This is a genomic window from Rhodanobacteraceae bacterium, assembly GCA_016713135.1.
In the GTDB taxonomy this organism is placed as follows: Bacteria; Pseudomonadota; Gammaproteobacteria; order Xanthomonadales; family SZUA-5; genus JADKFD01.
In genome coordinates this window covers 287646-384226 of sequence record JADJPR010000004.1, presented here as the reverse complement: position 1 = coordinate 384226, position 96581 = coordinate 287646, and the positions used below count along the sequence as shown (strand labels likewise).

At 66.4% G+C, this 96581-nt stretch carries 76 protein-coding genes and 3 pseudogenes (1 of these 79 only partly in view); 36 read left to right on the top strand and 43 right to left on the bottom strand.

Translation table 11 applies throughout. The features are described 5' to 3' along the window. Positions 1-17: 17 nt before the first annotated feature. The 11 genes and pseudogenes from IPK27_07425 to IPK27_07375 form a co-directional block, all read right to left on the bottom strand. Positions 18-1049 carry a hypothetical protein gene (locus IPK27_07425; GenBank protein ID MBK8067451.1) on the bottom strand — a complete coding sequence of 344 codons (1032 nt, stop codon included), beginning with the start codon at positions 1047-1049 and terminating at the stop codon, positions 18-20. Positions 1050-2430: 1381 nt separating this feature from the next. Then, positions 2431-2766 carry a hypothetical protein gene (locus IPK27_07420; GenBank protein ID MBK8067450.1) on the bottom strand — a complete coding sequence of 112 codons (336 nt, stop codon included), beginning with the start codon at positions 2764-2766 and terminating at the stop codon, positions 2431-2433. A gap of 807 nt (positions 2767-3573) precedes the next feature. Next, complete coding sequence (locus IPK27_07415) at positions 3574-3777, bottom strand: hypothetical protein (protein MBK8067449.1); 204 nt, start codon at positions 3775-3777, stop codon at positions 3574-3576. A 691-nt stretch (positions 3778-4468) separates the two neighbouring features. Next, entirely contained in the window at positions 4469-5128 is a 660-nt protein-coding gene (locus tag IPK27_07410) for a hypothetical protein (GenBank protein ID MBK8067448.1), read from the bottom strand. 255 nt (positions 5129-5383) lie between these two features. Then, on the bottom strand, positions 5384-5701 hold the full coding sequence (locus IPK27_07405; GenBank protein MBK8067447.1) for a hypothetical protein: 318 nt from the start codon (positions 5699-5701) through the stop codon (positions 5384-5386). Positions 5702-5792: 91 nt separating this feature from the next. Beyond that, positions 5793-6365 (bottom strand): hypothetical protein, encoded by a 573-nt coding sequence (locus IPK27_07400; protein MBK8067446.1) that lies wholly within the window; start codon positions 6363-6365, stop codon positions 5793-5795. A gap of 725 nt (positions 6366-7090) precedes the next feature. After that, a pseudogene (locus tag IPK27_07395) lies at positions 7091-7959 on the bottom strand (restriction endonuclease). Positions 7960-8613: 654 nt separating this feature from the next. Then, on the bottom strand, positions 8614-9105 hold the full coding sequence (locus tag IPK27_07390) for a hypothetical protein (protein ID MBK8067445.1): 492 nt from the start codon (positions 9103-9105) through the stop codon (positions 8614-8616). Between the two features lie 100 nt (positions 9106-9205). Continuing rightward, the gene (locus tag IPK27_07385) at positions 9206-9811 is read right to left on the bottom strand and encodes a hypothetical protein (protein ID MBK8067444.1); all 606 of its coding nucleotides are present in this window, start codon (positions 9809-9811) and stop codon (positions 9206-9208) included. A 690-nt stretch (positions 9812-10501) separates the two neighbouring features. After that, complete coding sequence (locus IPK27_07380; protein MBK8067443.1) at positions 10502-10987, bottom strand: GNAT family N-acetyltransferase; 486 nt, start codon at positions 10985-10987, stop codon at positions 10502-10504. Positions 10988-11105: 118 nt separating this feature from the next. Then, positions 11106-11591, bottom strand: coding sequence for a hypothetical protein (locus IPK27_07375; protein ID MBK8067442.1), 486 nt, complete (start codon positions 11589-11591; stop codon positions 11106-11108). A gap of 1006 nt (positions 11592-12597) precedes the next feature. Between IPK27_07375 and IPK27_07370 the strand changes: the two genes are divergently transcribed. Beyond that, positions 12598-13791 (top strand): integron integrase, encoded by a 1194-nt coding sequence (locus tag IPK27_07370; protein ID MBK8067441.1) that lies wholly within the window; start codon positions 12598-12600, stop codon positions 13789-13791. On the opposite strand, the gene IPK27_07365 is transcribed toward IPK27_07370, so the two are convergent. Then, complete coding sequence (locus tag IPK27_07365) at positions 13788-13997, bottom strand: hypothetical protein (protein ID MBK8067440.1); 210 nt, start codon at positions 13995-13997, stop codon at positions 13788-13790. The genes IPK27_07370 and IPK27_07365 overlap by 4 nt on opposite strands. A gap of 173 nt (positions 13998-14170) precedes the next feature. Next, positions 14171-14752, bottom strand: a complete 582-nt coding sequence (locus IPK27_07360; GenBank protein MBK8067439.1) for a GNAT family N-acetyltransferase — start codon at positions 14750-14752, stop codon at positions 14171-14173. Positions 14753-14831: 79 nt separating this feature from the next. Between IPK27_07360 and IPK27_07355 the strand changes: the two genes are divergently transcribed. From IPK27_07355 to IPK27_07320, 8 genes are all read left to right on the top strand, one after another. Continuing rightward, positions 14832-16400 carry a SpoIIE family protein phosphatase gene (locus tag IPK27_07355; protein ID MBK8067438.1) on the top strand — a complete coding sequence of 523 codons (1569 nt, stop codon included), beginning with the start codon at positions 14832-14834 and terminating at the stop codon, positions 16398-16400. Between the two features lie 7 nt (positions 16401-16407). Then, the gene (locus IPK27_07350; protein MBK8067437.1) at positions 16408-17103 is read left to right on the top strand and encodes a leucyl/phenylalanyl-tRNA--protein transferase; all 696 of its coding nucleotides are present in this window, start codon (positions 16408-16410) and stop codon (positions 17101-17103) included. Between the two features lie 609 nt (positions 17104-17712). Continuing rightward, positions 17713-20508, top strand: a complete 2796-nt coding sequence (gene cphA / locus IPK27_07345) for a cyanophycin synthetase (protein MBK8067436.1) — start codon at positions 17713-17715, stop codon at positions 20506-20508. Positions 20509-20737: 229 nt separating this feature from the next. Then, complete coding sequence (locus tag IPK27_07340; protein ID MBK8067435.1) at positions 20738-22432, top strand: Mur ligase; 1695 nt, start codon at positions 20738-20740, stop codon at positions 22430-22432. 213 nt (positions 22433-22645) lie between these two features. Beyond that, complete coding sequence (locus tag IPK27_07335; protein ID MBK8067434.1) at positions 22646-23755, top strand: S-(hydroxymethyl)glutathione dehydrogenase/class III alcohol dehydrogenase; 1110 nt, start codon at positions 22646-22648, stop codon at positions 23753-23755. Further along, positions 23755-24597 carry an S-formylglutathione hydrolase gene (gene fghA, locus IPK27_07330; protein ID MBK8067433.1) on the top strand — a complete coding sequence of 281 codons (843 nt, stop codon included), beginning with the start codon at positions 23755-23757 and terminating at the stop codon, positions 24595-24597. Before IPK27_07335 ends, fghA begins: the two co-directional genes overlap by 1 nt. A 127-nt stretch (positions 24598-24724) precedes the next feature. Further along, positions 24725-25351, top strand: a complete 627-nt coding sequence (locus IPK27_07325) for a CAP domain-containing protein (protein MBK8067432.1) — start codon at positions 24725-24727, stop codon at positions 25349-25351. 4 nt (positions 25352-25355) lie between these two features. Then, positions 25356-26087, top strand: coding sequence for a hypothetical protein (locus tag IPK27_07320; GenBank protein MBK8067431.1), 732 nt, complete (start codon positions 25356-25358; stop codon positions 26085-26087). 6 nt (positions 26088-26093) lie between these two features. Here IPK27_07320 and IPK27_07315 read toward each other — a convergent pair whose 3' ends face one another. Beyond that, complete coding sequence (locus IPK27_07315; protein MBK8067430.1) at positions 26094-26699, bottom strand: hypothetical protein; 606 nt, start codon at positions 26697-26699, stop codon at positions 26094-26096. A gap of 460 nt (positions 26700-27159) precedes the next feature. Between IPK27_07315 and IPK27_07310 the strand changes: the two genes are divergently transcribed. The 3 genes from IPK27_07310 to IPK27_07300 all read left to right on the top strand — a co-directional run bounded on the left by IPK27_07310 (position 27160) and on the right by IPK27_07300 (position 30194). Beyond that, the gene (locus tag IPK27_07310; GenBank protein MBK8067429.1) at positions 27160-27999 is read left to right on the top strand and encodes an alpha/beta hydrolase; all 840 of its coding nucleotides are present in this window, start codon (positions 27160-27162) and stop codon (positions 27997-27999) included. A 250-nt stretch (positions 28000-28249) separates the two neighbouring features. Then, on the top strand, positions 28250-28738 hold the full coding sequence (locus IPK27_07305; protein MBK8067428.1) for a hypothetical protein: 489 nt from the start codon (positions 28250-28252) through the stop codon (positions 28736-28738). Positions 28739-28802: 64 nt separating this feature from the next. Further along, positions 28803-30194: a PD40 domain-containing protein gene (locus IPK27_07300; GenBank protein ID MBK8067427.1), complete on the top strand. Its 1392-nt coding sequence runs from the start codon at positions 28803-28805 to the stop codon at positions 30192-30194. Here the strand turns inward: IPK27_07300 and IPK27_07295 are convergent. After that, positions 30136-32541, bottom strand: coding sequence for an EAL domain-containing protein (locus tag IPK27_07295; protein MBK8067426.1), 2406 nt, complete (start codon positions 32539-32541; stop codon positions 30136-30138). The genes IPK27_07300 and IPK27_07295 overlap by 59 nt on opposite strands. Positions 32542-32663: 122 nt before the next feature. Here IPK27_07295 and IPK27_07290 point away from each other — a divergent pair, with 122 nt between their 5' ends. From IPK27_07290 to IPK27_07265, 6 genes are all read left to right on the top strand, one after another. Continuing rightward, on the top strand, positions 32664-33230 hold the full coding sequence (locus IPK27_07290; protein ID MBK8067425.1) for a UPF0149 family protein: 567 nt from the start codon (positions 32664-32666) through the stop codon (positions 33228-33230). Further along, the gene (gene pepP / locus IPK27_07285; protein MBK8067424.1) at positions 33227-34981 is read left to right on the top strand and encodes a Xaa-Pro aminopeptidase; all 1755 of its coding nucleotides are present in this window, start codon (positions 33227-33229) and stop codon (positions 34979-34981) included. Before IPK27_07290 ends, pepP begins: the two co-directional genes overlap by 4 nt. A 77-nt stretch (positions 34982-35058) precedes the next feature. Further along, complete coding sequence (locus IPK27_07280; GenBank protein MBK8067423.1) at positions 35059-35958, top strand: hydroxymethylglutaryl-CoA lyase; 900 nt, start codon at positions 35059-35061, stop codon at positions 35956-35958. Positions 35959-36050: 92 nt separating this feature from the next. Further along, positions 36051-38642 carry an EAL domain-containing protein gene (locus tag IPK27_07275; GenBank protein MBK8067422.1) on the top strand — a complete coding sequence of 864 codons (2592 nt, stop codon included), beginning with the start codon at positions 36051-36053 and terminating at the stop codon, positions 38640-38642. 232 nt (positions 38643-38874) lie between these two features. Beyond that, on the top strand, positions 38875-39687 hold the full coding sequence (locus IPK27_07270) for a cyanophycinase (protein MBK8067421.1): 813 nt from the start codon (positions 38875-38877) through the stop codon (positions 39685-39687). Between the two features lie 147 nt (positions 39688-39834). After that, positions 39835-40326, top strand: a complete 492-nt coding sequence (locus IPK27_07265; GenBank protein ID MBK8067420.1) for a GNAT family N-acetyltransferase — start codon at positions 39835-39837, stop codon at positions 40324-40326. Here the strand turns inward: IPK27_07265 and IPK27_07260 are convergent. From IPK27_07260 to IPK27_07250, 3 genes are read right to left on the bottom strand one after another with little or no spacing between them, the layout of a single operon-like run. Continuing rightward, positions 40308-41705, bottom strand: coding sequence for a sensor histidine kinase N-terminal domain-containing protein (locus tag IPK27_07260; protein ID MBK8067419.1), 1398 nt, complete (start codon positions 41703-41705; stop codon positions 40308-40310). The genes IPK27_07265 and IPK27_07260 overlap by 19 nt on opposite strands. Continuing rightward, entirely contained in the window at positions 41702-42364 is a 663-nt protein-coding gene (locus tag IPK27_07255) for a response regulator transcription factor (protein MBK8067418.1), read from the bottom strand. Before IPK27_07255 ends, IPK27_07260 begins: the two co-directional genes overlap by 4 nt. After that, positions 42352-43065 carry a methyltransferase domain-containing protein gene (locus tag IPK27_07250; GenBank protein ID MBK8067417.1) on the bottom strand — a complete coding sequence of 238 codons (714 nt, stop codon included), beginning with the start codon at positions 43063-43065 and terminating at the stop codon, positions 42352-42354. Before IPK27_07250 ends, IPK27_07255 begins: the two co-directional genes overlap by 13 nt. A gap of 65 nt (positions 43066-43130) precedes the next feature. On the opposite strand from IPK27_07250, the gene IPK27_07245 reads away from it, so the two are divergent. Beyond that, on the top strand, positions 43131-44225 hold the full coding sequence (locus tag IPK27_07245) for a homoserine O-acetyltransferase (GenBank protein ID MBK8067416.1): 1095 nt from the start codon (positions 43131-43133) through the stop codon (positions 44223-44225). 215 nt (positions 44226-44440) lie between these two features. Here the strand turns inward: IPK27_07245 and IPK27_07240 are convergent, their stop codons facing one another. After that, on the bottom strand, positions 44441-44743 hold the full coding sequence (locus tag IPK27_07240) for a hypothetical protein (protein ID MBK8067415.1): 303 nt from the start codon (positions 44741-44743) through the stop codon (positions 44441-44443). Positions 44744-44745: 2 nt separating this feature from the next. After that, complete coding sequence (locus IPK27_07235) at positions 44746-46800, bottom strand: EAL domain-containing protein (protein MBK8067414.1); 2055 nt, start codon at positions 46798-46800, stop codon at positions 44746-44748. Between IPK27_07235 and IPK27_07230 the strand changes: the two genes are divergently transcribed. The 3 genes from IPK27_07230 (at position 46757) to IPK27_07220 (ending at position 50008) form a co-directional block, all read left to right on the top strand. Continuing rightward, on the top strand, positions 46757-47236 hold the full coding sequence (locus IPK27_07230) for a hypothetical protein (GenBank protein ID MBK8067413.1): 480 nt from the start codon (positions 46757-46759) through the stop codon (positions 47234-47236). The genes IPK27_07235 and IPK27_07230 overlap by 44 nt on opposite strands. A 293-nt stretch (positions 47237-47529) precedes the next feature. Continuing rightward, a complete protein-coding gene (locus tag IPK27_07225; GenBank protein ID MBK8067412.1) occupies positions 47530-48651 on the top strand; it encodes an alanine--glyoxylate aminotransferase family protein in 1122 nt (373 codons plus the stop codon). A 76-nt stretch (positions 48652-48727) separates the two neighbouring features. Continuing rightward, entirely contained in the window at positions 48728-50008 is a 1281-nt protein-coding gene (locus IPK27_07220) for a tyrosine--tRNA ligase (GenBank protein MBK8067411.1), read from the top strand. Between the two features lie 6 nt (positions 50009-50014). Here IPK27_07220 and IPK27_07215 read toward each other — a convergent pair whose 3' ends face one another. Further along, positions 50015-50245, bottom strand: coding sequence for a glutaredoxin family protein (locus IPK27_07215; GenBank protein MBK8067410.1), 231 nt, complete (start codon positions 50243-50245; stop codon positions 50015-50017). Positions 50246-50318: 73 nt separating this feature from the next. Between IPK27_07215 and IPK27_07210 the strand changes: the two genes are divergently transcribed. Genes IPK27_07210 through IPK27_07200 form a run of 3 tightly spaced genes read left to right on the top strand, consistent with a single transcriptional unit; the run spans position 50319 to position 53858 of the window. Then, positions 50319-51698: an L-serine ammonia-lyase gene (locus tag IPK27_07210; GenBank protein ID MBK8067409.1), complete on the top strand. Its 1380-nt coding sequence runs from the start codon at positions 50319-50321 to the stop codon at positions 51696-51698. After that, positions 51698-52891, top strand: coding sequence for an SGNH/GDSL hydrolase family protein (locus IPK27_07205; GenBank protein MBK8067408.1), 1194 nt, complete (start codon positions 51698-51700; stop codon positions 52889-52891). The genes IPK27_07210 and IPK27_07205 overlap by 1 nt, the downstream gene beginning before the upstream one ends. A 4-nt stretch (positions 52892-52895) precedes the next feature. After that, positions 52896-53858: a M23 family metallopeptidase gene (locus IPK27_07200; GenBank protein MBK8067407.1), complete on the top strand. Its 963-nt coding sequence runs from the start codon at positions 52896-52898 to the stop codon at positions 53856-53858. 84 nt (positions 53859-53942) lie between these two features. On the opposite strand, the gene ppsA is transcribed toward IPK27_07200, so the two are convergent. Further along, complete coding sequence (gene ppsA / locus IPK27_07195; protein MBK8067406.1) at positions 53943-56324, bottom strand: phosphoenolpyruvate synthase; 2382 nt, start codon at positions 56322-56324, stop codon at positions 53943-53945. 242 nt (positions 56325-56566) lie between these two features. Beyond that, positions 56567-57391, bottom strand: coding sequence for a kinase/pyrophosphorylase (locus tag IPK27_07190; protein MBK8067405.1), 825 nt, complete (start codon positions 57389-57391; stop codon positions 56567-56569). 341 nt (positions 57392-57732) lie between these two features. On the opposite strand from IPK27_07190, the gene IPK27_07185 reads away from it, so the two are divergent. From IPK27_07185 to IPK27_07170, 4 genes are all read left to right on the top strand, one after another. Then, positions 57733-58581, top strand: a complete 849-nt coding sequence (locus tag IPK27_07185; GenBank protein MBK8067404.1) for a 23S rRNA (adenine(2030)-N(6))-methyltransferase RlmJ — start codon at positions 57733-57735, stop codon at positions 58579-58581. A 13-nt stretch (positions 58582-58594) separates the two neighbouring features. Beyond that, positions 58595-60292: a gamma-glutamyltransferase gene (gene ggt / locus IPK27_07180; GenBank protein MBK8067403.1), complete on the top strand. Its 1698-nt coding sequence runs from the start codon at positions 58595-58597 to the stop codon at positions 60290-60292. A gap of 52 nt (positions 60293-60344) precedes the next feature. Continuing rightward, the gene (locus tag IPK27_07175; GenBank protein ID MBK8067402.1) at positions 60345-60980 is read left to right on the top strand and encodes a hypothetical protein; all 636 of its coding nucleotides are present in this window, start codon (positions 60345-60347) and stop codon (positions 60978-60980) included. A gap of 134 nt (positions 60981-61114) precedes the next feature. Continuing rightward, the gene (locus IPK27_07170) at positions 61115-62131 is read left to right on the top strand and encodes a fatty acid desaturase (protein MBK8067401.1); all 1017 of its coding nucleotides are present in this window, start codon (positions 61115-61117) and stop codon (positions 62129-62131) included. Between the two features lie 150 nt (positions 62132-62281). Here the strand turns inward: IPK27_07170 and murB are convergent, their stop codons facing one another. The 5 genes from murB to IPK27_07145 form a co-directional block, all read right to left on the bottom strand. Then, positions 62282-63307 carry a UDP-N-acetylmuramate dehydrogenase gene (gene murB, locus IPK27_07165; protein MBK8067400.1) on the bottom strand — a complete coding sequence of 342 codons (1026 nt, stop codon included), beginning with the start codon at positions 63305-63307 and terminating at the stop codon, positions 62282-62284. Continuing rightward, positions 63307-64338: a quinone-dependent dihydroorotate dehydrogenase gene (locus IPK27_07160; GenBank protein ID MBK8067399.1), complete on the bottom strand. Its 1032-nt coding sequence runs from the start codon at positions 64336-64338 to the stop codon at positions 63307-63309. The genes murB and IPK27_07160 overlap by 1 nt, the downstream gene beginning before the upstream one ends. Before the next feature lie 2 nt (positions 64339-64340). After that, on the bottom strand, positions 64341-64943 hold the full coding sequence (locus IPK27_07155) for a GNAT family N-acetyltransferase (protein MBK8067398.1): 603 nt from the start codon (positions 64941-64943) through the stop codon (positions 64341-64343). Between the two features lie 30 nt (positions 64944-64973). Next, complete coding sequence (ispG, locus tag IPK27_07150) at positions 64974-66224, bottom strand: flavodoxin-dependent (E)-4-hydroxy-3-methylbut-2-enyl-diphosphate synthase (GenBank protein MBK8067397.1); 1251 nt, start codon at positions 66222-66224, stop codon at positions 64974-64976. A gap of 178 nt (positions 66225-66402) precedes the next feature. After that, a complete protein-coding gene (locus IPK27_07145) occupies positions 66403-68133 on the bottom strand; it encodes a hypothetical protein (GenBank protein MBK8067396.1) in 1731 nt (576 codons plus the stop codon). 151 nt (positions 68134-68284) lie between these two features. On the opposite strand from IPK27_07145, the gene IPK27_07140 reads away from it, so the two are divergent. The 3 genes from IPK27_07140 to IPK27_07130 all read left to right on the top strand — a co-directional run bounded on the left by IPK27_07140 (position 68285) and on the right by IPK27_07130 (position 73489). Further along, positions 68285-70687 (top strand): cyclic nucleotide-binding domain-containing protein, encoded by a 2403-nt coding sequence (locus IPK27_07140; protein MBK8067395.1) that lies wholly within the window; start codon positions 68285-68287, stop codon positions 70685-70687. Positions 70688-70689: 2 nt separating this feature from the next. After that, the gene (locus tag IPK27_07135; protein ID MBK8067394.1) at positions 70690-71592 is read left to right on the top strand and encodes a hypothetical protein; all 903 of its coding nucleotides are present in this window, start codon (positions 70690-70692) and stop codon (positions 71590-71592) included. A gap of 172 nt (positions 71593-71764) precedes the next feature. After that, positions 71765-73489: a hypothetical protein gene (locus tag IPK27_07130; GenBank protein ID MBK8067393.1), complete on the top strand. Its 1725-nt coding sequence runs from the start codon at positions 71765-71767 to the stop codon at positions 73487-73489. Positions 73490-73743: 254 nt separating this feature from the next. On the opposite strand, the gene IPK27_07125 is transcribed toward IPK27_07130, so the two are convergent. Then, entirely contained in the window at positions 73744-74718 is a 975-nt protein-coding gene (locus IPK27_07125) for an NADPH:quinone oxidoreductase family protein (protein MBK8067392.1), read from the bottom strand. Positions 74719-74792: 74 nt separating this feature from the next. Between IPK27_07125 and IPK27_07120 the strand changes: the two genes are divergently transcribed. Next, positions 74793-75494, top strand: coding sequence for a DUF3667 domain-containing protein (locus tag IPK27_07120; protein MBK8067391.1), 702 nt, complete (start codon positions 74793-74795; stop codon positions 75492-75494). Between the two features lies 1 nt (position 75495). On the opposite strand, the gene IPK27_07115 is transcribed toward IPK27_07120, so the two are convergent. Further along, on the bottom strand, positions 75496-77298 hold the full coding sequence (locus tag IPK27_07115) for an acyl-CoA dehydrogenase (GenBank protein ID MBK8067390.1): 1803 nt from the start codon (positions 77296-77298) through the stop codon (positions 75496-75498). A gap of 95 nt (positions 77299-77393) precedes the next feature. On the opposite strand from IPK27_07115, the gene IPK27_07110 reads away from it, so the two are divergent. From IPK27_07110 to IPK27_07100, 3 genes are all read left to right on the top strand, one after another. Then, the gene (locus tag IPK27_07110; protein ID MBK8067389.1) at positions 77394-78068 is read left to right on the top strand and encodes a transcriptional regulator; all 675 of its coding nucleotides are present in this window, start codon (positions 77394-77396) and stop codon (positions 78066-78068) included. A 76-nt stretch (positions 78069-78144) separates the two neighbouring features. Continuing rightward, on the top strand, positions 78145-80247 hold the full coding sequence (locus tag IPK27_07105; protein ID MBK8067388.1) for an enoyl-CoA hydratase/isomerase family protein: 2103 nt from the start codon (positions 78145-78147) through the stop codon (positions 80245-80247). Positions 80248-81084: 837 nt separating this feature from the next. Further along, positions 81085-82701 (top strand): hypothetical protein, encoded by a 1617-nt coding sequence (locus IPK27_07100; protein MBK8067387.1) that lies wholly within the window; start codon positions 81085-81087, stop codon positions 82699-82701. Between the two features lie 3 nt (positions 82702-82704). On the opposite strand, the gene IPK27_07095 is transcribed toward IPK27_07100, so the two are convergent. The 13 genes and pseudogenes from IPK27_07095 to ligA all read right to left on the bottom strand — a co-directional run. Continuing rightward, on the bottom strand, positions 82705-83118 hold the full coding sequence (locus IPK27_07095; GenBank protein ID MBK8067386.1) for a DUF3052 family protein: 414 nt from the start codon (positions 83116-83118) through the stop codon (positions 82705-82707). Between the two features lie 10 nt (positions 83119-83128). Beyond that, a complete protein-coding gene (locus tag IPK27_07090; protein ID MBK8067385.1) occupies positions 83129-83842 on the bottom strand; it encodes a sulfite exporter TauE/SafE family protein in 714 nt (237 codons plus the stop codon). After that, entirely contained in the window at positions 83832-84002 is a 171-nt protein-coding gene (gene ccoS / locus IPK27_07085; protein MBK8067384.1) for a cbb3-type cytochrome oxidase assembly protein CcoS, read from the bottom strand. The genes IPK27_07090 and ccoS overlap by 11 nt, the downstream gene beginning before the upstream one ends. Then, a complete protein-coding gene (cadA, locus tag IPK27_07080; protein ID MBK8067383.1) occupies positions 83999-86314 on the bottom strand; it encodes a cadmium-translocating P-type ATPase in 2316 nt (771 codons plus the stop codon). The genes ccoS and cadA overlap by 4 nt, the downstream gene beginning before the upstream one ends. Positions 86315-86427: 113 nt before the next feature. Continuing rightward, complete coding sequence (locus tag IPK27_07075) at positions 86428-86934, bottom strand: FixH family protein (protein MBK8067382.1); 507 nt, start codon at positions 86932-86934, stop codon at positions 86428-86430. Positions 86935-87202: 268 nt separating this feature from the next. Beyond that, positions 87203-89020: a protein BatD gene (locus tag IPK27_07070; GenBank protein ID MBK8067381.1), complete on the bottom strand. Its 1818-nt coding sequence runs from the start codon at positions 89018-89020 to the stop codon at positions 87203-87205. Then, the gene (locus IPK27_07065; protein MBK8067380.1) at positions 89017-91044 is read right to left on the bottom strand and encodes a VWA domain-containing protein; all 2028 of its coding nucleotides are present in this window, start codon (positions 91042-91044) and stop codon (positions 89017-89019) included. The genes IPK27_07070 and IPK27_07065 overlap by 4 nt, the downstream gene beginning before the upstream one ends. Continuing rightward, on the bottom strand, positions 91035-92057 hold the full coding sequence (locus IPK27_07060; protein MBK8067379.1) for a VWA domain-containing protein: 1023 nt from the start codon (positions 92055-92057) through the stop codon (positions 91035-91037). Before IPK27_07060 ends, IPK27_07065 begins: the two co-directional genes overlap by 10 nt. After that, positions 92054-92515: a DUF4381 domain-containing protein gene (locus tag IPK27_07055; GenBank protein ID MBK8067378.1), complete on the bottom strand. Its 462-nt coding sequence runs from the start codon at positions 92513-92515 to the stop codon at positions 92054-92056. Before IPK27_07055 ends, IPK27_07060 begins: the two co-directional genes overlap by 4 nt. Beyond that, a complete protein-coding gene (locus tag IPK27_07050; protein MBK8067377.1) occupies positions 92512-93420 on the bottom strand; it encodes a DUF58 domain-containing protein in 909 nt (302 codons plus the stop codon). Before IPK27_07050 ends, IPK27_07055 begins: the two co-directional genes overlap by 4 nt. Before the next feature lie 129 nt (positions 93421-93549). Continuing rightward, positions 93550-94563: a MoxR family ATPase gene (locus IPK27_07045; GenBank protein ID MBK8067376.1), complete on the bottom strand. Its 1014-nt coding sequence runs from the start codon at positions 94561-94563 to the stop codon at positions 93550-93552. Positions 94564-95496: 933 nt separating this feature from the next. After that, positions 95497-96444, bottom strand: a pseudogene (gene genX / locus IPK27_07040) (EF-P lysine aminoacylase GenX). 114 nt (positions 96445-96558) lie between these two features. Then, positions 96559-96581 (bottom strand): annotated as a pseudogene (ligA, locus tag IPK27_07035) (NAD-dependent DNA ligase LigA); it runs 2081 nt beyond the window's last position.

Sequence of the window (96581 nt, the reverse complement as noted above, 5' to 3'; positions counted from 1 at the left end):
CTCTTGGCCCCAAGAGTCTAGAGATTTTCAAAACCGCTCCCAAAGATTCTCTCGAGTTCAAGAACATCAACTGCAGTTGGGCTGTTTGCCTGGCTGGCATTGCCGAGCTCGCCGTCCGAATTGTATCCCCAACACTTTACCCCGCCCCCACCGACGACCGCACAGGCGTGTTGGTCACCCGAAGTCAGCGAAGTGGCTCCCGCCACGTTCAAGACATTCACAGGCAGTAGGCTGCTTGCGGTGTTACCGTTTCCGAGCTGTCCGAAGAAGTTATCACCCCAACACCTCACTCCCCCAGAGACTATCGCGCAGGTGTGCTGCCCTCCTGCCGCCACGGCAGTAGCACCTGAAATCAGTGCGTCAACCACCACGCTGCTGTTACTCATGGCCCCGTTTCCGAGCTGTCCGTGCTGATTTAGACCCCAGCACTTGAGCTGGCTACCCACCACTACGCAGTTGTGTGAAGCTTTAGAAGACAACTGCGTCGCACCTGTTAAGCCAGCCACATCTACTGCCACGAGACTATTCTGCGTTGTACCGTTTCCCAGTTGCCCCGCTGCGTTTCGTCCCCAACACTTGACTGCGCCGCCTCCAACCAGAGCACAGGTGTGTCCAAAACCGGCCCCAAGGCGCGTTGCACCCGTTACGTTTGGAACGTCGACGGGCACGGAGCGAGGAGTATTGGTTCCGTCGCCGATCTGCCCATATTGGTTATTCCCCCAACACTTCACTGTGCCTCCAGCAACTATGGCACAAGAATGCTCGCCGCCTGCAGCTATGGAAATGGCCTGAATCCCTCCACTGACAAAAGCCGGAGACGGCAAATTGCCGGAGCCGCCATTTCCGAGTTGGCCATTGACGTTTCTCCCCCAGCACATAGGACCCACCGTGGACAGCGCACAATTGTGACCTGCACCCGAATCGAGCCAAGCAGAGCCGGACAAGAAAGCAACGTTGACGGCTGTCGTACTCTGAGGAAAGAAAATGCCAGTACCGAGTTGTCCTTCAGTGTTACTTCCCCAACATTTCGCGGAGCCATTTCCGAGCAACGCGCACGTATGAAAACGCCCCCCGATACACTGTTTACGCCAGTGACTAACGAATAGTCTTGCGCCCGAGCGAATCCACTCACACCGCAGGCCAATCCCAAACCTAAGAGTTGAGTGAGCCTTGTTCCCGTTCTAAGGAGTCTATCCACTTGAAACCCTCCAAGCTTTTCCAGCGCTGGTCACAGCGTAGTTAATAGGCAAGGCCGATTCGAGTAACTTATGCGAAAGCCTCACCCTCTCCAACGACTTGAAGCCTCCTTGAAATATTCAAAGGTATCAGGCCAAAGCAGTGCTGAGTTGGTAGGGCTAGCCCTTGGCGCAGTCCACTTGCCACATATTTCGCCATTTGAAACCGATCCATTTACGTAAAGTATTGAGAAGATTCCTTCTTCAATCTCTGAATCCTCAATCTCAAACTTGTGATCGTAAAATCCGTCCCGCGCACAGTCGACAAACAACGCCCGAAGGCGGAACATCAGCGGAGTCCACCCCCACCCACTCACGCCCCAAATCTCCGAAAGCTCGTACAGCGACAAGTTTCCGACTGCGTTTCCAGGCTTCAGATCAATTATTATCGAGTTTCCAGGTTCCCCATGTTCGATAAGTTCCTCCGACACGTTTAATTGCCAATGTCTGTGGCTCGTCTGAACTCCTCGTCAGTTGCCGCTTCAATAGCTTTGGAATGTAGCCGACGTTCCGCCCAAAAAGTGATACGCCTTGTACGAAACTGAACGCCGTGTTAAGCCGCCGCGGCTAGTCCAGCCGCGATCGAAGCGAAGGGCCGAACCCGCGGTCGGCTTGAACACATAGTTGGATTTCAGGTTTCTTGCCACCGAGCACGAACCCCCGACTGCCAAAGCCAACATGCTCTTGATCCTCCACCTCAGCACTTCTTTCCGCAAGCTCCAAACGGCATCATCACGACAAATGACCCAACCTCAGACCCGTAACCTTCTGATTTAACACACCTTTCCGCAACGATCATTCCCTACCACCCCATCAAGTGCAGCCTCATACGCTCCTGGATCGAGAACCGCACTCAGCGACATTGGGGCTATTGCATTCCTTCAGACAGTGCCGCGGAAGATGCCCCGTCTCTGCGACATTGGGGCTAATGCGCTCTTCCTTCCACCAAAAGCGCTCAATCTGAAACGCTCACCGCTCCAAAGCTTCCACCTCATCACGTGATGCTCTCCAGCGCCCCGCCACTGCTTCTGAAATCCAACGCCGTGTTAAGCCGCCGCGGCACGAAGCGCCACGGTCAGTGCGAAGAACCTGTTCCGCGGTCGGCTTGAACGCATAGTTGGGCGTCAGGTTTCTTGCGACCAACTCCATGACTCCACTCCCCAAGAACACGATTCCCAATTCTGCTTCCAGAGCACTATGACACAAAACTAACGTGGAATGGGTCACCCGCATTCGCAAATTTGGCTACCTTGCTTAGACAGTCCTCAAGTTCTTCAAGAAGGAGCTGCCTGAAGTCTACGTCTCCAAAGTTTTTCTTCGGGACTCTGATTGATTCTGGATTGGCGGAAATAAGCGACCGTAGCGCTTCAAATGTTGGGATGGCACGACCCGCTTCAAACCATTGCGTCTTCTTCCGGATCATCTTCCAGGTGAGACTGCCATCTTTGTCTGGAATGCCCACGAAAGAGGAAATAGTAGGCACTCCTAATTTTGCACAAAGCTCATCAAGTTCAGGCAATGCTTCATACATCGCCGAATGATCCCATGAGTCGCCCTGCTCCAGGGTGCTCTCTGAGAGAAGCCAGATAGTACTTCCCATCCTATTCCTTCCCTCCAGAGAAGAGAACGTCCCGGCGACTCCCGGCCTCTGACGCCCAACGCCGCAATAAGCCGCGCCGGCCGCTGTGTCCGGCCTGTGCCAAGAGCCTGTTCCGGCGTCGGCTTGATTGCATAGTTAGCTCTTCATCCTCAAGCCCCAACCGAGCATGCGCCGTTGAACCGACCGCCCGCAAGCGCGCGGCGGCGACAGCCCGTGACTGCGACCTGCGAGAGAGCCGCCGCGCCAGGCGCGGCAACCTTGCCTCACGCTTCCCGCAATGCCAACCCCCGACCGAAGCGACAACGGTACCCGCCTGCCAACCCGCGCAATGCGGCAAGCTGGCCACAAGCTACGTACAGAGCCGTCCAACGGCCCTGCACTGAGCGACACCCGCACGAAGGCCGCGCGGCGAAGTGCTTTACCACCCACAGAACCACAATCGCGCGCAACGCGGCGATCTTGCCCATGGGTGATTTCAGTGCACTCTTTCACGACGCCAAGATACCTTGCGCGAAGGGGCAATATGAAAGCTAACGCCGCAATAAGCCGCGCCGGCCGCAGTGTCCGGCCTGTGCCAAGAGCCTGTTCCGGCGTCGGCTTGATTGCATAGTTAGCTCTTCATCCTCATGCCCCAACCGAGCATGCGCCGTTGAACCGACCGCCCGCAAGCGCGCGGCGGCGGCAACCTCTGACTGCGACCTGCGAGACAGCCGCCGCGCCAGGCGCGGCAACCTTGCCTCACGCTTCCCGCAATGCCAACCACCGGCCGAAGCGAGAACGGTACCCGCCCGCCAACCCCAGCAATGCGGCCAGTTGGCGACAAGCCTTGTACAGAGCTACCCACCGGGCTTGCACCGAGCGACAACCGCACGAAGGCCGCGCGGCGAGTTGCTTTTCCATCCACAGAATCACAATCGCGCGCAACGCGGCGATCTGGCTCATGGGTGATTTCAGTGCACTCTTTCACGACTCCGAGATTCCTTGCGCGAAGGGGCAATATGAAAGCTAACGCCGCGTTAAGCCGCCGCGGCACGAAGCGCCACGGTCAATGCGAAGAGCCTGTTCCGCGGTCGGCTTGAACGCATAGTTAGAATTCTGTTTGCCCTCAGCCATGGATGCGCAGAACCCAATCTAGCCCACAAGGCCACGAGTGTGCGCCGAAGGTGCGACCGCCCGCAAGCCAAGCGTGGCACGGTCTACGACAGCGCCACGTATCATCATCCGCCGCGCTTGCAGGCGCGGCCAGACGAAGCGCACAGCCGACCGCCCCGCCAACCGGAGCGCGGCCGATCTGGCCGCCAAGCTCCATATCACCATTGCCGCGCGGAGCGGTGCGGCCAGACGAAGCGCGAGCAGTTGCTTGACAGCACGACCCACCGTACCCGCCCGCCAACCGCAGCGCGGCCGACATGGCCGACAAGCTACGTATCATCATCGCCGCGCGGAGCAATGCGGCCAGACGAAGCAAGAGCCGCTCTTCCACATCACGAATCCAATCTTGCGGAAAGCCCTACCTCAAGCCTTCTGCTGGCGATCCGGGGTTTCAAACGAATTCTAACGCCGTGTTAAGCCGCGCCGGCAGCGCAGCCAGATGGTGCGAAGAGCCTGTTCCGGCGTCGGCTTGAACACATAGTTAGAATCGCTTGCAAGCACGCTCGAAAATGAAGTCCAAATGCTCCCTAGATTCAAATCTGGAATACAGCCTAAAGCGGGACAAATGCGGAAGACGAACTACCGCAATCTGCTTCTCGGGAGCGTCATACCAGATAGTCTCCGCCTTGATATTTCCCCATCCGGTCTCGTAAGTTTCATGTAAGACACCACTCTTACCACCACCTAGAATTCTTCCAACGCAATGAAATGTAAATGGATCCATCGTTACCACAAGTTCGGGACTTTGGCTCGCCATTATGCGGCTCCAAAGCGAATATGCGAAAGCCTCCGACTCGCCTTTTCGATGAAGACCTATTAACGATGGCGAACGAAACGGAATGAAATAGGCTATTAAGCTTGAATCCATCAGTTGCCTGGCGTTCCCTTCAAATTCAGTGTGCTTTACAAGCGTATTGAAAAGTCCCTGAACCTGAAGCTGCAGGCTTCCTTGACCAGCAGGCACATTACCCCACTGCTCTGAGTAGTAGGAGCAGCCTGCTTCACAACTTCCAATAGCATGATCTGCCCGCTCTTCATTTCCTCCCGGGTTCGCCGTGAGCAGCGCGATTCGAGGCTTTTTCCCTAGCACCTTCTTCGAAACGCACAGGAAGCGCCAACCGAGCGTGTGCGAGACGAACATATTCAGCTTCAATCTCTCGGATGATCGCATCGTACTTCAAGACCTGTCCTCCTCCGTAGGCTTCCAGAGCGATTCTAACGCCGCGTTAAGCCGCCGCGGCACGACGAGGCTTGGTCGAAGCCGAGCGCGGGAACCGCGGTCGGCTTGAACGCATAGTTAGGCCTCTCTTTCAATGGCACGAAGAGGATAAGCGCGAGAGTTTGGCATACCACTATGACAAGCCTATCCCAGTTCAGGAAAGCGACTTGCCACATGTCATGGCGCTATTCTAGGAATTTCCATGCCAATCTTCATGCTCGCGTAGTCTAGATCTCCCGTAGCGATAGACTGTGCCTTGTAGCCAGCTTCAATCAGGTCCTTAATGTACAGTTTGTTGTATATGAACATGAAAATGACGCTGCTCAGACCCGCGGTCACGAATACAAGTAGAAACATGATCACTGCCCGCTTCCAATCGCCTCTAAAAAGTGGCGGAAAAGGTCCGAAACAGAATACGGTCCAAGAGAATCCAACTGGCGCGGTCTTCATCATGCCAGTGTGCGGGTTCTTGAAGATTATAGTGGTGAACGCCATGTTATTCTCCTTACGTTTGGGTTCCTTGGGGACTCGTATCTTTTAACTCACGAGGGAGTCCGGTCCTCGCAAGGCAGATCACCATGAAGAATCAATCATCCACGAATCGAGCAATCCTTGATGTCGATATTAATACCGACAAGTAGGCTCCGACGGCGTCATCTTGAGTGTAATACGCAGAGCCAGCGAATTTCCGTGCTTCAACAAGGTCAATGTCTATCGTAGCCGTCACATCCGGGGCGCTCGCGCCAAATCTGTCAACAAGGCCGGTCACCCGGACCGTAACTTGCAGTTGCTTGGCTGTTTCGCAAGCCTTCGCGATGCTATACGCTTCATCCGCTAAGTGATAGACCAGTCCCGAAAGGTCGGTCGTTCCGAGTTGGGGAAGGGTGTATTCCCAGAATGCCCTCCCAAGCCCGTTAATTCTTACGCTTGGCCCAAAAAAACCGACATTACAGTCTGAAAAGCGGCGAGCCAGCCGCGCATTTGATTCCGCCTCTGCTTGGGCCATTGCCTCTGCATTTCGCACATCCCGGATCTTCTGAATTTCAGGCTCCAGTGCGCGAGCGGCTTTCTCCCAGTCCAAGTTTTCAGGCTCAAGTTCTGTCAGCTTTGTATATATTTGATGGATCTCTTCAACCGTGTTACCGTTCTTCGCTTCCAAGCGACGTCTCAATGCCCTTGATTTCCGTCTGGCGTCTTTCCTCTTTTTCTACCTCAGCGAGTCGCCGAGCCTCCTCCGCGCGGGCTGATTCAGCCTCTTTCCTTTGATTTTCCACTTCCCGCTTCGCGTCATCCTTCAATCTTGTTGCTTCCGCCGCAATACCAAGCAACTCGGAATCCTTGAAGCGTCTCCACTTACTTGCAATCTCAATAGCGCCGTCTAGCTTGCCTTCCCGAAGTGCAGTTTTGGCGGATTCTACTTATTTCTTTCCGGTCTGACTTCCACTTAACTAGAATCGCGACTTCGGCCCTTTCTAAGCGAAGCTTGGCCTCTATTTCCTCCTTTGCTCTCATTGTGTGTCCGAATGAACCCACGATGACAAGGAACCAAACGGTTCCAATTCCCAGCATTGCAACCGCCCTCGGTACCCAAACCCCCTTCGACTTCAAGACCGAACGGCTGGCTGGCACTAGAAAAAGTAGTACCAAACCGGTGAGACCGAGAACTACGTAATTTCCAACCGATGCCCCCACTAGGGCAAAGACAATGATTACGGACCCGAGACTCCAACCAAGTCCGTTTTCAAGCTTTTGGCTCCAATTGCCCATCAACTTACTCCCACCTCTTTCGAAGCGACGAAGAGGCCTAACGCCGCAATAAGCCGCGCCGGCCGCTGTGTCCGGTTTGTGCCAAGAGCCTGTTCCGGCGTCGGCTTGATTGCATAGTTAGCTTTCACCAGCCAAGAAACCCGAGAAGAAGCTGTGATCAACCTCAAACACAACCTTTTCTCTCAATCCGAGTTTCGCGCGCTCAAACATTCCCACGAGTTTCTCTCCGTCAACCACCTCCACCGGCGGCGCGCCCTCCCGATCAGCCTCTCGGCGAGCGTCAGCCGAAAACGTACCCGTTGTAATGATTATCCCTTTGTCCGCTCTTCCAATCATTGCGTTTCGGAAGTCTCCTACCTGGGCACGCGACACAGCACCTTTGTAGCGTTTGCACTGAAAGAGCACCTTGAAACTAACGAATGGGTTTATTTGGAGAATACCGATTCCATCAATTCCGCCATCCTTCGGCCGACCCGTGACAGTGACCTTCTCAAACCCCGACTCACGCAGCAGACGTGCACAAACCCTCTCAAATCCCTCTGGCGTGACCTTCTTCAATAGCTCCAACAGCAGGAATTTGTGGTCCTGATCCTCGACAACCTCCGGTTCAACGACTGCCGGCGCCTCAGTACCCTGTTCTTCGCTCTTTCGCGCGGCTGCATGAATCTTCACCCATTTTAAAACGATCTTTCGTGACTCAGCTTCATCAAGTTGGGCCGCGTACCCCGCATTACTCAGAGCCCAGACACCGTGAGTGGATCCGTCAAGCAACCCTTCCCAAACAAGGTACTGCCGGGCCCAGTGCACTTGGTTATAGTAACGGTCTGCCCTGACTTAAGCGTTTCATCAAGCTTTTTATCAGAAACGCGCAGCTTTTCCGCTATGTAGTCACAAACTTCTCGGGGTTTCCCAGAGCCACCCAGCGCGCGTAAGGCATCTAAGATGGGCCCCAGCCATTGAATGAACTCAGAGCGACGCTTTGCCATTGTTCCCCCAAGTGAAAGCTAACGCCGCGTTAAGCCGCCGCGGCGCGAGGCGCCACGGTCCATGCGAAGAGCCTGTTCCGCGGTCGGCTTGAACGCATAGTTAGAATTCTGTTTGCCCTCAGCCATGGATGCGCAGAATCCAATCTTGCCCAACAGGCCACGAGTGTGCGCCGAAGGTGCGACCGCCCGCAAGCCAAGCGCGGCACGGTCTACGACAGCGCCACGTATCATCATCCGCCGCGCTTGCAGGCGCGGCCAGACGAAGCGCACAGCCGACCGCCCGCCAACCGGAGCGAGGCCGACCTGGCCGCCAAGCTCCGTATCACCATTGCCGCGCGGAGCGGTGCGGCCAGACGAAGCGCGAGCAGTTGCTTGACAGCACGACCCACCGTACCCGCCCGCCAACAGCAGCGCGGCCAACCTAGCCAACAGGCTGCGTATCATCATCGCCGCGCGGAGCAATGCGGCCAGACGAAGCGAAAGCCGCTCTTCCACATCACGAATCCACTCTTGCGGAAAGCCCTACCTCAAGCCTCTTGCTGGCCATCCGGGGTTTCAAACGAATTCTAACGCCGCAATAAGCCGTTGCGGCACGATAGTTTAGTTTGAGCGAAGAGCCTGTTCCGCAATCGGCTTGATTGCATAGTTAGGCTTCTACGCATGTTTCTTGTGGACGGATAAAATAGACCTTAGTTGTTCTGCCAAGACTTCCCTCTTGCGAAGCCCGGCAAAATTCGGATTTGTGTTGTGCAGGTTCTGAAATGAAGCCGCTAAGCGTGAAGGATAGCAAACTGCCCAGTTAGGACAACCATCAAAAGTGACGGCGGGCAACATTCTAGTGCCATTGTCACAAATGAGCACCCATTTACCATTTACTGCGCGAATGATTGTTTCACCAAGATAAAGACAAGCCAGCTCAATGAATTCCTGCGGCGTTCCAAGCTCCGTTGGAAATTTCGCGGATCCGGCGATGGCAGCCCGGTAGAACTTTTCTATCTCCAACAACGAATCTAGTGAATAGTCAACCGTAAAGTTGCCCTCACAATTCTCCAGAAAGAACTCGATGTCATCCCTTGCATTTGCCGCAGCCTGCACGTAGTTGCGAAAAGCTAGTTCTGTCTTCGGGTCAGGGCGAGTTCTGGCCATAGAAGCCTAACGCCGCGTTAAGCCGCCGAGGCGCGAAGCGGCTCGGTCGAAGCCACGGGCTGGTACCGAGGTCGGCTTGAACGCATAGTTAGGCCTGCATTTATTGAGCAAGTGCATCTAACAAGAGGCGATGAAAGGATTGCAAAGCGGCACGCCAAGCAAGAACAATGCGCAGATTAATCTTCTCTATTGGATCAGCTGTCAAGTTCAAATCACTCGCACGATCCATTTGATGTGCGATCTGGTGTCTTCTCTTCATCATTGCGTCCAAATCCTGAAACGTGTTCCGAAACGGCTCCGGACTCAGAGACACCATTTCCAGGCAATTGCAAAGTTGCACGGCATTATTTAGGTTCATAGTATTCACATACGCATCAATTGAGTCCCTAACTATGTTATCTATGAACCGTCCTCGAAACCGACTCAAGTCACCAAGCAAGATCTGCTTTGGACGATGGGTAGCTTCGTGTCCAACAAAGGGAATTTTGTTCAGCGCCTCCACGCTTCCCCCAGGAAGACGTATCAAAAACATGTTTCTAATTATTTCTTCCAACGAACTATGCATCATCACGACTGCGGCCCGAAGAACGTCCATTCGGGTTTGTTTCTCGCACAGGGAGTGCCGCTTCAAGGCTCGATATGCATTGAGCAGATTGTCAACCCGAGCCAAGTTCTCTCTGAACTCGACAGACAAAATGTCGGACAATTCTTGACCCTCCAAGCAGGCCTAACGCCGCAATAAGCCGCGCCGGCGGCATTGTCCGATTTGTGCGAAGAGCCTGTTCCGGCGTCGGCTTGATTGCATAGTTAGAACTCACCCAGCAACAGAGCGAAAATAGACCACCGTAAAATCCCCACCTCAAGTTTCCCACCTCAAGTTTCCCACCTCAAGTTTCCCACCTCAAGTTTCCCACCTCAAGTTTCCCACCTCAAGTTTCCCACCTCAAGTTTCCCACCTCAAGTTTCCCACCTCAAGTTTCCACCTCAAGTTTCCACCTCAAGTTTCCACCTCAAGTTTCCACCTCAAGTTTCCCACCTCAAGTTTCCCACCTCAAGTTTCCACCTCAAGTTTCCACCTCAAGCTTCCACCTCGAGTTTCCACCTCACGCTTTCCCCCTCAAGTCCCCCACCCCAGGCTTTTCAACCTCAGACACTCTACCTCAGACATCCATCCTCAAACCTTCCCCTTCCCGCTCCATGCCTCAGCACATCCCGCCCAGGCATCAACTCAGAACCAATTCCCGCCCAGCCTTCTGGCGTTTGACGAGCTCGGCTACGGCCAAGCGAGTGAATTCTAACGCCGCATTAAGCCGTTGCGGCACGATAATGCTCGATTTGAGCCAAGAGCCTGTTCCGCAATCGGCTTGAATGCATAGTTAGGTCTCACGGTTCAAACCTAAGATTCAAACAACATCCCCATAAGGAGCTCATTTACGTAGTGCTTTTCGTGGGCTCTCTTGTAGGCATTCCGCATTACACCTTCAATCTCAAACCCGAATCTCCGATAGAATGCGATAGCTCTGGTGTTATCTTCTTCTACCATTAGTTCAATGCGTGTCATACCCTGCTCTTTCAGTTTTGATATGACCGTATCTAATATCTTCCTAGCTACACCCTTTCCTTGATCCCGTGGATGGACTGCAAACGTCCCGAAGTAAGCACCATGCGCAGCACGCCCGGGATGCCTGTTTATTCGGCAAAACCCCCGCACCTTCCCCAACTCATCCCAGACGTGGAAGCAGCCACTCTTTAACAAATCTTCGAAGTGAGGCAGAAACTCTCCTGCTTGCATTGGTTCAAACGTCAGAAACGGAATTACTGACGGATCCATGTAGATCTCAAAGACCGCCGTAAAGTCTCTTGGTTGAGCGAGTCGAAGCATGTAGTGAGACCTAACGCCGCGTTAAGCCGCCGCGGCACGAGGTGCCACGGTCAGCGCGAAGAGCCAGTTCCGCGGTCGGCTTGAACGCATAGTTAGGACTCACTTCGCTTTAAACTGATTATCTAGACTCATCAAGGCACCGATTCCACAATTCTGCACCTTTTTCGTGTTGCGCAACACCTTCAAAAAACCAGCCAGCGATTTCTTCAACAGACCCACCGACTGGCAGCGCAAGAAACTTTGGACGATGCACGGCAAAGCCACCCTCATTTAATGCGTTTCGGTAGGGCAACGCAAAGCTAAACCCAGCTTTCTCCTCACCAAGCACTTTAGCTTCTATGAATAGCGCGTCACACTTGCCACCGTCCAGTGGCATATATCCATCAATTACCGTCAATGCGCAACGCGCACCCGACACGCCCTTCTCTAAAGCAGCTCGAGCTTGAGCGGCGCCGTCTTCTAGAAATTCAGTAGCGAATCGTTCAAGCACGCGTTTCCCAAACTCATCTATATATGCCAACATTGGGATCAATGGCTCGCCGTCCTCAACGCACCATATCCCGTGTGCTGCCATAAATCCTGCCAATTGTGCGAGATCCTTCATTGTGAGTCCTAACGCCGCGTTAACCGGCGGCGCACTTGAACCTTCACTCTGGCCGAAAGGACCGTACGACGTCCGGTTGAACGCATAGTTAGGGATCGAAGGTGGCTGCCGCCGAGGACTCCCGGCACACCGGGAGCGATGAGCCAAAAACGCCCTGCCCAGATAATCCCGGCCTGCGCATTCATCAGCGAGGCGGGTCTATGGCGATGAGCAAGTGGACTGCGGATCTCAAACTCCAGGCGATTCGCGCTGGTCAATTCCTCAGGCATTCCGCACTTGTTCATCGCCATAGACCCGCCTCGCTTTTCTAGCACAGATTTCGGAATTTTACAATCTGCACTGCAGCATGGCCTCAGTCCCAAGGGCGACGGTTTTCCGTATTCCGCCCGGAAGCCGCCTTTGATGCCTAACTACAAGTGGACGTCAGATGTGAGGTGATATGAACTGTCCAGGACCGAGTGAGGACGGGGGCATGGATGTTCACATCGGAAATTTCCTACGTTGTTTCAGGGGGTTACCTGATTCTGATGGGCCGTGCAGCGAGGCTAACCTTTGGAGACGACCTCATAAATGAATTGGTATGCGATATCACCTCGTTTTTGTTCATGTTGCTACGTCCCGTGTCGCTGCAAGTGGGGTTGACTGGGGCTTGGTGGAGGCTTTGCTCGCTTCGAAGCCGGTGACGTCACCTGAGTCTCCGCCCGTTGTTGCTGCCGTTCAAGCGCCGGAGCTAGTACGAGGCGGTGGTGTTCGGAATGAGGGCGAGTGCTCCGAGTCTCCTGCTGAGCAACGTGAGATTGCACGGGCATTGCTTGCCCCTGACGGTTCCGAGCAACGAGCACCTTGGCGAGTGGCACGTTTTGTCGCGGTTCCCGTGGAAGGGCTTCGGTTTGCCGCCTACTATGATCACTGCAGACTTTCGGCGGCCGCGAGCAGTCAGCAATCGGGTCGGGGTAAAGAGCGGGGTTTGACCTTGGCTCCGGACCCCACCGATGCGCGCAGCATGATGGCGGGCACGTCTTCCGTGTCGCGCGGCCATCGCCCTTCTCGTTCTGCTGTGCGCGGTGCTGGAGGAGGTGGTCGCGAGTCCGGTGACAGCAAGTCAACGAGGCCCGGTCCGGCGATTGGGGAAGTCCTATCGGTGGGAGGTTCGTGTGCTCCTCCGGCGGCTGAACCCGAACCCGCTACCCTTTCAGGATCGCTACTGTCGCGCAATCCTGCATCTGAGTCGGCTCTCGTTCCGCGCGAAACCCGGATTCTCGATCTCGTCCGTGATCGCATCCGGGTCAAGCACTTCAGTCTGCGGACGGAGCGTGCGTATTCGGGCTGGATCGAGCGTTTCATGCTGGCCTTCAAGGGTCGGCATCCGCGGGATCTGGGGGCGGCAGAGGTCGAACAATTTCTCACCGTGCTCGCCACCCAGGGCCAGGTGGCAGCATCGACGCAGTCTCAAGCCCTCAGCGCCCTGCTCTTCTTGTATCGCGATGTCCTCGGCATGGACTTGCCCTGGCTCGAGAATGTCACCCGGGCGAAGATTCCGCGGCGACTGCCTGTCGTTCTGGATAGAGTTGAGGTGCGGGATCTGCTGGCGCAACTCGATGGGCGCGAGTGGCTGATGGCGAGCCTCCTGTATGGCACAGGCATGCGGCTCATGGAGTGCGTGAGGTTGCGAATCAAGGATGTGGACTTCCTTCGCCATGAAATCATCATTCGCAACGGGAAGGGCGCCAAGGACCGCGTGACGATGCTGCCCCGCAGCCTGTCGGACGCGCTGCAGCGGCAGGTTCAGCGCGCACAGTCGGTGCATCAGGCGGACCTGCGCGATGGATTCGGCGAGACATGGTTGCCCAAGGCGCTTGCGCGCAAGTACCCGCATGCGGCGCGGGAAATCGGCTGGCAGTACGTCTTTCCCGCATCGAAGCGTTCCCGCGATCCGCGCTCTGGCTTGGAGCGGCGTCATCACGTCGACGAGCAGACACTACAGCGCGCGGTGAAGTCGGGGTTGCACCGCGCCGGGATCGTCAAGATCGCCAGTTGCCATACGTTGCGCCACTCGTTCGCGACACACTTGCTCGAATCGGGATACGACATCAGAACGGTCCAGGAACTGCTCGGTCATTCTGATGTTGCAACGACGCAGATCTACACCCATGTCTTGAATCGGGGGGCGGGAGGGGTCCTCAGTCCGTTGGATCGTTAGCCGAATCCCTGCGGCAGCGCAACGATGGAGGCGTACAAGCCTGCCAGCAACAGGCCGACCATCAATACGTCCAGCACGAGGATGAGTTGCAACACCCCCCGCGCCACCCGGTGGTCCAGAGCTCCCGCGTTGCGCGTCAGCCATGCAACGAGCAGGCCGCCAGCAATGGCAGCCAGCAGCCACCAGGTTTCCGCCGCCACGGCCATCCGGGTCAATCCGGGGACTTCGTGGGTGCCGCCGCTCGCAACCGGGTGAGTTCGGGCAGCAGGAACTGGTACATCGCGCCGACGCCGACGCCGACGGTGGTGATCGTGATCGAGAACGAAATGATCGCAGCGATGGACAGGCGGACGCCGGCATAAGTCGGGCGTGGTGGGGGTCACGCGCCGCTCACGATATCGAGCCGGTGGCGCCGGAAGGTGCGTCCGCCGCTGGCCTCGACGACGATGGGTCTGAATCCGCAGCTTTCCAGCGTCGGCGCGTGTCCGACATAGGCGAAGGTCGCCGCCACCGGCTTGTCGCCCGCGACGGGCCAAGCCTCCAGGCACTCAGCACCGGCTTCTCTTGCGCGGACGACGGCGGCTTCGATCAGTCGCCGCATCCAGCCACGACCACGTTGCTCGCGGGTCACGAAGAAACAGGTGAGCAGCCAGGTCGGGCGCGTGTCGACTGGCTGTTTCGACGGCGCGGCCAGCACGCGCGCGTAGGCTTGGCGGGGCCCGAGTTGGCACCATGCAACCGGCTCGCCGTCGGCGTATCCGATGAGCCCGGGCGGTGGGCCCTGCTCCACCTGGCGCCGGAAGGCCAGCCGGTTGCCTTCGCTGCTGCGCTGCTTCCATTCCGGGCCGCGTTGGCGCCAGTACTGGCACCAGCAGCCTGCGCACGCGCCGCGGCTGCCGAAGAGGCGTTCGATATCCGGCCAGCGCTCGGGCGTGAGAGGCAGGATGACATCCACGGACATTGCGCCTCTGTTCGGCGTTTTCCTTCGCGATGATATCGCGCACCCGCGGGGTGAACTGCCCTCGTCTAGAATGCTGCGCATGCATGAACTGGTCCTGGAAGTCCTGAGTGGCCCAACGCTGGGTTCGCGCCAGCTGAAACTGGACGAGCCGCGCATCCTCGGGCGCAGTCCGGAGTGCGACTGGGTGCTCGCGGATCCCGGCATATCCCGGCGCCACGCGGCCATCGAGGCGCGCACGGCAGGTCTGTACCTGCGCGACCTCGGCAGTCGCGCGGGAACCTTCGTCAACGACCACGCGGTTGATCCCGACCGCCCGGTGCCGCTGGCCGAGCACGACCGCGTCCGGATTGGCCCGTGGCGTTTTCGCGTGCGGCGCGAGGAGAGCGCTCCCGCGCGCAGCCATACGGCCATCGCCCCGGCGGTGTCGCTGGGCTCGGTGACGCGCATCGCGGCGCCGGTGCTGGCAGCCGAGCGGCGGCTGGAGTTGCTGGTCGAGTTCGCCGCGACGACGGTCAATGCCGAGAACGTGCGCGCCATCGTCCACCAATTGTGCGATTTCGCGCAGCGCGGTTCGGCTGCGCGTGTGGCGACCGTCTGGCTGCAGGCTGACGGTGGATTCGAGGTGGGTGCCTCGTTGCCACCGGCCGAGCCGCCGTTCCCCTGCATCGCCGAGATCTTCGCCAGCGCCAACCAGGGCAGCGTGGTGCAGGCGGACATCGAGCTGCCCGGCGCCCCGGGCGTGCGCCCGGTGCTGGCGGTGGCCCTGCGTGTGGACAAGGACATCCGCGGCTATCTGCTGGCCGAACTGACCCGCCCGGATGCGCGCCAGCGTGCGGATGCCGCCGAATTCGCGCACGCGCTGGCCCGGCTGGCCGGGCTGACGCTGGGCAATGTCGAACGTCGCGACATGGAGCGGCGCGTCGAGCGCCTGCACGCCGATCTCGACCAGGCACGCGAAGTCCAGCGGCAGATCCTTCCCCCCGCGCACGGCGAGTGCGCCGGGACGCGCTACGCCTTCCATGTTCATCCGGGTCGACTGGTGGCGGGCGACCTTGTGGATGTATTCGCGCTGGACGACAACCGCTGCGCCGTGGTGCTTGGCGACGTCGCAGGCGCGGGCGTCGGCGCCGGCTTCCTGATGGCCAGTGTTCAGGCCTATCTGCACGCGGAACTTCTGGAGACCTGCGATCCGGCGTTGGCCGCACGGCGCTGCAACCAATACGTCAGCCGGGTCGGTGGCGGGCGCTTTGCGACCGCGTGGATCGGTGTGGTCGATGCGCGCGCGCGCCGAATCCACTACGTCGACGCAGGTCACGGGCATGGACGGCACATCCGCGCCAACGGCCACCCCCAGAAGCTCGACGGGCGCGGCGCGATCCCGCTCGGAATCGACGCCGGCGCGCTTTTCGAGGCGGAGCAACTCATGCTCGATCACGGCGAACGCCTGGTGCTGTATTCGGACGGCATCGCCGAGATCCGCGGTGCGGGTGGAGACACGTTCGCGCCGATCGTGCTCGACCAGATCCTGCGCCGCGGCAACCACCCGCAGGCGGATGTCAGCGCGGTGATCGCCGGTATCGAATTGTTCGCCGGCGGCAGCATGCCCAGCGACGACGCATCGATCCTGGCCTTCGACCTCCCGGCTTGAGCGGGCGATGGGACTGCCGCTGCTGGGAGCCGATCCGGAGGCATTCCCACCCGTCGACACAGCGCTGACGCAGCCGAATGGGCTGCTGGCGGCGGGCGGCGATCTGTCGCCGGAACGCCTGTTTGCGGCGTACCGACGCGGGATTTTCCCGTGGTTCTCGCGCGGCGAGCCGATCCTTTGGTGGTCGCCGGATCCGCGCCTGGTGCTCCGCCCGGAGGCTTTCCGGTTGACCCGCAGCCTGCACAAGCGCGTGCGCGCCGCCGGCTGGCGAATCAGCTGCGACACGGCCTTTCTGCCAGTGATCCACGCCTGTGCGTCGACACCGCGCCCAGGCCAGTCGGGCACCTGGATCGTCCCGGAAATGGTGGCTGCCTACACCCGGCTGCATCGCCTGGGTATCGCCCACAGCGTCGAGGTCTGGGACGGCGCGCGACTGGTCGGCGGGCTGTATGGCCTGGCCATCGGCCGGATGTATTTCGGCGAATCGATGTTCTCGCTGGTCCCCGACGCGTCGAAGGCCGCGCTGTGGGCCTTGTGCAGCCGACTGGCGCAATGGGGCTGGCCGCTGATCGACTGCCAGCAGGAAACCCCGCATCTCGTCAGCCTCGGCGCCGAGACCATGCCGCGGGCGGAGTTCGTGAGTTGCGTCGCGACGCTGACGGAAGGTGCGACGACGTCGTGGCCATGGCAAGACACTGTGTAGCGGTATCGACGGGTCGCTGCATGCCGGAGTGTACGCTCAAGAACTGGCCTCAGCGAAACCTCGAACCAAGATCTCGCCTCGAAAACCAGGCAGGAAGCCGGGTCGAAGGGAAAATGGGGCCTCTCGGGAGCGCCGAGGAGCGGAGCGAAGCGCAGGGGAAAGCGAGCATGTCCGAGCAAAGGGGTGAGCAGTCGCACGTTTGCGCCGCATGCGGCGCGCGGCTGCGAACGACCGGCGGCTGTGCCGACGGGCCGGACCAGCGAGTTGCGCAGCGGCCTGCGCTTCGTGAGCACCGCAGGGAACTTGCCGCGCACGACGCGCGGCAAGCGCGGACGCGGTGTCTTTTGGTGACTTTTCTTGGCCACTCAAAGAAAAGCGGCCCGGCCGAAACGCTGTTGCTTCCTGAGGTTCAAGCAACAGCAGAAAGATTGCGGGCAGAGCCCGCTCCCACAGACAGCAAGGCGGGGCCGTCAACGCACCAACCAGAATCTCGACTGAGGTCTCCCCGTACCCCGTGCCCCCTGCCCCGCTTTTCCCCTCGCCACTCACTACTCACCACACATCGCTTGGGGCATGCTTGGCCCAGGCCATCCAGCGGGGGAGCAGTCGATGCGCATTGTCAGTACCGATGTCTACGGCGGGCCGAACCGGTTCGCGCATTTTCCGTGTGTGCTGCATGTAGTCGACCTCGAAGAGCTCGAGCACTGGCCGACGACCCGGCTGGGCGAGGCCTTCATCGACGGGCTGGTCAAGGCGGTGCCGTCGCTGGCCGACCACGGCTGCTCTTACGGTGAGGCCGGCGGCTTCCTGCGCCGCATGCGTGAGGGCGAAGGCACCTGGCTCGGACATGTGTTTGAGCACACGGTGCTCGAGGTACAGCACCTGGCGGGCCATGAGGTCACCTTCGGCAAGACCCGCTCGACCAAGACGCCGGGCCAGTACAACGTGGTGTTCGAGATCCAGGACAAGGATGTCGGGCTGGAAGCGAGTCGATTGGCGCTGCGCCTGATCCATTCGCTGCTGCCGGAGGAACTGAAGAAGAAGTACGCGGATCGCGAGTTCAATTTCGAAAAGGAACGCGACTGGTTCATCCGCTACACCCAGAAGAAGGAACTCGGGCCGAGCACCGGCTCGCTGGTCAAGGCGGCCGAGATGCGCGCCATTCCCTGGCTGCGGCTCAACGAACAGAGCCTGGTGCAGCTGGGCCACGGCAAGTACCAGCGCCGGATCCAGGCGACGATCACCAGCGAGACCCGCCATATCGCCGTCGAACTGTCGTGCGACAAGGAGATGGCGCACAAGATCTTCGAGGACCTCGGCCTGCCGGTGCCCAAGCAGATGACCGCATCGAGCGAGCGCGAGACCCTGCGCGCGGCCGAGCGCATCGGCTACCCGGTGGTGGTCAAGCCCTACAACGGCAACCATGGCCGCGGCGTCTGCATCAACCTGCGCACGCCGGAGGAAGTCGCACGCGGCTATGAAGTGGCCAGCAAGATCAGCCGCACGGTCGTCGTGGAGACCTTCCTCACCGGCTTCGACCACCGCATGCTGGTGGTCAATGGCGAGCTGGTCGCTGCGGCCAAGCGCGTCCCCGGGCATGTGATCGGCGACGGCACGCACTCGATCAAGGACCTGATCGAAATCGTCAACTCGGACCCGCGTCGTGGCATCGGCCACGAGAAGGTGCTGACCAAGATCCAGCTGGACCACCAGGTCGACGATTTGCTGGCGAAGAAGGGCTACACCCTCGACACCGTGCTGCCCGAAGGTGAGATCTTCTACCTCCGCTCCACCGCCAACCTGTCGACGGGTGGCACCGCGATCGACGTGACCGACGTCGTGCACCCGGACAACCGGGCGATGGCGGTGCGCGCGGCCAAGGCGATCGGGCTGGACGTCTGTGGTGTCGATTTCCTCACCGACGACATCTCGCAGAGCTACCAGACGCACGGCGGCGGCATCTGCGAGATCAACGCGGCGCCGGGTTTCCGCATGCATGTGTCGCCGGCCGAGGGCAAGTCGCGCGACGTCGGCGGCGCGGTGATGGACATGCTCTTCCCGCCCGGCGCGCCCTCGCGCATCCCGATCGCGTGCATCACCGGCACCAACGGCAAGACCACCACCAGCCGCATGCTCGCGCACATCCTGAAGATGGCCGGGCACACGGTGGGCCTGACCACCACCGATGGCGTCTACATCGACGGCAAGCTGACGGTGAAGGGCGACATGACCGGCCCGGTGGCCGCGAGCATGGTGCTGCGCGACCCGACGGTCGACGCCGCAGTGCTGGAAACCGCGCGCGGCGGCCTGCTGAAGCGCGGCATGGCGGTGCGCGACTGCGACGTGGCCGCAGTGCTCAACGTGCAGAGCGACCACCTTGGCCTGCGCGGCATCGACACCCTGGACGAGCTGGCCGAGGTCAAGCGCACGGTGGTCGAGATCGCCAACGACACCGCGGTGCTGAACGCGGACGACCCGCGCGTGCTGCGCATGGCCGCGTACACCCGCGCAAAGAACGTCTGCTATGTGACCATGAACCCGCGGCACACGCTGGTGCAGGCGCACATCCGCGCCGGCGGCCGCGCGGTGGTGTTGGAGCAGGGCATGAACGGGCACATGATCGCGCTCTACGACAAGGGCTCGCACCTGCCCCTGATGTGGACGCACCTGATCCCGGCCACGATCGAAGGCCGCGCGCTGCATAACGTGCAGAACGCGATGTTCGCCGCGGCGCTGGCTTATGGCCTGAAGGTCAGCCGCGAGAACATCGAGCACGGCCTGCGCACCTTCACCACCAGCTTCTTCCAGGCGCCGGGCCGCCTCAACGTGTTCGACGAGCACCCGTTCAAGGTGATCATGGACTACGCGCACAACGCCCACGGCGTGAGCGCGATGGCCAACCTCACCGACCAGCTCAATATCGTCGGCAAGCGCCTCGTGGTGAGGGCGGCGCCGGGCGATCGTCGCGACGAAGACATCCTGGAACTGGCGCAGGCCGCTGCCGGCCACTACGACACCTATATCTGCAAGCGCGACGACCATACCCGCGGCCGTCGCGGCGACGAAGTTCCGGCCATGCTGCACAAGGGATTGCTCGAAGCGGGCGTCAAGGCCGAGCAGATCGAGATCATCGAGGACGAGCAGGAGGCGATCACCTCCGCCCTCAAGCGGGCCCGCCCGGGCGACTTGGTGGTGGTCTTCGCCGACAACATCCCGCGCAGCTGGAAGCAGATCATCTACTTCAAGCCGGATGTCCAGGCTGCCGCGGAAAAGCCGAATCTCACCGCCATCCCGGCAGCCGCCATCGGCAGCCTGATGGGCTTCGAGGACTATTCCGAGCCGCAGACGATGGAAATCCGCCAGGACGAGCGCGGCGTTTACCTTGCGCGGGAGGAGGCGGATTGAAGGAGCGGGGGCGAAGAGCAGGGGCAGGGGTCAGGGGGAATGGCGTGAGGCTCCGCTCGAGCACTGACGTGAGCTGTAGTCGGATTGGACTCATCAGGTTCGACGACGCCAGCGCGGTCCCGCAGCACGGGTATCCGCAACACGACGCGGCCGTTGCGAAGACCGGTGCATTTCCCCCGCCCCCTGCCCCCGGCCCCGCCTCTGCTCCGGCCATTCCCGGCCCTCGTCAATGACCATCCCCTACCTCCTCGACTCGCGCCGCCTGACCGGCCGCACCATCCTGCTGAACGGACCCGGGGCGGTGATCGAGACTCGGCCGCCGGCGGAGCTGAAGACGCTGCTCGGTGCGCGCTGGCGGCGGGAAGTGCGGCGATTCACGCTGGCGCTGGGCTGGGGCGATCTGGAACGCACGACACGCTGGTTCGAGCCCACGCTGCATTGCGCGCTGGCCGCCCCGATCGACCAGTTGCTGGTGGCCACCTATGTTGCCGAATGGGCGTGGGAACTGGCGCTGTCGGCGCCACTGGACCACGAAGTGCCGCGGCGCTCGAGGATCCTGGCGCGGCTGCAGCGGCGCGCCGAGAACGCGGCGAACCCGGGGCTGGTGGCATTCCGCGAGCGCGCGCTGAAGGAACACGCGCAACTGCTGGTCGGCGACGGCGACCTCAGCGTCGGCGAGGGCGCTGCGGCGCAGACCTTTGCCTACGCCGCGGTGCCGGACCCGGACAGCATCGACTGGCCCGCGGTACGCCATCGGATGCCGGTGGCGCTGGTCACCGGCACCAACGGCAAGACCACCACCACGCGGCTGCTGGCGCGCATCGCCGCAAACGCGGGGCGCGTCACCGGGCATTGCTGCACGGATTCGGTCGAGGTCGGCGGCGAGGTGCTGGACCGTGACGACTACTCGGGCCCTGGCGGGGCACGCAAGGTGCTGCGTCATCCGCGCACCGAGTTCGCCGTGCTCGAAGTCGCCCGCGGCGGCATGCTGCGCCGCGGGCTGTCGGTGCGCACGGCAGATGTCGCGATCGTCACCAACATCGCCGATGATCACCTCAACGACATGGGCATCCACACTCTCGGGCAGCTGGCCGAGGTCAAGTTCCTGGTGGCGAAGGCGCTCAAGCCGCACGGCGTGCTGGTAACCAATGCCGAGAACGAATGGTGCCGCGCGCAGGCGCATCGCAGCGGGCGGGATCTTGCCTGGTTTGCGGTCAACCCGCCGAATTCGTCGACCTTGCGCAGCACGCACCGGCTGCGCGGCATCGCCACCGTGCGCGACGGTCGCCTGTGTTACGAGCAGGCGCACCGGCGCATCGACCTGATCGGCTTGAACGAGATCGGCCTGCCCGGCGGCGCCAGCGCGCGCCACAACATCGCCAACTGCCTGGCCGCAGCCGCCGCGGCGATCCAGCTGAAACTGCCGCTGGCTGCGATCCGGCGCACGCTGCGCGAGTTCGGTCGGTCGGTGGATGACAATCCCGGCCGCGCGAATCTCTATCCGCTGGCGTCAGGCGCACAGGTGCTGGCGGACTTTGGCCATAACCCGGACAGCCTGGCGGCGATCTTCAATACCGCGCGCGGCCTGCCGCACCGGCGCCTGCTGGTGTCCATTGGCCAGGCGGGCGACCGCGGCGACGACGCCATCCGCGAGCTCGGGCGGTTGGCCGCCGCTGAGCGCCCTGACCTGCTGATCCTGAAGGACATGCCCAAGTACCGCCGCGGCCGCGAGCCGGGCGAGATCCCGGCGCTGCTGTGCGAGGGCGCACGCGCGGGCGGGCTCGCGGACGAGCGGATCGTCGATGTGGAAGGCGACACCGATGCGCTGGCACGCGCGCTGGACTGGTTGCAACCGGGGGACCTCGCCGTGATGTTCGTGCACAGCGAGGTAGAAAGCGTCTTCGGGCGGCTGCGCGAGGGCTGAGGGCAATTGCAGGAATCGCCGGCGGAGCCCGCTCCTCAAGGCCTGCCGGAAACCCGTGGGTGGAGACCCGATCGCCCGCTTCATCGCGCTCATGAGCTCCGGATCCATCCGTTGCGTTTTTCACTTGGTGACGTTCCGGTGCCGATGGACGGGTTTCAGCTTCGTGAGGGTCTGTAGACTCCGGGCCATCCTAGCAACCAAGGAGCCAGCGCCATGAAAGTCCGCGCCGCCGTCGCCTTCCGTGCGGGTGCCCCGCTGTCGATCGAGACCGTGGATCTCGACGGCCCGCGCGCCGGCGAAGTGTTGGTCGAGATCAAGGCCACGGGCATCTGCCATACGGATGCTTACACCCTCTCCGGCGCCGATGCCGAGGGCAAGTTCCCGGCAATCCTCGGCCATGAAGGCGCAGGTGTGATCGTGGATGTCGGCCCCGGGGTCAAGAGCGTGCGCAGGGGGGATCACGTGATCCCGCTGTACACGCCCGAGTGCCGCGAGTGCGAGTACTGCCTGAACCCCAAGACCAACCTCTGCCAGGCGATCCGCTCGACCCAGGGCCAGGGTCTTATGCCCGATGGCACCAGCCGCTTCTCGATCGACGGCACGCCGATCTGGCACTACATGGGCACCAGCACCTTTGCCAACTACATCGTGTTGCCGGAAATCGCGGTGGCGAAGATCCGTCCCGATGCGCCCTTCGACAAGGTCTGCTACATCGGCTGCGGCGTGACCACCGGCATCGGTGCGGTGATCTACACCGCCAAGGTTGAACCGGGCTCGCGCGTGGTGGTGTTTGGCCTCGGCGGCATCGGCCTGAACGTGATCCAGGGCGCGCGGATGGTCGGCGCCAGCCAGATCGTCGGGGTCGACATCAATCCGGCCAAGCGCGCGCTGGCGGAGAAGTTCGGCATGACCGACTTCGTCAATCCGAAGGAAGTCGACGGCGACCTGGTGCAATACCTGGTGTCGCTGACCAAAGGTGGCGCCGACTACAGCTTCGAGTGCGTCGGCAACACCACCCTGATGCGCCAGGCGCTGGAGTGCTGCCACAAAGGCTGGGGCACCAGCGTGATCATCGGCGTGGCCGAATCCGGCAAGGAGATCAGCACGCGCCCGTTCCAGTTGGTCACCGGCCGCAACTGGCGCGGCAGCGCCTTCGGCGGCGCGCGTGGCCGCACCGACGTGCCGAAGATCGTCGACTGGTACATGGAAGGCCGCATCGACATCGACAGCCTGATCACCCACACGCTGCCGCTGGAACGCATCAACGAGGGCTTCGACCTGATGCACCGCGGCGAGTCGATCCGCTCCGTGGTGCTCTACTGATGTCGCCAGAGACCATCGCCGAGCACGTGTGCTTCGGCGGCGTGCAGGGCTTCTACCGGCACGACTCGATGGAGTGCCGCGGGCCCATGCGGTTTTCGGTCTACCGGCCGCCACAGGCGATGGCCGGGCCGCGCCCGGTGCTGTTCTTCCTGGCCGGACTGACCTGCACCGAAGAGACCTTTGCGATCAAGGGCGGCGCACAGCGCCTGGCTGCGGAGCTTGGGCTGATCCTGGTGGCACCCGACACCAGTCCGCGCGACACCGGCTTCCCGGGCGCCACCGGGGACTGGGAGTTCGGCGAGGGCGCCGGCTTCTGGCTCGACGCGACGGCGGGCCCGTGGGTCGAGCGCTTCCGCATGGAGAGCTGGGTCACCAGGGAACTGCGCTCGCTTGCCGCGACCCATTTCAACGCCGACCTCGACCGCTGCGGCATCTTCGGCCACTCGATGGGCGGGCATGGCGCGCTGACCCTGGCGCTGAAGTATCCGCAGATGTTCCGGAGCGTCTCGGCCTTCGCGCCGATCGTCGCGCCGACCCAGGTCCCCTGGGGCCAGAAGGCGTTGCCGCGCTATCTCGGCGACTTCCCGCACCTGTGGGCGGAACACGACACCTGCGAACTGCTGCGGCACCGGCGCACCGCGCAGGAAATCCTGGTCGACCAGGGTCTCGCCGACAGATTCCTCGACAGCCAGTTGCAGCCCGAGCGCCTGGAGGCGGCCTGCGCCTCGATCCGGCAGCCACTGACGCTGCGTCGGCACGCCGGTTACGACCACGGCTACTATTTCATCCAGAGCTTCATCGACGATCATCTGCGGCACCACGCGGCGACGCTGTGCCGGTGAGCTTTGCGCACACTCGATTCTGTGGCTACGATCACGCCGTGACCACGCTTGACACCAGCGCAAGCGGGCGCCAGGGGAAATGGCGTTCAAGATGCAATGCAAGGAAGCAAGCAGGAGTAGCCCCGGCGTGCGTAGCCTGATCGTGTTGATACTTTACTGGTTGGCTGCGCCTGCCCTGGCGCAGGGCATCCCGGTGCCGTCCAACACCGGAAACTGCCTGAATACCGAAGAAGCCGCGCTGGTGCAGGCGGTCAACGCCTACCGCGTGCAGAACGGCAAGGCCGCGCTGCCGGCATCCCGTTGGCTCAGCACCACCGGCCAGTGGCATGCCTGGGACCTGCAGGCCAACGCGCCGGTCGGTGGCAATTGCAACCTGCACAGCTGGTCAGGTGCGATGCCGTCCTTGTGGCAGGCGGTCTGCTACACGCCCGACCACGCGCAGGCGGCGCAGATGTGGGGCAAGCCGCGGCAGATCTCCAACAACACCTACACCGGCAACGGCTACGAGAACGCGGCGGTCGCCGGGGGTGCAATCACCGCCAACATCGCGCTGACCGCCTGGCAGAACAGCCCCGCGCATCGCGATGTGATCCTCAACCAGGGCGTCTGGGCGGGCGTCAATTTCCGCGGCATGGGCGTGGGCATCGTCGGCAATTACGCCGTGCTCTGGTTCGGCGACGGCGCCGATCCGGCCGGCAGCATCTCCGAGTGCACCGGCACCTCGCCGGCCATCTACAACAACGGCTTCGAGTGAACCCATGCGCCAGATGCTGCTGGTGTGCGCCACGCTGACCTTGGTCGCCTGCAGCGAACCGCCGCCACCGCCCGCGCCTCCTGCGCCTCCACCGCCCCCGGCCGTGCCGGAAGCCGATCTCTACCTGCTGCTGGTCGGCGGCAATGGCTTCAAGCCGAGCATGACGCTGGCCGACTTGCGCGCGCGCTACGGCGCTGCCGAGGTAGCCGAGCAATCGGTCCCGCTCGGTGAAGGCGACAGCGAGCCTGGTGCAATCATCCATCCGGACGATCCCGCCCGGCGCGCGTTTGTCTATTTCCTCGACGCCAATCCCGCAGGCAGCATCACAGCGATCCACGTGCGCGACGCTGGTTCCAACTGGACCGGCCCGCTCGGCATCCGCATCGGCACCAGCAGCAGCGAACTCGAGCGCCTCAACGGCAAGCCCTACAAGTTCCTCGGTTTCGACTGGGATTACGGCGGCTACGTCAGCAACTGGGCCGATGGAACACTCGCCCGCGCCTTCCTCGAACCCGGCCAGCTCTCGCTGCGGCTGGCGCCGCCGGAGCTGTCCGAGGGCGTCGAACGCGCGGCGGACTACCCGGCCGGCGATGCCGAGTTCGCATCGGACCTGCCTGCGATGCGCGCGCAGCCCGCGGTGGTGGTCGAGATGGGACTGGGTTTCGTACCAGCGTCTGGTGCCACAGAAGCGCCGCCCGCCGAGCCGTCCGCCAGCGCCGAGCCGCCGGCGGACTGAGTCCGCTCAGGGCTTCTCGCAGAACGAGGCTTCAGACCCGCTGCGCCCGCGGAAACTGACCGTGGGGCGGCCGTTTGGCTCGTAGTAGATCGAGGTGAATCCGTCCGGCATCGCCTCACCCAGGTAGCCGGTGAAGCGGATCTGCCCGTTGGCTGCGTCGAAACTGAAACTGCCCTCGCTGCCATCGGCGGCGGCGGTGTAGCGGCCGGGCGCGGTGACCTCGAAATTGAGGTCCATGCGCGCGCTGTTGAAGGCCCAACACTCGTAGCTGCCGATCGCCACCTGGGTAGCCGCACCGTCGGGGCGCCGGGCTGGGGTGGTGGCGGCCGGAGGCGGCGACGCTGCGGGTGCAACTGGCGCGGGCGGCACCGCGGCGGATGGCTGTGCGGCCGCCGACAAGGGGCGGATCCACTTGGCCGGCACCGGTAGCACGTATCCATTGCATTCAGCGCGGTACTGGTCCCACTGGTTGGGTCCGCTCTCGATGGTGCAGACCTCCCAGAACTGGTCCATCTGGGTCGGCGAGGCCTCGACACGGGTGCCCGGCGCCCAGGTCGCGGCCGTCGCTGCCGCGGACACCACCCACAAGCCTGCCGCGATCGCGCTGCGCATACTCGCCTCCTGCACGGACCGGCACATTGGACGCCGGTTACGGCGGCGAATCAAGCATGCGGGCGGACCTGTTCAACGCGGAGACGCCAAGGACGCAGAGGTACGCAGAGGAAAGCGTCCGATGTTCACGCCGACGCGATCACGCTCGGAGACGCAGAGAAAAAGAGAGAAAGGAGAAGTGCGTCACTGCCTTCCCCTGCTCTTCTCTGCGTTCCTTTGCGTTCTTGGCGTCTTTGCGTTGATCTCTTCCGCCAACGCCTCATCGGGTGCCGCCCGCCAGCACCCGGGGAACCCGCCGACTCGATCAAACGCGGAGACGCAGAGAACACGGAGAAAAGAACCCCTGCCTTCTCCTGCTTTTCTCTGCGTTCCTCTGCGTCCTTGGCGTCTCCGCGTTGAACCGCTCCGGCCGTGCGATCAGGGTAGCCTTGGCGAAGTCCGCCACTCCACTGCAAGACCCTTGACCCAGATCCCCCTGCACGTGCGCTGTTTCGGCGAAGGCCCGCCGCTTCTGCTGATCCATGGCCTGGGCTCCAGCGGCGATGACTGGGCCTTCCAGATTCCGCCGCTCGCCGAACGTCACCAGCTGATTGTCCCCGATCTCAGCGGCTGCGGGCGCAGTCCGGCCCACGGCACGGCGTCGATCGCGGGATGGGCCCAGGAACTGCTCGGCTGGATGGAACGACGCGGCATCGATTCGACGGCCGTCGTCGGCTATTCGATGGGCGGCGCGGTGGCGCTGGAAATGGCGTTGCAGGCGCCCGCGCGAGTGCAGCGCCTGGCGACCATCAACAGCCTGCCGAGCTACCGCGTCGACCATTGGCGCAAATGGCTGGAACTGAATCTGCAGGTCGGCATGGTCCGCGTGCTCGGCCTGCCGCGCACCGCGCGGATGATCGCCGGAAGGCTGTTCCCGCACCCGCACCAGGCGGCGATGCGCCAGCGGGTGATCGATGTCGTCGGCGGCAACCCGGTGCAGCCTTACCTGCGCTGTGCCCGGGCGCTGGCCGATTGGTGCGCGGCCGAGCGCTGCGAGGGCTTCGCCACGCCGATGCTGATGCTGGCCGGCGAGCACGATTACACTCCGCTGGCCGAGAAGCACGCCTGGGCACGCCGGCTGGGGGCGCAGGTCGCGGTGGTGGTGGGCTCGCGCCACGGCACTCCGTTCGACGCGATTGCCGCGACCAACGCCGCGCTGCTGGCCTTCCTCGCCGACGAGGCACTGCCACAGGGGCTGGCCGTCGACACGCCCGAGACCACGCCCACCGCGCCGCCGACGCTGCCGCCTGAAATACGCTGAGCATCCTCCTGGACAGGTCGCAACTCATTGATTTTGCGTAGCGCGGAGCATCGCGCAGCGATTCACGGCAGCAACTACCACGGGCGCTGCGCGCACCGCACCGCACGCGACGCGTGACGTGGCGCACCGGACGGACGAAACTCCCGCCGGCACATCGGAATTCTCCTACACGCACTTCGGCACTTTGCCGACGCGGGCGCAGGCGCTCCCCGCGCAGGATCTCGGCACCCGGGACTCGGAGCGGAACAGCATGCGACTGCGACACCTGATCGGACTGATGTTGCTGTTGTGCTGGGGCAGCATGGCGGTCGCCCAGACACGCGTGGCCGAATGCCGCGGCGCGCATGGCGAGCGCATGTTCGGCGACCCTGCGCGCTGCGCCGCCAGCGTGCTGCGCGAATGGACCCTGCCCGCAGCGCCTGCCAGTCCGCCGCCAGCGCGCGCGCAGGCGGAAGCAGTCCGACGGCAGCGCGGCGGCAGCGGCCGCTCGACCGCGCACGCCGATGCCCGCGAGTCCTACCAATGCTCCACGCCCAGCCGCAGCTGGTACCAGCACACGCCCTGCCGCGGCGGCAGCGGCAGCGGCAAGCAGCGCGAATCGGTGCGGCAGACGCGCGTGTCGCGCGCGCATGCCTGCCGCGAGATTGCGCGCCCGGCGGCGCTGCTGCGCCGCGGCAGCCAGCAGGACCAGCGCGCCGGGCCCTACGAGAAGGCGACCGGGCGCGATCCCTGTCGCTGAGCGCTGGCCGTCGGTGTCGCAGAAACGTAGCCTTCGGTCTGTCCCGACCGACTGGAGCGCCACGATGCAGCGACGTCCGCTTGCGCACCTGCTTGCCCTGGCCTCTTGCTGGCCGCTCGCGGCGATGGCGGCCGAGCCGCCGCCGCTGGAGCAGCGCTTCGCCGCGCTCGCGCCGCTGGTCGGGCACTGCTGGATTGCGCCGATCGGTGGCGACGGCCTGCGCGATGTGCAGTGCTACGAATGGCTTTACGACGAGCAGTTCGTCCGCAGCACGCACATGGTGCTGGGCGGCAAGGGCAAACCCTACCAGGGCACCACGATGTACGCCTGGGACGGACGCCACCAGCGCCTGCGTTACGACTACTACACCAGCACCGGCGCCGTGAGCGAAGGCCATGTCGCGGCCGATGGCGACCATTGGCTGTTTGTCGAGACGCACGTGGACCCGGCGGGCCACGAGATCGCCCTGCGCACCACCCTGGTCCAGGACGACGCCCGCCACTACAGTGTGGCAACCCGGATGTCGGGCGACGCCGAGGGCCCGCCAAAGGCGCGCACCTATGTGCGCAGCGATGCCGCGGGCACGCCGCAGGCGCGCGTGCTGCATGCGGAGCGCGAATGGCTGCTGGCGTGGGCCAGCAACCGCGACGGCAACTGGGAGATCTATCGCGAGGAAGCCGATGGCAGCGCGCGCAACCTGACCCGCGCCGCCAGCGCGCAATGGCCATATGGCGTGGCCGGCCACCGGCTCTACCTGGTGAGTTCCGCGCGCGCCGACGATGAACCCAAGGGCTGGCGGCTCGAGCGACTCGACCGGCCAGACGAGGCGCCTGTGCGAGTGCATGCGCGCATCGTCAAGGACTCGCTGGTCAGTCCACACCCGGACGGCGTACGCCTCGCGGCCACTGTGCTGGACAACGGTATCTCGCAGATCGTGCTGCTGGACGCCAATGGCGAGATCGAACAGACGCTGAGTCCTGCCGGGGTGGCCGAAAGCGATCCCGACTTCGCCGCTGATGGCCGACTGCTGTTCCGTTCGCAGCGCAGCGGCAGTTGGGAACTGTGGGTCCAGGATGCCGACGGCAAGGTCATGCAGCTCACATCCGACCCGTCGAATGACCGCGTGGACATCCATTCCTATGGTGGCGAGGGCCCGGGTCGCTGGTCGCCCGATGGCTCGCGCATCGTCTGGCAGCGCAGTTTTCCCGATCGCGACAACGACATCTGGGTCATGCACGGCGACGGCAGCGGCGCGGCGAACCTGACCCCGGGGCATCTCGGCGACGACAGCTACCCGACATGGTCGCCCGACGGGCGCTGGATCGCATTCGCGTCGGATCGCGAGAACGACAGCGAGATCTGGCGGATGAACGCCGATGGCAGCGAACCGCGGCGAGTCACCTATTCTCCCGGCAGTGATTCGCAACCGATGTGGCTGCAGGCCACGCCCGAGTAGCGCGGCAAGCGGGCAGATCCCAGGCATCGGCGCCCGGCCCGGATGACGGGTCGCAGCCGGTCTCGCGCCCGCGCCTCAACCCGCGCCCGGCAACACCAGACCCTTTGGGCATGCGGTAGCTCTCGATGAAGGCGCGACAGGCGTCCGCATCCAGCGCGCGCGACAGCCAGTAGCCCTGCACCTCGTCGCAGTTCTCGCCGCGCAGGAAGGTCAGCTGGTGCTCGGTTTCGACGCCCTCCGCCACCACCGAGAGACCCAGCGAGTGCGCCATCAGCACGATGGTTGAGGTCAACACTTCGTCGTCGACATTGTGCTCGATGCCATCGACGAAGCTCTTGTCGATCTTGACCGTATCGATGGCGAGCCCGCGCAGGTAGCTGAGCGAGGAATAGCCGGTACCGAAGTCGTCGATGGCCGCGCGCACGCCGAGTTCACGCAATTCGGCGATGGTCGCTCCAGTGCGGCGCGGATCAGCCATCAGCGCGCTTTCAGTGAGCTCGATCTCCAGCCAGGCCGGCGACAGACCGTGGCCATCGAGCACCATCTTGACCAGCTCCGCGTAATCTCCGCGGGTCAGTTGCACCGCCGAAACGTTCACCGCGATCCGCAGCTGCGGCAACCCTGCATCGGCCCAGGCGCGTGCCTGCGACAGGGCCTGGCGCAGGGCCCATTCGCCGAGCGGCAGGATCATCCCGTTTTCCTCGGCGATCGGAATGAAGCGTGACGGCGGCACGTGTCCGAGCTCGGCCGAGCGCCAGCGCAGCAGCGCCTCCACACCGGTGATGCGGCCGCTCCGCAGGCTCAGCTTCGGCTGATACACCAGGCGCAACTCGTCGCGGTCCAGCGCCTTGCGCAAGGCCGCTTCCAGCCGCGTCCTTTCGCTGGCGTCCTCGGCCATTCGCGCGCTGTAGACCCGGTAGGTGTTGCGGCCGCGCGCCTTCGCCTCGTACATCGCGGCGTCCGCGTGCCGCAGCAATTCGTCCATGTTGCGGCCATGGTCCGGATAGTAGGCAATGCCGATCGATGGCGAGATCGCAATCTCCTGGCCAGACACCAGCAGCGGGCCGGCGAAAGCATCGAGCACCTCGGCGGCCAGCCGTTCGACGCCCTCGTTGCTGGTGTCTTCGGTGGCGATCACGGTGAATTCGTCGCCGCCGATGCGCGCGACGTTCTCGGTGGCGCCCACCACATGCGCCAGGCGTCGCGCGGCCTGCTTGAGCAGTTCATCGCCGGCCGCGTGACCAAGCGAATCGTTGACGTGCTTGAAGCGGTCGAGGTCCATGAACAGCAGGGCGAAGCGCCGGCTGCCGCCGGTATCGATGCGCTGGCGCAAGCGCTGGCGCAGGTGGGCGCGGTTCGGCAGCGAGGTCAGCGTGTCGAAATGCGCGAGATAACGCAGGCGCTGTTCGGCACGCTTGCGGTCGGTGATATCGGCCAGGACGGCCACCCAGTGGGTGCGTCCGCCCTCCGGCGAGAGCACCTCGGCGATCTGCAGCCAGGCGAGGAAATCGTCGCCCGAGCGGCGCCGCTGCCACATCTCGCCAGACCAGCTGCCGCGTTGCAGCAGTTCATCGCGCATTTCGCGGTAGAAGGATTCCGGATGCTGCGGCGAGTTCAGGATTCCGGACGTCTGGCCGGCGATCTCGCCCGCCTCGTAGCCGGTCAGCCTGAGGAAGGCGGGATTGGCCGAGACGAAGCGGAACTCGAGGTCGGTGACCGACACGCCCTCCAGCATGTGGCGAATGACCTCGGCGCTGGTTCGGCGCTCGGCGTCGCCGGCGCGCTCGGCCTCGATGACGCGAAAAGTGCCGGCGACCAGCGTAGGCGTTCCGGCGTCATTCCGCGCGACCACGCGGCCGCGGGCACGTACCCAGTTCCAGACCCCCGCCGAATCGCGCAGACGGTACTCCACCTCGTATTGCGGAGCCGTTCCGTCGAGGTGCGCAGCGATCGCAGCCTCCACTCGCGGCCGGTCCTCACGGTGGATCACACGCTCGCGCCAGTTACGACCCTTCATCGAGGTGTGGCGATCGAAGCCGAGCATCGGGGCGGCACTGGACCAGGAGAGCACATCGTCGGCCACTTCCCAGATCCAGAAGCTGTCGCCGCTGCCCCACAGCGCCCACTTCAGCCGCTGATCGGAATCCATCGCCGCTGGAAGCAGGTCATTGCTGCGCAGCGCAGTGCGCCGCCCCACCAGCCAGCCGGCCACCAGGGCGAGCGCGACCAGCAGCAGCACCGCCAGCAGATCGCCACCGGACCACGCACCCGTGGCCGCCGACGCGGGTTCCGCCAGGCCGATCAGGATCGGCCCGAGCCAGCGTGATGTCGGGTTGTCTTGAAACATCGATGGCCTCTTTCCCCTCACGCGCATTCTATGCGCCACGACGCGCGCGCGGACGCATTCCCGAGATCTGCGCAGGCACGCGGTGCTGGCATAGAATTGCGCGTCACTCCGAAGGCCCGCAGATGGAAAACGCACCCGATTTTGATGAACTGGTCGCCGCGCTGCGCTCGCTGAATGCGGGCATCGGCGCCTCCGATCTGCACGGCAGCCTGTGCGGATACCTGTGCGCCGGTGGCCAGAACATCCGGCAGTTCCTCGAAGCGGTCTCGCTGCAGACGCTGCTGGATTCGGAAGCGGATGCGCATCACCGCGCCGCCATCGCCGGCCTGGTGCAGCACAGCCACCGCGAGCTGGAAAGCGACGAATACACCTTCGCGCCGCTGCTGCCGGACCCCGAGCGGCCGGTAGCCGAGCGGACCGAAGCCTTGCAGCAGTGGTGCCAGGGATTCGTCGGAGGCTTGGGCCTGGGCGGCTTTGCCGACGAACGCAAGCTGTCCGAGGACGGCCGCGAGGTCCTGCGCGACCTGCTCGAAATCGCGCGCACCGCGGTCAGCCACGACGAGGACAGCGAGGTCGACGAAACCGCACTCGCCGAACTGACCGAGTTCGCGCGCGTGGCCGCGCTGCTGTTGCGCAGCGATCTGCGCGCACCAGCGGCTGCGACCGCCGGCATGGCGGGCAGCGCATGAGCGTCAGCACCGCCGAGCACCGCCGGCGCCGCCGGCAACTGATGGAACTCGCCGGCGAGGGCGCGATCGTCATCGTGCCCGCGGCACCCGAACGCATCCGCAACAACGACGCGCATTACCCGTACCGCCAGGACAGTGACCTGGTCTACCTGACCGGCTTCGAGGAACCCGAGTCGGTGCTGGTCCTGGTTCCCGGTCGGCAAGCTGCCGAGAGCATCCTGTTCTGCCGCGAGCGCGACCGCGCGCGCGAGCAGTGGGACGGCCCGCGCCTGGGCCCCGAGCAGGCACCGGCCGCGCTGCAGGTCGACGACGCCTTCCCGATCGCCGACATCGACGACATCCTGCCCGGCCTGGTCGAGGGTCGCGAGCGCGTCTACTACCACTTCGGGCGCGATTCGGAATTCGACCTGCGCGTGCTCGGCTGGATCAACCGCGTGCGCGCCGAGGTGCGCCGCGGCGCACGGGCGCCGCACGAGATCATCGCGCTAGGTTTCCTGCTGCACGAGCTGCGCCTGTTCAAGAGTCGCGGCGAGGTTCAGCTGATGCGCCGCGCAGCGCAGATCGCCGCCGAAGCACACACCCGCCTGCTGGCGATCTGCCAGCCGGGCATGACCGAGTTCGAAATCGAAGCGGAGATCCTGCACACCTTCCGCCGCCACCGCGCGGTGCCCGCCTACGAGCCGATCGTCGCTGGCGGCGCGAATGCCTGCGTGCTGCACTACCGCGCCAACCAGTGCGAGCTGAAGGATGGCGACTTGCTGCTGGTCGATGCCGGCGCGGAATTTGCGTGCTACGCCAGCGACATCACGCGCACCATCCCGGTCAACGGCCGCTTTTCCCCGGAGCAGCGTGCGATCTATCAACTGGTGCTGGACGCGCAGATTGCCGCCATCGATCAGGCGCGCCCCGGGCGTCATTGGAATGATGTCCACGACACCGCGGTGAAGACCTTGACCGCAGGCCTGATCCGGCTTGGCCTGCTGAAGGGCTCGCTGGCGAAGAACCTGAAGGACGAGCGCTACAAGGATTTCTACATGCACAAGACCGGCCATTGGATCGGCCTGGATGTGCATGACGTCGGCGACTACCGCATCGACGGCCAGCCCAGGCTGATCGAGCCGGGCATGGTGATGACGGTCGAGCCTGGCCTGTACATCTCGCCGGATCTGAAGGATGTCCCCGCGCGCTGGCGCGGCATCGGCGTGCGTATCGAGGACGATGTGCTGGTCACGCGCAACGGTCCGGAGGTGCTGACGGCGGATGTGGTCAAGGACATCGATGCCATCGAGGCGGCCATGGCCGCGGCCGCAGCGGCCCGCCCACCCCCCCTCGCGCCGACGTCCCGCGCGCAAGGCCGCATGAGTCCCGCGCTGCTGGCCGATCTGATCCTGGTCGGCCATGCATTCATCATCGCCTTCATTGTGTTCGCACTGCCCCTGACCTGGATCGGCGCATGGCGTACCTGGGCGTGGGTGCGTCGCCCGTGGTTTCGCCTGACGCACCTCGCACTCATCGTCTTCGTGGTTGCCCAGACCTGGCTGGACCAGCTGTGCCCACTGACGGTCTGGGAAGCCGAGTTGCGGCGCGCCGCCGGACAGGCCGACCACGGCGACCAGTTCATCGCCCACTGGCTCGCCGAACTGGTGTTCGTCGAGGCTTCGCTGGACGTCCTTGCATGGGTCTACACGGTGTTCGGGCTCGCCGTTGTCCTGACCCTGTGGTGGGTGCCGGTGCGCTGGCGCAGCGGCTGAGATCGCGTCCGGCAACCCTTGCACTCCCGCGCGCCAATCCCCACCATCCGGGATCAACGCCCACCCGCCCCAAGCCCATGAGCGACAACCTGATCCGCCTGGTCGAAGTCGGACCTCGCGATGGCCTGCAGAACGAAGCGCGGCAGGTGCCTGCCGCGACCAAGATCGAACTGATCCGACGCCTCGTGGCAGCCGGACATAGGACCGTCGAGGCCACCAGTTTCGTCAGCCCGAAGTGGGTGCCGCAGATGGCGGACGCGGCCGAGGTCTACCGCAGCATCGAGGCGCGGACAGGTGTCGCCTTTCCGGTGCTGGTGCCGAACCTGCAAGGCTACGAGCGCGCGCGCGCGGTCGGTGTGCGTGAGGTGGCGGTGTTCGCCGCGGCCTCGGAAGCCTTCAGCCGGCGCAACATCAATGCGAGCATCGATGAGTCGATCGAGCGCTTCCTGCCGGTGATCGAACGCGCGCGCGCCGACGGCGTCAAGGTGCGCGGCTATGTGTCGACCGTGCTCGGCTGCCCCTACCAGGGCGAGGTGCCGCTGGGCGATGTGGTGCGCGTGGCGACGCGCCTGCACCAGGCCGGCTGTTACGAGATCTCGCTTGGCGACACCATCGGCGTGGGCACCGCGGGCAAGGCACGCGCGATGCTTCGCGCGGTCGCGGCCGAGGTGCCGATGGCGGCCCTGGCGGTGCATTTCCATGACACCTGGGGCCAGGCGCTGGCGAATGTGCTGGTCTGCGTGGAAGCCGGCGTGCGGGTGGTCGATGCCTCGGTCGCCGGCCTCGGCGGCTGCCCGTATGCGGCAGGTGCGAGCGGCAACGTCGCCAGCGAGGACGTGGTCTACCTGCTGCACGGACTGGGCCTCGAGACCGGGATAGACCTCGGCCGCCTGGTGGCCACCGGGCGCTGGATCAGCGAGGAACTGGGGCGCGAGACCGGCAGCAAAGTCGGTCGCGCCTGGCGCGACCCGACCTGATCCGCAGGATTTTGTCGTCACGACCCGCGCCCCCGGGGATCGATTCGGGATAGCCTACGCGTCAGTCCAGCGCGCAGGTCGTGGATGCTTCGATGTCGACCGGATCGTCCTTCGTCTCCCGGCGCACCGCGGTCGATGGCATCGCGCGCGGCCTGCTCGATTGGCTCGTGGACCTCCGCAGCAAGGCTGAGCAGGGAGGCCTCGGGGCCGAGGACCTGGCCGAGATCGCGCGCCGCATCGGCGAACTTCTGCGCCTTGGTCGCTCGGCGGTCTCGCGCTATGGCGGCGTGTTCGACGCTGCCCCGGACGCCATCACGCTGATCGATCGCAACGGCGACATTGTCGACGCCAACCACGCCGCCGAACGCCTGTTTGGCTGGTCGCGCGAGGAACTGCGCAAGCGCAAGGTGCATGACCTCAATCCCAGCCTGCCACCTGATCACATGGACCGGATCTGGGACTCGCTGGACGTGGCGCAGAGCACCATCGTCGAGACCACCAACACCAACAGCAGCGGCAAACTGATCCCGGTCGAGGTGCACTCACGTGCCTATTACGAGGAGGATCGCAAGCTGGTGGTGGCGATCGCCCGCGACATCAGCGAACGCCTGCGCGCCGAGCGCGAGCTGCGCGCCAGCGAGGAGCGTTACGCCGCGCTGCTTGGCGCTGTCGACAAGGGCGTCATCGTGCATGACGGAGACGGCCGGGTGCTGTCGCTGAACGCGGCCGCCGAACGCATCCTGGGACTGCCGTCGGACGTGCTCGATTCGAGAATCAGCCTGGCCACCTGGGACTTGTACGACGGCGACGGGCAAGCGATCGAATGGGCCGACAACCCGGTATTGCGTGCGGTGCGCACCGGCGAGCAGGTCGAGTCCACGGTGCTCGGCCTGGTCGAGCGCAGCAGCGGCATTGGCCGTTGGGTGTCGATCAGCGTAGTGCCGCAGTTCCGCAATGGCGAGGAGCGCCCGTTCCAGCTGATTTCGCTGTTCAGCGACGTCACCGAGCTGAAGCGCGCCGCCGAGTTGTTCGACGAGGTGCAGGCGCTGGCACGCATCGGCGGCTGGACCTTCGACCTCAAGCAACGCAAGTTGTACTGGACCGACGCGCTGTATCGCTTGCTCGGCCGGGATCCAGCCGATCCGGTGGGGACCGACGGGCTGACGCCGATGCTGGTGGCGGGCGACCGGCCACGGCTCGACGCCGCGGTGGCGCGTACCGCACGCGACGGCACGCCGCTGGACATCGAGGTGCGGGTCAATCACCCCTCGCACCGGATGATGTGGGTGCGCGTGCTCGGGCACGCCCAGAGCCGCCACGGCGTGCCCTACCAGCTGACCGGCACGATCCAGGAAATCACCGCGCGCAAGCTCGAGGAAGACCGCTTGCGGCGGCAGGCGCAGACCGATCCGCTGACCGGCCTGCTGAACCGCGACACCATCCTCGCCAACCTTGCGACGGCGCTGGCGGGGACCGATGGCCATCCGGGCCCCGCCCTGCTGTACGTCGACCTCGACCGTTTCAAGGTGGTGAACGATCTGCTCGGGCACAGCGCGGGCGACCGCCTGCTGGTCGCGGCCGCGCGCCGCCTGTCGGCCACCCTGCCAACCTCGGTGCAGATCGCGCGCTTCGGCGGCGACGAGTTCCTGGTGCTGATGCCCGACGCGCCGAACGACGAGTCCGTGTGGCATCTGGCCGAGCAGATCCGCAGCGCCTTCGCCGAGGCCTTCCGGCATGCCGGCGAGGACTTCGTGATCACGCCCTCGATCGGCATCGCGCGCTATCCCAGCGATGGACTCAACGCGCAGCAGTTGCTCAACCATGCCGATGTGGCGATGTACGAGGCCAAGCGCCGCGGACGCAACACCTGGCAGATGTTCTCGCCGGCGCTCGCGCTGCAGCTCAAGGAGCGGCTGCTGATCGAGACCCAGTTGCGCCGCGCGATCGAGAACGAGGAGTTCCACCTCGTCTACCAGCCGAAGATCGACCTGGTCGACGGCCGCGTGATCGGCGCCGAGGCCCTGCTGCGCTGGCGCAGCCGCGTGCTCGGCGACCTGCCGCCCGACACCTTCATCCCGATCGCCGAGACCAGCGGGGACATTGTGCGTATCGGCGCCTGGGTGCTCGACCAGGCCTGCCGCCAGCTGCGCGAATGGCACGACGGCGGTTTGATGCTGGGACACGTCGCGGTCAACGTTTCCTTCCGTCAGTTCCTCGGCGAGCACTTCGAGCGCAGCGTGCGCGGCTCGCTGGAGGCCAGCGGATTGCCGGCGCATTCGCTGGAACTGGAGATGACCGAGCGCGCGCTGATCGAGGACGCCCCCGCTACCGAACACACCCTGGACCGCCTGCGCGAACTCGGCGTGGCAATCAGCATCGACGATTTCGGTGAGGGCTACAGCGCGCTCGGCTATCTGCGGCGGCTGCCGATCGCCGGCATCAAGATCAGCCACAATTTCATGCACGGGGTGCCGTCCAACCCCACCGATGCCAAACTCTGCGAAGCGATCCTGCAGATGGCCCGCGCGCTGGACCTGTCGGTGGTGGCCGAGGGCGTGGAGACCGACGAGCAGCGCGATTTCCTGCTGCAACTCGGCGCCCGCTACGCGCAGGGCTTCTATTTCTCGCGGCCCCTGCCCCCGGCGGACTTCGAGCGCTTCGTGCGCGAACGCATGGACGGCTGAAGCGGCGGGGCGGGTTGTGAGGATTGTGAGGATTGTGAGGATTGTGAGGATTGTGGGTTGTGGGTTGTGGGTTGTGGGTTGTGGGCAGCGAAGCAACCACCAAGAACCGACAACCGGAATCCGGCGCGAATTCTCGCGCCAGCCCCGGAGCAACAGACTCGACGGGCCCCGTTAAGGTCCGCTGTACGCAAGGGGCTATACTGCACCGATTACGTGCATCCCCGGAGGCTACGTGCCCGCCAAGAGCGTGCTCGATCAACCGCGTGGTTTCCTGATCCCCATCGGCGGCGCCGAGGACAAGATCGGCGATACCAAGATCCTCAAACGCTTCGTGCGCCTGTGCGGGCGACGGCCTTCCATTGCGATCATTCCGACCGCTTCGCGTCGCGACGACGCCGGTCGTGTCTACCAGGACCTGTTCTCCGGCTTCGAGGCCAGCGACACGCGCGTGCTGCAGTTCGCACGTCGCGAGGACTGCGAGGATGAAGACGCGCTCAAGGTGCTGAGCCAATGCGACGGCGTGTTCATCACCGGCGGCAACCAGTTGCGCCTGTCGACCTTGCTCGGCGGCACACCGGTGGCGCGCATGCTGCGCCGGCGCAATGCCACGGGCATGCCGATCGCCGGCACTTCTGCGGGCGCCGCGATCATGCCGGCGCACATGATTGCCGGCGGCGAGGAAGGCGCCACGCCGCGCGCCGGGATGGTCTCGCTGGCGCCGGGTCTCGGACTGTCGAACAAGATCATGATCGACCAGCATTTCCGCCAGCGCGACCGCATCGGGCGCTTGCTGACGGCGCTGGCGCTGAACCCCTTCGCGCTGGCACTGGGCATCGACGAAGACACCGCCGCCTTCATCGGACCCGACAATGTCATCGAGGTGGTCGGCAGCAGCACGGTGCTGGTGCTGGACCCGTCCGAGGTGCGCCACTCGACGATGGCCGAAGCCAGCCACGGCGAGGCGGTCAGCATCACCAATGTGCGCCTGCACATCCTGATCCCGGGCATGCGCTACGACATCGACGCGCGCAAGGTACTTGAATGAGTGCCAGTTGCCTGGAGGGCACGAGGGCACGAGGCCACGAGGGCACGCAAGAGCCAGTTCGGTGCGAGGGAGCGCTTTCGCGTGCCCTCGTGCCCTCTTGCCCTCGTGCCCTCCGGATTCAACACCGCAATATCAATGGCCTCCGACATGTCCGGTGAGAGATTCAAGATCCGGCCGATCTCGGCGGCCGATGACGCCGCGATGGCGGCGATCATCCGCAGCGTGATGCCGGAGTTCGGCGCCGACGGTCCCGGCTTCGCGATCCACGATCCCGAGGTGGACGCGATGAGCGCCGCCTATGCCGCGCCGCGGCATCGCTACTTCGTGGTCGAGCGCGACGGGCATGTCGAGGGCGGTGGCGGCATCGCGCCGCTGGCCGGCGGCGACGGCAGCGTCTGCGAGCTGCGCAAGATGTACTTCCTGCCTTCGCTGCGCGGCATCGGCGCCGGTGCTGCGCTGATGCGCGCGTGCCTGGCGTTCGCGCGGGAGGCCGGCTTCCGCCAGTGCTACCTGGAAACACTCACGGGCATGGACCAGGCGCAGGCGCTGTACGAGCGCAGCGGATTCCGGCGGATCTCGCAGTCGCTGGGGCAGACCGGGCACTTCGGCTGCAACCGTTTCTACCTGCTCGATCTCTGAACCGGCGGGAAGTGCACGCGTGCTTCCAGCCCGCCGCCCAGCGCATCCAGCAATTCCACCCGGGCACCGTGCAGTTCCGCCACGCGGCTGACGATCGACAGGCCCAGGCCGCTGCCTGGCGTGGTCCCGGGCGCCTCGCGGTGGAAGCGCTCGAACACCCGCGCCCGTTGCTCCGCCGGAATCCCCGGGCCGGCATCGCGCACCAGCAGCAAGGCCTGTCCGGCGCCGGCCGCCATCCGCACGCTGACCAGCGAGCGCTGGGGCCCGTGGCGGATCGCGTTCTCGATCAGGTTGCGCGCCAGCACCGCAAGCAGCACGCGGTCCCCGGCGACCGGAACTTCGGCGTCGCCCACGCACTCGATCTCGACTTCCCGCGCCAGCGCCTCCGGCGCAAGGTCCGCCACCACCTGGCGGACCACCACGGCGAGATCCAGCGGCCGCGCCTCCAGTTGCAAGCCGCTGCGCTCCAGCCGCGCCAGTTCGAGCAACTGCGTCACCAGCCGCTCGCAGCGGTCGATCCCGCGCTCCAGGCCGCGCGCAGAGGCTGCACGTTCGCAGGGTTCCTGTGCTGCGGCAAGGTTCTGCGCGTGCAGTTTCAGGGCCGAAATCGGCGTGCGCAACTCGTGCGCGGCATCGGCGGTGAAGCGCTTCTCGCGTTCCAGCGCGGCGCCGACGCGCCGAAACAGGCGGTTGAGCGCCTGCACCAGACCGGAAAGCTCGCGCGGCACGCCCGCGGCGTCGAGGGGATCGAGGCGATCGGCCGGGCGCCGCTCGACTTCATCGGCCACCCGCTTGATCGCACGTGTGGCCCAGCCGACGGCGACCAGGATCAGTCCGGCCATCAGCGGCAGCGCCAGCAGCGGCGGCAAGGCGGTGCCGACCGCGATCTCGCGCGCAAGCTCGCTGCGGATGTCGTCGCGCTCGGCAACCAGGTACCAGTGACCGTCGTTGGTGCGCAACACGAAGGTGCGCCAGTCGTCGCCTTCGATCAGGTGTCGCCCGAAACCGCGCTTCAGCGGCGCCAGCGCGCTGGTCGGCGCATTCTCCGAGCGCAGCAGCAAGCGCTCGCGCTCGGTGTAGACCTGGAAAGCGAGCTTGGTCTCGTAGGCATGCCCTTCGCTGGTCGCCAGCGCTTCGTCCTCGCCTTCGATGTCCAGCTCCAGCACGCGCACCACCACCGCCTTCGGCTCGGCCTCGTGGCGGTCGAGGTCGTGTCCGACCATCGCCCTCAGCACGCGCGCCGACTGCGCCAGTTTGGCGTCGAACAACTCATTCGCCTCAACCAGGCTGGCGCGGTAACTGATGACGGCGCTGATCGCCGCCGCGGCTGCGATGGTCGACAGCAAGGACCCCAGCAGCACGCGCTTGAGCGAGCTCATGGCGCGGCTTCGACGAGGTAGCCGACGCCACGAATGGTGCGGATCAGCTCGGGATACAGCTTCTTGCGCAAATGATGGATGTGCACCTCCAGTGCGTTGCTCTCCAGCGACTCGTCCCAGCCGTACACGCGCTGCAGCACGGCATCGCGCGTGAGCACACGCCCGGCATTCTCGACCAGCGTGCGCAACAATGCAAACTCGCGGCGCGGCAGGTCCACCAGCTTGCCCTTGTAAGTGCACAGGTGCGCCGCTGGATCGAGCCGGATGTCGCCATGCGCGATCACATTGCTGGTCTGGCCCTGCGCGCGCCGGTGCAGCGCGCGGATGCGCGCCAGCAACTCGTGCAGGTCGAAGGGCTTGACCAGGTAGTCGTCGGCGCCGAGGTCCAGCCCGCGCACGCGGTCGGCCACCTGGTCGCGCGCGGTCAGCACCAGCACCGGCACGCGATTGCCGGCGCCACGCACCGCGGAGAGCACGGCATAACCATCCGCGCGCGGCAGGCCGAGGTCGAGCAGGACCAGGTCGAAGCTCTCGCTTTTCAGCGCGATGATCGCGGCAGCACCGTCCTGCAGCCAGTCGACAGTATCGCCTTGTCGCTTGAGCGCGGTGACCAGGCCCTCGCCGAGTAGGGTGTCGTCTTCTACGATCAGGATGCGCATGGTGTTTGGTCCTGCATGGTGTCTCCAACGGCGCGCCCGATGACCTGCCACAGGCGGTGACCGGAGTCGCGGTATTTGCGTTCGAAGGGCGATACCGGCGCGGCACCCGGTGCGATTTGGTCCAGCGCAGTCTGCCATCCGCAGGCGCGCAGTGCCTGGGCGAACTCGGCCGCGTAGACCCACCAGTTGCTGCGCAGCTCGATCTCCCCGCCGAGCTGCAACAGCACCGGGAACACCGGATGGCCGTGCCAGCGCAGGCGCAGCTGCGCCGCCTTGGGCCAGGGGTTGGGATACCACAGCAGATGGCGCCGCGGGCGCAATCCATCGGCCGCGAGCAGCCGCCAGATGTCCTCCAGCGGGGCGCGCAGCAAGGCGGCGTTGGGTGCCAGCGCGGCGAAATCCGTTCCCGCCAGGCCGCCACGCACCAGGCGCTCGCGCGACTGGTCGATGCCGACGACCGTCGCATCGGGCCGCGCGGCCGCCAACTGCAGAGTGCTGGCGCCGGTTCCGCAGCCGCTGTCGAGGATCAGCGGCGCGCCGCCGCGCTGCGCCAGCCATTCCTGTAGCCGCGCGTACGCCGCCAGCGAATGCGCCGCGCAGGGCCGCCGGTAGCCCGCCTGTAGGTGGCGTGCCAGGACTTCCGCCAGGCGCGGGTGCGGCTCGCTCTGGGCGCTCTCGACGGTGCGTGAATTGGCGTACAGGCGCTGGGTCCCGGCTTCCGGCTGGTTCTGGTTATGATGCCGACCCGCGATCGAGTTTGCTCTGCATGTCCGGTGCCACCCGCTACACCGCCCTGCCCTCGCCGATGCCGCTGCATCGCGGTGGCACGCTCACCGCCGGGGTGATCGCCTACGAAACCTGGGGCACGTTGTCGCCCGCGCGCGACAACGCGATCCTGATCGTGACCGGGATGTCGCCGAGCGCGCATGCCGCCTCCTGCGCCGAAGACCCCACGCCCGGCTGGTGGGAACCGATGATCGGGCGCGATCGCAGTTTCGACACCGAGCGCTGGTTCATCATCTGCGTGAACTCGCTCGGCAGTTGCAAGGGCTCAACCGGGCCGGCCTCGCCGCATCCGGAGGACGGACTGCCCTACCGCCTGCGTTTCCCGTCGATCAGCATCGAGGATGTCGCCGACGGCGCCGCGGCGGTGGTGCGCGACCTCGGCATCGAGCGCCTGCTGGCGGTGGTCGGCCCGAGCATGGGCGGCATGACCGCGCAAGCGATGGCGCTGCGCCACCCGCAGCTGGTGCCGAACCTGATCGTGATGAGCTGCGCCGCACGCTCCTCTTCCTTCGCCATCGCGCTGCGCTCGCTGCAGCGGCAGATCGTGCGCGCCGATCCCGGCTTCAACGGCGGCAACTACACCCATGCGATGGACGTCGCCACCGGCATGGGGCTGGCGCGCAAGCTCGGTGTGGCCACCTACCGGTCGCCCCAGGAATGGCGCGAACGCTTCGGCCGCGAGCGGTTGAATGAGCGCAATGCCGAAGATCCCTTCGCCAGCGAGTTCCAGATCGAGTCCTACCTCGATTCCCACGCGCGCCGCTGGGCCGGCGGCTTCGACCCGCTGAGCTACCTGTACCTGTCGCGCGCGATGGACTGGTTCGACCTGTCCGATTACGGCGGCACGGTCGAGGCCGCCTGCCGCCAGATGGCGGTGGAACACGCGCTCGTCATCGGGGTGGCCACCGACTTCCTGTTCCCGGTCGAGCAGCAGGAAGAGATCGCCGAGTGCCTGCGCGCCGCCGGCGCCGATGTCGACTACCAGGCCCTGCCCTCGATCCAGGGCCACGACGCCTTCCTGGTCGACATCCCGCGCTTCGCGCCGGTGGTGTCGCGCTTCCTGGACCGGCTGTAGGCGCGGGTGCGGACGCGCACCGGACAGTCTGGTGAAGGCGGACGCTTTTTTGGTCCGCAAAGGACGCAAAGGACGCAAAGAAGGCAAAAGCTCTTCGGATCCGCTGGCGTTCCCAAGGTCCTGCACACCCCTGAGAGCTTGGCTCTTCTTAGCGTCCTTTGCGTCCTTTGCGGACAAAAACCAGCTTGTTCAGTTACTTGAAGCGCTCCCCCGCATCAGCCGACCGCGGCCGATTCGCGCCTGCCGCGCACCAGCCGCCACAGGTCCTTGACTAGGAAGATCGCCCCGCCGAGCGCAAACAGCCCCGGAACGCCGGTGAAGAAGGTCACCAGGATCACCCCAAGTGCGGCGTTGGCGGTCTCTTGTGCCGCGGGGGTGTTGCAAATGACCGCGCCGGTGTCGATCCGCGGACAATCGCCGCCCAGCAGCATCTGGACCGTCACGAAAGCCCACACGACCACCGCCAGGCTGGCGTAGCACAGCACCCTCAGGAGGATGAAGAAGGCCTTCTTGAACACGCTCAGGCCTCCGATACCGCTTCGAAATCGATCTCGTCCAGCCGCGTCGGCTCGCCGAACAGATGGCCCTGGACATAGTCCACCTTGGCCGCGCGCAGCCAGGTCAGCGCCTTTTGCGAGTCCACCCGCTCGGCGATCACCTTGAGCTTCAGCGAATGCGCCATCTGGGTCAGCGAGAGTGCCATCGCGCGGTCCACCTCGCTGCCGGTCCGCTCGGCGACGAACTCGCCACTGACCTTGACCAGGTCCACCGGCAGCCATTTGAGGTGCGCGGGCGAGTTGTTGCCTTCACCGAAGTCATCCAGCGCGAAGCGGCAGCCGAGCTTTTTCAACTGGGTGATGAAGCGCCGGGCGGTGTGCATCTGGTAGATCTCGCCGGTCTCGGCGATCTCGAAAATGAAACGGTCCGGACGCACCCGGTGGCTGGCGAAGGTGTTTTCGATGTGGCCGAGCGCCTCGTCGTCCTGCAGCGTCTGGTTCGACAGGTTGATGGCGAAGGACACCGGCAGCTCGTCCGGCACGCGGGTAGCGATGCGCACAGTGCGCGCGACCACCCACAGATCGATCTTCGGCATCAGGTTGGCACGCTCGGCCAGCGGCATGAACACGCTCGGGCTGACCGACTGGCCGTCGCGGTTGATCATGCGGATCAGGATCTCGTACACCTGTTCCGGCTGCTCGCCGCGGATGCGCCAACCTCGCGCGGTTTCGGCCAGGCCGGAGATCGGCAGGATCGGGTGCGCCAGCAGCAACAGCCGGTCCTCGCCCATCGCCTCGCGGATGCGTTGTGCCCAGCCGGCCTCCAGCTCGCGCGCGACCCTTGAATCGCTTTCGACCACGAAGATCTGGGTCTGGTTCTGGCCACGCCGCTTGGCTTGGGCGCAGGCCTGGCGCGCATTCTCCAGCACATACTCGGCGGAGGGCGAATCGCGGCTGACGATCGCCACGCCCACCGAGACGGTCACCTCCAGCGCGCGCCCGGCGTGGTCCAGGTAGGTCACCGCGCGCAGCATCTCGCGCAGGCTGTCGGCCATGGTGTAGAGGTGCTCCAGTTGCACGTTCTCCAGCCGCAGCGCGAACTGGTCGTGCTCCAGCCGCGCCAGCCCGTCGTGGTCGCGCAGCCGCGCCTGCAGGCGCTGGCCGATGTCGACCAGCAACTGTTGCCCCGCCAGCTCGCCGGCGTTCTCCAACACCTGGGTGTAGCGGTCGATGTCGACGAACAGCACCGCGCCGTAGCCACCGTTCTGGCGGCGCGATTCGACCGAGGCTCCGAGTTGCGCCAGGAAATGGCGGCGGTTGGACAAGCCGGTGAGCTTGTCGTGATCCAGCTCCCAGCGCACGCGCTCGACCGTCTTGCGATCCGAGATGTCGCGGAACACCACCACCGAGCCCTCGGTCTCGCCGCCGACCAGCATCGGCACCATCGAGCACTCGACCGGCAGGAAGCGCCCGTCGCCGGTGGCGAACACGGTTTCCATGCGACCGGCCACGTCGTCGCGTTCGAACTTCAGGCGCAGCTGACCGCCGTCCTTGCCCACCAGTTCGGAATCGTCGGCCAGGCCCAGCAGACGGATGGCGGTCGGGTTGGCGAAGCTCACCACGCCGGTCTCGTCGAGGCCGTAAACGCCATCGCCCACCGAGCGCAGGATGCCGTCGAGGCGACGGCGCTCGGTCTCGATCCGGCGACGGTCCTGCACCGCACGCGCCAGCGCCTTGATCCGCGCCAGGGTCAGCGAGATCACCTCGTTCTTGAACAGGCACTCGACCGCACCCGCATCCAGCACCTTCTGGATCACGTCCTCGCTGTAGGTGGCCGTGATCAGCGCAACCAGCGCGCCCTCGGTGGCGGGATCCGCCTTGAGCTTGCGCACCAGCTGGTCGCCGGTGCCGTCCGGCAGGTAATAGTCGACCACGACCAGGTCGTAGCGCCCGGCGCGCGCCCGCGCGAAGCCGTCGGCGATGCTCTCGGCCAGGTCTACATTCAGCCCCTGCTGCGTCAGCAACTGGTGATAGGTGCGGCGCACGCTGACCGAGTCGTCGACCAGCAACAAGCGCATCGGACTCTGCGGTGTCACCCGCTCGGGCGGCGTGCTGAACAGCAAGTTCGGCGACAGCTCGCTGATCGCCCCCGGCACCTGCCAGAACTGGCTCCACAACAGGCGCATCGACGAGCCCCGCCGGGCCAGCCAGGCATCCAGTCGCGGCAGCGGCGCGTGGCTCAGGATCAGCAGCGGCAGGATCTGGCCCGGCAGCTCGCGGCACGATCTTCAGCAGCGTCTGGCACTCCGCCGGCTCGCGCTCCGGCACGCCGATCACCAGCAGCGCCGGCAAACGCGAGGCCACCACGCGCTCGCGCATCTCTTCGACCGCGTCGCCAAAGCGCTCGAAGTGCCTGGCGATGCCGACACCGGCCGTCTCCAGCGTGCGCGCGAGCAAATCGCACAGGGTGGCCGATCGTTCGACGACCAGGATTTCGGGCATGAGCGGGTCTAGTTCGCGCGGCGGATCGGTGACGCAATGTTGCTACAGGATGAATGGGATGAACAGGGCGGGCTTCGGGACCTGATGGTGATGTCGGCATTCGATGGCTCGCGGCTTCGTTGAGCAGTTTGTGGGTTGTGGGTTGTGGGTTCTGGGTTGTGGGCGGCAAGAGCCCGCGAGTCCGAAGCCGGCTCTTGATCCCGCTGCCCACAACCCAGAACCCAGAACCCACAACCCTCCTTCAAGAGCGCTTGCTCCGCGGCCACGCGCTAGCCTCCGCGCATTCCCGCCGCCGGAGCCCGCCCATGCAAAGCTTCCTCCCGCCCGACCGCCTGCTGCTCGGTCCTGGTCCGTCGAATGTGCCGCCGCGGATCCTCGGCGCGCTGGCGCGGCCGACCATCGGGCACCTGGATCCCGAGTTCGTGCGCATGATGGATGAGCTGAAGGGGCTACTGCGGCGCGCCTTCATCACCGACAACGCGCTGACGGTGCCGATCTCCGCGCCCGGATCGGCCGGCATGGAGGCCTGCTTCGTCAACCTGATCGAACCCGGCGATACCGTCGTCGTGTGCCAGAACGGTGTCTTCGGCGGGCGCATGAAGGAGAACGTGCTGCGCGTGGGTGCCACGCCAGTGATGGTGATGGACGATTTCGGCACGGCCATCGACCTCGGCAAGGTCGAGGCGGCGCTGAAGGCGAACCCGGGCGCCAAGGCGCTGGCCTTTGTGCACGCCGAGACGTCCACCGGCGTCGAATCCGATGCGCAAGCGCTGTGCAAGCTGGCGCACGATCACGGCGCGCTGGCTATCGTCGATGCGGTCACCAGCCTCGGCGGCATCCCGCTGCATGTGGATGCCTGGGGCGCGGACGCGATCTACTCCGGCTCGCAGAAGTGCCTGTCGGCGCCGCCGTGGCTGTCGCCGCTGTCCTTCGGCGAGCGCGCGGTGGCAGCGCTGAAGGCGCGCAAGACGCCGGTGCAGAGCTGGTTCCTGGACCTGTCGCTGGTGATGGCTTACTGGCAGGGCGAAGGCGCGCGCAGCTACCACCACACCGCGCCGATCAACATGCTCTACGCGCTGCACGAATCGCTGCTGATGCTGCACGAGGAAGGCCTGGAGGCCGCCTGGGCGCGCCACCGCGCGAACCATCTCAGGCTGCGCGACGGCCTGGCTGCCATCGGCCTGGAGCTGCTGGTCGACGAGCGCCACCGCCTGCCACAGCTCAACGCCGTGCGCATCCCCGATGGCGTGGAAGACCTGCCAGTGCGGCGCCGGCTGCTGAACGAGTTCGGCATCGAGATCGGCGCGGGCCTGGGCGCGCTGGCCGGCAAGATCTGGCGCATCGGCCTGATGGGCGCGAGCAGCAGCCCGGACAGCGTGGGGCGCGTGCTCGAGGCGCTCGCCGCGGTGCTTGGGCGCAAGCCGTGAGTACGTTGCATATGCGCCGGGGCGCGCCCTCGCGTAGCCTTGCCGCTTCTTCTTCACCCAACCCTGCACTTCTCCGATGGATCTGATCGACGACCTGATCTGGCGCGGCCTGCTGGCCGACTGCACTGACCTCGACGGCCTGCGCAAGCGCATCGCCGAGGGCCCCATCGCGCTTTATTGCGGCTTCGATCCCACCGGCGATTCGCTGCATGTCGGCCACCTGATGGGCCAGCTGACGCTGCGCCGCTTCCAGCTGGCCGGGCACCGCCCGATCCCGCTGGCCGGCGGCGCCACCGGCATGATCGGCGACCCTTCCGGCAAGTCGGCCGAGCGCAACCTGCTGACCCGCGAGCAACTGGCGCACAACGTCAGCTGCATCAAGGCGCAGCTCAAGCGCCTGCTCGATTTCGACCGTGCCGGCAACGCTGCCGTGCTGGTCGACAACGCCGATTGGACCGCGCCGCTGTCCTTCCTCGACTTCCTGCGCGACGTGGGCAAGCACTTCCCGCTGTCGGCGATGCTGGCGAAGGACTCGGTCAAGCTGCGCATGGGCAGCGATGCCGGCATCAGCTACACCGAATTCAGCTACCAGTTGCTGCAGGCCTACGACTTCTACCATCTGCGCAACGCGCTCGGCTGCGAATTGCAGATCGGCGGCTCCGACCAGTGGGGCAACATCACCGCCGGCTGCGACTTCGTCCGGCGCAAGCTCGGCGTGCCGGTGTGGGGCTGGACCTTCCCGCTGATCACCAAGGCCGACGGCAGCAAGTTCGGCAAGACCGAATCGGGCGCGGTGTGGCTGGATCCGGAGCGCACCAGCCCGTACCGCTTCTACCAGTTCTTCGTGAACACCGAGGACGCCAAGGTCAGCGAGTACCTGCGCAAGTTCACCTTCCTCAGCCGGGCCGACATCGAAGCGCTGGAAGCGGCCCACGCGGCCAACCCGGGCGCGCGCGAGGCGCACCGCGCGCTGGCGCGCGAGGTGACCACGCTGGTGCACGGCGCAGATGCCACCCAGGCGGCGATCGCCGCCAGCCAGATCCTGTTCGGCGGCGCGATCGAGGGCACCCCGGAAACGGTGTTCCGCGACCTCATCGCGGAAATCCCCAACGCCGCGCTGGACACCGCCGCGCTGGATGGCGAAGGCGCAGCGCTGATCGATCTGCTGGTGGCCGCGGGCTTGAGCCCGTCCAAGGGCCAGGCACGGCGGGACCTCGAAGCCGGCGGCGTCTACGTCAACAACCAGCGCAGCAGCGGCATCGAGCAGCGCGTCGGCCGTGCGGACCTGCTGTTCGGCCGCTACCTGCTGCTGCGCCGGGGCAAGAAGAGCTACGCCGCGCTCAGCCTGCCGGCCTGAGGCGGTTCAGGCGCCGCCGCTGAAGGCGCGCACCTGTACGGCATCGAAGGGCCAGTCCAGCCACTGGCCGTCGGCGCGCTCCAGCACCGGGATGCGCAGCCCGTAGTCGGCGCCGAGCTGCGCATCCTCATCGATGTCCACCAGGTTCAGCCCCTGCGCCAGCCCGGCCGCCTGCAGCAGTTCCAGCGCCTGTTCGCACAAATGACAGCCGTCGCGGTGATAAAAGCGGAGCGCCATGCGCACGTGTCCCGAATGCTTGAGGCAGCAAGCATAATCGCGGCCCCGATCGTCGCGCCCCGGATCTCCCGCCATGGCTGTCAGCGTTTTCGACCTGTTCAAGATCGGCATCGGCCCGTCGTCCTCGCATACCGTGGGTCCGATGCGCGCGGCCTGCCGTTTCGCCCACCGGCTGGAGGAACGTGGCGTACTGGAACGCACGGTGCGCCTGCGCGGCGAGCTGTTCGGCTCGCTGGCGCACACCGGGCGCGGGCATGGCACCGACAAGGCCGTGTTCATGGGCTTCGAAGGCGCCGAGCCCGACCGCTGCGACCCGGACCAGATCCCGGCCACCCTGGAGCGCATCCGCCAGAGCAAACGCCTGCGCGTCTCCGGCAAGCACGAGATCGTTTTCGACGAGAAGACCGACCTGGTGTTCAACAAGCGCCAGAAGCTGCCCTACCACTCCAACGGCATGCGCTTCACTGCCTTCGACGAACGCGACGAGGTGCTGTTCACGCGCGACTACTACTCGGTCGGCGGCGGCTTCGTGGTCAATCACGACGAGGCGGCGGCCGACCGCATCGTGCCCGACGCCACCCCCCTGCCCCACCCGTTCACCACCGGCGACGAGCTGCTCAAGGAGTGCGCCGAGGCCGGCCTCAGCATTGCCGGCGTGATGCGCGCCAACGAGCGCGCCTGGCGCAGCGAGGCCGAGATCCGCGCCGGCCTGATGCATATCTGGCAGGCGATGCAGGACTGCGTCACCCGTGGCCTGCGCGAGGACGGCGTGCTGCCCGGCGGGCTCAAGGTGGCGCGGCGCGCGCCGGCGATGTACCGCGAGCTGCTGGCCAAGCCGGAAGCGGCCCTGCGCGATCCGCTGACCATCCTTGACTGGGTCAACCTGTATGCTCTGGCGGTCAACGAAGAGAACGCCGCGGGCGGGCGCGTGGTCACCGCGCCGACCAATGGCGCGGCCGGCATCGTGCCGGCGGTGCTGCACTATTACGCACGCTTCTGCCCCGGCGCGAATGACGACGGCGTGCTCGACTTCCTGCTCACCGCCGCGGCCATCGGCATCCTCTACAAGAAGAACGCGTCGATCTCCGGCGCCGAGGTCGGCTGCCAGGGCGAGGTCGGCGTGGCCTGCTCGATGGCCGCCGGCGGGCTCGCCGCAGCGCTCGGCGGCAACATCTACCAGGTCGAGAACGCCGCCGAGATCGGCATGGAACACAACCTGGGCCTGACCTGCGATCCGATCGGCGGCCTGGTGCAGATCCCGTGCATCGAGCGCAACGCGATGGGCGCGGTCAAGGCGATCAACGCCAGCCGCATGGCCCTGCGCAGCGACGGCAAGCACCATGTCTCGCTCGACAAGGTGATCAAGACCATGCGCGACACCGGCCGCGACATGCAGGACAAGTACAAGGAAACCAGCCGCGGCGGCCTCGCGGTCAATGTGATCGAGTGCTGATGCGCATCCTGTTGCGATGGATCGGCGCCGGGTTGCGCGGGCTCGGCCAGGCGTGGGCGATCCTTGGCCTGACGCTGCTCTTGCTGCTGCTGGTGGACCACTTGCTGCGCCTGGCCCTGCCCGACCCGCTGGCGGCGGCGCCCTTCGAATCGGGCGCGGTCGCACCAGCGCGCGAGCGCGCGGCGGCGGTGGCCGGCGATGACTGGATCGGACGCTACTGGGCTGAGCACGCGCAGGCGCGCGACACGGCATGGCGCAGCTACGTCTACTGGCGCCGCCAGCCCTACCGCGGCGAGATCATCAAGATCGACGCACACGGTTTCCGCGTCACGCCGCGCCCGGCCGAGCCGATCCAGCGCGAGATCTGGCTGTTCGGCGGCTCGGTGGTCTGGGGCACCGGCAACCGCGACAGTGGCACCCTCGCCGCGCAGTTGCAGCAGGTCTACGCCGAGCGCGCGCCGGAACTTCGGGTGCGCGTGCTGAACTTCGGCGAGTCCGGCTATGTCTCGCGCCAGAGCCTCGCCGCGTTCCAGTCGGCGCTGGCCTGCAGCCAGCCGGCGGCGGACCTCGCGGTTTTCCTCGATGGCGCCAACGATGTCTTCGCCACGCTGCAATCGCGCCAGGCCGGATGGCCGCAGAACGAGGACAACCGGCGCCGCGAGTTCAACAGTTCCCGCCGCTTCGGGGCGCAACTGCGCGCCTGGGCGATGCAACTGGAAGGGATCGGCCGGCTGCTCGCCAGCGCACCCGAAGCGCTCGACGGTGCGGCCATCTTGCGCCTCGCGGCGGACACCGCAGCAGCCTGGGCGGCGAATGTGCGCCAGGCGCAGGCGATCGGCGCCGCCTTTGATGTTCCGGTGATGCCGCTTTGGCAGCCGACCGCCTTCGACCGCAGCCCGCCGCGCGGCGACGAGGCCGGCATCGTTGGCGCATCGCCCGCAGACCACGTGCGCCTGCAGCGCGCCAGCAGCGCCGCGGTGCGGTCGCTGCTGCCGCTGCTTCCGGCAGCGCACGATCTCGCTGGCGCCTTCGATGCCGCCGCGGCGCCGATGTACTTCGACTTCGTGCACCTCTCCGAGACCGGCCAGCGGCTGCTCGCCGAGCGCATTTACGAACTCAGCGTGGACTCGCTGCGCGCCCGCCCGGCGCGCCCGCGCGCACTGGAAGCCTGCAGCGATCGTCCGCTAGGCTAACGCGATGCCTGTCCTCGCTACCCCCGACATTGCTGCGTCTTCCAGCTTCGCCCGGCTCGTCGTTGCGGCGGCGCTTGTCGCGGCCTGCGGCGCCGCCGATGCCAAGCGGATCTACTCCTACACCGATGAGCAGGGCGTGGTCCATTTCAGCGACCGCCCGCCCACCGACGCCAAGGCGCCCGTCACCGAGCAACTGGTGGAAGTCGACCCGAAGAAGATGGTCTACCTGCGCGAAGATGGGCCGCAGGAGGACCGCAAGTACTCGCTGTGGAACGGGTACGCCGGGCCGATCGAAGTCTTGATGAACTTCGACCAGCAGGCCAACATCGTCAGCGAACCGCCGCTGCCCGGCACGGTGGTCATACCGGGAATGCAGCACTCGCTGGTCCTGCGGGTGCAGCCGCTGGACGAGCGCCAGTCATGGAGCTACCGCTGGAACTATCGCTACATTCCGGGCGACCCACGGGCCAGCCCGGATCCCGACGCGGTTTACCGCCTGCCCTTCGACGAACGCCTCGCGGTGCGCATCGACCAGGCCTTCGGCGGCAAGTACAGCCACAGCGACGAGCACAGTTTCCACGCGGTGGATCTGTCGATGGACCTCGGCACACCGGTACTCGCGGCCCGCTCGGGAGTCGTGATGTCGGTCGAGGCGGATTTCCACGGCGCCGGCACCGACATCTCGAAGTACGGCGATCGCGCCAACCACATCCGCATCGTGCACCCGGACGGAACCATGGCGGTCTACGCCCACCTCGAACTCGAGAGCGTGATGGTCGCCGTGGGTGACCGGGTCCAGGCTGGCGAAACCATGGCCCGCAGCGGCAACACCGGTTTTTCCACTGGCCCGCACCTGCACTTCGTCATCCAGCGCAACAGCGGTGGGCGGCTGGTGTCGGTGCCTTTCCAGTTCACCATCGACGGAAAACGCGTGACCCCGGCGGCCGGGATGGTGGTCGGCGGTTAGGGCGGGTGTTGGTGTTGGTTGATGGTGTTGGTAGCGGCGGCGCGCCACGCCCAACCAGCACCAACAACCCATACCAACACTGCTCTACCGGCCGCGCTCCGCCGCATGCGCCGCCAGGCGCATCCAGGTCTCGACCACGGTGTCGGGGTTCAGCGACACGCTCTCGATGCCCTGATCCAGCAGCCACTCGGCGAGATCCGGGTGATCGGACGGACCCTGGCCGCAGATGCCGATGTACTTGCCGCGCTTGCGGCAGGCGCTGATCGCCATCGCCAGCAAGGCCTTGATTGCGTCGTTGCGCTCGTCGAACAGGCCGGCGACGATGGCCGAGTCGCGATCCAGGCCCAGGGTCAGCTGCGTCAGGTCGTTGGAGCCGATCGAGAAGCCGTCGAAGTGATCGAGGAACTGCTCGGCCAGCAGCGCATTCGACGGCACCTCACACATCATGATGACCTTGAGGCCATTCTCGCCGCGCTTCAGGCCGAAGTCCGCCAGCGTGTGGATCACACGTTCGGCCTCGTCCACCGTGCGCACGAAAGGAATCATCGCCCACGCATTGCTCAGGCCCATCGTCTCGCGCACCTTCTTCAGCGCGCGGCATTCGAGCTCGAAGCAGGCGCGGAAACTGCTGTCGACATAACGCGAGGCGCCGCGGAACCCGATCATCGGATTCTCCTCCTCCGGCTCGTAGCGCTTGCCGCCGAGCAGATTGGCGTACTCGTTGGACTTGAAGTCCGACAGGCGCACGATCACCGGGTTCGGCGCGAACGCCGCCGTGATGGTTGCAATGCCCTCGGCGAGACGGTCGACATAGAAGTCCACCGGACTGGCATAGCCGGCGATCTTCTCGTCGATCTTCGCGCGGGTCTGCGCGTCCTGGCTGGCGTATTCCAGCAGCGCGCGCGGATGGATCCCGATATGCGCCGCGATGATCATTTCCAGCCGCGCCAGGCCCACGCCGGCATTCGGCAGCATCGCGAAATCGAAAGCGCGCTCCGGGTTGGCGACATTCATCATGACTTTCAGCGGCGCGGGCGGCATCGCGCCGAGGCGCGCCTCGTGGCGCTCGTAGCGCAGCGCACCCTCGTAGATATAGCCGGTGTCGCCTTCGGCGCAGGACACGGTGACCACATGGCTGTCGCCGATGGTCTTGGTCGCGTCGCTGCAGCCGACCACCGCCGGGATGCCGAGTTCGCGCGCGATGATCGCCGCGTGGCAGGTGCGCCCGCCGCGGTTGGTCACGATCGCGCTGGCGCGCTTCATGATCGGCTCCCAGTCCGGGTCGGTCATGTCGGTGACCAGCACGTCGCCCGCGTGCACCCGCTCCATCTCGTCGATGGACTTGACCACCCTGGCCGGGCCGCTGCCGATCTTCTGCCCGATGGCGCGGCCTTCGGCGAGCACCGTGCCGCGCTGCATCAGCTTGAATTTCTCCTGCACCTGCGCGTGGCCGCGGCTCTTCACCGTCTCCGGGCGCGCCTGCACGATGTAGAGCTTGCCGGTGAGTCCGTCCTTGGCCCATTCGACGTCCATCGGGCGGCCGTAGTGCTGCTCGATGGTCACCGCCTGGCGCGCCAGCTCGTGCAGGTCGTGGTCGCTGAGGCAGAAGTGCGCGCGCTCCTCCGCGCCGGTCTCGACGATACGCACGCGCTCGCCCGGGGTGTCGCTGTAGATCATCTTCTGCTGCTTGGACCCCAGGCCACGGCGCAGCACCGCATAGTGGTTGGAGGCCAGCGAGGGCTTGTAGACGTAGTACTCGTCCGGGTTCACCGCGCCCTGCACCACCATCTCACCCAGGCCATAGCTGGCGGTGATGAAGACCACATCCGGGAAGCCAGACTCGGTGTCCAGCGTGAACAGCACGCCGGAGGAACCCACATCGGACCGCACCATCTGCTGGATGCCGGCCGACAGGTAGACATCCTCGTGCTTGAATCCATGGTGCACGCGATAGGCGATCGCGCGGTCGTTGTACAGCGAGGCGAACACCTGCTTGATCCGCGCCAGGACTTCGTCGGCGCCGCTGACGTTGAGGTAGGTTTCCTGCTGCCCGGCGAAGGACGCGTCCGGCAAATCCTCTGCGGTGGCCGAGGAACGCACCGCCACGGCCGCATCCGGCGTGCCGATCCGCGCACACATCTCGGCGTAGGCGCCGCGCACTGCCTGCTCAAGCGCTGCCGGAAATACCCCATCCGCCACCCAACCGCGGATCTCCTTGCCCACCCGCGCCAGCTCCGCCACATCCTCGATATCGAGCGTCTGCAGGCGCTCGAAGATGCGCTCGCTCAGCCGGTTGACCTCGATGAACTCGCGGAAGGCATCCGCGGTGGTGGCGAAACCGCCCGGCACACTGACGCCGAGGTGCGACAGCTGGCCGATCATTTCGCCCAGCGAGGCATTCTTGCCGCCGACCTGGTGCAAATCTGCCATGCCGAGCTGGTCCAGCCAGAGAATGTGCGCGTTCACGGGATCTCCTGGAGTCGGGATCCCCGGATGATGCGGGGCGACGGTAGAGTGATCTAGTGGAAGCGGTGAGTGGTCAGTGCGGCTGCGCCGACTGGAACAGTGAGTGGTCCGCGCGGCTGCGCCGACCGGACCAGTGAGTGGTCCGCGCGGCTGCGCCGCGCTCAGTAGTGAGTGGTGAGTGGCAAAGGCCACCATCCGGCGAGCTCTTGCCACTCACTATTTACCACTCACTACTCACGCATTCAGTACAGCTGCCGGTGCATGCCGAGGGACTGCATCACCTTGCTGGCGATTTCCTCGATGCTCATGTGGGTGGAGTGCATCACCGGGATGTTTTCGCGCTTGAACAGGCGCTCGGCTTCCTCGACTTCCCAGCGGCATTGCTCGATGGACGCATAGCGGCTGCCGGCCCGGCGCTGCTCGCGGATCTGGGCCAGGCGGCGGGGATCGATGGTCAGGCCATAGATGCGCGCGCGATGTGGCCGCAGCTTGGGCGGCAGTTCGCCGTTCTCCAGGTCTTCGGGCAGCAACGGGTAGTTGGCAGCTCGCACCCCATAGTGCAGAGCCATGTAGAGGCAGGTAGGGGTCTTGCCTGAGCGGCTGACGCCCATCAGGATCACTTCGGCGTCGCTGAAATTGGCCTGCACGCCATCGTCGTGGGTCAACGCATAGTTGGTGGCATTCATGCGCGCCTCGTACTCGGCGCTGTCGGCACCGCCATGCGCCTTGCCCACCTTGGGCGTGCGCGGCATGCCGAGTTCCTGCTCCAGCGGCGGGATGAACGGCGCGAACACATCCAGCATCAATGCGCCGCTCTCGGCGATCAGCGCCGACAGATGGCCGTCGACCACGGTGTTGATCACCACCGGGCGGAAGCCGGTGGCCTCGCCAACACTGCGGATCTCGGCGGCGGCATCGCGCGCGCGCTGCGGGTTGTCGACGAAAGGCAGGCGTCGCGTCTGGAACGGAATCCCGTCGAACTGCGTCAGCACGCTGTGGCCGATGGTCTCGGCGGTGATGCCGGTGCCGTCGGATACGTAGAAGATCGCGCGCGCCTTGTGGATCATGGGGCCCTCACCGAGCGTGATTCAAGTTTATGAAATAGAAAACATTTTTCCGCAAAGGACGCAAAGGACGCAAAGTAGAGCCAAATCCAGTGCCGGATATGCGGGTGCACGGGAATGCTGCGCAACCCAAGACGCTCTTGCCTTCTTTGCGTCCTTCGCGTCCTTTGCGGACGAAAAGCAGGCACCGACACGCGACACTTCGATGCGCGATCAAGCACACCGGCCAGGGGCGACCAGGACTCGCGCTGGTCCGACGCGGCCGATACTACGTCGGGCGCCGGTTGACGGCGTTGGCGCAAACGCGTTCTATTCGGCGGGCCGCAACCAAGGCTGCGCCTGCCGTGAACTACCGCCACGCCTACCACGCCGGGAACTTCGCCGATGTGCTCAAGCACGCCGTGCTGGTGGGCCTGATCGAGTCGCTGAAGCAGAAGGCCACGCCCTTCTGCGTGCTGGACACGCATGCCGGCAGCGCGCGCTATTCGCTGACCTCGGTGGAAGCCGAGAAGACTCGCGAATTCGCCAGCGGCATCCAGCCCTTGCTCAACCTGCCCAATCTGCCTGGCCTGCTGCACATCTACCTGAACCTCGTGCGCTCGTTCAACCCGAGTGGTGCACACGCCCTGCACGCATATCCGGGATCGCCGCTGATCGCCGCGTCGCTGATGCGCGATGGCGACCGCCTGCAGGCCTGCGAGCTGCATCCGGAGGAAGCGCGCGCGCTCAAGCACGAATTCCGCAGCGACGCCCGCGTGTCCTGCCATCAACGCGACGGCTATGAGGCACTGCGCGCGCTGCTGCCGCCCAAGGAAAACCGCGGCCTGGTGCTGATCGATCCGCCCTACGAGGCGCAACTGGCGGAGTTCGACCAGATCCAGGAAGGCCTGCTCGATGCGCATCGCCGCTGGCCCAACGGCATCTACGCGGTGTGGTATCCGATCAAGCTGCGCCAGGACATCGAGGCCTGGTACCGAAAGCTGGCCACCTTGCCATTCGCACGCATCCAGATCGCGGAGCTGTGCCTGCACGAGCCCAACAGCGCGCTGCGGCTCAACGGCTGCGGCATGGCGCTGGTCAATCCGCCCTACCGCTTCGATCACGCGCTGGGCGAGATACTGCCGGCGCTGGCAAAGGCGCTCGAACAGAGTCGCTTCGGCAGTCACGAATTGCGTTGGCTCAGACACGAATGATGGAGACTTCCCGATGCGCCTTGCCGGCTTCCTCCTGCTGTCCCTGCTCGGAGCATCGGCCATGGCCGCGGACCGCCTGATCGACCGTTCCTTCGCCACGCGTTCGGAGGTCCACGCGACCCAGGGCATGGCCGCCACCAGTCATCCGCTGGCCACCCAGATCGCACTCGACATCCTGAAAGCAGGCGGCAGCGCGGTGGACGCGGCGATCGCGGCGAACGCGGCGCTCGGCCTGATGGAGCCCACCGGCAACGGCATCGGTGGCGACCTGTTCGCCATCGTGTGGGATCCGAAGACACGCAAGCTGCACGGCTACAACGGCTCCGGGCGCTCGCCGAAGGGTCTGACGCTCGAGTGGTTCCAGCAGCAGGGATTGACCGAGGTGCCGTCGTGGGGGCCGTTGCCGGTCACCGTCCCGGGCGCCGTCGATGGCTGGTTCGCGCTGCATGGACGCTTCGGCAAGCTGCCGATGAAGACTGTGCTGGCGCCGACCATCCGCTATGCCCGCGAGGGTCATCCGGTGGCGCCGATCGTGGCCTGGTACTGGGGCCGCTCGGTGCCGCGGCTCTCGCAGTACGATGGCTTCAGCGAGCAGTTCACGATCGACGGCAAGGCGCCGGAAAACGGCCAGGTCTGGAAGAACCCGAATCTCGCCAACACGCTGCAGCGCATCGCCGACGGCGGCCGCGACGCCTTCTACGGCGGCGAGACTGCCGACATCATCGACGCTTACTTCCGCGCGCAGAAGGGATTCTTGCGCAAGGAAGACCTCGCCGCGCACCGCGGCGAATGGGTGGAGCCGGTCTCCACCAACTACCGCGGCGTGGATGTCTGGGAACTGCCGCCGAACGGCCAGGGCATCGCCGCGCTGCAGATCCTCAACATTCTCGAAGGCTATGACCTCGCGAAGTACGGCTTCGGCAGTCCGGAGCATTTGCATCTCTTCATCGAAGCGAAGAAGCTCGCCTTCGAAGACCGCGCGCGCTTCTATGCCGATCCGGACTACGCGAAGGCGCCGGTCGCCGAGCTGATCTCCAAGCCCTATGCCGCCAAGCGCCGCGAACTGATCGACCCGGACAAGGCTGCGCGCACCCTCGAAGCCGGCAATCCGGTGCTGCAGGAAGGCGACACGATCTACCTGACCACCGCCGACAAGGACGGCATGATGGTCTCGCTGATCCAGTCCAATTTCCGCGGCATGGGCTCGGGCATGGCGCCGCCGGGCCTGGGCTTCATTTTCCAGGACCGCGGCGAGCAGTTCGTGCTGAAAGCAGGCCATCCGAACAGCTTCGCGCCGGGCAAGCGTCCCTTCCACACCATCATCCCGGCCTTCATCACCCGGGACGGCAATCCCTGGATCAGCTTCGGCCTGATGGGCGGCGCGATGCAGCCGCAGGGCCACGCGCAGATCGTCATCAACCTGGTCGATTTCGGGATGAACCTGCAGGAAGCGGGGGACGCGCCGCGCATCCACCATGACGGCTCGACCGAACCGGCTGGGCAGAACCTGCCGATGAACGATGGCGGGGTGGTCAATCTGGAGACCGGCTTCCCGTACGAATCGATTCGCACGCTGATGCGCATGGGGCACCGGATCGAATACGCGGACGGCCCCTATGGCGGCTACCAGGCGATCCGCCGCGACCCGGTCAGCGGGGTCTATACCGGCGCGTCGGAATCACGCAAGGACGGTCAGGCCGCGGGGTACTGATCATCCGGCGAGCACGGTAAACTGGCGCATGGTCCAAGCGGTGAGTACGCCGATGAGTGAACCCACCTTCCAGATCGTGTTCCGCGGCAAGATCCTCGGCGGCTTCGACCGCGAACAGGTCAAGGCCAACCTGGCGCGCCTGTTCCGCAGCGATGGCGAGCGCATCGAGGCGCTGCTGGCCGCGCCAAAGACGGTGCTCAAGAGCGGCCTGGCGCGCGATGCGGCTGCGCGCTACCAGGAAGCGCTGCGTCAGGCGGGCATCATGGTCGCCGTGATCGGCGAGGGACCGATCGTCGCGGACATTCCAGCGCCTGTTGCCTCCGTGCCCCCGCCGGCGAGCCCGCAGGTCGAACCGCCGCCGGTACCCGAGCCCCCGTCGGGTTTGACCCTGGCCGAGGTCGGTGCCCAGTTGTTGCCGCCCCAGTCGCGGCCGCATGCTGAGTTCGACACCTCCGCACTCAGCCTGGCCGCTGTCGGCGCAGTCCTCGCGGATCATTGCCCTCAGCCCAAGCCCGAGTTCGATCTCGCCGGACTCGATCTGGCGCCGCCCGGCGACCCGATCGATCTGACACCGCGTCCGGCGCCGTTGACGATCGATACCTCAGCGCTCAGCGTCGTCGAGGTCCCGGTGCAGGCCGAGAAGCCACCCAGCGAGTTGCACAAGCTGCTGACATCACATGTCGATTGACCGGCGATCCGGAGGAGGCGCGGCCGACGACGCCCGTGGGGCTCGGAATACAGCGTAACAACGACTTTCGGGTGATTGCCACTGAGTGCCAGATCCGTCGAGAATCACGGCACCTCCACAGCCGCCCGCGAATCGTGTCCGAAGCCGACAGCAGCCCGCCCGTCAACCTGCGCCAGTTGTGCGCGCCCTTCGCCCAACCGCAGCTCGGCCGCGCCCTCTGGCAAGTCGCCAACACGTTGATTCCGTTCATCGCCCTGTGGTCGCTGATGGCCTACGGCATCGCCAGCGACTGGAACTACTTCTGGATCCTGCTGCTGGCGCTGCCCACTGCCGGCCTGTACGTGCGCCTGTTCATCATCCAGCACGACTGCGGCCACGGTTCCTTCTTCGCCAGCGCGCGCGCCAACAACACCCTCGGCGCCATCCTCGGTGTGATCACCCTGTTTCCCTACAGCTACTGGCGCAAGACGCACGCGGTGCACCACGGCACCAGCGGCAACCTGGACCGCCGCGAGTTCGGCGATGTCGATACACTGACGGTGCGCGAATACCTGTCGCGCTCGCGTTTCGGACGCTTCTGCTACCGCTTCTACCGCAGCACCCCGGTGCTGCTGCTGATCGGCCCGGCCTACCAGTTCGTCATCAAGCACCGCTTCCCCTTCGACCTGCCGCGCTCGTGGAAGAAGGAATGGCACAGCGTCTGGCTCAACAACCTGGTGCTGGTACTGGCGATCGTCGCGCTGGGATTCACCATCGGCTGGAAGGCGGTGCTGCTGGCGCATCTGCCCATCGTACTGATCGCCGGGGCCCTCGGCGTGTGGCTGTTCTACGTGCAGCACACCTTCGAGGACGCCTACTGGGCGCACCAGCAGGACTGGAGCTCGGAAGCCGCCGCGGTGCGCGGCAGCTCCTTCTACGATCTGCCGCGCTGGCTGCACTGGTTCACCGGCAACATCGGCTACCACCACATCCACCACCTGGCGGCGCGCATCCCGAACTACCGCCTGCCGGAGGCATTCAAGTCGCACCCCTTGCTGCAGAAGGCACCGCGGCTGACGCTGTGGAGCAGCCTCAAGAGCGCACGTCTGAAGCTGTGGGACGAAGACCTGCAGCGGATGGTGGGTTTCCCGTCGCGGCGCGTACGCGGCTGAGAGCGGGGCACGGGGCACGGGGCACGGGGCACGGGGCACGCGAACAGCCTCGCATGTCCTGGCAACTACGCAAGTGCCCGGTTGAACCAGTTGTGTGGACAGCGCCGAGATCGGAACTGGCGTGAGGTCTTCCCGTGCCCCGTGCCCCGTTCAGCGCAATACCCGTGGCTCCATCTCCAGCTCCACGCCGAAGCGCACCTGCACATCGGCACGGATCGCCTCGGCCAGCGCGAGGATGTCGCCACCGCTGGCACCGCCGTGGTTGACCAGCACCAGTGCGTGCTCGCCGTGCACGCCGGCCGCCCCGTGCCGCCGGCCCTTCCATCCGCATTGTTCGATCAGCCAACCGGCGGCGAGCTTGGTGCCTGTGGCTGCGGGATAGCAGGGCAGCGAAGGCCAGGCGACCTTGAGCGCCGCGGCCTGGGCCGCGGTCACCACCGGATTCTTGAAGAAGCTGCCGGCATTGCCAAGCACGGCGGGGTCCGGCAGCTTGCGCCGGCGGATCGCACACACTGCGCGGAACACGTCCATCGGCGTCGGCTGCGCGACACCGCCGGCCGCCAGCTCCTCACGGATGCCGGCATAACCCAGTTCCAGCGCCGGCTGCATGCGCAGCGCGAACTCCACAGCCACGATGACGAATCGATCCGGTTCGCGCTTGAAGCGACTGTCGCGATAGCTGAAGCCGCACTCGCCCGCCTCCAGCCGCACGAAGGCGCGTGCGTCGCGGTCCCAGGCCTCCACCGCGGCGACGAAGCGTTCAAGTTCGACCCCATAGGCGCCGATGTTCTGGATTGGCGCGGCGCCGACATGGCCCGGGATCAAAGCGAGGTTCTCCAGCCCGAAGGCGCCGTGCGCGAGCGTGCGCACCACGAAATCGTGCCAGTTCTCGCCAGCCGCAGCGCGCACCGGCAACGACTGGCCGTCCTCGCTCAACCAATCGACGCCGTGCAACTGCGGCAGCAGCACCATCGCATCCAGATCGCCCGCGATCAGCACGTTGCTGCCGCCGCCAAGCACCTCGACGCGCAGGCCCTCGCGCCCGGCCAGGTCCAGCGCCTCGACCAGCGCCTCGCGGGTGCGCGCCTGCGCCAGCAGCCGCGCGCGGGCGGTGACGCCAAAGGTGTTCAGCGCGGCGAGGTCCGCATCCCGCACGAGTTCCAGCGCCGGCCGCATCAGGCAGCCCGGCGCGCGCGCAGCGCCTCGACACATTCGCCGATCAGCGCCGGGCCGCGATAGATCATGCCACTGTAGAACTGCACCAGTTGCGCGCCGGCGGTGAATTTGGCCACCGCATCCGCGCCAGCCAGGATCCCGCCGACGCCGATGATCGGGACCCGCGCGCCGAGCCGCTCGTGCATTGCCTGCAGCACACGGGTGGCGCGCGCCATCAGCGGACGGCCCGACAATCCGCCCGTCTCGGCCGCCAGCGGATGGCCATGCAGCACCTCGCGGTCGATCGTGGTATTGGTGCAGATCAACCCGTCGATGCCCGACGCCAGCAGCACCTCGGCGATCCCGTCGATCTCGCCCGGCGTCAGGTCCGGCGCGATCTTCAGCAGCATCGGTTTGCGCTGGCGGTGCTTCGCCGCCAATTTCTCCTGCGCCTCGCGCAGGGTGCCGATGAAGCGCGCCAGGGTGGCTTCCTCCTGCAGGTCGCGCAGACCCTGGGTGTTCGGCGACGAGATGTTCACCGTGACATAGGTCGCCAGCGGATACACCCGTTCCAGGCACAGCAGGTAGTCGTCGACTGCACGCTCGTTCGGGGTGTCCTTGTTCTTGCCGATGTTGATACCGAGCACCCCCTGGTAGCGGCTGCGCTCGATGTTGCGCACCAGCGCATCGACGCCCTGGTTGTTGAAACCGAGGCGGTTGATCACGGCCTGGCGATCCGGCAGCCGGAACATGCGCGGCTTGGGGTTACCCGCCTGCGGTCGCGGCGTGATCGTGCCGACCTCGATGAAGCCGAAGCCCAGCGCCCCGAGCGCGTCGATATGCGCGGCGTTCTTGTCCAGACCTGCGGCGAGGCCGATCGGATTGGGGAAATCGATCCCGAACACGCGTGTGGGCAGCGGCTTGGGGCGCGAGGCCAGCAGCGGATTGAGGCCCAGCCGGTAGGCGGTCTCGATGGACCTCAGGCCCAGCTCGTGCGCACGCTCGGCGTCGAGGTGGAACAGCAGCGGGCGGACCAGATCGTAGAGCGACATCATCAGTCTCCCAATGGCTTCGCGTAGACCTCGAACCAGAGGTCGTCGCGGCGCGGCAGGCCGAAGCGCTCGTCGCCATAGGGAAACGGCGCGCGCTCGCCGGTCGCCGCATAGCCGCGGCGCTGGTAGAAAGCGATCAGTTCGTGGCGCATCCAGAACACCGTCATGCGCATCGCGCGCAGGCCCCATGCGCGTGCGAGCCGCTCACACTCGCGCAGGAGCGCATCGCCGACGCCACCGCCCTGCAGCTCGGGGTCGACCGCGAACATGCCGAAGTAGCCGGCACTGCCCTGGCGCTCCAGATTTGCGCACCCCACCAGCCGGCCGTCTTGCTCAGCCAGCACGATCACCGAGCCATCCTTGTCGATCGCCGCGCGCACCCCGTCCGCATCGGTGCGCTGGCCACCCAGCAGATCGGCCTCGGTGGTCCACCCGCGGCGACTGGAATCCCCGCGATAAGCCGATTCGACCAGCGCGACGATGGCGGGGATGTCGCTGGGGGTGGCGGAGCGGAAGGAGGGCGCGCCGGAGCGCTGGGCTGGATCGGACACGGTGGCGGCCAAGCAAAAAGTGAAAAGTGAAAAGTGAAAGGGAGAGCAAGCCATAGTCACCTTTCACTTTTCACATTTCCCCTTTCACTGCCCTCCGATCACCGGATACTTCTCCGCCACATAGTCCTCGATCATCCCCACGAACTCCGCCGTGATGCCCTCGCCGCGCAGCGTGGCCACCTTGACGCCGTCGACGAACACCGGCGCACTGGGGGTTTCGCCGGTGCCGGGCAGGCTGATGCCGATGTTGGCGTGCTTGCTCTCGCCGGGGCCGTTGACGATGCAGCCCATCACCGCCAGCGTGAGGTTCTCCACGCCGCGATATTGCAGGCGCCATTCGGGCATGCGCTCGCGCACGTGGTCCTGCACGGTCTTGGCCAGTTCCTGGAAGAAAGTGCTGGTGGTGCGGCCGCAGCCCGGGCAGGCGGTGACCATCGGCGTGAACGCGCGCAGGCCCATCGTTTGCAGCAACTCCTGGGCGACGATCACCTCACGCGTGCGGCTCTCGCCGGGCTCCGGCGTCAGCGAGATGCGGATGGTGTCGCCGATGCCTTCCTGCAGCAACACCGCGAGCGCCGCGGTCGAGGCGACGATGCCCTTGCTGCCCATGCCGGCCTCGGTCAGGCCGAGGTGCAGCGGGTACTGGCTGCGCCGCGCGAGCTCGCGATAGACCGCGATCAGCTCCTGCACGCCGCTGACCTTGCACGAGATGATGATGCGGTCGGCCGGCAGACCGATCTCCTCGGCGCGCGCCGCGCTCAGCAGGGCCGACTGGATCAGGGCTTCGCGACCGACTGCGGGTGCGTCCATCGGCGCGGCCGACTGCGCGTTCTCGTCCATCAGCCGCGTCAGCAGTGCCTGATCCAGGCTGCCCCAGTTGGCGCCGATCCGCACCGGCTTGCCGTAGCGGATCGCCTGCTCGACGATGGTCGCGAACTGGGTGTCGCGCTTCTGCCCGAAACCGACGTTGCCCGGGTTGATGCGGTACTTGGCAAGCGCCTCGGCGCAGGCCGGGTGCTTCGTCAGCAGGGTGTGCCCGTTGTAGTGGAAGTCGCCGATCAGCGGCACGCCGACGCTCATACGGTCAAGCTTGTCGCGGATCAACGGCACCGCCGCCGCCGCCTCCTCGGTATTGACCGTGATCCGCACCAGCTCGGATCCGGCCCGCCACAGCTTGGCCACCTGCTTCACCGTCGAATCCACGTCCGCGGTGTCGGTGTTGGTCATCGATTGCACGACGACCGGCGAGCCGCCGCCGACGGTCGACGCGCCGATTCGGACAGCGAGCGTCTGGCGCCGGGATTGCGGGCCGAAGGGCGGTGAGGCGGAAGTCATGGCTGGAAAGGCGGGGCAAGGGTCAAGGGTCGGGGGAATCACTGAACGCTGCGACCGACAGGGCGACGAGCGGCGAACGATACGGCCTGATCAGTTGAGGCTGCATCGACGCAAACCGCGTTGTTCAGGTTGCAGCGACAGGTCAGTCCCCCTGCCCCTCGCCCCCTGCCCCCGCTCTTCACACCGTCGACCAGATCTCGTCCAGTTCCGCCGCCGGCGGCGCTTCCGGGGCCGCCACGCCCGATTCCTCAATCTTCGGTCCGTAGCGGAACTGTTTGTAGGCACCGGAATTCTCGAGCATTTCGAGCGTCTCCAGCGGCTCGGACAGCGCGCGGTCCTCGATCCCCGCCGGATCCGGCAATCGCAGCAATTCCAGGCCGCCGGTGGAATCGAGGATCGAAGGCACCAGCAGTGTTGGTTGCGGGTTGCCGTCGATCGCCAGCGGTGCCAACAGCAGGCCGCGCAGGATCACGCGACTGCTGTGCGACTCGCCGGTGGCGCGCACCGCGACGGCTTCCACCCGCCGGCTGAGCAGTTGCACGCCGGCTTCCAGGCTGTCGTTGTTGCCGCCCTTGAGCCAGCGCAGCACGCCCACCATCCAGTCCGGCTCGTCGTCCTCGTCCTCCGCCGGCGCCGCCAGCGCAACCAGTTCCCCCACCTTGGCCTTGAGGCCCTCGGCGTTCTCCCAGAACAAGCGGTATCCGCCGAGGCTCTGGTCCACCACCCGGACGCGCAACAACGCCGGCACCGCGGCTTCGGAACTCGCTTGCGCCCAGGCGGCTGAGCGCTCCCGGTCGGTGACCGTCACGCCACCGCCAAGCTCAGCCACGAATTCATTGAAATCGCGCCGCTCGGCCGCGAGGAAATGCACCGCGTGCAGGCCGATACAAGTGTTCATGTGATGATCGGCGGGCAGGCGCGGGTGGCCGCGCTCGCCGCTGAAACTCCATGCGACGATCAGCTTCTCGGCCACATCGCCGGTGATCTCCGGGCCCTGCCCCATGCGACCGCGGACCGCGATGGTGCCCTCCAGCGACGACAGCATGCGCATCTGGTTGCGCAGCGACTGCACCAGCGCGGAGGTGTCGAGGCGCCAGTAGCGGCCGTCGACCTCAGCGCGAGGCGACAATGGCGGCGCGTCCGACAGGGGATCGATGACGAATGAGCCACTGGTGCCCATCTGATCGATGCGGCAATGCGTCGCCCAGATCTTGGCCGCCATCTCGACGTCGACGATCTCCTTCTGCGTGAGCCGGTAGGGATTGCCGATGAAGGTCAGCAAGGTCTGCAGGTAAACACTCTCCGGCGTCAGCGTGATGCCCTGGATCTGCGGATCGGTGACCGCCTTGTCGGCCAGTTGCGCTTCGAAAGCGAAACCGACCAGTCGATGCAAGAGCGCCCACACGCCCCCGGGAATCTCGCTGTAGGCGATGTAGCACTTCGACAATGCCTGCGAGGCATGCCCGAGCGCGCGGACCAGCGCCAGCGCCGTGCTGCGTCCGCGCAGGAACGGGACGCTGCCCTTCGGCGCGCAATAGTCGTGGACGCAGATCGCAAAACCGAGTGCGAGCTCGCGGTGGAAATCACGCATCACGGCGCCGATCTGGCGCTTCTGCAGCGGCAAGGGCAGCGACTGGCCGATGACATGGCGTTCCATGCTCGCAATCACCACCGACACCGGGTGGCGCATCTGCTCAAGGATCTCGATACGCTGGTTCGGTTCCACTTCCAGCTGATTGAGTTCCTTCAGGCCGTTGTACAGCAGGCGCGCGGTGGCGCCGCTGTTGGCCATCGGCAGCGCCTCGATCCACTGCTTGACGGCCTTGCCCGAGGTCGGGAAGGAATCGCGACCGGGTCGCTCGCGCCTGGGCAGCGCCCCCCTGAGCAACTCGAACGCCGTATCTGCCATGTGATCGACCCACCCCCCATCGGACTGTCGATGATAACCCGTGCACGTGCGCGTCTCGTTCCTCGCAAGATTCCGTTACTTCCCCGATTGCAGGCCGCGTGCACGATACCTACACTCCGCTCCCGGGGAATCGATCAGAAGGCGGGGAGCGATGGCAGACATCGTTGAGATCGCGATTGTCGGTTCTGGTCCGGGCGGCATCAGTGCAGCCGCCCGCGCAGCCGAACTCAAGGTGCCGCATGTGCTGCTCGAAGCAGCCCCGCACCTGTCGAACACCATCTTCCGCTACCAGAAAGGCAAGCACGTGATGGCCGAGCCCGAGGCTCTGCCGCTGCGTTCGCCGTTGCCGTTCACCGCGGGCAGCCGCGAGTCGATCCTGGAGGCCTGGGACCAGGGCGTTGCGCGTCTGGGCGTCAACGTGCGGCATGGCGCCGAGGTCAGCGCCATCAAGAAACAGGAAGACGGCAGCTTCGAGATCAGTATCGGCCGCAAGGACAAGGTGCTGGCGAAGAATGTGGTCCTCGGCATCGGCCTGCAGGGCAACATCCGCAGGCTGGGCGTGCCGGGCGACGATGCGCCCTTCGTGCAATACACCCTGGACGACCCGGACGAGTACGAAGCCGAGACCATCATCGTGGTCGGCGCGGGCGACGCCGCGATCGAAAACGCGGTCGCGCTGTCGAAGCAGAACACCGTCGTGGTGGTCAACCGCCGCGAGGAATTCGCCCGCGCCAAGGAAGGCAATCTGCGCGCCATCCTGAAGGCGATCGAAGACGGCGTGATCGAGTGCTACTACGGCGCCGCGCCGGAACGCGTCGACAAGCTGTCGGTGGGCCGCAAGCCCGGCCGCTTGATCCTGAACACGCCCAAGGGCCGCGCCCAGGTGCTGTGCGACCGCATCATCGGCCGTCTCGGCGCGAATCCGCCGCGCAGCTTCGTCGAGGCTTGCGGCGTGGTGTTCCCGAATGCCGACCCCTCCGCGGTGCCGGCGATCAGCGAGAAGTACGAGAGCAACGTCCCGGGTCTGTACATCGTCGGCGCGCTCGGCGGTTATCCGCTGATCAAGCAGGCGATGAACCAGGGCTATGAGGTCGTCGAGTACATCCTGGGCAACAAGGTCGAGCCCGCCGACGAGCCCCTGCTGCGCGCCAAGTTCCAGCGCATGCCCGGTTTCAAGACCGTCTCGGCCGCGCTCGAACAGGTGCAGAAGGCGGTGCCGCTGCTGGCGACGATCACCCCGCTGCAGTTGCGCGAGTTCATGATCGACTCGGACATCCGCACGCCGAAAGCCGGCGAGGTGATCTTCAAGCGCAACGACTACACCAACAGCTTCTACTGCATCGCCGAAGGCAACGTCGAGATCCTGGTCGACGAGGCCGCCGGCAAACGCGTATCGCTGGGCGCCGGTGAATTCTTCGGCGAGATGAGCCTGATCTCGGGCCGCCGGCGCAGCGCGACGGTATTCGCAGGCCAGGGCTGCGTGCTGCTGGAAACCCCGCGGCGCTCGATGACCAAGCTGATCAACTCGGTCGACGCGGTCAAGAAGCTGGTCGACCGCACCTTCGTCGAACGCGCGATCCGCGCCCGCTTCGGCGACGAAGCCACCCCGGCGCAGATCAAGGAAGTGGTCGCCGGCGCCTCGCTGCAGCGCTTCAAGGCCGGCGAGACCCTGTTCCGCGAGGGCGAGGAAGGCGATGCGCTGCACCTGGTGCGCGTCGGATCGCTGACCATTTCGCGCAACATCGGCGGGCGCGAGATCGTGCTCTCCTACGTGCCGGCCGGCAATTACGTCGGCGAGATGGCGGTCATCGGCGGCGGCAAGCGCACCGCCACGGCGCGCGCCGCGGTCGCCACCGAGACCATCCGGGTGGACCGCGATGCCTTCCGCAAGCTGATGAACCAGAATCCGCTGCTGCGGATGAAGCTGGCCAAGGAGGTCAAGCAGCGCACCGCGGAGAACATCACGATGCAGGCCGCCGCCTCCGGTGGCGACATCATCTCCTTCCTGGTTGGCCAGGGCCTCGGCGAGGCCACCGACGTGCTGCTGATCGACGAATCGCTGTGCGTGCGCTGCGACAACTGCGAGAAAGCCTGCGCCGAAACCCACGGCGGCACCTCGCGGCTGGATCGCGAGGCCGGCCCGACCTTCGCCAACGTCCACGTTCCCACCTCCTGCCGCCACTGCGAGCACCCGCATTGCATGAAGGACTGCCCGCCCGACGCGATCCACCGCGCGCCGAACGGCGAGGTCTACATCGCCGACAACTGCATCGGCTGCGGCAACTGCGAGCGCAACTGCCCGTACGGCGTGATCCACATGGCGGCCAAGCCGAAGAAGAAACCGGGCCTGCTGCAGTGGCTGCTGTTCGGCAATGGCCCGGGGCCCGGCGAATCGCCCTACGACCCCGACAGCCACGAAAAGAAGGCAGTCAAGTGCGACATGTGCAAGGACATCAAGGGCGGCGCCTCCTGCGTGCGCGCCTGCCCGACCGGCGCCGCGATCCGCATCAGCCCGGAACAACTGCCTGAATACGCCTACGCGCGGGGGCCGTGACGATGCATGACTCGATCCTCGATTACCGCGGCTTCCGCTACCTGTGGGCGGCGCTGATCCTGTCCATCGGATCGATCGTCGCCTACCTCTGGCACGACCCTATCGGCGTGCCGAACGGCGGCTCCTGGCTGGGATACACCCTCGGGACCATCGGCGCGCTGCTGATCCTGTGGCTGTTATGGTTCGGCATCCGCAAGCGCCGCTACGGACGCAACACCGGCACCACCCGCGGCTGGCTGAGCGCGCATGTGTACCTTGGCACCACCCTGATCCTGATCGCCTTCCTGCACGCCGGCTTCCAGGTGGGCTGGAACATCCACACCCTGGCCCTGGTGTTGATGCTGCTGGTGATTTTCAGCGGATTCTTCGGCGTCTACGCGTACCTGCGCTACCCCGCGCTGATGACCCGCAACCGCGCCGATTCCACCCGCACGGCGATGATCGGCGAGATCCGCGAACTCGACCAACAGGCGCTGCAGATTGCCGACAAGGTCGACAAGAGCATCCACGACGCGATCCTATCGTCGATCCAGCACACCGAGTTCGGCGGAAGCGTCTGGAAGCAGTTGCGCGCCCGCGACGACTCCAACGCCACCCTGGCCAAGCTCAAGGACGCCGTGATGCGCTCGGACGCCGGCGAGGCGCCCAAGCAGCAGTCGCAGTCCGGCCAGACCATGGTGATGATGGTCGACTTCCTCGCCAACCAGGCGAGCGACGCCCAGAGCGAGCACCTGCGCCGACTGATCGACCTGATCTCGCGCAAGCGCGCGCTCGCCACCCGCGTCGCCCGCGACATCCAGTTGCAGGCGCTGATGGAAATCTGGCTGTACATCCACGTTCCATTGTCACTGGGGCTGCTGGGTGCACTGACGGCACACGTGGTATCGGTGTTTTTCTACTGGTAGTGGCGCGTGTTTCCTGGTCGCGCTTCCGCGGGTCAGTAAAAAGTGAAAGGTGAAACGTGAAGAACACCCCGGTGGCTGAGATGTCGAAGCGCTTGCACTTTTCACTTTTCACTTTTCACTTTTCACTGCGCGCACCTTGCGCCAAGGAAGAGCCAAAGGGAGGCCGCGCGCCATGAAATGGTTCATCCGCCGCATCGTCAAGAAGGGCAAGGGCAGCGTCCAGTACGAGGAAGAGATCCACTTCGGCGAAACGCTGACGATCGGCCGTGCGGCGAATCAGGCGATTTTCATCAACGATCTGCGCGCTGCGCTCGAGCATGCACGGGTCATCGCCCTCGGCGGCGGGCGCTATCGCGTCGAATCACTGGTCGCTGCCGGCCTGCGGATGGATGGCCGCTTCGAACAGAACACCATCGCCACGGCCGGCAACAGCATCGAGATCGGCAACGTACGCATCACACTGGTCGATCCACCCGCGGATTTCGAGGCGGCGGTCGAGGTCGGCCTGGTCGACAAGGCAGAAGTCGCGGCGCGCGAGCAGTCCGAGGCACTGCCGCAGAGCCTGGCCGAGACCGGACTCAGCAAACGCCGCTGGTCGTGGGCGCTGCTGCTGCTCACGCTCACCTTCGGGCTGGCGATCCCGGTGGTGGCGCACTTCGTCCCCACCTTCCGTTCGCTGACCAAGGACGCGCCGGGACTCGGTCTGAACATCTGGGACTCAGGCTCCCTGGCCTCGGCCCACCACACCATGGCGAACGACTGCCAGAGCTGCCACGGCGAGCCGTTCAGCGTGGTCCAGGACGACAAATGCATCGTCTGCCATGCCAACACCAAGGCGCACGCGGATCCGGTCAAGTATCCATTGCCGGACATCGCGGAGGCGCGCTGCGCGCATTGCCACCGCGACCACAACGGCGACACCGGCCTGGTGCGCGCGGACCAGGAACTCTGCAGCGACTGCCATCGCAACCTGAGCGAGCGCGTGCATGGCGATACGCAACTCGCCGATGTCGGCGACTTCGGCACCGACCACCCGCAGTTCAAGGTCCTGCTGCCCGCCTGGGATGCGCAGGGCAAGTTCACCCCCAAGCGCGTCAGCATGGACACCTCCCCGCTGACCGAGCAGTCCGGGCTCAAGTTTCCGCACGCCAAACACCTCGACCCCAAGGGGCTCAAGACTCGCGACGGAACGCGGATTCTCGACTGCGCGTCCTGCCACGTCCCCGAGCCCGGTGGTGCGCTGATCGCGCCGATCAATTTCGAGCAACACTGCCAGTCCTGTCACGTGCTCGACTTCGACGTGAAGATGCCCGATCGCGAGGTCGTCCACGGCGACGTCGCGGAAGTTCAGTACATGCTTTCCGAGGTCTATTCGAAGGTCGCGCTCGAGGGCGGGTACGAGGATGAATCCGCACCGGTCCAGGTCCGCACTCGTCGTCGCCCGGGTCAGCAACCCGCCACTGCCGAAGAACAGCGCATTGCGCTCGATTGGGCGCGCCAACGTGCGCAGCAAACAACCGACAGCCTGTTCGGCAGCCGGGTCTGCGGTGTCTGCCACACCGTCACCAAGGATCCCGCAGCGACCCAGGGCGGGTGGGTCGTCGCGCCTGTCCGGGTGGCCGGCATGTGGTACGAGAAGGCCAGTTTCACCCACGCCAAGCACACCACGATGGCGTGCTCCGATTGCCATATTGCCGAACGCTCCCAGAGCAGCGCCGACCTTCTGATCCCGCTGATCGGAATTGCTGGCACGCATACCACGGAGCCGCCGTTCGCATGCCGCGATTGCCATGGTGGAGAAAAGGCCAAGCACCTGCTGGGCAGCACCTGCATCGATTGCCATGGCTTCCACGAGGCGGAGATGCCCTTGCACCCCGGAAAGACGGCAGCGAACTAAGGCCCGCGGCCCGCATTGCCGAAAGGCCGCGGCTGTGCCTGGGTCGCTTGGGCCGGAGGGCCGCGGAGCGGCTCTCCGGCGCTGTATTGCCGGGAGATTACGCGCGGGCCTACGCGTCTGGGCTTTGGGCTCGGGATCAGAGCATAGGCGTCTCGGCCCGACGGCCCCTCGTTCGAGGCGTCCATTTCAAGAGCCGCAGACTCTCGACACGCCGTGCCTTTGCCGCCAATAACCGACACCAGCAACCAAGTGCTTCAGGGCACCACCACCACCTTCCCTACCACCCGGCGCGCGGCCATGTCAGCCAGGGCTTGCGGCGCATCCGCAAGCGAGTATTCGCGCGAGATCAATGGATTGAGTGCGCCCTGGGCGATCCATCGGAGGAGTTCGCCCACGCCCTGGGCGTTCGCCTTCGGCTCGCGCTTGGCGAACTCGCCCCAGAACACGCCAACCAGCGACGCGCCCTTGAGCAACGGCAGGTTGAGTGGCAACGACGGTACCTCGCCGCTGGCGAAGCCGATCACCAGGTGGCGGCCACGCCAGGCGATCGAGCGGAACGCGGCTTCGGTGTGTGCACCGCCGACCGGGTCGAACACCACGTCGACGCCACGGCTGCCGACCAGGCGCTTGATTTCGTTGCGGATGTCCTGGGTGCTGTAGTCGATCAAGTCGTCGGCGCCATGCTGCGCGCAGACCTCGAGCTTGTCGCCGCTGCTGGCCGCGGCGATCACCCGCGCGCCGATGGCCTTGCCGATCTCGACCGCCGCCAGGCCGACGCCGCCGGCCGCGCCGAGCACCAGCAGGGTTTCGCCTGGCTGCAGCGCGGCGCGGTCGCGCAGCGCGTGCCAACTCGTCCCGTAGGCCAGCAGCAGACTGGCGGCGAGGGTCATCGGCACGCCGGGCGGCAATGGCATGCACTGGGCGGCATCGACCACGCATTCCTCGGCAAAGCCGCCGATCCCGCACAATCCCGCCACCGCCATGCCGGGTGCGAAGCCCTGCACCTCCGCGCCCACTGCGGTCACCGTCCCGGCGATCTCGGCGCCCGGCGTGAACGGCAGCGGCGGCTGCATCTGGTACTTCTTCTGGATGATCAGCACGTCGGGGAAGTTCACGCCGGCAGCCGCCACGCGGATGCGGATCTGCCCGGGGCCAGGCTCGGGTGTCGCGATCTCCTTCAGGACCAGGGTATCCGGTCCACCCCACTGTTCGCAGACGATGGCTTTCATCCCATTGCTCCTGTCATGACACATGGTGTAACACTGCGATCCCTGAGGCGACGACTCCAAGGGACCCGGCCCCGATGGCGAACAGCGAACCGGCGGTGCCACGGTTGTCGGCGCGGGCTTTCTTCGACGACGTGGCCAGCGAACTTTTCAGCCTCGATCGTGGCGTGCCCTACACGCTGTGGCAACTTTTGCGGCGACCTGGCCCGACCATCAGGCGCTATGTCGAACTGCGCGACGCGCGCCTGACCCGGCCGTTTCGCCTGGTCCTGATCTGCCTCGCCTTCGCGGCTGCGATCATGGTCCTGACCGATTTCGGTCAGGGATTCCGCCAGGGTTTCGAACTTGCGGACGCCGAATCCGAACAGCCAAGCGGTGGTGCGTTCAAGCTTGCGCTGGACGCGTTCATCGGCCACTTTGACCTGATCCTGCTCGCATGTTGGGTACCTGCGGTGGCCGCCGGGATTCAATCGATGTACCGGCGTCATGCGCTGAACTACGCGGAGGCCTTCGTCTTCGGGCTGTACGTCCTGCCACTGGCCATCCTGATCGCGCTCCTGCTGACCGTATTGCTGGGCGCCGGGCTCCCGATGCCGATCTGGTTCATGGTCATCGGCGTCTTCGCGCCCGTGGCCCAGGCCGCTCATGGCTACTTCCGCCCCGAAGGCGAGCGATTGTGGCGGGCGTTGATGGCTGCCCTGCTCGCCGGCTTTTCGCTGCTGGTGCTGATGATCGCATTGCTCATCGCGCTGACCCTGCTGAAGTACGCCGGAACCTGATTCAGAACCACGCATCCTGCATCGCATAGGCGCTCGGCTCGGCCTGCTGCACCAGCCGCGCGGCGTGCTCGGCGATCGGCAACTCGGTTGCAAAGAAGTAGCGGCAGGCCTGCAGCTTGCCGCGGTAGAAATCGCGGTCCGACTCGCTGGCCTTCGCCAGCGCGCGCAGTGCGACATCGGCCTGCCACAGCCACATCCAGCCGATGACGAGGTGCCCGGCCAGGGTCATGTAGTGCGCGGCGTTCGCCAGCACCAGGCGCACATCCCCCGCAGCCATGCGCGCGCCGGCCTCGCGTGTGACATTCGCGGTGAGCCCCGCCAGCCCGCCGAGCTGCTGCGCCAGTCCGCGCAGTTCCGCGTGGTTGCCGGCCTGGTGGCACAGCCGGCCGATCTCCGCCAGCAGCAGTTTGAGCGCAGCGCCGCCCTGCTGCATCGCCTTGCGCCCGAGCAGATCGAGCGCCTGGATGCCGTTGGTGCCTTCGTGGATCGGGTTGATCCGGTTGTCGCGATAGCACTGCTCCACCGGGTAGTCGCGGGTGTAGCCGTAGCCGCCGAGGATCTGGATCGCCAGTTCGTTGGCCTTCAGCGCGTAATCCGAGCCCCAGGCCTTGATGATCGGCGTCAGCAGCTCCAGCAGCAGATGGCTGTCGCGGCGCACCGCCTCGTCCGGATCGTGCGCGCGGTCGACCAGCATCGAGGCGTGGAAACCGAGCAGCTGCGCGCCTTCGACATAGCATTTCTGCTGCAGCAGCATGCGCCGCACATCGGCGTGTTCGATCAGCGCAACCGGTGGCGAGCTCGGGTCCTTCTGGTCCGGATGGCGGCCCTGGCGGCGCTCGCGGGCGTACTTCAGCGAGTACTGGTAGCCCACCGAGCCCTGCTGCACCGCGCCCATGCCGACGCCGATGCGCTCCTCGTTCATCATGTGGAACATGTAGCCGAGGCCGTGGTGCGGCTCGCCCACCAGTTCGGCGTAACAGTCGCCCTGCTCGCCGAACTTGAGGAAGGTGTTGACGCTGCCGCGCTGGCCCATCTTGTGATTCAGGCCCGCCAGCGCGACGTCGTTGCGCGCGCCGCGGCTGCCGTCCTCGTTGACCCGCCAGCGCGGCACGATGAACAGGCTGATTCCGCGCACACCGGCGGGCGCGCCATCGATCTTCGCCAGCAGCAGGTGGACGATGTTCTCGCCGAGCTCGTGGTCGCCGGCCGAGATCCACATCTTCGCCCCGCTGATGCGGTAGCTGCCATCCGGCTGCGGCGTCGCGCGGGTCTTGATGTCGGATAGCGACGAGCCCGCCTGGGGCTCGGACAGGCACATGGTGCCGAAGTAGCGCCCTTCGACGATCGGGCGCTCGTACAGGCGCCGCTGGCGCTCGGTGCCGTAAACCGCGAGCAGATTGGCCGCCGCGCGCGCGAGCGCCGGATAGGCGATGGTGCCGGCGTTGGCTGCCGAGAACATCGCGTCGCAGGCCTGCGCCACCACGAAGGGCAGCTGCATGCCGCCGGCATCGAAGTCCGCCAGCGCGGCGCAGAAACCGGCCTCGTTGTAGGCCGCCACGCCCTCGCCGATCTCGGGGATCAGCTCGACTTTGCCGTCGACCATCTTCGGCTCGTTGAGGTCCGATTTGCGCGCGTGCGGCAGGAACTTCTCTAGCGCGATCTGGTGCGCCAACTCGATCGCCGCATCGTAGGTCTCGCGGTTGTGCGCGGCGAAACGCGGGTAGGCCGACAGCCGGCCCACATCGAGCACCTCGTGCAGCATGAAGTCGAGGTGGCGGCGGTCCATCAGCGGGCTCTGGCTCATGCGGCGGGTCCTCGACAGTGATGAGTCATTCTTGCGACTTGACTCATTGTGCGTCAAGTGTACGATGTGTCTACGCCCTTCCACTGCCATCCGAGATGCCGCGAACGACCACCCGCCTCGCCAGTGCACTGCGCGAACCGGCGCCGGCCCGGCCCACGCCGCTGGACCTGTTCGCGCTGGCCAGGCGCACCTGGCTGGCGGGCGAACGGGTAGACATCGGCGCGCTCGCCGCGCGCCTTAGCATCGGCCGCGCCACTGCCTTCCGCTGGGTCGGCAGCCGCGACTTGCTGCTGGCCGAGATCCTGTGGTCGATGTGCGACAAGTTGATGACGCAGGCCGCGCAGCATGCGGGCGATCGCCACGGCGCCGCGCGCATCGGCGCGATCTGCGCCTACGCCGTGCGCACCATGGTCGAATTCCGCCCCCTGCGCCAATTCGTGCGCCAGGACCCCGAGTACGCGCTGAAACTGCTCACCAGCAAGCTCGGCCCGGTCCAGGGCCGCGCCATCGAACGCGTGCGCGCGCTGCTGGCCGACGAAGCCGCCACCGGCCGCTGGAAGCCGCCGCTCAGCCTCGACACCCTCGCCTACCTGATCGTCCGCGTCTGCGAGTCCTTCGTCTACGCCCGCGTCATCAGCGACCAGGCCCCGGACGTCGCCGAAGCCGGCGTCGCGGTGGAGTTGCTGTTGTCGGGGCGGGTGGAGGCAGCAGGAAGCGGGGCAAGGGGCGGGGGGCAAGGGGACGAGCCTGGGGCTCCGACCAACGAGTGACGCTCGCCCTGCCCCATGCCGCCGTATCGCCCATCATGCCAGCCAACTACGTCCCCTGACCCCTGCCCCGCCTCTCATGACCACCCACTCCCGCAGCACCGCCCGCATCGCCGTCCTCACCCTGGCCAACCCGCCGGTCAACGGCCTCGGGCATGACACACGCTCGGCACTGGCCGCCGGGATCGACGCCGCGCTGGCGGATCCGGAGATCGTCGGCATCGTCATCCATGGCGCGGGCAAGGTGTTCTGCGGCGGCGCCGACATCCGCGAGTTCGATTCGCCGAAGATGCTGGCCGAGCCGAACCTGCACCAACTGATCGCGCAGATCGAAGCCAGCCCGAAGCCGGTGGTGGTGGCGCTGCATGGCGTGTGCATGGGTGGCGGCACCGAGCTGGCGTTGGGCGCGCACGCGCGAGTGGCCCAGCGCGGCACCCAGATCGGGCTGCCGGAGGTCAACATCGGGCTGGTGCCGGGGGCCGGCGGCACCCAGCGTCTGCCGCGCGCGGTGGGGCTGGAAACCGCGCTGCAGATGATCGTGTCGGGACTGCCGCGCAAGGCCGAGCAACTGGCCGCCCTGCCCGGCCAACGGCTGCTGGCGGCGGTAACCGACGGCGATCCGCTCGAAGCTGCCATCGCCCAGGCGCAGGCGCTCGCGGCGAGCGCCGAGCGACCGCAGCTGCGCGACGTGGCGGTCGACACCGGCGGCATCGACGCCGACGCCGTCCTCGCCCAGGCGCTGGCCGCTACGCACCCGGGTTTCCCGTCGCAGGCACGCTGCGTGGATTGCGTCGCGGCCGCGGTGCGTGAGCCCATCGACCAGGGCCTGGCTTTCGAGGGCCAGACCTTTGTCGCGTTGCTGGCCACGCCCGAATCGCGGGCGCTGCGGCATGCCTTCTTCGCCGAGCGCGCCGCGGCAAAAATCCCCGACGTGCCCGAGGACACGCCTGCCCGCAAGCTGCGCAAGGTGGGCGTGATCGGCGCCGGCACGATGGGCGGCGGCATCGCGATGAGCCTGCTCAATGCCGGACTGCCGGTGACCCTGCTGGAGGCCAGCCAGGACGCGCTGGACCGCGGCCTGGCGACGATCCGCAAGAACTACGAGGGCAGCGTACGCAAGGGCAGCCTGAGCGCGGATGCGCTGGCGCAGCGACTGGCGCTGCTCACGCCCACGCTCGAATACGCAGACCTGGCCGACTGCGACCTCGTCATCGAGGCCGTGTTCGAGGATTTCGAGGTCAAGGCCGCGGTGTTCCGCCGCCTCGATGCGGTCGCGAAGACCGGCGCAATCCTCGCCAGCAACACCTCGACCCTGGACATCGACCGCATCGCCGCGGTGACCACGCGACCGCAGGATGTGGTCGGCCTGCACTTCTTCTCGCCGGCCAACATCATGAAATTGCTCGAAGTGGTGCGCGGCAGCGCCACGGCGAAGGACGTCCTGGCCACTGCGATGGCGCTGGCCCGGCGCATCGGCAAGACCGCGGTGGTCGCCGGCAACTGCGACGGCTTCATCGGCAACCGCATGATCGAGCAATACAGCCGCCAGGCCGGCTTCCTGCTGGAGGAAGGCGCGCTGCCGGCACAGATCGACGCCGCGATGGAGCGCTTCGGCTTCGCCATGGGCCCCTTCCGCATGAGCGACCTGGCGGGCAACGACATCGGTTGGGCGATCCGCAAGCGGCGCGCCATCGAACGGCCGGAGCTGGTCTATCCGGCGATCTTCGACCAGCTGTGCGAGACCGGCCGCTTCGGCCAGAAAACCGGCGCCGGCTGGTACGACTACCTGCCCGGCGACCGCAAGGCGCACCCGAGCGCGCTGGTGGACCAACTGGTCATCGCCCACTCGCAATCGCTCGGCCTCGCGCGCCGCGAGATCAGCGACCGCGAGATCATCGAACGCCTGGTCTACGCGCTGGTCAACGAGGGCGCCGCACTGCTCGCCGAAGGCCACGCCAGCCGCGCCAGCGACATCGACGTGGTCTACCTCACCGGCTACGGCTTCCCGCGCTGGCGTGGCGGACCGATGCAGTACGCCGCCGAGGTCGGGCTGGAGCGAGTGGTCGCGGCGATGCACGCTTTCCAGTCGGCCGCGATCGACCGTGCGCGTCGCGATTCCTGGCAACCGGCGCCGCTACTGCTCGAACGCGCCACGCAAGGTCGCGGCTGGAACGGGCGGTAGCGCAACGGCTGGGGTTGGTTTGAGTTGTTCGTGTTGGAAGAGAGTCCCGGCCGCCCCTGGCGGTGCGCTTGTTCGCGCATCGAACCGTGACTCTCGCAAGATCGCGGACTGTGTTCTTGGACGCAAAGGACGCAAAGGACGCAAAGGAAATCAAACGCGATACAGCGCTGGGGTATCCCCGGCACTTGCTGTCTTTGCGTCCTTTGCGTCCCTTTGCGTCCTTTGCGTACTCAATCACAGGGTCGTCGTTTCGCACGGGCTGAAAATGTATGAAATTCAACACCTTGGCGCATGTTCGGTGAGTCCCGGTCGCCCCTGGCGGTGCGCTTTTTCGCGCATCGAACTTCTTCGCGACCCGCGCCACTTTTCTTGTCCGCAAAGGACGCAAAGAACGCAAAGGAAGCGAAAGCGGTTTCCGCTCTTCTTTGCGTCCTTTGCGTCCTTTGCGGACAAACTGCTCTTCAGATCAATGAGTTATCGGATGTTCGGTGAGAGCCGCGGGGCGCGGGCTACTCGCTATTGCCAAGGCCGACAACCAACACCGGCTGCGGGTATGAGTTGGCGGCGATCCGTCCTGGATGCGGGGCTCTTGACCTACGAAGTGCGTCGTACGATTCTTGCCGCGGTCGCTGCCGGAGGCGCGTGATGCGTACCATCTGCCTTGCCGTGATGCTTTCGGTGGGACTCGCCGACGTACCGGCCTGCAACCTCCCGCACGAACCGATGGCGCGCAGCGCGGTGAAGGCCACCCAGGTCGAGCCCGCATGGTGGGTGTCCCCGGCCGTGAGCGGCGCCTGGTTCAATGCCGACCGCAGCGGCGAGGGCGTGATCCTGCAGATGCTGCCGAACGGGCGCGTGCTGGCGATCTGGTTCACCTACCCGCCGGCGGGCGAGCCGGGCGAGCAGGCCTGGCTGATCGCGCAGGACGGCACGGTCGACGGCGACGTCATCCGCTTCCCGACAGTCTACCGCCCGGTCGGCGGGCGCTTCGGGCCGGCTTTCGATCCGGCCCAGGTACAGCTGACGAATTGGGGCACGCTGGAACTGCGCTTCCAGGATTGCCAGCAGGGCACCCTGAGCTGGAGCGGCCCGGCCGCCTGGGGCAGCGGATCGCGTGCGGTCACGCGCCTGTCCAGCATCGACCAGGTCGGCTGCAGCGGTGGCAAGGCATTGGTGACGAACGGCGGGCGCGCCGCAGCCGGCCTGCGTTCGCGCAGCGGCGCCTGGTACGTGCCCGAACGCTCCGGCGAGGGCTGGATCGTCGAAGAACTGCCCGACGGCCGCAACATCGTCTACTGGTTCACCTACTCGCCGGACGGACAGCAGGCGTGGACCGTCGGCAGCGGCGTGCGCGAGGGCACGCGGGTGCGCGTTGCGGACAACCGCATCGCGCGCGGCACGCGCTTTGGCAGCGGCTTCGATCCGGCCGCGGTGCAACTGCTGCCCTGGGGCACGCTGGAGATCGACTTCACCAGTTGCGGCGCGGCCACGCTCAGCTACGCCTCCACTGTCGAGGGCTACGGCAGCGGCAATCGCAACCCGGTGCGCCTGAGCTCGCTGGCCGGCGGCATTTGCCTGGACCAAATGCCCGCGCCGGTCAGCGGCCTCGCGTGGGTCGAGAAGGCGCGCCAGCCCACCCCGTTCACCTCGGAGCTGGCTGCCACGGTTGATGGCAATGCGCTTTACGCACTCGGCGGCTTCGGCGCGCCGCGCTCGCTGCGCCGCTTCGACCCGGCCACGAACGCGTGGACCGCGCTGCCGGACCTGCCGGGCGGGCGCGACCACCTGGCTGCATTTGCGGTCGACGGTGGCATCTACATGGTCGGAGGTGCCGAAAACGGCGGCGGCGACCAGAGTTCGGCCGCGTTCCGCTTCGACCTGTCCACCCAGACCTGGGCTGCGCGCCCCGAGATCGCGTCGATGTACGCCAGTCACGCGGCGGTGCTGCACGGCCAGGCCTATATCGGCGACGGCGAGGGCAATCTGCAGCAGTACGACCCGCACACCCGGCGCGTGCGCCAGATCCGGTCGCTCGACCAGTTGAATCGCGATCATTCCCAGGTGGTGGCCTTCCTCGACGAGATCTGGGTCATCTCTGGACGGACGCCGGAAACGCCGCGGGTGTCGATCTGGGACCCGGCCAGCAGCAGCTGGCGCGCCGGACCCCAGATAGCCCATGCGCGCGGCGGTTTCGCCGCCGCGGTCAGCGGCGCGCGGATTGTGATCACCGGCGGCGAGGTGCTTGGATCCAGCCCCACCTTCGTCGAGCCGAGCAGCGAGATCTACTCCGCCGGCGCCACGTCGTGGCAGGCCGGCCCTGATCTCCCGGTCCCGGTGCATGGTGTGGCAGGTGGCGCAGTCGGCAACCGCGTGTTCGTGGTCGGGGGCGCCACCCGCGCCGGCTTCATCATCGGCGCGACCGGGCGTGTGTACGAGCTGGCGCTGCCGCCTTGAGCCTCAGCGCAGTTGCTTGCGCACGACCAGCTTGAGCCCGGACCAGACTGTGCTGACCGCGCAGACCTTGATGTCGACGAAACCCAGCGGCAGCGCATGCTCGCGGATCACGTCCTCGGTGATCGTGGTCGCTTGCTTCGAGGCCTTTTTCGGCCACGACACCCAGATCGCCACCTCAGGCCGCAACGCGGCGCGAAACTCCGCCAGGCGCCCGGCGAGGACCACCCGGTCGACCGCAAAAAGGTGCACGATGGTCGCCTGCCGATCCGGGTAGCTCACCACCTGCGCGCCCGTCGGCAAGGGATCGACCCATTCGCGGTAATCCGGCGGGGCGTCGATCACCGCGATCCAGGTGCCGGCGCCGATGCCCAGCTTGCGTGCCAGCGGGGTGCCCGAATATCCCGGCGTCGCGGCCATCGGCAGTCCCTCAGTGGCAATCGAGCAGCGGTCGCAGCGCCGCCAGCGGGCCGGATTCCGGCAATACCCACGGTGCGATGAAAAAGAACACGCCGAAGCCGACCAGCAGCGCACCGACGATCCGCTTCGCATTCGCGCCGAGCCCCGACTTCACGCCATGACCGGCCGCCAGCCCCAATCCGAGCAATGCCGGCAATGTGCCGAGGCCGAAGGCGCCCATGAACAGCGCGCCCTGAATCGGGCTGGCGAAGCCCAGGCTCAAGGCCAGCATGCCGTAGACCAGGCCGCAGGGCAGCAGACCCCACAGTGCGCCGAAGGCCAGCGCCTTTGGCATGGAGTCGACCGGCAGCAGGCGCCGGCTGAGTGGCTGCAGGCGGCGCCACAGCGGCGCGCCGATGGTGGCCACGCGGTCGAGGATCCGCGCGTAGCCGCCGAGTTGCAGCCCCATCAACACCAGCGCCAGTGCGGCCAGCGCGCGCAGGGTCCACAGGCCCGCGGGTTGCTGCAGCCAGTCGCCGAAACCCAGCCCCACGCTGCCGAACAGCGCGCCGAGCGCGGCATACCCGCCGATGCGTCCGAGACTGGCGGCCAGCGGCACGCCAGGCGCACGACCGCCGCCCGAGACACCAAAGGCGGTGGCGATGCCGCCGCACATCACCAGGCAATGGCCGCTGCCGGCCAGTCCGAGCAGCAGCGCGGCGAACAGGGTCAGCTCACCGCTCACGGCCGCGCGGCGCCACCGGCTGGTCGTCGTCGGCGAGGATGTCCAGCGCCGGGGTTTCCATATCCTCGAACTGATCGTTGTCGACCGCCCAGAAGAAGGCGTACAGCGCAGCGCCGACCAGCAGCAGCGAAAGCGGGATCAGCACCAACAGGATGTTCATCGGGACTCCGTGAGGGCTACCGCCGCAATGCCGTTCGTCGGAGCGACGGTCGCCCGCGGCAGTCGCAGCAGGCGCATCGAATTCCACACCACGACGATGGAACTGGCCGACATGCCGATCGCCGCCAGCCAGGGCGGCACCAGGCCGCAGGCGGCGGCGGGAATCGCCAGTGCATTGTAGGCGTAGGACCAGTGGATGTTCTGGCGGATCGTCGCCATCGTGCGCCGCGCCAGGACCAGAGCGTCGGGCAGCACGCGCAGACGCGAACCGAGCAGAATCAGGTCCGCGTGCGCCTTGGCCAGGTCCGCGCCCTGCCCCATCGCCGCGGACACCGCAGCGCGGCCGAGCACCGGCGCGTCGTTGACGCCGTCGCCGACCATCAATGCCGGACCTTGTCGCTGCAGGACTTCCAGCGCATCGATCTTGGCCTGCGGCGACTGTTCCGCCTGCCAGGCAGCGATGCCGACGCGCGCCGCCAGCGCTGCCACCCGCGGGGCGCTGTCGCCACTCAGCAGCGCGGTGCTGATGCCCGCGCCCTGCAAGCTGGCCACCGCGGCCGCAGCATCGCCGCGCAACTGGTCTTCCAGCGCAAAGGCGGCAATCTCCTGGCCCTCGACCGCCAGCAGGACATCGCCCGCGAGTGTCGCCGCGCGCCCCGGCAGCGCGAACGCCGGCCGGCCCAGGCGATGCAGCCGGCCGTCGATGCGCGCCTCGACGCCCTCGCCGGCGACCTGGCGCCGACTGTTGATCGCGGCTTCCATGGACCCAGCGCCGGCGAAGGCACGCGCGATCGGGTGGGTGGCCTCGCGCTCGAGCGCCGCGGCGAGCGCCAGCGCGTGCTCGCGCGAGACGCCCGGCGCCAGCGCGACTGCCGCGACGCGGATGCGCCCGTCGGTCAGCGTGCCGGTCTTGTCGAATACCACCTGGCGCACCTGCGCCAGGGTCTCCAGCGCTGCCGGGCGCACCACCATGACGCCCAGGCGCGCGAGGCCCTGGCTCGCCGCCGCCAGCGCGGTGGGCAGCGCCAACGACAACGCGCAGGGGCAGGACACCACCAGCACCGACAACGCCACCGCGAAGGCGCGCTCCGGCGCATACCAGGTCCAGAAAAGTCCGACGAGCACGCTCAGCACCAGCACGCGCGCGACGAACACCCGCGCGACGCGCTCGGCCATCGCCAGGCTGGCCGGCTTTTCCGCCTGCGCGCCATCCGCCATGCGCGCCAGCGAGGACAGCAGCGTGGCCGCGCCGGTGCGCTCGACGCGCAGGGTCAGCGGCCGCGACACCGCAACGCTGCCGGCGAGCACACTGTCGCCCACCTGCTTCGGCAGCGGGCGCGATTCCCCCGAGAGGATCGCCTCGTCGACTTCGCCCGCGGCCTCCAGCAGCGTGCCGTCGACCGGCACCGTGCTGCCCGCGGCCACCCGCACGGTGTCGCCCGGCGCGAGCTCCAGCGTGGCCACCTCGACCTCGCGACCGTCTTCGATCCGGCGCGCCAGCGGCGGCAGCCCGCTCGACAGCACGCCGAGGCTGACCTGCGCGCGATGGCGCACGTTCTGCTCGGCGAAACGCCCGAGCAGCAGGAAGAACACGAACATGGTCAGCGAGTCGAAATAGACCTCGGCGCCGCCGCGCATCGACTCGTAGATGCTGGCGACGAAGGCCAGCGCCAGCGCCAGCGCGACCGGCGTATCCATGCCCAGCCTGCGCGCCTGCCACTCGCGCCAGGCGCCGACAAAGAAGGACTGTCCGGCGTAGAACACCACCGGCGCGGCCACCGCCATGCTCACCCAGCGGAAGAAGTCGCGCACCGTCGGGTCCATGCCCTCGAAGGCGCCGGCGTACAGCGCCACGCCGTACATCATCGCCTGCATCATGCCGACGCCGGCCACCACCATGCGCTTGAGTGCGTCGCGGCGCTCGCGCTTGATCCGGTCGAGCACCAGGGTGGGGTCTGCCAGGTGCGGGGTGTAGCCGAGCGCCGCAAGGCGTCCGGCGAGGGTCGACAAGGCCACCTCGGCGACGCGCCAGCGCAGGCTCACGCGCTGGGTCAGCGCCTGCACCTTGACCCTGAGTACGCCTGCTTCAGCGCCCAGCGCGCGCTCGATCAGCCAGGTGCAGGCGGCGCAGCGCAGCCCGTCCAGCGCCAGGGTGATCTCGCAGATCCCGTCGACCGGGTCGCCGGCGTAGTAGCGCAGCACCGCCGGGCGATCGAACACGCTGTAGTCGGCGGCGCTGGCGCGCCCCGGGCCGAGGTCATCGCAGCGCAGACGGTAGAAGTCGCCGAGACCCTGGCCGTGGATCCACTCCACCGCCGCGCGACAGCCGGCGCAACAGACCTGCTGCTGGCGCGCCGGCGACGGTCACCGTCAGCACGCCGGTGGGCGGCAATGGCTCGCGGCAGTGGAAACAGCCAGCCATTGGATCAGGGCTGGAAAGTCAGCGCCAGGCCATCGGCGGACGCGGCGCTGCCGGGCAGCTCCCAACCCTGTTCCGGTGCAGTCAGTAGCGGCGTCAACCCGGCGGCGCCCTCCGGCCATGCGCCGCGATAGCTGCCGTCGTCACCGCGCGTCAGCGGCAGCATGAGGTCGCGCGAGGTTTCGGTCGGATGCCACAGGCGCAAGATCAGGGTCTGCGGCAGATCCTTGCCGGCCAGCGTGAGGACCACGCCATGCGCAACCGGATCGATCACCGCCTGACCCTGTATCCCGCGCTCGCGCGCCTGGGTCACTCCGATGTGCTCGCCGAACTGCACCGGCCCGGTGCGTGTGACCGTCTCCGGCAGCGGCTTGTCGCCGTACTTGATGGCAATCGCCAGCGTGGTCAGCCCAGCCACCACCGACGCCAGCACCGGCAGGAAGATCAGCCAGTGCCAGGGCAACCCGCCCTTCTTCTCCGCATCCGAATCGATCGCCACCGCAGCCACGCCCATGCCATTGCGTCCTTCAAGACTAATACGCGCAGTGTCGCCGCTTTGTTGCGCTGCGGTATTGATGCGGGTCAGAGGCGGGGCACGAGGGCACGAGGGCACGAGGGCACGAGGGCACGAAAAGGCTCGACATCCGCAAGCCAGGTGCAAGCAGCTGATGGTTTTTGCATTTCCCAACCGGAGCACGAGGTGCGCACTCGCGCGATGTCTTGCCGTGCCCTCGTGCCCTCGTGCCCTCCCGACACGCCCTTGTGCCCTCGCTCCACGCGGCTCAACGCACCGGATACAGCGGCGGCAACACGCTGCGCTCGCCGCGCTCGGATCCCTTGCGCAATTTCGGGCCGCTCTTGAACGCCGCACGCAGCCTGCCGCGGACATCCGCGTGGGCCTCGGTGCTGGCCCCGGACCAACGCAATCGCTGCAGCGCATCGAGCGCGGCGCGTTGCTCCGGGTCGTCGAGGCGTGCCCGCACCTCGCCGAGGTTCAGCGCCGGGGGATCGCAGGACTGGCGCAGGGCATCGCCGATGTCGCACAGATCGCCCTTGGCCAGCGCACTGCGCAGAGCGGCCGGGTCGACCTGCGCTGACTTCGCTCGGGGCATCCCTGCGGCCGGCCTGCGCTGGCCACGCCGCCAGCCCCACACCAGCGCAAGGGTGAGGGCCAACGACAGGATTGCGGTCGCCCACTGCCAGGGCCGCGCATTGGCGCCCGGCGCAGCAGTCGGCGCAAGCGGGACGGGCGCAGACACCGGCAATGACGGTGCAACCGGCACTGGCGCCATCAGCGTGGCGCCCGGTGCGACGTCCAGTTCGCTGGCTGGAATGACCGCAGCGTCTGCGCGATCGCTGGCGACGTTCCAGTAGCCGACCCGGACTTCGGGCAGTTCCAGGCTGCCTTCGCGCGAGGGCACGATGGCGCAGCGGCGCTTCAGCGTGGCCACCGGCTGGCCGTCGACGATGCTGTCCTGCTTCTGCGCTGGCTCCGGAAACACCTGGGCATTCGCCATCGGCGGCCATTCGAGGTCTGAGAGCTGACTCGCCAGCACGCCGTCCGCAGTCAGGGTCAGCTCCACCAGCACCGGCTCGCCCGCACGCGCGGACGCGGGCAGATCGCCGCGCACCAGGGCCACGCTGCGCGCGGCGAGCCAGCGCTGCGGTGCAGTCGCCGGCTGCGGGCGCACGTCCAGGGAGTACACCTTGCCGGCGGCGCTGACGTTCTGTGTGCGGCCGAAGAAGCCGCCACCGCCCCCCACTTGGGCGGCGCCGCGGAACCGTGCAGCCGGCAGCTCCATCGGCCCGCTCTGTTCCGGGATCAGCAGGTAACGCCGCTCGAACACACCGTAGCGCCGGCCATTGATTTCCTGCTGCCACTGCTTGTCTTCACCCAGCTGCTGCAGGCTGGCATTCGGTGGCGCGCTGGCGTTGATGTCTCCACTGGCGAGTTGCATGGCAAAGAACAAGCGCACGGTGTAGGTCACCGCCTGCTGCACATAGGGCGTGGTGGTCGACAGCTCGGTTTCCATGAAGAGCGGATCGCCGCCGGCCGCAGAGCCCTGCTGCACGGGCGTCACCGTCAACACCAGCGGCTCGGTCTGCGCACTGCCGATGCGGATCGCAGGCACAGTCAGCACGCCCTCCGCCTTGGGTTCGATTTCGACCATGTAGGTCGTGCGGGTGCTGCGCTGCCCGTTGACGAAGCTGGTCTGCATGCTGCTCGACTGCCCGCCGATGGCGAAGTCCTTTTCCAGCGCACTCAGGTCCGGCTGCACATTGATCTCATCGGTTTCGATGGTCAGTGTCGCGGTGTTGCCCAGGCTGATGCGCTCCGGCTGCACCTTGGCACGCGCTGCGGCGTGGGCCTGCGTGGCGGCCAGCAGGAGCCAGAAAAAACACGCCAGCCAGGCGGATTGCGCGCCCCGAAACGGACCCGCAAACAGGCCAATGCCGGATCGACCTTGCGTAGCCCGGAGTACCGCGCAGCGGTTCTCCGGGTGCTTGCCGCAAGTACCCGGAGGACGCGCCAGGCGCGTACTCCGGGCTACTTCGAAACCAGACTTGGCGCAAGGGCCCGGGGCCACGGAAGCGCTCATCGATCCTCTCCTTCCCTGATCCTGCGCTGGTACTCCAGTTCGAACTTGCGCCGCAGCAGCGCACCTGGATCGTCCGGCACCCGCCGCAGCAGTTGCTCATGGGCCTGGCGCTTTTCCATCTCGGCGCGCTGCTCTGGCGTCAGCTCGACCGCCTGCGCCGCCTCAGCGGTCGCTTCCTCGCCCTCGCGCGCTTCCAGTGCCTGCTGCATCTCGCGCCGGGCGGCCTCTTCGGCGGCCTGGCGGTCGGCGTCATCAGACTGCATCGCACCTTGCTGCTGCTCGCCCTGCTGCTGCTCGCCCTGCTGCTGCTCGCCCTGCTGCTGCTCGCCTTGCTGCTGCTCGCCCTGCTGCTGTTCGCCCTGCTGCTGCTCGCCTTGTTGCTGTTCGCCTTGCTGCTGTTCGCCCTGCTGCCGTTCGCCTTGCTTCTGTTCGCCCTGCTGCTGCTCGCCTTGCTGCTGCTCGCCTTGCTGCTGCTCGCCTTGCTGCTGCTCGCCTTGCTGCTGCTCGCCTTGCTGCTGCTCGCCTTGCTGCTGCTCGCCTTGCTGCTTCTGTCCATCCTGCTGGCCGGACTTCTGCGGCTGGGACTGCTGCTGTTTCAGCAGGTCTTCGACAGCCTTGCGGTTGGCGATCGCGTCTTCCATGCCCGGCGACTGCGCGAGCGCGGCGGCGTAGGCGTCCAGCGCCTCGTTCAGTTTGCCCGCCTGGGCCAGGGCGTTGCCGCGGTTGTAGTGCGCATCGGCGCTGTCGATGCCGGACCAGGAATCGGCGGCGGCGACATAGTCCTTCTCGCGGTACGCAGCCGCCGCCCGCAGACCCGCATCCGGCGCCAAGGCGCGGGCGGATGCGGCGTCGCCAGCTTGCAGCGCCGCGTGCGCGCGCTGGTCGGCGCGCCGCCACAGGGAATCCCAGAAGGAGCTGGTGTTGGTGTTGGTGTTGGTGTTGGTGTTGGCGTCGGCATACGCAGCGCGCGGTTCGCAGCTCAGTGCGAGCACCAGGGTCAGCGGGAGCAGCGCGAGCCAGCCGCGCCGGAATCCGGCCAGGACCAGCGGGAGCAGGACCAGCAACAGCCAGTAGCCGTCGTCGCTGCGCTGGTTGCCTGCGGACGCGGCATCACTGTCTTCCCCCTCGCCGCCGCCGGTCGCCATCGGAGCGCCATCGGTGTCGAGCACGCCCAGCCCTGCCAGATCGCTGTCGTCCGCGCTCAATGGCGCATAGCGGCCGCCACCGGCGGCGGCGAGTGCGGCCAGGCTGGCGGGATCCAGCCGCGCCAGCTGCGGCTGGCCGTCGGCGCCGACGATGAAGCCGTTGCGACCGCTGAGCGGCGCACCGGCCAGCGTGCCCACGCCAATGACCGACACGCGGAACCCGCCCACGCGGGCCTGCGCGGCAGCCTGCTCGCCGGCCGCATCGCTACGATCGCTGAGCAGCAGGATCTCGCCGCGCGTGGCGTCGGCGGCACGCAGCAACTTCAGCGCGTGCGCGATGGCCCGGTCCACCCGCTGGCCTTCGACCGGCATGACGTCCGGGCTCAGGCTGTCCAGCAGCGCCTGCACCGTGCGCGCGTCACGCGTGATCGGCGCCACGGTGAACGCATGCCCGGCGTAGGCCAGCAGGCCCACCTGCCCGCCGCTCCGCTGCGCCAGCAGGCGGTCGATCTTCGCGCGGGCCTGCGCCAGCCGGGAGGGTTTCAGATCGGTTGCGCGGATCGCCGCCGACAGGTCGAGCGCGATCACCAGCGGCGCCTCGCGCTGCCACAGCGGCTGCGGCTGGACGCGCCAGGAGGGACCCGCCAGCGCCATGATCGCAAGGGTCCCGACCAGCATCGCGAGCACCGATGGCAGGCGCGTGCCACGCACCTCGACCCGCTGCAGCAAGTGCGGCAACAGGTGCGGATCCACCGCGCGCTGCCAGGCACCCGGCTCGGCGCGCCGGTGCCGCCACACCCACAGCAGCAGGAGCAGCAGCGGCAGCGCCGCCAGCCACCATGGGCGCAGGAACTGGAATTCAGCCAGGTTCAGGTCCATGCGCGCACTTCCCGGCCCGCCAGGCGCGCCATTGCGCCGAACAACGCCAGCAACCACGCCGCACCCAAGGGCCACGCGTAGCGCTCGATGCGCGGCTGCAGCACCTCGCCGGGCTCGGCCGTGGGTTCGATGCGGTCCAGCTCGGCATAGATCCCGGCCAGCTCGGCGGTATCGCGGGCGCGGAAGTAGCGCCCGCCGGTGCCCTGTGCCACCCGCCGCAGCGTCGCTTCGTCGATTTCGGCAGGCCGTTGGATCTGCATGCCCATGAAGGTCTGGCCGCCGGTCCCGCCGAAGCCGATGGTATGCACCCGGATGCCGGCCGACTGCGCCAGTTGCAGGGCGCGGTCGGGTGCGATCACGCCGGCCGTGTTGACGCCGTCGGTCAGCAGGATCAGCACCCGCTCGCCTGCATCCGGCGCCGCCTGGTCGCGCTCGCCGAGGCGTTTGACCGCCAGCGCGATGGCATCGCCGATCGCGGTCTCCTGGCCGGCGAGGCCGACCACGCTGTCGAGCAGTTGTTCGCGCACGCTGTTGCGGTCGAGCGTCAGCGGCGTGACCGCGTAGGCGCGCTGTCCAAAGAGCAGCAGGCCCAGGCGATCGCCCTCGCGGCGGTCGAGGAAGTCCGCGAGCACTGCCTTGGCCGCAGTCAGACGGTCGACAATCCGCCCGCCGAGCTGCATGTCCTCGGCCGCCATGCTGCCGGACAGGTCCACCGCGAGCAGCAAGTTGCGACCGCTGTGCGGTGGCTGCAGCGGCTCCCCGAGTTGCTGCGGGCGCGCAGCCGCGACGCACAACAGGATCCAGGCCAGCGTGGTGGCGAGGCCTATGCGCAGGCGCCGATCGCGCCCTGCCCCACCCGCCAGTGCACCGACTTCAGCGGCGAACGGCACCTTGAGTGCCGCATCCAGCTGCGACGGTGCCGGCGGCAACAGCCTCGCCGCCAGCCATGGCAGCGGCAACGCCAGTAGCAGCCAGGGCCAGGCGAGCTGCCAGTCGACCAGGGATTCGATCATGGCCGGCCCACCAGGTACCAGTAACAGCGGCGCGCCGGCTCCAGCAGCGCGTTGACCGCGGCAGCGTTGAGATCCTTGCGATACAGTCCATCGACCAGCAAATGGCCGGGGCCGCGGGTGAACGGCGCCTCGCCGGGCGCGGACTGATCAAGGAAGCTGAGCCAGGCAGCGCCGGTCAGGCCCGCCGCGGCGGGATCGCGCAGGCGCGCCGCCCGTCGCAGCAGCGCCGAGAGCGCCGCCAGCCGCGCATGCGGATCATCCTGGCGCAGCACCTGTTCGAATTCGGCCTGCATTGCGCGCCGCCGCTGGCGCGCGCGCCAATGACGCAGCGCCCAGCGCGCGGCATACCCGACCGCCAGTGCCGCCATCAGCGCCAGCAGCCACCAGCCCGGCGCCGGCGGCCACCACGAGGGCTCCGGCGGCAGGTGAATGTCGCGCAGTTGCAGCTCGGGGTTCATGCGGCCTCGCGCCGGAACGGCAGCACCGCGGTCAACACCCGCTCGGCTGACTCGTCGGTACGCAGCGGCAACACCCGCCAGCCCAGGCGTGCGAGGCGCTGGCTGGCGGCTTCGAAGCGCTCGCCAAAGGCCAGCGCCCAGCGCTTGCGCGCATCCGCGCCGCGCAGGTCCAGCTCCACCCGCGACAGCGCGCCGGCGAAGGCCAACTGCGCGGACGGCGGTGCGAGTTCCAGCGGATCGGTCAGCAGCACCGCGATCGCATCGTGATGCGCCGCGAGCGCGGTGAAGCGCGCGTCGGCCACTTCGTCGACGCTGCGCGGATCGATCAGCGCCAGCACCCGCGAGCCCGGCTTGCTGATGCGTGCGAGGGTCTGCAGGGCGGTGTCGAGACCGGCATCCTCGGCCGGCGGCGAGCGATACCAGCGGCACAGCGCGTCCAGTGCCCGCAGCGCCCCGCGGTTGCCGCCCGCCGGCGGCAGCGCGGCCTCGGCGCGACTGCCGCGCAGCGCGCCGATACGGTCGCCGCTGCGCTGCGCCGCCCACGCCGTCAGCGCGCCGACTTCCGCCGCGAGCACCGACTTGAAGCAACGGCGCGTACCGAAATACAGGGTGGACGCGGTATCAGCCACGATCCAGGTCACCCGGTCGCGCTCGGCATGGAACACCTTGGTGTGGGTCTTGCCCGTGCGCGCCGTGACCCGCCAGTCGATATGCCGCGCGTCGTCCCCCGGCACATACAGCCGCGACTCGGCGTAGTCCATCCCGCGCCCGCGCAGCGGCGAAGTCGCCGGCCCCGCCGCACTCCCGCGGGCCCGCTGCGGCGGCGGCCACGCCAGCACCCGCTGGCGCAAGGCGATCAGCGTGGGGAGGTCGGGGTGGATGGCGTGGGTCGGCGCGTTCGACATCTTTCGGGGAGGAAGGTTGTGGGTTCTGGGTTGTGGGTTGTGGGCGGCCAAAGCTCGCTCCGGGCGTCAGGTTGCGGGAATGCAGGCCTTGCTGCCCACAACCCACAACCCACAACCCACAACCCGCTCTCAGGGCAACGGCACCCTCTGCAGCAACTCCGTCACCAGCCGCCCGCCGTCCCAGCCTTCCGCGGTGGCCTCGTAGCTCGGCAACACGCGGTGGCGCAGCACGTCGGGGGCGATGGCGTGGATGTCTTCGGGGGTCACGTAGTCGCGGCCGGCGAGCCAGGCGCGGGCGCGGGCGCAGCGTTCCAGAGCGATCGATCCGCGCGGGCTGGCGCCCCAGGCGATGCGCCGCGCGAGCGCGGCGTCGTAGGGGCGCGCGTCGCGCGAGGCGAGCACCAGCTCCACCAGGTAGCGCTCCAGCTCGGGCGCAAAGTGCAGATCGAGTACCGCCTCGCGCGCGGCAAACACCTCGGCCTGCGAAAGCTCCTGCGGCGCGGCCGGCGGCGCCCGCAGCGCGCTGCGCGCCTGCTCGCGCACCAGGCGCAGGATCGCGGTCTCGGCGGCCGCCTCGGGGTAGCCCACCCGCACATGCATCAGGAAGCGGTCGAGCTGCGCCTCGGGCAGCGGATAGGTGCCTTCCTGCTCGATCGGGTTCTGCGTGGCCATCACCAGGAACAGCTGCGGCAGCGCATAGGTGCGCCCGCCGACCGTGATCTGGCGCTCGCCCATCGCCTCCAGCAACGCCGATTGCACCTTGGCCGGCGCGCGGTTGATCTCGTCCGCCAGCAGCAGGTTGTGGAACAGCGGCCCCGGCTGAAACTCGAAGCGCCCATCGGTCTGGCGCCAGATGTCGGTGCCGGTGAGGTCGGAGGGCAGCAGGTCCGGAGTGAACTGCACCCGCTGGAAATTGGCCTCGACGCGCGTCGCCAGTGCCTTCACCGCGGTGGTCTTGGCCAGCCCCGGCGCGCCTTCGACCAAGAGGTGACCATCCGCCAGCAGCGCGATCAGCAGGCGCTCGACCAGGTCTGCCTGACCGATCACCTGGGTGGCGAGCTCCTCGCGCAGGGCGCGGAAGCGGTCATGCAGGGCAGCCTGGGCCGCATCGTCAGCAAGGGTCTGCGCGGTGGATCCTTCCATGCGATCTGGATGCCTGGTCTGCGGGCCGCATCAGACCGCGCCCCGTTGGAAAAGTTCACGGCGTCTGCGCTGCCGGGGGACTGGCGCGTGCCGTGAGCAGAAGCCGAACGCAGAGAACGCAGAGGAGAAGCAGAGAGAACACAGAGAAAGCAGAGGAAGCATGATGAGAGTCCCGGTCGCCCCTGGCGGTGCGCTTGTTCGCGCATCGAACCGTGACTCTCGCAAGATCGCGGACTGTGTTTTTGGACGCAAAGGACGCAAAGGACGCAAAGGAAATCAAACGCGATACAGCGCTGGGGTATCCCCGGCCCTTGCTGTCTTTGCGTCCTTTGCGTCCTTTGCGTACTCAATCACAGGGTCGTCGTTTCGCAGGGGATGAAAGTATGAAATTCAACACCTTGGCGCATGTTCGGCGAGAGCGCAGAAGCGGTGCTGGAAAAGCTGTAAGAGTCCCGGTCACCCCTGCCGGTGCGCTCATTCGCGCATCGAACTGTGACTCTCGCAAGATCGCGGACTGTGTTCTTGGACGCAAAGGACGCAAAGGAAATCAAACGCGATACAGCGCTGGGGTATCCCCGGCACTTGCTGTCTTTGCGTCCTTTGCGTCCCTTGCGTACTCAATCACGGGGTCGTCGTTTCGCACGAGCTGAAAATGTATGAAATTCAACGCCTTGGCGCATGTTCGGTGAGAGAGTCCTTGAACACGAGATCCGGCCTCAAAGTCAGAACAACCCCTTGGGTGATGCGCCGGACGCATGGCCGTCAGGATCGCGTTGAATTTCTCGGCTTTTCCTCTGCGTTCTCTGCGTCCCGCTTCTGGCCACAGCGCACGACAGGGCATCAAGCCCTCATGTCATTCGCCTTCTCCGCGTTCTCTCTGCTTTTCCTCTGCGTTCTTTGCGTTCCGCTTCTGGTCGCGGAATGCGACAAGCCTCACGCCAGAGCGAACGGAAACGCAAGCAGCCGGTCGATGCGTGGCTCGCGGAGCGCCCAGCCGAGGAGGCGTTCGAGGCCGACGGCGACGCCGGCGCAGTCGGGCATCGTCGGCAGCGCGGCCAGCAGGTGTTCGTCGAGGGCGGGTTCGGTGCTGCCGCGGGCGCGTCTGGTTTTTAGGTTGCGTTCGAAACGGGCACGCTGCTCTCACGCGTTACCAAGTTCGTGGTAGCCGTTGGCGATTTCGCTGCCGCCGAGGTACAACTCGAAGCGACGCGCCACGCGCGGATCGTCCGGGTCGATCCGGGCCAGGGAGGCCTGGCTGGCCGGGAAGGCGTGGATGAACACCGCTGGCTCGCGCGCCAGCGCGGGCTCTACGATGTGGCTGCGGATCAGGTCGAGCGCGTCGTCGCGCCCCAACCCTTCCCGGTCGATGCCGAAGCCGGCGAGCGCCAGCCACAGGGAGTCCTCATCCGCTTCGAGCGGATCGACGCTGGCGAACTCGACGAAGGCCTGCCGGAAGCTCAGCCGGCGCGCGGAGCCGGGCGTGCGCCCGAATGCGGCCGCCACGGCCGCTACCAGCGCCTCGACTTCGTCCATCAGGACATGATGGTCGAAGCCGACCCGGTACCACTCCAGCAGGGTGAATTCCGGGTTGTGCCGCGCGCCGCATTCGCCGTCGCGGAACACCGAGGCGATCTCGTAAATATCGCCGCTGCCGGCCGCCAGCAGCCGCTTGTGGAAGTACTCGGGCGAGGTGCGCAGCCAGCGCTGTGGCGGGCCACCGGCCTGCGGCCCGCGGTAGTGCGTGGTGAAACTCTCGATGTTCGGATCGGTGTTGCCGGCCTGCGACAACACCGGCGTGGTCACTTCGAGCACACCGCGGGCGCGGAAGAACTCGCGGATGGTGTCGCCAAGCAGCGCGCGACGCTCGAGCAGACCGCGCAGATCGTGGCTCACGACACCCACGCGTAGCCCGTAGTGGGCGCGCAGCGCCTGCCCCGGGTACTTGCCGCAAGTACCCGGAGGACCGCACTCCGGGCTGCGCGCGAGGCTCCGCACTCACCCCATGTCCCCATGCTGCG

Coding starts and splice junctions, on each gene's coding strand:
- IPK27_07420 (MBK8067450.1), bottom strand. CDS start 2,766: ATGTATGAAGCATTGCCTGAACTTGATGAGCTTTGTGCAAAATTAGGA.
- IPK27_07415 (MBK8067449.1), bottom strand. CDS start 3,777: ATGAGCCAGATCGCCGCGTTGCGCGCGATTGTGATTCTGTGGATGGAA.
- IPK27_07410 (MBK8067448.1), bottom strand. CDS start 5,128: ATGTTCGTCTCGCACACGCTCGGTTGGCGCTTCCTGTGCGTTTCGAAG.
- IPK27_07405 (MBK8067447.1), bottom strand. CDS start 5,701: ATGGCGTTCACCACTATAATCTTCAAGAACCCGCACACTGGCATGATG.
- IPK27_07390 (MBK8067445.1), bottom strand. CDS start 9,105: ATGGCCAGAACTCGCCCTGACCCGAAGACAGAACTAGCTTTTCGCAAC.
- IPK27_07380 (MBK8067443.1), bottom strand. CDS start 10,987: ATGCTTCGACTCGCTCAACCAAGAGACTTTACGGCGGTCTTTGAGATC.
- IPK27_07375 (MBK8067442.1), bottom strand. CDS start 11,591: ATGAAGGATCTCGCACAATTGGCAGGATTTATGGCAGCACACGGGATA.
- IPK27_07370 (MBK8067441.1), top strand. CDS start 12,598: ATGGCGGGCACGTCTTCCGTGTCGCGCGGCCATCGCCCTTCTCGTTCT.
- IPK27_07365 (MBK8067440.1), bottom strand. CDS start 13,997: ATGGCCGTGGCGGCGGAAACCTGGTGGCTGCTGGCTGCCATTGCTGGC.
- IPK27_07360 (MBK8067439.1), bottom strand. CDS start 14,752: ATGTCCGTGGATGTCATCCTGCCTCTCACGCCCGAGCGCTGGCCGGAT.
- IPK27_07355 (MBK8067438.1), top strand. CDS start 14,832: ATGCATGAACTGGTCCTGGAAGTCCTGAGTGGCCCAACGCTGGGTTCG.
- IPK27_07350 (MBK8067437.1), top strand. CDS start 16,408: ATGGGACTGCCGCTGCTGGGAGCCGATCCGGAGGCATTCCCACCCGTC.
- cphA (MBK8067436.1), top strand. CDS start 17,713: ATGCGCATTGTCAGTACCGATGTCTACGGCGGGCCGAACCGGTTCGCG.
- IPK27_07340 (MBK8067435.1), top strand. CDS start 20,738: ATGACCATCCCCTACCTCCTCGACTCGCGCCGCCTGACCGGCCGCACC.
- IPK27_07335 (MBK8067434.1), top strand. CDS start 22,646: ATGAAAGTCCGCGCCGCCGTCGCCTTCCGTGCGGGTGCCCCGCTGTCG.
- fghA (MBK8067433.1), top strand. CDS start 23,755: ATGTCGCCAGAGACCATCGCCGAGCACGTGTGCTTCGGCGGCGTGCAG.
- IPK27_07320 (MBK8067431.1), top strand. CDS start 25,356: ATGCGCCAGATGCTGCTGGTGTGCGCCACGCTGACCTTGGTCGCCTGC.
- IPK27_07315 (MBK8067430.1), bottom strand. CDS start 26,699: ATGCGCAGCGCGATCGCGGCAGGCTTGTGGGTGGTGTCCGCGGCAGCG.
- IPK27_07305 (MBK8067428.1), top strand. CDS start 28,250: ATGCGACTGCGACACCTGATCGGACTGATGTTGCTGTTGTGCTGGGGC.
- IPK27_07300 (MBK8067427.1), top strand. CDS start 28,803: ATGCAGCGACGTCCGCTTGCGCACCTGCTTGCCCTGGCCTCTTGCTGG.
- IPK27_07295 (MBK8067426.1), bottom strand. CDS start 32,541: ATGTTTCAAGACAACCCGACATCACGCTGGCTCGGGCCGATCCTGATC.
- IPK27_07290 (MBK8067425.1), top strand. CDS start 32,664: ATGGAAAACGCACCCGATTTTGATGAACTGGTCGCCGCGCTGCGCTCG.
- pepP (MBK8067424.1), top strand. CDS start 33,227: ATGAGCGTCAGCACCGCCGAGCACCGCCGGCGCCGCCGGCAACTGATG.
- IPK27_07280 (MBK8067423.1), top strand. CDS start 35,059: ATGAGCGACAACCTGATCCGCCTGGTCGAAGTCGGACCTCGCGATGGC.
- IPK27_07275 (MBK8067422.1), top strand. CDS start 36,051: ATGTCGACCGGATCGTCCTTCGTCTCCCGGCGCACCGCGGTCGATGGC.
- IPK27_07265 (MBK8067420.1), top strand. CDS start 39,835: ATGTCCGGTGAGAGATTCAAGATCCGGCCGATCTCGGCGGCCGATGAC.
- IPK27_07260 (MBK8067419.1), bottom strand. CDS start 41,705: ATGAGCTCGCTCAAGCGCGTGCTGCTGGGGTCCTTGCTGTCGACCATC.
- IPK27_07255 (MBK8067418.1), bottom strand. CDS start 42,364: ATGCGCATCCTGATCGTAGAAGACGACACCCTACTCGGCGAGGGCCTG.
- IPK27_07245 (MBK8067416.1), top strand. CDS start 43,131: ATGTCCGGTGCCACCCGCTACACCGCCCTGCCCTCGCCGATGCCGCTG.
- IPK27_07235 (MBK8067414.1), bottom strand. CDS start 46,800: ATGCGCTTGTTGCTGGTCGACGACTCGGTCAGCGTGCGCCGCACCTAT.
- IPK27_07225 (MBK8067412.1), top strand. CDS start 47,530: ATGCAAAGCTTCCTCCCGCCCGACCGCCTGCTGCTCGGTCCTGGTCCG.
- IPK27_07220 (MBK8067411.1), top strand. CDS start 48,728: ATGGATCTGATCGACGACCTGATCTGGCGCGGCCTGCTGGCCGACTGC.
- IPK27_07215 (MBK8067410.1), bottom strand. CDS start 50,245: ATGGCGCTCCGCTTTTATCACCGCGACGGCTGTCATTTGTGCGAACAG.
- IPK27_07210 (MBK8067409.1), top strand. CDS start 50,319: ATGGCTGTCAGCGTTTTCGACCTGTTCAAGATCGGCATCGGCCCGTCG.
- IPK27_07205 (MBK8067408.1), top strand. CDS start 51,698: ATGCGCATCCTGTTGCGATGGATCGGCGCCGGGTTGCGCGGGCTCGGC.
- IPK27_07200 (MBK8067407.1), top strand. CDS start 52,896: ATGCCTGTCCTCGCTACCCCCGACATTGCTGCGTCTTCCAGCTTCGCC.
- IPK27_07190 (MBK8067405.1), bottom strand. CDS start 57,391: ATGATCCACAAGGCGCGCGCGATCTTCTACGTATCCGACGGCACCGGC.
- ggt (MBK8067403.1), top strand. CDS start 58,595: ATGCGCCTTGCCGGCTTCCTCCTGCTGTCCCTGCTCGGAGCATCGGCC.
- IPK27_07175 (MBK8067402.1), top strand. CDS start 60,345: ATGAGTGAACCCACCTTCCAGATCGTGTTCCGCGGCAAGATCCTCGGC.
- murB (MBK8067400.1), bottom strand. CDS start 63,307: ATGCGGCCGGCGCTGGAACTCGTGCGGGATGCGGACCTCGCCGCGCTG.
- IPK27_07160 (MBK8067399.1), bottom strand. CDS start 64,338: ATGTCGCTCTACGATCTGGTCCGCCCGCTGCTGTTCCACCTCGACGCC.
- IPK27_07155 (MBK8067398.1), bottom strand. CDS start 64,943: ATGGCTTGCTCTCCCTTTCACTTTTCACTTTTCACTTTTTGCTTGGCC.
- ispG (MBK8067397.1), bottom strand. CDS start 66,224: ATGACTTCCGCCTCACCGCCCTTCGGCCCGCAATCCCGGCGCCAGACG.
- IPK27_07145 (MBK8067396.1), bottom strand. CDS start 68,133: ATGGCAGATACGGCGTTCGAGTTGCTCAGGGGGGCGCTGCCCAGGCGC.
- IPK27_07140 (MBK8067395.1), top strand. CDS start 68,285: ATGGCAGACATCGTTGAGATCGCGATTGTCGGTTCTGGTCCGGGCGGC.
- IPK27_07135 (MBK8067394.1), top strand. CDS start 70,690: ATGCATGACTCGATCCTCGATTACCGCGGCTTCCGCTACCTGTGGGCG.
- IPK27_07130 (MBK8067393.1), top strand. CDS start 71,765: ATGAAATGGTTCATCCGCCGCATCGTCAAGAAGGGCAAGGGCAGCGTC.
- IPK27_07125 (MBK8067392.1), bottom strand. CDS start 74,718: ATGAAAGCCATCGTCTGCGAACAGTGGGGTGGACCGGATACCCTGGTC.
- IPK27_07120 (MBK8067391.1), top strand. CDS start 74,793: ATGGCGAACAGCGAACCGGCGGTGCCACGGTTGTCGGCGCGGGCTTTC.
- IPK27_07115 (MBK8067390.1), bottom strand. CDS start 77,298: ATGAGCCAGAGCCCGCTGATGGACCGCCGCCACCTCGACTTCATGCTG.
- IPK27_07110 (MBK8067389.1), top strand. CDS start 77,394: ATGCCGCGAACGACCACCCGCCTCGCCAGTGCACTGCGCGAACCGGCG.
- IPK27_07105 (MBK8067388.1), top strand. CDS start 78,145: ATGACCACCCACTCCCGCAGCACCGCCCGCATCGCCGTCCTCACCCTG.
- IPK27_07100 (MBK8067387.1), top strand. CDS start 81,085: ATGCTGCCGAACGGGCGCGTGCTGGCGATCTGGTTCACCTACCCGCCG.
- IPK27_07095 (MBK8067386.1), bottom strand. CDS start 83,118: ATGGCCGCGACGCCGGGATATTCGGGCACCCCGCTGGCACGCAAGCTG.
- ccoS (MBK8067384.1), bottom strand. CDS start 84,002: ATGAACATCCTGTTGGTGCTGATCCCGCTTTCGCTGCTGCTGGTCGGC.
- IPK27_07075 (MBK8067382.1), bottom strand. CDS start 86,934: ATGGGCGTGGCTGCGGTGGCGATCGATTCGGATGCGGAGAAGAAGGGC.
- IPK27_07070 (MBK8067381.1), bottom strand. CDS start 89,020: ATGAGCGCTTCCGTGGCCCCGGGCCCTTGCGCCAAGTCTGGTTTCGAA.
- IPK27_07065 (MBK8067380.1), bottom strand. CDS start 91,044: ATGGACCTGAACCTGGCTGAATTCCAGTTCCTGCGCCCATGGTGGCTG.
- IPK27_07060 (MBK8067379.1), bottom strand. CDS start 92,057: ATGATCGAATCCCTGGTCGACTGGCAGCTCGCCTGGCCCTGGCTGCTA.
- IPK27_07055 (MBK8067378.1), bottom strand. CDS start 92,515: ATGAACCCCGAGCTGCAACTGCGCGACATTCACCTGCCGCCGGAGCCC.
- IPK27_07050 (MBK8067377.1), bottom strand. CDS start 93,420: ATGTCGAACGCGCCGACCCACGCCATCCACCCCGACCTCCCCACGCTG.
- IPK27_07045 (MBK8067376.1), bottom strand. CDS start 94,563: ATGGAAGGATCCACCGCGCAGACCCTTGCTGACGATGCGGCCCAGGCT.